This is a genomic window from Bacillus sp. FJAT-45350, assembly GCF_002335805.1.
Taxonomy (GTDB): domain Bacteria; phylum Bacillota; class Bacilli; order Bacillales; family NISU01; genus FJAT-45350.
In genome coordinates, this window is the sequence record NZ_NISU01000001.1 from 1 (window position 1) to 115343 (window position 115343).

The following is a 115343-nucleotide window of genomic DNA, read 5'->3' on the forward strand; positions in this document are numbered from 1 at the left end:
ATTACTTAGCTTACATGTATGCGAAAACTCCTGAAAGATGTACAGATGCAAAGGACTTTATCTTACAAAACATGTATGAGGAAGAGCTTGCGGGCGACCGTCACACTGATTTATTAATCCGTTTCGCTGAAGTTTGTGGAACAACGAAAGAACGTGTGGAAGACCCGAAAAACATGGTTGCAACTACAAGAGGATTACAAAGCTGGTGTTATTCAGTAGCGATGCGTGAAAACTTTGTTGTCGCGACAGCAGCATTAGTAGTAGGTCTTGAATCTCAAGTACCAGCAATCTACCGTAAGCAAACACCAATTCTTCGTGAACAATATGGATTCACTGATGAGGAAATCGAATTCTTCGATTTACACATCGTATCTGATGAAATTCACGGCGAGCGTGGATACAAAATCGTTCTAGAATATGCTGATACTCCAGAGCTTCAACAACGCTGTCTAGAAATCGTACGTGAGGGAGCAGATATGCGCCGCATGTATATGGATGGTTTATATCAGGCGTACTTAAAAGATGATATTGAGGAACCTGTTAAAGCCTAGTTATACACCGTAATTTCACGGCAGTTTCCCATAAAGGAAACTGCCGTCCTCATTATAGCTAAATAATCTAAACAGAAAAGGGTGATTTTCTTGTTACAAACTAGTGTTAAAAGCTATGAAAATTATATAAATGGACAGTGGATTGCTAGTGTTAGTAAAGAAACATTTGAAAGCATTAACCCTGCAGATACAACAGATGTTGTTGGAAAATTTCAGTCTTCTACAGAGGAAGATGTGAAAAAAGCGATTGATGCAGCTCGTGATGCGTTCCCAGGTTGGGCGAAAACATCACCTTCTAAACGTGCTGACATTTTAAATAAAGCAGCAGACATTCTTGAAAGTAAAGTTGACCAATACGGAGAAGAATTAACACGTGAAGAAGGGAAAATTATTTCTGCTGCAAAAGGTGAAGTAAAGCGTACTGCGCAAACACTTCGTTATTATGCGGTAGAAGGATTAAGCTTTACTGGTGAAACGTTCCCAAATGATGACCCGAATATGGATGTATTTACTCAAAGAGAACCTTTAGGTGTTGTATCTGTGATTACACCATGGAACTTTCCTATTTCTATCCCGGCTAGAAAAATAGCACCAGCGTTAATTACTGGTAATACAGTTGTATTTAAACCTTCTTCTGATACACCACTAATTGCTCTTCGCTTAGTTGAAGCGTTACACGAAGCTGGTATACCAAAGGGTGTTATAAACTTTGTAACTGGAGCAGCTTCAAAAATTGGTGATTCTATTATAACGGACCCTGCCATTCGTGCTGTAACTTTTACTGGTTCAACACAAGCAGGAGAAGATATTCATAGAAAAGCATCATTAACAACAAGAACTCAAATGGAGTTAGGTGGGAAAAATCCTCTTATCGTTATGGAAGATGCTGATCTTGGTGAAGCGGCTCAGTTAGCAGTAAACGGAGGCTTCTCATTAACTGGTCAAGCGTGTACAGGAACAAGTCGTGTCATTGTAATGAAATCAGTGGCTGAGGAATTCACTAATAACCTGATTGAAAAAACAAAGGCATTAACGATTGAAAATGGATTAAACCCAGATGCAAAAATTGGACCTTTAGCTAATAACAAACAGCTAAAGAATGTCTTAAACTACGTAAATATTGGTAAGGAAGAAGGAGCTCAACTAGTATACGGTGGAAGCCAATTGACTGGTGCTAGCTTTGAGAAAGGATTCTATATTGAACCAGCAATCTTTACAAATGTAACTCCTTCAATGAGAATTGCTCAAGAAGAAATCTTTGGTCCAGTTATAGCAGTCATCACTGTTGAAAGCTACGAAGAAGCAATTCGTGTAGCAAATGATGTGGAATATGGTTTATCAGCTTCAATTGTTACAAAAGATATTAAACTAGCTAAACAGTTTACACATGATATTGAAGCTGGAACGGTAAAAGTAAACAGAACAACAACAGGAAATTTAATTAATGCACCATTTGGTGGCTTAAAGAAATCTAGTACATCAACTTTCCGCGAATCAGGAAGAGTTGGCTTAGAATTCTTTACTCAAATCAAAACAGTATACGTAGGTTACTAAATCAAAGTTCAAAGAGTACAGTCTCTTATAAAGGAGGTACGGGCATCCTCAGAATGCTCGCACTATCCCTATATAAAAAGGAGGAATAGAAGATGAAACAAGCACTAAAACTTACATTAGAAGAAGCAAAATTAATGATTGAAGCAGCAAAGACAAAAGCTGAGGAAATTGGTGTATTAGAATCTATAGCGATTGTTGATGAAGGTGGGTACGTAATTGCACTAGAACGCATGAATAATTCACGTATTACTGGACCGGAAATTGCAATTGCAAAAGGATTTACTGCGTCTGGTCACAAACGCTCAACGCACCTATTTAATACTGAACCAAACGGTCCTGCTCTTCCAGGAAACGAAGCATTTGGGATTCAACATATGCTTCCTGGGAAATTTGCAATTTTTGTAGGTGGCTTCCCGATTGTTGTAAACGGAGAAGTAGTTGGTGGTGTAGGTGTAAGTGGTGGAAATGGTGAACAGGATACAGCTGTAGGTACAGCTGCACTTCAAGCTCTAGCAGAGCATTTAAAAGAAGATGGACTTGAAGTTGTTACTGAAGCTGATATTAAGAAGTAATCTAGCAAACTAGTTTTGCAATCTAATACCCTCCCTCGATATAGCGTCATAACGTTCTTCTTCAAGGGCGTTATGACGCATTTTTAAAAAGGTAATCCAAAATTAACATTTTGCTTTTTCTTCTACTAAATGAAAGAAGGTGTCGTTCTTGAATTCATATCTGCAAATTACTATTGGGTTTGCTAGATCGGGAGTGTTAGGTTTTGGCGGAGGTCCTTCAGTAATACCGCTAATCGAACATGAAGCAGTAAAGAATTATAAATGGATGTCTAGTGATGAATTTGGTGAAACATTAGCACTCGCTAATACGTTACCTGGTCCTATCGCAACTAAAATGGCCGCTTATGTAGGGTATAAAGTGAAAGGTTCATTAGGTGCTTTCGTAGCCATTTTAGCTCACGTTTTACCGTCCGTATTTGCACTTATTGGTCTATTAGGATTTCTTTATTCTTTTCGTTCTACTGGTATTGTAGATGGAATGGTCCAGGCGATTACACCAGTAGTTGCGGTCATGCTTGCAGTAATGGCCTATGGATTTTTCAAAAAGGGTTCTGCAGGTTTAGGTTTAAAATGGATGTTATTTATTTCTGTGTTCTGTTTATTATTACTAGAAGGGTTAATGATTCATCCAGGTATCATCATTATTGCCTTTTTAATTACAGCCTTTATTTTAGCTACGCGAAAAGTTAAGAAAATGAATCAAACAAATCTCCCTGAAAAGGACGGGAAGGATGTAGAGTTATGATTTATGTTGAAATATTTTGGGCATTTTTTATTGCAAACTTATTGGGGTATGGTGGAGGACCTGCTACTATTCCATTAATTCAAAATGAAGTTGTAAATCAGTATGAGTGGATGACGTTACAAGAATTTGCCGATTTATTAGCAATTGCCAATGCATTACCAGGCCCTATAGCAACAAAGATGGGTGGTTTTATTGGCTATGAACTAGGTGGCGTGCTTGGTTCAGTTGTGGCATTAGTAGCAACTATTGCCCCTTCTGCTATTGCGGTCATCGTTCTATTTAAATTTGCTTCAATGTTCAAAGATGCACTACAAGTAAAATTCATGACGAAATCGGTTCAACCTGTAATTGCAATCTTATTAGGTGTATTAGCTTATCAATTCTTTATTAGTTCTTTTGAGCAAAGTGGTGTATTCCATTTAATTTTACTTACAGTCGTTAGCTTCCTGGCACTTGAAAAATTTAAAATTCATCCTGCACTAGTTATTTTAGGTTCTTTATGTTACGGTGCTGTATTTTTATCAGGAGCGGTGATTTAATAATCCGCTCTTTTTTCATTGAAAGATTTAATAACCAATTGCAGCAAAGCACCATAAGATAGTATACCAATTGAAAGGAGGAAGCTAATGGAACAGTACTGGAAGGAAGAATCAATTATTCCGATTCGAGAATATGCCTATAGACAGCTGAAAAAAATGATTTTAGAAAGAGTATTTGTTGCTGATGACAGACTAGTAGAACGTCAACTTGCCGAAGAATTGCAGATAAGTCGCACTCCAATACGAGAAGCACTGTTACGATTAGAGGCACAAGGTTTTGTAAAAACAGTTCCTCGTAAAGGTGTAGTAGTTAATAGTACATCGACAGAGCAAATTATTGAAGTGTTTACGATTTTATCATCTTTAGAAGCTCTAGCTGCAAAATTAGCAGCAGAAAAAATGGATGAGGTAACGAAAAAGGAGATCGACAGTTATATAAATAGAGTAGAAAAGGCAATTAATGAGGATGAAGATGATATGTCTCAGCTTCATATCGAGATAAGTCATGTCGTATATAAAGCAGCAAAAAGTCCGAAATTATACCAAATGCTTATTGATTTAACAGATTATATTCGAGCCTTTGCTAATATTGGCTACAAGTTAACAGGAAGAAAAGAGTCTTCATTCAGGGAACACATCGAAGTATTGAAGGCGGTACGTAATAAGGAATCAGATATGGCTCAATATTTAACGAAGATTCATATTGAAAACTCGAAAAAGGCTTATTTAGAAGCAATTATTAAAAAAGAAATAGCAGGTTCCAAGGCGTAGTAGCCTGTGGACCTGCTATTTTTTAGATTAATAGATTAAACACCAATAACAATATCAGATGTGTAGCTATTCAACACTTTTGCAATACTCATTGCAACGATATAACCAGTTTTAGGGTTGTTTTCTGATGGTGTATTTTGAATTTGAATACGCGAATCTCCGAACAATCCTTTAATTGAGATTTCATGCTTATTCTTATCAAGCGTAGGGTCGACATACACTTCCACATTTGTCTTTTCAAATCCGACACCAGCTATGCTTAGTGCAGCTGAAACATTTACATTCTCAGGGAATGCTTTTGCTGATTCTCTAGCAGTTCCAGTAAAAATACAGACAGGCTCTGTAAGGTTTGCTAAATCAAGTTTTTGCTCAACAGACGTACCGTACCATGCTTTTGGAGGTTTTCGAGTGATTAATTTTACCTCATCAATATCACCTACTGCACCGGCAGTTACTCTATCAAGGCCACCAATAGCTGCAGAAGGGATAATTAGTTGCTTACCTGTTTCTTTGGCTGTCCTTCTTACAGCTGTCAATAAGTCTTCATCACAAAAAACACCAACGGATACAACAATAAAATGACTCCCAGATTCCAAAGCCGTTTGACTATATTGACGAACAGCATCATGCCCTGCGCCTTCAACAATAAAGTCTAACTGAAGATTAAAAAAACGAGTAGCGTCGTTTGTTATTTCAATCTCTTCACCTTGTAGTGTGTCTTGCAAGATTTTTACTTTTTCAGGGCTACGAACAAGAATTGCTTTTACATTCGTTTGTCCAGCCTTTTTTGCTTTGACAAGCTCTAATAACTGCTCCCCAATTGTTCCATAACCAATCATACCAATATTTATCACGATTACATCCACCACCATACTTAAGAAATTATACTATTTGTATATTGTATACCAAATAATAAGTGAATTATTACATTCTGTCAATGACAAGCCCTTATTGGTTTTTCTTATAAAAACACCATATTTATAGAAGAAAGTTAATTTTCTATATTGTCAGAAATATTAAATCATGGTATATTGTATACAACAAAAGGTGGGGAGCTGATAGATGGCTTGATGTGAAAATTGGATTGATTCAGTTCATATGCCATTCAATAGGATGTCACACCCCAAAAAATATTAATTTACAGGAGGAGTTATTATGCCAGTTATTCTTTATAAAAACGTAGATAAAAAAATCGAGGTTCCTACTGATTCTAATATTTTGCGAACGTCTTTACGTTACGATGGTGCTTTACCAAACAAGTGCGGTGGAGGCTTTTGTGGAACATGTGTAATCAAAATTGAAGAGGGCAGTGAATATCTTGATAAAATTAAACCAGCTGAACACAAAAAATTAGGCGAAGAGTTACTTGAGCAAGGATATCGTCTAGGTTGCCAAACGTTTATTTCTGGAGATGTTACTGTTTCTTGGGACGATGAAATAACAAAGCAAGTTCAACGTAATAAAGTTAAAATTAATAGATAATAACATTGTAGGGGGTAGCAAATGTTTGTAAGACAGATAATTGAAACAAAAGAGTATTTCTCTAATGATATTAGACCTGGTTATTTTGTTATTTACGAAAAGCTAAGACAAAATACTGTAACATTCAAGTCTGTTGGTATCGTGGAAAGTCGTGCTGTCATTGAAGAAAGTATTAAAATCTTAAAGGGAAACGCCCAATACTCTCTTACAAACGTTAAATGCTACATTCTAGGTAACGAGTATTCTTCTGTAGAGGAAGTACTCACGGCAATTAAAAAAAATAATTCTTATATCTTTCAAAGAGAACTTCAAGCAAATCATTAAAGATGTTTTGAAAATGTTCACAGTTTTCCTCTTTATTTTTAACTTCATTTGGTATACAATATACCATGTAAGTAAGTTTTAATATTAAAGGGGAGAACAACTCATGAAGATTCCAAGACCGATGAATCAATGGGACCTTATGTTTAAAGTACGAGAAGAGTATGCTAGTGCAGAAGGAACTGTACCATGTGCTATGCATCGTACAGTCTGCGAAGAGAAGTGTAAAGAATGTCCTTGGCTACTGTCTATCTTAAATGAAGGTACACAAGAAAAAATCGTCTGCCAGCCTCCAGTGATTTGGGAGGAGTAATAGTTATATAAATTTGAGTTGACTCAACCCTAAAGTGTAGGGGAGAGTCAACTTTTTTGTTTAATGAGAAATAACATCAATATAATAATAGTAGCTCTACCTTCACGTACTACGACCTTTAGGGGGAATGAAACCACTATTTAATTTGAATGGTAACAGCTTAAATGAAAAACCAGTTCAGTATAGTTAATGAACTGGTTTTTTCATTATTACTTGAGATTAAAAGAACTAATCTTTCGCAGTTAAAGTATCATCTGAATGATAAGGAGGAATACAGTTAATAAAACCATATACCAGAACGTGAAAACAAAATTCCAATTTGATATTTTAAATGGACTTTCATTTATGATGTTCGACATAATGCCTAGTGTTGCATTATAGGGCCCCATTAAAAATGCTGGTACCGCTCCTCCTAACATGGCAACTGTTAATATAACTGGAGAGATATTTAGTACGTTAGGGTCAAGAGATTGTGCAATTAGTGCTAATGCAACCGCTGGATGTAGACCGATAAAAGCAAATAGTAATGGTACTATCGGCAATATTACTAAGAAAAGTTGTACTCCAGTGAAGCCGATGAGCTGTGCAATCCATAAATTTAACGTTTGGTCAGCTCCTGAGTGATTAATAGCTGCAATAAAAAAACCAGCAGATAAGAAAATAAAGAATTGATCCTTCATTTTAATTAAATGGTTCTGAAAGTGGTCGTTTAAGCCGCCAAGAAAACTTTTTCCTTTTTTTAATAAGAGAGACCAAGTGAACGAAAAGGGAATCACTAAAACACTTACTAAGAATAGGAAGCTTAAAGCTAGAAAATGCTCTGTCATTGTAATAATTGTGTTAAGTAATAGGATTGCTAGTAAAATATGAAACAAACGTTTCGGATTTGCATTTTTAATCGTCACTTCATTTGTTTCTACAGTAGCGGCCATTTCCTTGTGAGCTTGCTCTAGTTCACTTTGTACATGAGTCTGTCTCTTTTGAGATATAAAGTAACCAGTGAGCCAATCTAAAATAAGCCCCAATATACTTAAAGGGATTAAAATAGGAAGCATTCCACCATAACTCACTCCTGTCATCTCAATGACAATCCCGACAATTGGTGTGACAGGAGTCCATAGTAACGGCATGGCAAAACCATGTGTTATTGAACGAGTGAGGAATCGTTCTTTATTCTTTATATAAAAGATATCTACTGAAGGGCGTATTGAATAGTACGTCATTGGCAGTGCAGCTAGATTCATAAAGGAACTAAGAAAATAAGATATACCAGAAGATACCATATATAAATGTCCTGAATTTTTCACTTTATGCCTAATGATGTGTTGAACTTCATTGGCATATTCACCAAGTCGTATTGGCAATGCTAATATAGGAATTAAGGCAAATAGACTAAGTAAGTTTAGCATTCCGCCAAAAGATAAGAGATATTGTAATGGATTTGTTCCATTTGAAGCTAGTAACATAACTCCAATGCTTAAAAAGATTATTCCAAAAATCAGTACAACACGACTGACGTAAAAGATAGTCGATATAACAGCCAAAAATGCTGAAACTGATAGGAGGATATTAACAATAGTATGAGAAAAAATATTAGACAACAAATATAAAAAGATAGCAAACGCAAATAAGTACTTCAGCATCAAATCACCACGATTCACATTTTTTTGATTCAAGAAAAACAAGTAAGATATTACTCAGATGCGTTTTCTAAAGCCCCTATAAGTGAATAGGCTATGTAAGTTCTAAGGTTTTTCTTAGTTTCAATTATACATTAATTGTATACAAAATACCAAATATGAATTAGTAGTTTTATATAGTTCAGTTTGGACATACATATCTTTTAAAGAGTTATTTTCGTTAGTACTAAAAGGAGGATGTATGTCTACACCAAAACCATATTCGGTACCCAGAAAATCATATACATTAGAAGAAGGAAAAAGTGATGTAGCAGCCGGGTTGATTGTAGCAGTAATGCTTATTCCACAAGGATTAGCATATTCTTTGTTATCCGGTTTACCACCAATTATTGGTTTATACACAGCTACTATTCCGCTACTTATTTATGCGTTAGTAGGCTCTTCTAGGCATTTGGCTGTAGGGCCTGTAGCGATGGTGTCACTGATCTTGTTTGCTGGAGTTTCTCAATTAGCTGAGCCAGGTTCTGAACAATTTCTATCATTAGCTATTACTTTAACTCTAATGGTCGGACTTATACAACTGTTAATGTCGGTATTTCGTTTAGGATTTTTAGTGAATTTCATTCCATATGGTGTTATCAGTGGGTTTACATCAGCTGCAGCGATTATGATTGGCTTAAGTCAGGTGAGTCATCTTCTGAATATATCAGTAGATAAGAGTGGCTCTGTTTTTCATCTATTAGTAGATGTAAGTAGGCACTTAGGTGAGGCGAATATAATTACACTGCTACTTGGAATAGGGAGTATTTTATTATTAATTTTATTGAAATCTACGGTGCCACGAGTTCCAGGTGCTTTAATAGCAGTTATTATCAGCACATGTGTTGTCTATGTATTTCAACTGAACGTATTAGGCGTAAGTATTATTGGTTATGTTCCTCATGGTTTACCAAGTGTTTCTCTACCAAACATAGCGTTTCAAGATGTTATGAATCTATTACCATTAGCAGTGACAATCTCTTTAATAAGTTTTGTAGAATCAATAGCAATTGCAAAGTATGTTGCTCAAAAAGAACGATACGAAATAAAATCTAATCAAGAATTATATAGTTTAGGTTTAGCAAATACTATTGGCTCTATGTTTATGACAATGCCAGTAGCTGGAGGTTTTTCTCGTACAGCCGTAAATTATCAAGCTGGCGCAAAAACAAAGTTCGCAGCTGTTATTACTAGTGTTTTTATTTTATTGACATTACTCTATTTAACCCATTTGTTTTATTACATGCCTAAAGCAGTACTTGCAGCGGTTATTATTGTAGCTGTGTACGGTTTAATTGATTTTAATAAAGCAAAAGAACTGTTTATGACGAAACCGGATGAAGGCTGGGCACTTCTTATTACATTTTTTGCAACACTTATAATAGGTATAAAAGAAGGACTACTAATCGGTATTGGATTTTCATTGTTAATATTTCTCTTTAAAATAAAGTGGCTCTATGTCAAAAAGTAGTTTGAGGTCTGAGGGAGTAAACACAAAACTTAAGTTTAAGCACGTAACTCATTAGTTTGAAATTTCAGAAAATAAATTTGTGTAATTTGGGTTGATTTGGTATTCTAAGAGTAACCTAGTACAATAAGAGTAAAATCTTATTGTAAAGGGTGATTCCTTCATGAAACCATTTCTTTTAGCCTCAGGTTCCCCTCGAAGAAAAGAACTACTTGAGCAAGCCCATTTATCATTTTCTGTAAAAACTAGTTCAATTGAAGAGTTTGTTGACCCTAATCTAACTCCTGCAGATGTAGTACAATCTTTGTCTCTTCAAAAAGCAGAAGCGGTAGCAAAGGTTAATAAAGATGCTGTTGTTCTTGGTTCTGATACAGTCGTTGTATTAGATAACGAGATCCTCGGTAAACCAAGAGACGAATCTGATGCAAAGTCAATGCTACAAAAACTATCAGGTAGCACTCACAAAGTATTTACAGGGGTAGCGATTACAGATAGTGAAACGACAAAAACATTTTATTCTGAAACGAACGTTACCTTCTATGAATTGAGCGATGAGGAAATCGACTTTTATATTGCAACTGATAACCCTTTAGACAAAGCGGGTTCTTATGGAATCCAGGATTTCGGAGCTACGTTTGTAAAAGAAATTCATGGGGATTATTTTGCTGTTGTCGGTTTACCAATCGCATCTACGGTAAAAGAATTAAAAGCCTTTGGAATTACCCCGTTTAAGTAGAATAGTAAGAGGCTGATCTCGCTTCACTGTCAGCCTCAACTACTCTACAAACCACCCCTAAATTTTCCTTATAGTAACCTCTTCAAAACCTCTTTTTCACTCTAAATTCAATTACATGAAAAAGGACAAATTTGTAAACGATAGAAAGGAGAGGAAGGACTATTGAAAGAGCATAGTCTAATGATACGCGATGTCCCTCAAAGTGAACGTCCTCGAGAGCGAATGGTTAACGAAGGTCCTAAATTTCTAACAAATCAAGAGTTATTGGCAATTCTTTTACGTAGTGGAACGAAACAGGAGTCAGTATTAACATTGGCACAACGTTTGTTACAGCAGTTTGACGGTCTTTATTTATTAAAGGATGCTACGTTAGAGGAACTTCAACAAATCAAAGGAATTGGATTAGCCAAGGCAATTGAGATACGTGCTGCTTTGGAATTAGGTAGGCGAATTAGCACTCTTCAAATAGAAGACAGGTATACAATTCGTTCTCCGGAAGATGTGTCCCGCTATGTTATGGAAGATATGCGATTTCTAACACAAGAACATTTCGTATGTCTTTATTTGAATACCAAGAATCATGTCCTTCATAAGGAAACGATTTTTGTTGGGAGCTTAAATGCTTCAATTGTACATCCGCGGGAAGTATTCAAGGAAGCATTCCGCCGTTCAGCTGCATCGATCATTTGCCTTCATAATCATCCTTCTGGCGATCCGTCTCCAAGTAGTGAAGATATTGAAGTGACGAAACGGCTACGTGAGAGTGGAAAGATTCTTGGTATTGAACTACTTGACCATGTGATTATAGGTGATCGTAAATTTATTAGCTTAAAGGAGTATGGGGCGATTTAGGGGATTATGAATTCTGAGTTATGAGTTATGAATGGCAATTAATAATTGCTAATGGGTAATGGACAATGGTTAATGAAGTTCAAAATCTTTAATTAATCATTAACCATTAACAATTAATCATTAACTAATTTCGACATATTTCAAAAGAAATTTGTAAAATTATCTGAGGGGGACTTTTAAGGCTATTTTTTTTCCTTGATATTAAGTATAATAAAGGTTATGAGTTCGGTTAATCATGAAGGGAGATACATAGATGTTTGGTGGTTTTTCAAAAGACTTAGGAATTGATTTAGGAACGGCAAATACGCTTGTTTATGTGAAAGGAAAAGGTGTGGTTGTTCGGGAACCTTCCGTTGTTGCACTTCGAACAGATACAGGTTCAATTGAAGCTGTTGGTAATGATGCGAAGAATATGATCGGTAGAACTCCTGGAAACATTGTTGCTGTTCGACCAATGAAAGACGGTGTCATAGCTGATTTTGATACAACGGCAACTATGATGAAGTACTTTATTAGACAAGCACTGAAAAACCGTTCGATTTTTACAAGAAAACCAAACGTAATGGTTTGTGTTCCATCTGGGATTACAGCTGTAGAAAAGCGTGCGGTAGAAGATGCGACAAAGCAGGCTGGAGCACGTGAAGCATATACAATAGAAGAGCCTTTTGCGGCAGCAATTGGTGCTGATTTACCAGTATGGGAGCCAACAGGTAGTATGGTTGTTGATATTGGTGGAGGTACGACTGAGGTAGCAATTATTTCATTAGGTGGAATTGTTACGAGCCAGTCGATTCGTGTTGCTGGTGATGAGATGGATGATGCAATCATTCAATATATTAAGAAAAGCTATAATTTAATGATCGGTGAAAGAACGTCTGAATCTTTAAAGTTAGAAATTGGCTCAGCAGGTTCTCCAGAAGGTGTAGAAGACATGGATATTCGGGGTCGTGACTTATTAACAGGTCTACCTAAAACAATTACTGTGTCGGCTAAAGAAATATCTGGTGCTCTTGAGGATACAGTTGTTACGATTATTGAATCGGTAAAAAATACATTAGAAAAGTCTCCACCAGAGCTTGCGGCAGATATTATGGACCGTGGAATTGTATTAACTGGTGGTGGAGCATTATTACGTAATTTAGACAGAGTACTAAGTGAAGAAACAAATATGCCAGTTATCGTTGCTGAAAATCCATTAGATTGTGTGGCACTTGGAACTGGTCGTGCATTAGAAAATTTACATTTGTTCCGCTCAAAGGCAGGTATCACAGTTCGTTCTAATAGAAAGGTGTAAGTAGGTGTAGACTATGCCCCAATTCTTCTCAAACAAACGATTAATTGTATTAATGGTGAGCATTATTCTTTTGGTGGCATTGATTGGTTATTCCATGAGTGACCGCGATAGGTTAACATGGCCAGAGCAATTTATGAAAGATGCTGTTGGATGGGTACAGACCCTACTTACAAAACCCGCTCATTTAGCAGCGGGTTTCTTTGAGAATGTTAACGACATAAAAATTATTTATGATGAAAACAGATTGCTCAAAGCCCGCTTAGAAGAATATGCTCAAATCTCGGTTGAACGTAATATTTTTAAAGAAGAAAATGATACATTTAAAAGAATGCTAGAGATCGATGAAACGTTAAATGACTATCGGATGAGAACGGCATTGGTCATTCATCGTACACCTGATCGTTGGAGTGAATACATCGGAATTAATAAAGGTTCTGAGAATGGTATTGAACGAAATATGGCTGTTATTACTTCAGAAGGCTTAATTGGGAAAGTTCAAAATGTAGGACAATTTTCTTCTACTGTGCAATTGTTAACAGACCATGACCGAACGAATCGTGTGTCAGCAATGGTCTTAGCGGAAGAACGTGTATATGGTTTTATTGAAGGTTTTAATGAAGAAACAGGCATGCTTCAATTGAGAAAAGTTGAGATTGATGCTGAAATTGAACCAGGTATGCTCGTTACTACTTCCGGATTAGGTGGAGTATTTCCTCAAGGACTTGTAATTGGTGAAATTGTTGGAGTTGAACCAGACGAGTATGGGTTAACGCAAAATGCAGCTATCCAACCGGCAGCGGACTTTTATGGGTTAGATTATGTCATTGTTATTGAACGAACGAGTACAACACTAGAGCAAGAATTACTAGAGGGGGATAGCTAATGAATCGTTTAGTTATCCCGTTCATCGTATTTCTGCTATTTGTACTTGAAGGGACAATTTTTCAAGTGTTCGCTCCTGAAAACTATAATATTAATTGGATACTCGTTCCTAGGTTTGTCATTGTAATGATTGTTATCATTGGTATTTTTCAAGGTCGTATTCATGGAGTATTATTTGGTTTAGGTTTTGGGCTTCTTTATGATGTTGTATATACGGATATGCTTGGTGTGTACTTGTTTTCGATGGGACTTATCGGATATTTATTTTCATTGAGTTATAAACCAGTTCAGCGAAGCTTCAGTTTGCTCGTGATAATTTCTTTAGTAGCAGTAATTGGAATAGAATATTTTGTTTTTGGTATGTACCTATTACTGGGGATGACACAAATTCCTCAAGAAGTATTTTTCTTTCAACGCTTACTTCCAACGTTAATACTTAATCTTTGTTTTGCTGCAATTATCGTATGGCCACTTAGAAAATATTTGTTGTATTTAATTCGATATGAAAAGAGTTTAGAGGATAAATTATAAAAAAAGTTTATTCAAATAAAAAAGCCTTACTAGCTGTATTTTCACCTAGTAAGGCGCTAGTGCGTTAAAGAAATTTGACGATAATTAAAAAGGCTTTTCAATTTTTCAAAAAAAATAAAGGGAACTAGTCCCTAGTTGTTGAATGTATAAAAAGGACCAATGTACTTAACCCGCTTTGAGGTGAACGTGAGAATGACGCAGAAAAAACATCACGTAACGATAAAAGGGACTAAAGATGGCCTAATATTTATGCTTGATGATGAAGCATCCTTTAATGAGTTATTGCGAGAATTACAGGATAAGTTATCATCTAAGCATTATCAACAGGATGAGGGGCCAGAAGTCCAAGTCAATCTTGCTATTGGCAATCGTTATTTGACAAACGAGCAAGAAGAACAATTAATAGAGTTAATTGAAAATGATAGGAATTTAATAGTAGAAGAAATTAATTCAAATGTAGTAACAAAGTTAGAAGCTGAAGAACTTAAAAAGGAAAATCAAATTGTATCTGTTGCTAAAGTAATTCGTTCAGGACAAGTGTTGGAAATTACTGGCGATTTGTTGCTTATAGGAGATGTAAATCCTGGTGGTACAATTAAAGCAACGGGAAATATTTTTGTTATGGGTGCATTAAGAGGAATTGCACATGCTGGTTATTTTGGTAACGTAAATGCTGTAATTGCAGCTTCTGTCATGGCACCAGCACAATTAAGAATAGGTGACTATATTAGTCGCTCACCTGATCGCCATGAGCAAGTCGATAGTGATATGGACTGTGCATACATAGAGGATGGAAAAATTTCGATTGAAAGGCTCCAACAGCTTAGTCAGTTGAGGCCTCAATTAACTAGATTTTAAAATTGATAGAGTTGTAGATCGATTTGATTTGAGAAGGGGGAAATGAGCGTGGGAGAGGCTATTGTCATCACTTCGGGTAAAGGAGGCGTTGGGAAAACAACGACTTCGGCCAACATTGGGACCGCCCTTGCGCTTTCTGGAAATAAAGTTTGTTTGGTTGATACTGATATTGGTTTACGTAATTTAGATGTAGTTATGGGGCTTGAAAACCGCATTATTTACGATCTTGTTGATGTTGTGGAAGAACGGTGTCGTTTGAAGCAAGCATTAATTAAAGATAAGAGATTTGAGTGTCTATATTTGCTACCAGCTGCTCAAACGAAGGATAAGTCTTCAGTAACTCCTGAACAAATGGAGGTCGTTATTGAAGAGTTAAAGCGTGAATATGATTATATTATTATTGACTGTCCAGCAGGTATTGAGCAAGGATTTAAAAATGCAGTTGCAGGTGCTGACCGAGCGATTGTTGTAACAACTCCAGAGGTTTCATCTGTACGTGATGCAGACCGAATTATTGGCTTATTAGAACAAGCTGATATTGAATCACCTAAACTAATTGTCAATCGAATTCGTAGTCATATGATGAAAAACGGAGAAATGCTAGATGTAGATGAAATAGTCTCAATTCTAGCAATTGAGTTACTTGGTATAGTTGTTGACGATGATAGTGTTATCAAATATTCAAATAAAGGCGAACCAGTTGCATTGCACCCAGATAGTAAAGCATCGATTGCCTATCGAAATATTGGGCGTCGTATTTTAGGTGAAACAGTACCACTTCTGTCGTTAGAAGATGACAAAGGTATGTTTACAAAAATGAAAAAGTTTTTTGGCATACGTTAAAACCACTCGGCTTGCCGAGTGGTTTTTTATAGACTGTTGTTTAAATTTGTTAAAATCTCAACTATACTATGATGAATTTACTAAAGTAAATCTATCTAATGTAGAAGGGGTGGTAATAAATTTGTTGTTTTATCCAATACTATTCATAATTGACACGAAGTATTAAAATTTTAAAGGGGTGGGCATCTATAAAGTTGTAAGTATGTGTGTTAAAATCAAAATGTAGTAGCTTAAGTACATTCCTAATTAAAAATATGGTATTGTGTTCATATTAATAGTAAATCACAATATGAATTAAATTTTACTTAATTGAATCGTATAAAAGGAGGAAAAGATATGAATCCGTTGAATATCGGTGTTCCTGGGCTTATTCTTATTTTAGTTATAGCTCTTATTATCTTTGGACCTAAACGTTTACCTGAAATGGGAAAAGCATTTGGTCAAACGTTACGCGAGTTCAAACGTTCAACAAATGATTTAATGGACGAGAACGACCAGAAAAAAGTCAGTCAAGCACAAACACAAGAAAAAGAAGCAACTGAACCAAAAGCATAAATAATGAGACTATGAGTGAAGCTGAGGCTTCACTCTATTTTTTTTACCAAATGTACCTCCCTTCAAATAAGAGTCCTAATGTTGCGCGCTTGCTATGAGAAAACCACTCATGGCAAGCTTATGAAAAGAGGCAACGGTTTCGCGCATTACATAAAGGCCAGAAAAAAAGTGAAAATCACACTTTTTCAGGAGCCTTACTGAAGTTTACTAGCATATTTTCGAGGACAAGTCATAAGATGTAGTAGACAAGTCGTGAAAGAAAGGGAAGGGGACGCAATGTCAAAGAGAGTTGATAAAATACGGAAGAAGCTAGAGTTGAGAAGAAAAGAGATTAAAGGGAAGACAAATCAAAGAGAACGCTCCGCACCTGTTGTATTTGACCGCCACGATGAAGCGAGAGATGAACCAGATTTTTATTTATATCAAGATGGAAAAAAGCAAGAGCAGGAACAGTGGTTAGATAAAGACCGTTTCCTCTTAAAAACGATGGTTGCTGTTGTATTATTTCTACTTGTCGCTATAATGTTTAAAACACCAACACCGCAACTTGAGGGAGCGAGAAATTTTGTGAAACACTCCTTTGAACAAGAGTTTCAATTTGCAGCGGTCGCTGACTGGTATGAAGGACAGTTTGGGAGACCATTAGCTCTTTTACCTAATAGTATGAATGTAGCACTTGATGATGTTGACCAGGAGCATAACCCTGAAATTGTATTTGCTGTTCCTGCTTCTGGAACAATTACAGAGAGCTTTCAGCAAAATGGCACAGGTATTTTAGTAGAGACAGGGATTGACGAAAACGTAGAAGCGGTTAAAGCTGGTTTTGTTTTTTCAGTTAAGGACGAAGACTCACTAGGGAAAACAGTGGGAATTGAGCATCATGATGGCAGTGAATCTTGGTATGGAATGTTAGAAAAGGTAGATGTAAAGCTACATGACCATGTTGAAGCAGGTAAACCAATAGGGAAAGTATCTAGTAGTAATAGTGCAGGAAAGGGTGTCTATTACTTTGCGTTAAAACAAGGGGAAACATATATCGATCCCATTGATGTGATTTCATTTGACTAATTTAAATTTATTACCTCTTTTAAAAAAATTTAAAATTCATCCATTATTCTATTTTGTTTTAGGTATTGGAGTGGTTACAGGATACTTTCAAGAAGTTATTATGTTATTTTTGATTGTATTCATACACGAAATGGGTCACGCCATTGCGGCCCATTTTTTTAAATGGAAAATAAATAAGATTGAGCTTCTTCCTTTTGGTGGAGTGGCAGAAATGAACGAGGCAGGGAACCGTCCTTTACGAGAGGAATTAATTGTCGTTCTAGCAGGACCTATTCAGCACCTTTGGTTAATGGCATTATCATTTGTTCTACTTCCTTTTGATTTTTGGACGGTTGCTGACCATCAGCTATTTTTGTGGCATAACCTAATTATCCTTTCTTTTAATTTGCTCCCCGTATGGCCATTAGATGGAGGGCGCCTTGTTCAACTATGGTTCTCTTATAGGCTACCTTATAAAAAAGCACAAAAGCTCTCATTAGTAAGTACAACTGTGATATTACTAGTCTTATCAATAATTAGTTTATACCTTTTCCCGTTTCACTTAAATTTATGGATTGTTCTTACCTTCCTGTTTGTATCAAACTATTTAGAATGGAAACAGCGACATTTTTCTTATATGCGCTTCTTAATGGAAAGGCTTCATGGGAAGAATAGCCGAAAGAAACGAATGATAACAGTGAATGACACGATGAAGGTTCAAGACGTAGTAAACCTATTCCAACGAGGATATCAGCATAAGCTTGTCATAAAAAATAACGATAAAAACACACGAAAAGTTATAAATGAACAAGAACTATTAAAAGCATTCTTCTACGAAAAAAAACTAAACCATTCTTTAAAAGAACTTTTCTTTTAAAGAATGGTTTCTTTTAGAATTATGAGTTTTGAGTTATTAGTTATGAATTAAAAGAGCTAGTAATAGGTTTTCACTAATCAATTCATAACTCATAACCCATAATTAATAATTACCTCTCAAAGTCTCCACTTTTTCCACCAGTTTTCTTCTTTAAAAAAGTTGGTCCAATAACCATTCCTTTATCAATTGCTTTACACATATCATAAACAGTTAAGGCTGTTGCTGAAGCAGCTGTTAATGCTTCCATCTCCACTCCTGTTTTCCCTTGTGTTTTAACCTCTACTTGAATATGTAAAATATACGTATCTGTTTTTTCTTCCCATTCAAAATTGACATTAATACCATTAAGAGAAAGTGGATGACACATTGGAATCCATTGCGATGTGTTTTTTGCTGCCATTACACCTGCAACTTGAGCGACTGCTAATACGTCTCCTTTTCCAATTTTTCCTTGTTCGATCTTTTCGTGGATTTCACTATTTACTTCTATGCTTGATTGAGCAATTGCTGTACGAACGGTAACATCTTTTTCAGATATATCTACCATTTTTGCACGCCCTTGCTCGTTAAAGTGAGTTAAATCTCCCATTTATTATCACACTCCTTTTTTTCTATAGTTTACCATGAAAAGGGGGAGGTTGAAATTTCATAATTAACAACCATATGGTAAAATAAATAAAAGCGTTAGTGAGATATATTTTTATAGTGGGAGGATATAATATGTCAGTTCATGAACATAAAAAAGAAGCTCCGAAAACAGTAAGGTGCATGGTCCTAACTGTTTCTGATACACGAACAAAAGAAACAGACAAGAGTGGACAACTCATTCACTCACTTCTAGAGGAAAATAATCATCAAATAAATGAGTATCAAATAGTCAAGGATGAGTATAGTGAAGTACAAAGATGGCTCATCCATGCAGGGCAAAGAGAAGATATTGATACGGTTTTAATAAATGGAGGTACTGGTGTTGCTCTTCGCGATACAACATTCGAGGCTGTGAAGGATAGTCTTGATAAGGAACTGCCGGGCTTTGGAGAGGTATTTCGTTACTTAAGCTTTACAGAGGATATAGGTACAGCGGCTATTTTAAGCCGGGCAATCGCTGGTGTCCGTGCAGAGCGGGCAGTATTTTCAATGCCTGGTTCATCAGGAGCAGTAAAGCTAGCAATGGAACGAATTATTATCCCAGAAATTGCGCATCTTGTTCGAGAAATAAGGAAAGATAAAAAATAGGAATTTATTTGTAGGAGAAGCTATTATGAAGCATGTTTTACTTATGATTATAGCTATGACGTTACTAGTGGCATGTAATCAGGATACACAGGAGCAGGTGGAGTTAAACGTTGCTGCAGCCTCTGGTTTACTTAATTTGTTTACTGAGATTGGTGATGAGTTTGAGGAAGAAACCGGTACAAAGGTTATCTTTTCCTTTGGTTCTTCAGGACAATTGGCTGACCAAATAGAAAATGGTGCCCCTTATGATGTGTTTGCATCTGCAAATATCGATTTTATTAATCAACTAGAAGAAAAAGAGATTGTTACTAGTGACATGACGAATATATTTGCTGTTGGTCGCATTGGAATTGCTACAATGGCTGATAATTCTCTTCAGGTGACTTCAATAGAAGATCTGGTGAATCCAGAATTTAAAAAAATAGCCATTGCAAATCCTGAACATGCTCCGTATGGACAGGCTGCAAGGGAAGTGATTGAAAATGCAGGTCTATGGGACCAGTTAGAAAATAAGCTTGTCTATGGACGTAATATTTCTGATACGCTCTCCTATCTGGAGACGGGAAATGCGGAGGTTAGTATTATTGCTTTATCACTCGTACATGACGAGTTAGATTTTCTATTACTAGATGGTGATATGCACCATCCTATAAAACAGGTAATCACGATGAGTAATCGACCTAGCAATGAAGAGCAAGCAAGAGAGTTTATTGAATTTTTAATAGGGCCAGAACGAAGGACTATCATTGAAAACAATGGATTTGCCTTTCCAGAGGTGAATTAGTATGGATGGAGTTAATTTATTCCCACTATTTTTATCATTTAGAGTTGCATTGACTGCAACTCTTTTTGCCTTAATGATTGGATTGCCAATTGCATATTTTATGAACCGTTCTAAAGGTAGGATTGTTGATTTTATCGATACAGTAATTACACTACCGATTGTTCTTCCTCCTACAGTACTCGGATATTATCTCCTTGTTTTATTAGGTAGACAAAGCTCAGTAGGGAGGTTTTTAGAAGAACGTTTTGACATTACGATTGTTTTTACGCCGACTGGAGCTGTTATAGCAGCATTAGTTGTTTCGATCCCTTTTCTAATAAAATCAGCACGTACATCATTTGGGAGCATAGACCCAAATATTATCAATGCTGCTCGAGTTCTTGGACGAACAGAGCTAAATATTTTTCTAACAGTGATGATTCCACTTGCATGGAGAGGAATTGCTGCAGGGGTTACACTATCGTTTGCTCGTGCGTTAGGAGATTTTGGTGCAACATTAATGGTTGCTGGAAGTATACCGAATCAGACAATGACGATGCCAATAGCCATTTATGATGCGTTACTAGCAGGAAATCGTGAGTTAGCAAACGTATTAGTGATTATTATGACAACTGTATCAGTTGCCGTATTGTATATAATTAATAGACTAGAAAAAAGGGTAGTGAAAGGGGGAAGATGATTTGCTTGAAGCAACAATTCATAAAAACATGAATCAGTTTTCCCTCGATGTTTCATTTAAAGCTGATAATGGTGTAACTGGTATTTTAGGTCCGTCAGGGTGCGGAAAAAGCTTAACATTGCAATGTCTTGCTGGCTTACAAACACCGGCTCAAGGAGAAATTAAACTAGGCTCTGGAACATTATTCAGTTCAAATAATAAAAAGAATCTTAAAACAAGAAACCGTCAAATTGGGTATGTCTTTCAGAATTATGCCCTCTTTCCCCATCTAACAGTGTATGAAAATATTGCATTTGGTCTGAAAGGTTTGGCAAAAATTGAAGTTGAACAATTAGTAAAACAATTGTTATCTAAGATTCAATTAGAAAAATACGAAAAGCATTATCCCTTTGAATTGTCAGGGGGGCAACAGCAACGTGTGGCTCTAGCAAGAACATTAATAACGGAACCTAAGTTGCTCTTATTAGATGAGCCCTTTTCAGCACTGGACTATCATGTAAAGCACCTTCTTGAACAAGAGCTATTAAACATCATAAAGGAAAATTTCTCAGGTGTTGTACTTCTCGTCACTCATAATATGGAAGAGGCATATCGATTATGTGACAAGTTACTGCTTATGAATGAAGGTAGTATTGTTCAATCGGGAAGGAAAGACGAGGTGTTTAAGCGCCCTACCAATAAGGTTTCAGCTAAAATTATTGGTTGTAAAAATATCATCCCAATCAGTTCAATCGATGACGATGTTAATTTTATCGGAGTAAATATAAACGATAAAAAAGTAATTTTACCAAAGCGCTCACATACTAGAGAAATAAACTATGTCGGGATCCATTCGGAAGAAATTCAGTTTACTAACTCAATGACTAATAATAATTCGTTTGACTTTGAAGTAGTAGAAAGTGTAACCGGTATCTACAATACTTCATTAACCCTTGATTTATCGGGAATAACGATACAAGCAGTTATACCGAATGATCAAGTGAACAGTTTATATAATCACGAGGTTAAGGTCTATCTTCCTCCTGAACGTCTTTTTTTAATGACAGACTAAATATTTTTCTCGTTAGTATGCTTTTGATATAAGGAAACCCTTTGGGGTAGATTTAAATTACTGTAGTTAGAGGTGGTAGTACATATTATGTTTGAACAACGTAAACCAATTCAAGTAGAAGAAGCAGTGAAAAAAATTGTAAATCTTCTTACCCCTGGTGAAGTAGAAACTATTTCGATTCGTGAATCAGATAGTAGACACCTAGCAGCACCGTTAAAGGCTGATCATGATGTTCCACCTTTTGATCGTTCACCTTACGATGGCTTTGCGATACGATCAGAGGACACGCGCAATGCTTCTTCAGACAACCCTGTTCGTCTTGAGGTAATTGAAGAGATTGGAGCTGGGACACTAGCTTCTATTGTTCCAGAACCTTTTCAAGCAATTCGCATTATGACCGGAGCGGAGATACCAAAGGGTACGAACGCAATTGTTATGTTCGAGTTAGCTAAAGAAATTAATGAAAATGGGAAAACATATATTGAGATAAAGCGTACATTTAATAAAAATGATAATATTTCCTTTCAAGGTCAAGATACGAAAAAAGGAAAACCATTAGTTGAAATCGGTAGAAAAGTCAATCCAGGGATTAAAGCGCTCCTTGCTACATTTGGTTATAGTGAGGTCTCGGTGTTTAAAAAGCCAAAGGTTGGTGTATTTGCAACAGGAACTGAATTACTTGAAGTAGAAGAAGAGCTTGAGCCAGGTAAAATTAGAAATAGTAATTCTTACATGATCGAATCACAAATTAGGCAGGTTGGAGCAGAGCCGATTTATTATGGCAAGCTTGTAGATGAATTTGACCAATGTTATGAGGCAATTTCAAAAGCAATTTCTGAAGTGGATTTCTTAATTACAACTGGTGGTGTATCAGTTGGAGATTATGATTATTTACCTGAGATATATCAGAAGCTTGGGGCTAACGTGTTGTTTAATAAAGTAGCAATGCGTCCTGGAAGTGTTACAACAGTTGCTGAATTGAATGGAAAACTATTATTTGGATTATCAGGTAACCCTTCAGCATGCTTCGTTGGCTTTGAATTGTTTACTAGACCAGCTATTTTACATCGTTTAGGTACGAAGCACATTCACTTGCAAAAGGAACAAGCTATACTTGCTGTAGATTTTCCTAAGGCAAATCCATTCACTCGATTTGTGAGAAGTACTGTTTCCTTTAAAAATGGAAAATTATCTGTAGCCCCTTCTGGAGTCGATAAATCAGCGATTGTTACATCGTTAGCTGATGCTAATGCTTTATTGATGTTGCCAGGTGGGACAAGAGGATTTGAACGTGGTATGACGGTTGAGGTGCTATTAATTAATGGAGAAGGCTCCGAGTGGCCTTGGGCTAAATAATGAAGGTAATTCAATTTGCTGGCTTTAGTAATAGTGGGAAGACTACTCTTGTCGAAAAAATGATTGCCAAAGGGAAAGTAAAACAATATAAAATAGCAACAATTAAGCATCATGGACATGGGAAAGAGCTAACAGCTCTAGATACTGGTAAGGACTCTTACCGTCATAAGGAAGCAGGAGCAGATGCAGTGAGTGTAGCTGCTTCTGAGTCAATTCAGCTTCAAATGACGAAGGAAACACCTTGGACGGCAGAAGAAATTATTACACTCTACAAACCATTTCAATTTGATTTTATTTTTATTGAAGGTTTTAAAGGAGAAGACTACCCTAAAGTAGTAATAATAAAGGAAGAGAAGCATCTTGAACTATTAGATACGTTAAAAAATATCATCGCCATTGTTAGCTGGATTTCTCTAGAGAATGTGGACGTACAAAGTGATGTACCAATTTTTTACGTAGATCAGTATGAGATAGATTCTTTATTTTCATTAATAGAAGAGGGGTGAGAAGATGAGCGATTCTAATTTTTACATAACGAAAGAAGAAATTAGTATTCAGGAAGTAGTAGATAAGGTTGTTCACCCAAATGCAGGAGCAATTAATACGTTCATCGGTACAGTAAGGGAGTTAACAAAAGGAAAGAAGACGTTACATTTGGAGTATGATGCTTACATCCCTATGGCTGAAAAGAAGCTAGCGCAAATTGGAAAGGAAATTGAAGAAAAGTGGGAATCTCCAAGAGTTGCGATCGTTCATAGAATTGGTAGCCTTAAAATTACTGATATTGCCGTAGTAATTGCTGTCTCAACGCCTCATCGAAATGATTCATATGAGGCAAGTAGATATGCGATTGAGCGAATTAAAGAAATTGTACCAATTTGGAAGAAAGAATTTTGGGAAGATGGTGAGAAATGGATTGGGGACCAGTTGGAAACAACACCTTATCCTGAAGGTGCACCAAAAATGAGGTGAAGTAAATGATAAAAGTTCTTTTTTTTGCTGAGCTTGAAGAGAAGGTTGGTCAAAGAGAAGTTGTCTTGAATAATGAACAGCTGAGACTATCTGAGGTAAAAGATATCATTAAAGAGAAATATCTAGACCTTACAATATCGCCAAACGTTATGGTTGCAGTCAATGAGGATTACGCATCAGATGATGACATCGTAAAAACAGGTGATACAGTCGCCTTTATTCCTCCTGTTAGTGGAGGATGAGCTAGACAAAAGCAGAAGAACATGAGGATACGCTCTCATTGTTCCTCTGCTTTTTCTATTTTTAACAGGTCTTCCTTTGTATTAACATTGTTAAACGCCTTTTTTTTAGTAGAAGCCTCTAAATAATTCACTTCAACTCTCTCTAACAATGCCCCTACTTTATAGATGCCTTCTTTTAGAAGTTCTTCTATTATTGTTTTTGTTCGACGATGGTATAAAGCAATTAGTGGCTGTTTCCTGCCCTCTACAATTGGAATAACACAATCATCTTGATTTGTCTTTGCGGAGGCAATGTCTTGAAGTAATTCAGCTGTAAGTAGTGGTGTATCACAAGGAGCTATGAGATACCAGTCAGTCGTTGTATAGTTTATCGCAGTCAAGATACCAGCGAGTGGACCGCATCCTTGATACGGTTCAATATCAGTATAGATAGGAACAGCCTCCCGTTTCATAAATTCATCTACTAAGTCAGGGTGACTAATGATAAGTGTGTCTGTAGATAGGCTTGCTAATGCTTCAAGAGAATATTTATAAAAAGGCTTTTCATTATACAAAGCAAATGCCTTTGCTGCCCCAAATCTCCTTGCCTGTCCTCCAGCGATAAGCACACCTGTGATGGGAATAGTTTGAGTCATAGAAACACCTCCTGGTTAGTAATGAATTGCAAATTGCAAATGACATTTTTTTTCTTTCTTTCTTTTATTATAATGAAAGCTCTTTTCATTCGCCATTCGCAATTTTAAATTCTACATTATTCTTAGTAACTACTTTCGCAATTATCGGTTAAAATAAGAGTAGTTGTGTTTGAAAGAGGGGTCGGGTATGAAGAAGATATATTTTAATATGGCTACAACTGAACGGAGAGCAGCAATTACTCAGGACGGTAAGGTTGTCGAAATTTTTATAGAGCGCTCTAGTGATAATCGAGTAGTTAGTAATGTGTATAAAGGAAGAGTTGTAAACGTATTGCCAGGAATGCAGGCCGCATTTGTTGATATTGGACGAGATAAAAATGGTTTTCTCTATCGGGATGAGTTACTTTCTTTCCATAGGTCAGATGAGGATGAGGAACGCAAGAAGGAGAGAAATATTTCTGAATTCGTTCGTAAAGGGGAAGAGGTACTTGTTCAAGTAACAAAAGAAGGCTTCGGTACGAAAGGTCCTCGTCTAACAGGGGTTGTTTCATTCCCAGGTCGTTATGTTGTTTATATGCCAGAGGGAGGGTACGTTGGGGTTTCTAGACGTATGTCTTCAGAAGAGGAAAGGGAAAAATGGCGAGCTATTGGTGAAAAGATTACGGGTGAGAATGAGGGAATTATTATCCGTACCATCTGTGAAGGGGTAAATCCAGAGAAAATTGAGCAGGAATATCGTTTTTTACGGAATCTTTGGCTTGATATATGGAAGGATGGTAAGGAAGCAAAATCACCTTCATTAATTTATCAGGATACAGGTATTTTGGAGAGAGTCGTTCGAGATTTTAATTTTGATGATGTGGAAGAAGTAGTGATTGATAACCCGAAAGATTATCTTCGCTTGAAAGAGTTGCTAGAGCCATATCCACATTTTTTACAAAAAATAAAACAGTACCAAGAAAGAGAAAATATTTTTTCTGCTTTTGGGATTGAAAAGGAATTAGAAAAAGCGTTAAAAAGACAAGTGTGGTTGAAAAACGGTTCATATTTAATTATCGACCAAACGGAAGCATTAACAGTTATTGATGTAAATACAGGAAAGTTCACAGGAAAAAGTAATCTTAGAGAAACTATTAAGAAAACAAATATAGAGGCAGCGAAAGAAATAGCAAGACAGCTGCGTTTGCGTGACATTGCAGGTATTATCGTTATTGATTTTATTGATATGAAAGAAGAAAAAGATAGGCAAGCTGTGCTTCGGGAGTTCTCTAAGTTATTAGAGCGAGATCGAACAAAAACAAACCTCGTTGGTCTTACTGGCTTAGGACTAGTTGAAATGACAAGAAAGAAAATTCGTCAAAACCTTTCTGATAGTTTATCGAAAACTTGTCCAGTATGTAATAGTAAGGGTAGCGTTTTATCTAATGATGCTCAAGCGTATCGTGTGGAGCGTTTATTATGGGAATATAGAAACATGGACGATGAAGCAATTTTATTAGAAGTTCCCCCTTATGTCGCTTCTGTTTTATACGGAGAAAAGTATACTCATTTATATCAATTAGAGAAGAAGCTAGGATACAGTTTATTCATTGTCGAGAATGAAAAGATGTCAGAACATGAATTTTCGATTCGATATGTGGGAGGACTTGAAGAGGCTAAAGAAAAGTGGACTAAGTTAAAATAAAAAATTACGTTGACATGAAAGATTCTATCATGGTATTATGTTTCTTGTTAGTTGTTTGGATATAGCACCCAAAGAGCTACAACCGCACAAAACAGGTTGCAAATAGTTACGATAGTAACTTACCTCAATTTGGCGAGTCTTAGAAATCAAGGAGGTGCAGAGAATGTACGCAATTATTGAAACTGGTGGTAAACAAATCAAGGTTCAAGAAGGACAAGAAATCTACATCGAAAAACTATTCGCTGATGCTGGTGAAGAAGTTAGCTTCGATAAAGTCCTAATGGTAGGTGGAAACGATGTTAAAGTAGGTGCTCCATACGTGGAAGGCGCTACTGTAACGGCTAAAGTTGAAAAACATGGTCGCGACAAGAAAATCATCGTTTGGAAAATGAAAGCTAAAAAGAACTACCGTCGTAAGCAAGGTCATCGTCAACCTTACACTAAAGTTGTTATCGAAAAAATCAACGCGTAAGGCATAAGATGATTACTGTTGAGGTAGAACGTAATCAAAATAAAACTATTTCGTCTTTTTCTATGAGTGGTCATGCGGATGCTGGTCCTTATGGACAAGACATTGTATGTGCTGGTGCTTCCGCAGTATCCTTCGGGACAGTCAATGCTATAGCAGAGCTATGCGATGTGAAGCTTGATATTGAGATGGAGGATGACGGTGGCTTTCTCCGCTGCTCTGTTCCACAAGGGTTGGACGAGCAAACATATGAGAAAGTACAGCTACTTTTAAGTGGGATGGTTGTATCTCTAAACTCAATTGCTGCAGAGTACGGCAAACATATTAAAATCAGTGAAAACTAAAAAACTAGGAGGTGAATCTCATGTTAAAAATGAACCTTCAATTTTTCGCAAGTAAAAAAGGGGTAGGTAGTACAAAGAACGGTCGTGACTCAATCTCGAAACGTCTTGGTGCTAAACGTGCTGATGGTCAATTCGTGTCTGGCGGATCAATCTTAGTTCGTCAACGTGGAACACGTATTTACCCTGGAACTAACGTTGGAAAAGGTGGAGACGATACTTTATTTGCTAAAGTAGACGGCGTTGTTAAATTCGAACGTCTTGGTCGTGACCGCAAACAAGTAAGCATCGTTCCAGCTGCTCAATAATAATAGTAAGCTCCCTCAGCTCATTTTATGGGTTGAGGGAGCTTTTTGTTTTTTAATAGACATCGCTTAGTTTAAATAGAGAGTATAAATAGTAGAGGAATAGTGCGAAGAATGTTTACTAACTACATACGATGTTTTATTTTGAAAATTTCACGATCGTGTTCACCTGTTTTACGGTCAAAGTAAGTAATATCATTCTTCATAGATGTTACTTCACCATGTAAATTATGAACATCCATAGTAAGTGAATCAAGCTTGGCATCAGTTTCTTCATGGCGATCATGAATTGCACGAACTAACTGATATAGTTCTTTTTGTCTTGCTAGTAAACTTGCTTGACCTTCTTCTAGAGTATTTTGTCTTTGTTCAAGCTTACCTTGTCTATGTTCAAGTCTAGCTTGACCTTCTTCTAAATTATCAAGTCTAACATTTACCTTCTGAAGTTCTTGTAGGATTAAGTCTAGTTTTTGTTCAGACATTATGTTTTCTCCCTTTCATAATTTATTTTGTTTGATTGTACTAGAGGAGAACTCTAGTTATTTTTTATAATAGCATAAGTATAACAGGGAAGGTATAGGATTAATCTTTTGGTGAGAAAAATGAGAGAGTAAAACATGATAAAGGGAATATATAATAATATAACGAATACTACAGTATGATGAATTCCGAATACAAAAATTAAAGAAAAGTTTAACTTAGAAAGTATATGAGCATACAGAATGTTAGAGGTGAAAGCCTGTGGAAACCTTTGAAGTATATAAAGATAAAGTGGTAAAAAAGATTATTGAGCGTTTTAACCCAATATGTATATACCTATTTGGCTCTTTTGTAAAAGGAACTGTTCGAAAGGATAGCGATGTAGACATTGCTTTTCTTTCTGAGGAAAAAACAGACCCTTATCAAGTTTTTTTAGTTGCTCAAGAAATAGCTGAAACCGTCCGTAGAGAGGTAGATTTAGTCAATTTAAGTGAAGCTTCGACAGTTTTTAAAATACAAGTTGTAGCGAATGGTAAATTATTATATTGTACGAATGAACAAAAGAAAGATGAGTTTGAGATGTTAGTTTATAAAATGTACGCGAAGTTAAATGAAGAACGAAAGCCAGTACTGGATGCAATTCGGGAAAGTGGGAGAATATATGAGTGATGAAATTATTTTAAATAAGGTAGCAATTATTGAGCGGTGCGTTCAACGTATCAAGGAAGAGTATGGTGGTAACCGAGAATCATTGAGTAATTATACTAAGCAAGACTCAATTGTTTTAAACATACAACGGGCGTGTGAGGCGAGTATTGATTTAGCGATGCATATTGTAGCTAGTAAGAAACTAGGTGTTCCACAAATTAGTAGGGAAGCCTTTGAATTATTAAAGGAGAATGGTGTAATTGGAGTTGAGTTAGCGAATCGACTAAAAGCAATGGTAGGTTTTCGAAATATTGCTGTCCATGACTATCAAAAGATTAACCTTTCTATTTTAGAAAAGATTGTAGAGTTGCATATTGATGATTTTAACACTTTCTCATCTACAATCCTTATATACTATAGGAGTGAGGAAAAGTGAAATTAACAGTCATAGGTTATTGGCACGGTTATCCTGAGCCAAATGAAGCAACATCGGGTTTTTTAGTAGAGAAAGATGGCTTTCGCTTATTAATTGACTGTGGTAGTGGGGTTGTGTCTCAATTGCAAAGCTATTGTGCTGTTACAGATTTAGATGCGGTAATCTTATCTCATTATCATCATGACCATATGGCAGATATAGGTGTTCTTCAGTATGCTCGTTTAATTCAATATTATATGGGCTATAAAGGGGAAGCTCTCTCGATATATGGTCATATGTTGGACAAAGAAAAGTTTAATCAGCTTTCATATCCACCCCATGTCAATTCGATTCCGTATGACCCTAATAAAAGGATAAACATTGGTCCATTTACGGTTTCCTTCAAACAAACGAAACACCCAGCACCTTGCTTTGCGATGAGAATTAGCGAGGGGGCGAATACGATTGTTTATACTGCAGATACAAGCTACATAGAAGAACTTGTTCCTTTTTCGTCAGAGTGTGATTTATTGATAGCTGAATCGAGTTTTTATGAAAATCAAGACGCTTCAAATACTGGACATATGAATAGTAAGGAAGCAGCAACATTAGCTGAAAAGTCAGGAGCAAAAGAGCTGTTGCTTACTCACCTTCCTCATTTTGGTGAATTAAGTCAATTAAAAAAGGAAGCTGAGACTTATTTTAATGGACCAGTTCATCTAGCAGAAAAAGGTTGGAGCTATACTGCTGTAAGGCATTGAAAAAATCAAATATGTTGATTCGAGAAGTAGTAATGGCTTCGCACGTTGCGCGCCTACTATGAGAAAAATAAGCCTCCTTGATCGGCTGCCGGCGTAAGGTGTTCCGCCTATATATCACTGTAATACAAGCTTTTCAATTGTGGGCTATGATGGAATTAAGTAAGACCCCCTTTTAATATACTTGTTGCACACGCTCTCGTTTTAGTGTGTGCCCTTTTTTTGTAGGGAACTGATCTCTGGTAAATTGGTAAATTCAACGAAACTGCTTCTTTCCACAGCCTTCCATTCATATGAAAAACGAATAAGGACACAGAAAAAGTGTGATTATCACTTTTTCTGTGTCCTATAAGTAGTTTGTAAAGTCGGTACCCTTTTCTCCCTCTTAGGTATTTGCTTTAGTTTACTTTAAACTTTAAAACGTTCACTCATAACAGATAAGGACTTTGATAGCTCTGTTAGCTTTAAGCCTATTTCATGTGTACTTTCTAATTGGTCTATTTGTTCGTTACTCATGCCTAGTATTTCTTCTGCACTCGCTAGTGTTTCCTGAGAAACAGATGTAAAACTTAGAGTTGCTTGTTCAATAATTGGAAGTACTTCCTGTAAATCCGCTAATTCTCCTTGCATACCTTGAATTTTAATACTGACCTTATTGATTTCTTCCATTAAATCATCAAATGATAATTTTGACTCGTTTGCGGTAGCTAAGTTTGCTGTAATTTTAGTGAGCATTTGGTCAAACTCTTCAGTCGCTCGAGTTGTAACATCTTCCATTGCAATAATAGACTCAGTAATTTTTACCGTTGATGTAGAAGATTGTTCTGCTAGCTTCCGAACTTCATTTGCAACAACGGCGAAGCCTTTTCCTGCTTCACCAGCTCTTGCAGCTTCTATTGTAGCATTAAGAGCAAGTAGCTTTGTTTGTTCAGCAATTCCTTGAATTAATCCAACAATATTAGATATAGATAAAGAGTGATTCTTCACTTCAGCGATTGTTTTTGTCATGTGATGAAAGTCTTTTTCAAATGAATGAATTGTAGTAATTAAATTTGTTATGCTTTGTTCTCCTGAATTTGCAGAGGTATTCATATCCTTTGAACTACTAAAGATAATCGACATATTGTTCATCATGTTTTCAATCTTTATTCTCATATCCTGAAAACTACCTCTACTGCTTTCAGAACTACTAGCTGTTTCCTCTGAGCCACTTTTTACTATATTAATTGCCTCAATTAATTGACGACTAGAGGACAGTGAATCATCGGATGAAAGCTTTAATTCTTCACCTGTCACTTCTAGGTCCTTTGTCGTTACCTTAAGTTCATTTAGCATACTACGCATCTGATCAATCATTGAATCGTAGCTTTTATTCAATGAAGTAATTTCAGGTAAAGTTGTTTTTATAGGAGAAGTATGCGTTAAATTTCCTTCGCGAGCTTCCCTCATCGTATTTCTCAATAGTGTAAGTGGCTTTGTAAGTGTACGTACAAATAAAATGATCAGAACCGTTGAAATAATGATACTGATTATAATCACAGTGAGTGTGTAGTTAGCCACTTGATTTATTGGCCCCATATAGGATGCTGTTGGCACGACTAAAATATAAGTGCCACTAATCTCCCTCATTTCTTGGTAAGCAATTGTGTATTCTATTCCATCTATTGTGTCGTGGAATACGCCATTTTCCGTTGTTACTATTTTATCTACTAAGGAATCTGAAAATTCGATACCACTGTCTTTACTTACGTTAAAAGGCACTGCTTGATTATCTTTTATGTAAAAAAATTCTGTTGTAATACCATCATCGTTTAATTGTCTCTGCTGGGTACGGATATGTGTTTCTAGCTGTTGAATAAAATATTCATAATCACTAACATATAAAAACTTTAAATTCGCAGCAGTATAAGACATAATGTCTGCTTCTCGCACAAGTCTATTTTCTATTGCTTGTAGCGTAGTCTCTTTTGCTTTAATGTATGATATCCCTCCAACTGCATTGGTTGCTAGTATTAATAGAAAAATAAATAGTATTAATAATCTAGTCCGTAAACTAAATTTATATAGTAGCTTTTCTACGATACTCCTTTTCTTACCTTGCCTAGCTCCCTTTATTTTTTTAAACAGTTTAATCTTCAAGTAAAATCCTCCCTATATTGTATATTGTGACTACATTCGACAATACCAATAAATTGTAAAGTGAATATTAATTTCATATAAACTTATTATTAATTGGAGTAATAACCTCGAGAGTCTACACTTTGTAAATGCATTTTAAAATTGATTTACAAAAAGTTTACAATACATTAAAACCTACTTAATAGAGTTTCAGTATCATAGCAATTGTGAGAGGGAAACAGTGACGAATTAAGTCTAATATTGTTACCCAGCTTACATAATTCTATTAATAGTCGTAGGGGGAAAAAAATGAAATTTTTTAAGCGAACGGCAATGGCACTAGGATTAACTTCACTAATGATGGTAGCTGCAGCATGTGGCGGAGGACAAACAAATGGGGGAACAACAACAGAAGACAATGATACTAACGATACAACTCAAGAAGAGGCTCCAGTAACAGATGAAGAATTATCAGGATCTGTTGTCATTGATGGGTCTGGGACAGTATTCCCATTCATGTCTCAAATGGCTGAGAATTATATGGTAAACAAGGAACAAAATGTTTCAGTTGAGGTAAGTCGTGCAGGTACATCTGCTGGGTTTGGTAGATTTTTAGTTAAAAATGGCACAGACTTCAATAATGCTTCACGCCATATCAGAGATACTGAAATTGAAGAAGCAGAAGCATTAGGTTTTGAAGTTCAAGAGTTAAAAGTAGCATTAGATGGATTAACATTCGTCATTAATAAAGAAAACGATTGGGCAACTGAACTAACAAAACAAGAATTAGTTGATATTTTCTTAGGAAGTTCTGATGTTAAAAACTGGTCTGATATTCGTCCTGAATTCCCGAATGAGCCAATTGCAGCTATGGGACCTAACGAAAACCATGGTACGTACGAATTCTTCTGGGAAGTTATTCTTGAAAAAGAGGATTTAAAAGATAATGTTAATCTTCAACAGGAGTATTCAACTCTAGTAAATCTTGTTGCTGAAGACAAGAATGGAATTGCGTTCTTTGGTTATGGTTACTATGTGAACAATACTGATAGATTAGCAGCTGTAAACGTTGACTTCGGAAATGGACCTGTAGAGCCTTCATTAGATACGATCGCAGAAGATGGTGAGTATGGACCGTTTACTCGTCCAGTATTTACTTACTTAAACTTAAACATGGCACAAGAAAAACCACAAGTATTAGACTTTGCTGTCTATGCTGTAGAAAATGCACAACAAGTAGCATCAGAAACTGGATTCGCTCCATTATCTGATGCAGATATTCAAGAGTATCTAGAGACGTTAAACGCTTTAAAATAACTTAATGAGATTTAAGATGAGAAGAATAATCTTCTCATCTTGTCTCTTTTAGCATATGTCTTTAATTTTCGCCTTAGGGGATGAAGGGGTTATGAAATTGGCTAACAACGCAGTTACACAAAAAGGGGAAAAAACAAACGTTCGAGCAATGATTGATAAAAATAAAAGCTCAATTAGTATAGGGAATATCATTGAAAAAGTTGTCCCTGGCTTTTTATTAGCTATTGCTACCATTTCAATCTTAACAACAATAGGAATCTTATTTACATTGTTAAGTGAAACTGTTCTATTTTTTAAAGCAGTACCTTTTGTTGATTTCTATACTGGGACTGTTCTTAGGCCATTAAGTCAAGATCCCCAGTTTGGTGTACTTCCATTACTAACTGGGACAATTATATCTTCTGTCATAGCTATGTTTGTAGCTATACCGATTGGTGTAATGACGGCTATCTTTTTAAGTGAATATGCATCAGATAGAGTAAGAAGAACATTAAAACCAATTTTAGAAGTTCTTGCTGGTATTCCTACGATTGTCTATGGATTCTTTGCATTTACGTTTATTACACCGTTACTTCGAGAGTTTATCCCTGGCTTAGGTGCGACTAATATTCTTAGTCCAGGATTAGTAATGGGTATCATGATCATTCCTATGGTTGCATCACTTTCGGAGGATGCGATGAGTTCTGTACCAAGATCAATGCGAGAAGGAGCCTTAGCTTTAGGTTCAACAAAGCTTGAAGTGACGCGGAAGGTTGTACTTCCAGCAGCAGCTTCTGGGATTATTGCTTCATTTGTTCTTGGAATTTCTAGAGCGATTGGAGAAACGATGATTGTAACGATCGCAAGTGGAAGTACAAAGAACTTTACATTTGATATCACTCAGTCAATGCAAACAATGACCGCTTATATTGTAGAGGTTACAGGTGGGGATGCTCCTGCTGGTTCGACTATTTATTACAGTCTATATGCGGTTGCCATGACACTTTTTGCTTTTACCCTACTGATGAATTTACTTGCTCAATATATCTCTCGTAGGGTTAGGGAGGAATACTAAAAATGAAATATGTTGATTTAGCCCAAGTTGAAAAGAAAATGAACTCACGAATCTTATTAAATAAAATAGCAAAAAACATGTTTATTATGGCAGCTTTCTTTGGATTACTTGTATTAGTTGTATTAATAGCAGATGTTTTTTCTAAAAGTTTAGGTTGGATTAATACAGACTTCCTAACTGGAAGGTATTCTAATGATGCAAGCAAAGCTGGTATTATGGGAGCGATTCTAGGCACGTTATGGCTAATGGCTGTAGTAGCACCTGTCACAATGTTTTTAGGAGTCGGAACAGCTATCTATTTAGAAGAATATGCAAAAAAGGGGAAGGTTCGTTCCTTCATACAAACAAATATAGCAAATTTAGCTGGTGTTCCGTCAGTCGTATTTGGAATATTAGGCTTAACGATATTTGTAAGAAACTTTGATTTAGGGTCAGTAGTCTTAGCCGGTGGATTAACAATGGCACTTTTAGTGCTACCAATTGTTGTAGTTGCTAGTCAGGAAGCAATTCGCTCAGTTCCACAGTATCTTAGAGAAGCTTCGTATGGGATGGGTGCTACTAAGTGGCAAACGATAATGAGAGTTGTATTACCAGCTTCTATAGCTGGAATATTGACAGGTTTAATTCTTTCGCTCTCTCGTTCAATAGGAGAAACGGCACCACTGATTGTATTAGGTATCCCTGCATTATTGATTCCATTTCCAGGGGGAATATTCGATAGGTTTACAATACTTCCAATGCAAATCTATTACTGGACAATTGACGCAGCTCTTGTAGCCGAATATGCCAATTTAGCTGCTGCAACAATTCTTGTGTTACTAGTTGTGTTGTTTACTATGAATTCATTTGCAATTATTATCAGAAACAAGTTTCAAAAGAGATATTAAATCCATGGGGGGATTAAGATGACACCTGTTTCAATGTTAGAAAATAGAGATGAAATTATTACTAACGCTCAATTAGTTACTCAAGAAGTGAAAAGTATTAAAGTCGTATATGATACGAGAGATTTAAATCTATGGTATGGGGAAGACCATGCATTAAAAAATATTAACCTTCCTATTTTGGAAAATGAGGTAACGGCTATTATTGGGCCTTCTGGTTGTGGAAAATCTACGTATATTAAGACATTAAATAGAATGGTAGAATTAGTACCGACCGTACGCATTTCTGGTGAAATTTTATACAAGGAACGCAATATATTTGAAAAAACTTATCAAGTGGAAGATTTACGGACACGAGTTGGTATGGTATTTCAGAAACCAAATCCATTTCCTAAATCAATTTTTGAAAATGTGGCCTATGGACCAAAAATTCATGGGATTAAAGATAAAAAGATATTGAAAGAGATAGTTGAGAATAGTTTAAGAGGAGCTGCTATTTGGGATGAGGTAAAGGACCGCTTACACGAAAATGCTTATGGATTATCAGGGGGACAACAACAACGTTTATGTATTGCTCGTTGTTTAGCGATTGAACCAGATGTCATTTTGATGGATGAACCGACTTCGGCTCTTGACCCCATTTCAACGTTAAAGGTAGAAGAGCTTGTACAAGAGTTGAAGAAAAATTATAGCATTGTCATTGTAACTCATAATATGCAACAAGCTGCTAGAATCTCTGACAAAACAGCTTTCTTCTTAAATGGTGAAGTGATTGAATTTGATGAAACAAGCAAAATATTCTCAAACCCAAGTGATAAACGAACTGAGGATTATATATCAGGACGCTTCGGTTAAGAAAAGAAAGCGAGGAGTTTACTTGAGTGTTCGTGAAACGTTTGAGCTGGCCTTAAAAGATTTGAGATTGAGTATTATAGCGATGGGGCATGAGGTAGAGAAAGTACTTCATCAAGTAATAGATGCTTTTGAGCAAAATAATGAGAATATATTAAATGATGTTATTAAGAATGATCCTAGGATTAATCATCTAGAGCTTTTGATTAATGAACGGGTTACGCTTATGATTGCTAAACAACAACCGGTTGCTACAGACTTGCGAAAGCTGATTGTTGCTTTGAAAATTTCTAGTGACTTAGAAAGAGTTGGTGACCTAGCAGTAGACATTGCAAAGGTTTCTAAACGGTTACAAGTGAATTCTTTAGGAGAACAAAGGGAAAGGTTGCTAGAAATAGCTGATGTTGCGAAGAACATGATTTCAAGTGCCTTAGAAGCTTATTTACATTCTGATGTATTGAAAGCACAAAAAATAGCAACGCTCGATGACAAAGTAGATACGATGTTTGGGGAATTTGTTCGCGGAATATTTCAGCAAGGTAAAGAAGTTGATGTAGCTGAGCAAATAACAAACTTAGCTTTTATTGCACGATACATTGAAAGAATTGCTGATTATGCTACTAATTTAGCGGAGTGGGTTGTCTACGAAGTGAATGGACAGCATTTTGATTTGAATTAATATGAAGATAAGGAAGGAAGCATTGATAGTACTGCAAAGGTACTGGATATGTTTCTTTTTTATTTGCTTAGTCATTAAGTATATATGGTAACATATATACTTAATGGGTAAATTTTAGATTAATTGTATTCAGTGGTGATTAGGTTGGAGGGTGTAATGAATTCACTTGAAATTAAGGAACTACGAAGGAAGCAATACCTTGGCATCAATATGTTTGTTATTTCATTTGCGGCGATAGCAGGTTCAATCATTCTGATTTTTGAAGCATCAAGATTAGTAGTGTTAATCGGGTTAATTATGATGTTCTTTGTTGTATTGCTCACAATGTTGTTTGTAGCAGGGGCATATTAAGCAAGAAGCTACAATTGCTTGTTGTTGTTTTTTACTAGAATCATATACAATAGAGCTTGTATATGAGGGGGATTAATTACATGAGAACGAAAGCAGATAGGTTTTTGTCGGCCTTTAACTTAATTGAACAGGGGCTAAAGGAGCAATTAAATGTACATCGTCATTTCTCTTTTATGAGAATGATAGACTCGGCTAAGAAAAAACACCCACTAGTGATGAAGTATGAGTTAGATTTAAAAAAATTCGCTGAATTACGCAATGTCATCGTTCATGAGCAGGTCTCACCTGATTTTATTATTGCAGATCCGCATATAACGATTGTTGAAAAAATTGAACAGATATATGATGAGTTAATTCAGCCTGACAAAGTGTTTCCAAACTATGAAAAGAAGGTAACGACCTTTCAAATTAATAAAAAGCTTGCAGATGTTTTAGAAGTTATACAAAGAAAATCGTATACGCAATTTCCCATTTACGAAAAAGAAAAATTTGTTGGATTGTTAACAGAAAATGGGATATCAAGTTGGTTAGCACATCATATTAAAGAAAATACTTGCTGCCCAACAACTGTTGGATTACAAGAGGTAATGACTTTTGAAGGACACAAAGACAATGTGATATTTGTTGATAAAGATTGCTTCATGTATGAAGTGAAAGAGTTATTTGTAAATCACATTGAGCGTAAAATGACGAGATTAGATGCAGTACTTATCACAAAAAATGGTGAAAAGAATAATCCACCGTTAGGTATTATAACGCCCTTTGATGTAATCCGCTTGTAAAAGCGGTTTTTTCATAGAATGGACATTGTCTATTTCTTTGATTATTACGTTAGATATATTATAATGTGAAAGGAATACATACATTAATAGGAGGAACGTTCAATGTCACCAGAGTTATTGAATATATTTTATCAGTCCCATATTGGATCATGGGCAATCACAATTTTATTGTTTATTCTTAGCTATTTTCTAATTGAGAAAAAAGCAGGGAAAATTCTTCACATGATTTTGCGATTATTCTACATCATTATGATTGTTTCAGGTGTTGGAATGTTAATTGGACCATATGAAGGACTATCTCTTATCCTTAAAGGTGTACTAGCATTATGGTTAATCTACTTTATGGAAATGATTCTTGTACGCACGAAAAAAGGCAAGCTTGATAGCAAACAAAAAACATACTACTGGATTCAATGGGTTGTAACATTACTTCTTGTAGTAGTTATTGGCTTTGGAGTATTACGCTTCTAATTAGAAAAATGTACTTTATTTTTCTAAGAAGCAATGAGCGAAGTCACTGCACGTACTTAAAGTCTAGTGCAAGTGGTTTTCTTGTCGCTAGACGCGCAGTGTACGAAGCCGTTGCTTTCCTTGAGTACTCTAAATGCTTCTTACCCGCAAAACAAAAAGAGCAATGTCCGAAAAAAAAATCGGCATTGCTCTTTCTATATTTCTAAGCCATTGGTTCAGCTCTTAACTCTTCGAAAGTAATAATTTTTCTTGACGTAATATTTGAGGAGCTAGCTATATGAAGTAGGGCTGGTGCAACATCCTTTGGATTGTCACCACTTGCTTGTAGTTCGGTTTTCATGACACCAGGGTTAAAGACATAACTAGTAATTCCATTTGCATGTTCTTCCTCTTCAATTGTGTATGTCAATGTTTCTAGTGCTGCTTTACTAGCGCTATATGCACCGAAGCCTCCAGCTCCTTGTCTAGCTAATCCCGTTGTAAGTGAGATAATTCTTCCTTCCTTTTGCTTTCTCATAGCTGGGATAGTAGCTCGTGACATAAGAAATGCTGTTGTTACATTGTTTTCAAAATGTCGTTCCCATGAGTTTAAACTTGAGTCTGCAATCTCGTAGCTTTCAAAAATAGCTGCATTGTTAATTAAAACATCAATTCGACCGAATGTAGAAAGTGTAGTTTCGACAAATGCATTCACTTCTGCTTCGATAGATACATCCGCTTTAATTGCAACTAATTGTCCTTCGAATGCAGAAAGCTCTTCTTGTAAGGAAATCATGTTTCCTTCTTGTCTGCAGCAAGCGGCTACCTTTGCTCCTGCTTTGACTGCTTGAATCGCAGTTTCTCGTCCTAAACCAGTTCCTGCACCAGTAATGACAATCACCTTATCTGTTAATGCAACCATTTTCAAACCTCCTTATAAAACCTATATGAATAGTTAGTTTACTTGTTTATTTCAGAATTGTCAATATTTTTTCTTTTAATTTATTAAAATACTTGTGAGAAGATGTCCCTCTCTTTCAAATTTGATAAACTATAATAGTATGCTAAAAAGGATTTTGACTTAGCTTTTTTCCGTAATCTACGTGTTCAAGAAAGGTAGTCATGTAAGAAATATACTTAATAAAAGGGGAGTTTAGCATGTCTATTCATCGGATTGAAGGAACGGCCCTTACTACAGTTGCTACAAAAGAACGTCTTACAATGTGGCATCAATATCAAAAACAAGAAAAAAACCCTATCTTTTATATACTTCCGTCTAATCAATGGCTTCGTATTGCAAGACTACGACAACCAGGGATGGCATTTAAAACATTTGATGATATTGCAACAAGAGTATTAGATAAAAAAAACGTAAGCTATATTCCGATTACTGAGCAAGAGCGAACATTATTTTTTCAGCAATTTACTTCTGATATTTTTGATAAAAGTTCAACAGAGGAAGAGAATCATAAGGCGAGAGCGTATGCTGACACATATGGTCAGTTAAAAAGACTAGGATTAACAATTGAAGAATTACCTAAGTCGATGGAAAAGGTGAAGCCTCTTTTTAAAGAATATGAACAACAAACCGTTTATAGTCGTAAAATGCTTGACCCAGAAAATCGTATTCAAAAAGCAGGTGCACTGGATTGGACTAAGGAAGAGCTGGGTTTATCGGCTGTCATTATAGATGGATTTTATGATTTTAGTCCTTTACAATATGTCGTCATCGAAGCTCTTGTGAAAAGAAATGTACCTATCACAATTTATTTACCAAGCTTTGCACCAGTAGAGATAGTAAATGAAACGAAAGAAAATCTTAGTCAGTTAGGTTTTGTTTCTGAAATAAGTACGCCAGAAATGGAGCAAACGGTAGAGAAAGTGTCCGTTGTCAAAAGTACAACAATTGAAGAGGAAATCCATGCAGTGTTTGAAGAGATTTTACAGGAACAATTACCTTTAACCAATTATGGAATTCTTTTAGTAGATGATTCGTATACAAATGAGCTTGAACGAATTTCATTGGATAAGAATGTACCTTTAAATAAAGCAAAAACAATGGCTGTTGAAGATACGGCTATTTGCCAGTTACTACTTAACACTATAAAAGATAGTTCAAGAACGTTTTCAAAATGGGACAAGCTGTCAACGATTGATTTATTAGCTCAAGTGTTGTTTTTAAGTCCTAATGAATATAAGAGTCTTAAGTTTAATTGGATTCAATCAACATCAATTGAAAATGAAGCGGTAAATACAATTTATAAATCGTTAGAAGAGCTCCGAATGAATCTTGGGAAAAAAGAGATGTTCTCGAGTTATATAAATGAGTTGATAGGTTTTTTAGAACAATTACAGTTACTAGAGTATTGGCAGAATCTTGTCGCTACTGAAATAAATACAGAGTGTCTAAAGAAAATAAGAAATGAATGGAAGGGTTATGAAAACTTACTTCAGCTTCTAAAAAAGCAACATTCATTAGTAGAGGAGAAGGGTCTACAAGATCTTCTTATGCAGCGTCATATTTTTATTGATTGGATTGAGGAATCACTAGCTGGTAGGACAATTTATCTTGAAAGAAGACAGCCTGAGTCGATTGGAATATTTACGTTTAGGGATGTTGCGTTATTTGAAGGGAAGAAGCTTTTTGTCATTGGAATGAATGAAGGAAAGTTTCCTATTTCGTATCATCTTGGTGGGTACTTTCAAGAGAGAGATTTATATGAAATCTCGGATACTCTTGGCCTGCCAACTCAATCAACGTTTAGAATGAAGCAAGATGTCTACTTTAAGCAATTATTTTATTTAGTAGATGAACTTGTCTTTACTTATGTTGTTGGTATTGATCAGGAAAATCCGTTACTACCTTCTCCTTATATTGAACGATACATGAATGAAGCGTCTGTTACGACAGCATCAACTGAAACGAGAATGAGCAAGACACAGTCTTTCTCTACTAAAGATAAAGTAGAAAAGACAGCTTATTTTCTCGGGAGAGACTTTCAAGTTCGCCAGTTAGATGACAAACTTGGAATGATAAAGGGCGAATTAGAACGACTAGAAAAGGGGGAAGAGCTCCTCTCATCTAAATGGGAAGAAAAGTTAAGGAAAACAAGGCTAGCCATTACGATGCTCGAAAGCTATGCTAGGTGTCCTTTCCGATTTGCAATGGAACGTGTGATGGAAATTAAAGAACCGACAGAAGAAGCAACTAGAGTGTCCCCGTTAGACACAGGAAGTATGATTCACTCTTTAATCGAGCGTTTTTATAAAAAAATGGGATTAATCCAACGCCCATTCGGTACATTCACAAAGGAGGAAGAGGAACAGGCGGAAGGTGTATTGCTCGAGTTGTTTAACGAAGAATGGGAGAAGATTGAGCAGAGTAATCATGAGCTAACTAGATTACAGCTTCTTATTGAAAAGGAGCAGTGGCATCGTAAGCTAAAGAAATGGTGGGCAGCAGAGAAGAAGCAATTTTGGCATAATAAAAGTCTTGGAGAAATGTTGCTATTACGTTTAGAAGAACCAATTACACTAACACTATCAATAGATGATGAAACGAATATTACACTAACAGGGAAAGTAGACCGAGTCGATAAAGATGAAGCGGGCTTTGTTATCTACGACTATAAATCTGGGGATGATATGCTCAATTTCGATAAGCATGTACGCCCTGGGATGAAGCTTCAGTTACCTCTTTATCTATTAGCGATTCAAGAAAAGTTAACAGAAGAAGATTCTGTAGTGACAGCGCACGGAGCAAGCTATATTTCATTAAAAGCACCAGCAAAAAGAGCTGGAAATGGTGTGTGGAGACAGGAGCATGTTGGGAAAGGTTCTTCGTTTAAAGTCACACATCACTGTAAAAATGTTGAAGAAACATTAGAAGGGCATACACTTCTCGATAAATACGAGTTGAAGCAGCGAGTTAGACACTTATGGGAGAAAAGCTCAACAGATTTCTCAGTAAAACCATTAGATTGTCATTCAAGTTGTCCTTATAAGCTTGTTTGTCGTGTAACAGATGAGCAAAAAGAAGAAGGAGAGGGGGAATGGACGTGATGAATTTTAATAATGAACAAAGACAGGCAATTCATAGTCGAAAGCCTTTAGTAGTAGTATCGGCGGGAGCTGGTTCAGGGAAAACAAGAGTTTTAACTGAGCGATTTTTATATCTTTGCGACCAAAAGCTGAAAGCAAGGTTTGGGAAAGCTGAGGCTCCAGAAATTGGTGCAACTGTGGATGACATTGTCGCAATTACCTTTACAGAAAAAGCAGCTAGAGAAATGAAGGATAGAGTTAGAAAAGCAATAAATGAGAAAATAGTAACACTTTTAAATGAATACACAGATGAACAAGAAAGAGAAGAAGCAATAGCTTTTTGGCAAGAGCAAAAGGAAGCGCTAGATGGAGCACTAATTTCTACGTTCCATAGCTTCTGTAATAAATTACTGCATGAGTACGCGTTCCAAGCAAATATTCCTCCGTCCTTTAGTCTCATAGATGATGTTGAATCAAAGCTTCTTCAAGGAGAAGTGTTTGATGAGCTACTAAACGATTCAGTAAGGCATGAACAATGGAAGGGTCTCTATCAATTTTTTACGAAAAATCAAATTCAAAGCGGTGTTATTTCTGTTTATGAACGCACAAAGGAATTTCATGCGGGTGTAGATATCGATAGTTTCTTTTCAGCAAAGGAAATAATTGAGGAGCAAATTAATCGAGTTGGAAAAAGAACGGAGCAAATGATTGCTGATTTTCTTAGTTATGGGAAAGAGGCTGTTCAAGGTTTTCCTCCTCCAGATACATGTTCAGGAAAGCTTCAGGAGCACCTTACAAATGTTATCGATTTTTTTGAAAGTTATAATCCAGTAGAAACTGAACCGTCAACTGCATTTAAGTTACTTTCTGATATCATGCCAAAACGAATTATGGGAGCATGGCAAGACTCTGCACCAGCCTTTCATCAGTTTTGTAGTGGAAAATGGAGTGAGGTAAAAGGTAGTGGTGATACAACTACTGCTTGTTCAGAAGACGATAAGAAGCAGTTTGAAGAGCTATTAACTGCTTTTGTCTCCATTTTATCTAGTTTCCATAATCGTTATGACCAAATAAAGCGAGAAAGAGCTATTGTTGACTTTTCTGATTTGCAACAAAAGGCAATTGCACTTCTCGAACAGAAAGAAGTACAAGATGCTTGTCGTGAAAAGTATCTACATATGATGATTGATGAGTTTCAAGATACGAATCAACTTCAAATGCTGATGCTCGAGCGGATTAATCCCCATAATCGATTTATTGTAGGGGATGGGAAACAATCGATATACCGCTTTCGTGGGGCAGACGTTCGCCTTATGAATCAAATGGAAAAAGAAGCAAAGCAAGCATCTGAGGCTGAGTTTATAAACATGAATAAAAACTACCGAACCTGTGACAAAATCTTAGCATTTGTAAATGAGCTATTTACTGTTGTGATGGATAAAAGAGAGGCAGAAGCAGTTGATTATAAAATTGGTTATAACGAAATTGATAGTGATAGACAGTATAAAGAGGAAGATAAGGCTCTTGTAGAATTGATTGTGGCCGAAGAGGCTGAGGAAGAAGTAAGTGAGTATGATCTTATCGCAAAAAGAATGCTTGAAATGAAAGCTAAGGGAGCACCGCTAGTTGAAAAGGACAAAGGTAACTGGGTAGAACCACAGTGGAGTGATATGGCAATTCTCATTCCTGCTAGGACGAATCTATTAAATTTAGAGCGCGCATTAACTGAACGTTCGATTCCGTATACAGTTTATGGTGGTGTTGGTTTCTATGACCGACAAGAAATTCGTGATTTTCTTTCCCTACTTTATTGGGTCAATCGTCCGTGGGAACCTTTGTACATTGCTGCATTGCTTAGAAGTCCATTAATTGGTGTAACTGTAGAGCAGTTAATTGAAGTCAAACATCTATTAGTCGAGCATGAAACTATAGCTGATTTTATTTTCGAAGGTCGTTTTCATCAAGAGCAAGTAAGTGCTGAGCTAAAAGAGAAACTAGAGATGATGAGAGTTTGGTTCTTCCGATGGGTACCATTCACAACCCAACAAGCACTTATACAAAGCATGGAGGAACTTTTTGTAGAGAGTAATTTGAAATTATCGTTACTTATGCAAAAGAATAATCTTCAAAAAGTAAAGAACGTAGAAAAACTAATTGCTCTAATCGACAAACTAGATTCCCATTCACTAGAAAAGGCATTAAAAAAGCTAAAATCAATAATTGAGCTATCAGACAAAGAAGGAGAAGCGAAAGTAGAGCTTTCAGGTGGAGATGCGGTTCATATTATGACTGTTCACGCCTCGAAGGGACTTGAGTTTCCGATTGTGTTCTTGCCTAGTCTATCGAGAAGAACTCCATCAGATGGTGGAAGCATTCGTTATGATGTAGAAGAGAAAATTGTCTTTAAATATAGTTCAGACAATGAAAAGGACCCTCTTAAAGAAGATAAAAAGCAATCACCGTCTTATGAGCAAGTAAAAAAGAGAGTCGATGATGAAGCGTATGAAGAGTCTAAGCGAGTTTTTTATGTAGCAGCAACTAGAGCTAGAGATTATTTAGTCTTATTAACAAAAGAAAAAGTTGTTAAGAAGTCATGGTTTGAAATGCTAAATAAAGCTATAGATTCTAGTTCAAAAATGGAACAGCTACTAATTATTAACGAAGGTATTGAATATGATGGTGTATGGAAAGACGATGTGAGGGAGTACGAATCTCCAACAGATAATTTTCATTTTGAACCCTCGATATCCTTTTCTGTTTCAGAAGTGATGAGCTTTATAAAGAATCCGCTCGACTATTTTTATCATTCGATTGTTAAAGTTGATGAAAACCTGTTAGGTAGTAATCAGGTGGAGAGCGTGATAAATGATATGACATATGAACGTTCAACTCTCGATCCATCCTTACTAGGTACTCTTGTGCATCGAGCTTGTGAGCTTTATGACTCTGGTTTTGGACAGGAAGAAGCAATAGAAGAAGCATTATTGCTTTTTGAAGAAGAGAATATTGAAGTAGAAAAATACCGTACTGAAATAGAAGTATTAATGAAGCCATATTTTACTCTTGATCAAAACTCTCTTGGAGAAAGTATAGATAACGAGTGGTCTTTCTCTACAGATATTGAAGGTGTAACAATTATTGGTGAGATTGATAAGGTTGTGAAAGATGAGCACGGCTATCATATTATAGATTTCAAAACAAATAAGGTGTTTGACGAAAATGAATTAATTAGCCGGTATAAGCCGCAGCTTTATTTGTATAAAATGGCGTATGAAAAAGAAAAGAATGTCACAGTTAAGAGCATGTCTTTACTATTCTTACGTAAGCAGAAAGAGCAGTTATCACTAATTGAATTTGAAGAAAGCTATGAACAATATGTAAAGGAAAAGCTTGTAGAGATGGGGAGATTGAAAAGGGAGAATGCTGGGAAAGAAGAATACGAAAGAGTAAGGAATTAACGAGAAGCAGTAGTTGCTTCGCGCGTTGCGTGCCTGCTATGAGAAAATTCACTCATAGCAGGCTTTTTAAAAAGCAGCAGTACCTCTCATTACAAGAAAGCACTGAAAAAGTAAAATATACACTTTTTCAATGGTCTCCTAGAAACAGTAGCTCTTTTTTACTATACTTAAGAAAAAAGATACACACTTATGGTAAAATAAAGTTGATATTACTGTCACGTTATAGTTTATATATTTTGTGAATAGGTAGATACGACTATTAGAAACTGAAGGCTCTTTCATAGAAGGTGTTAGTCTATTCTTAGAAAAGGATTGTGGGTTTGATGGGGGAATATAAACAAAAGCTTCTTAAATGGTATGATAATCAGAAAAATTACTTTCAAAGTTTGATCGAATATCATCCTGACGCCGTTTTTTTACTCGATCAGATGGGAGATTTTCAAAGTGTAAATAAGGCATGTGAGAGTATTACTCACTATGATCAAAGGGTGCTATTGGAGAGTTCTTTTTTTTCATTATTTTGTCCAGAGAGCTTAAAGACGGTAGAAAAGTATTTTTCTCTTGCTCAAAATGGAACTGCTCAACAATATGAAACTGAGTTGATAACGAAGAGTGGTCATAAGATTGAAGCGCATATTTCAAATATTCCAATTGTCGTTAATGAAGAAGTTGTAGGAATTTACGGAGTGGTCAAAGATGTGACAGACCAACATAAAATTGAAACAAAGCTAAGAGAGAGTGAACAACAATATTTTTCACTTTTTCATTTTAATACAAATGCTATTTTTGTTTTAAGTCGAGAAGGACAATTTGAGAGAGTGAACCCTGCTGCGGTAAGGTTGACAGGGTTTTCTGAATCGGAACTAACGACAATGACTTTTCATAGCCTTTTAGAAAAGAAAAGCGTCCAAACAATTTCTCGTTTAGTAGTAAAGGCTATTAAGGGGCAAGCACAAACATTTGAAATCCCAATTAATCATAAAGAGAACAAGAAAGTCATTCTAAATGTGACCGTTGTTCCTAACATCATTGATGGTCAGGTGAGAGGTACGATTGGAATTGCCCAGGATGTTACAAAAAAGAGAATCGTTGAAGAGAAAGTTGCAAAAATGGCAAATGAAGATGTTTTGACTGGTCTACCGAATCGACGACTTTTTATTAAGGCATTAGAAGATTCAATAGAAAAGGCAAACAGAAAGAATGAAAAGTTAGCAATTCTCTTCATTGATATTGATCGATTTAAAATAATAAATGATACATTAGGCCATTCATTTGGTGATGAAGCACTGATAGAAATTACACGTCGATTAAATGATTGTCTCGATGGTCAGGCTTTGTTAGCAAGAATGGGTGGAGATGAATTTACACTTCTAATCCCTTCTGTTAATTTGAACGAAGAAGTGTGTGAAGTAGCAGAACGAATACTAGGGAAAGTTAGTCAACCTTTAGAGGTAGAGGGCTATGAGTTTACAATGACAACAAGCATTGGTATTGCAATTTTCCCTGACAGTGGGTCGAATGCAGAAACATTAATAAAATGTGCAGATGCTGCAATGTATCGAGCCAAGGCACAAGGAACAGACCGTTATCAACTCTATTCTACTGATATGAATCGAGGGTTTTATGAATGGTTCCAAGTTGAAAATGACTTGCGTAGAGCCTTAGAAAGAGAAGAATTTGAACTCTACTACCAACCGCAATTTTTAACATCAGAACAAAAGGTTATAGGTGTTGAAGTCTTAGTGAGATGGCAGCATCCAGAACACGGGCTCGTACCACCTGGTAAGTTCATATCTATTGCAGAAGAAACAGGACTAATTGTCCCAATTGGGGAATGGGTGCTTCGTAATGCATGTAAGCAAATGAAGGAATGGCTAGATAAGGGGTATCCGAATATACAAATCTCCGTTAACTTATCATTAAGACAATTTATGCAAAAAAACATTGTTCAAGTTGTGGAAAAGGCATTAACAGATTCCCAGCTACCACCAGAATATTTGGATCTAGAAATAACGGAAAGTGTGACAATCGATCTTAGTCGTACGATGACTATTTTGGAAAAACTGAAAGAACTAGGTGTGAAAATAAGTTTAGATGATTTTGGTACTGGATATAGTTCTTTACAATATTTAAGTGAGTTCCCAATTGATGAGTTGAAAATAGACCAATCTTTTGTAAATAATATTGGCATCAAAGAAAATAGTAAGGCAATTATTGCGATGATTATTAACCTAGGGCACCTCTTAAATTTAGAAGTCATTGCTGAAGGGGTCGAAACGAAGGAGCAGGTTGAATTTCTTCTCGATAAAGGATGCGATAAAGTACAAGGGTACTTCTATAGTCGCCCCCTTTCAACGATTGACTATGAACGAGTGATGAAGAAGTTTAAGCAATAGGGTATAATTAAGAGTAATTTGATTACACGGAATGAGGCTGTGACTAAAGGTCAAAAATGGACCTTATGCCACAGTCTCTTTTTTAGATGATTTATTATTTGTCCAATAATTGCTTAGGCGGTTATTTTTCTTTCGCGAAACTTATCTTTCACGTACATGAGGTAATAATGTTCGACATCTTCACTAGATAGTAAGCTAATGTACACAACTTCTGGAACATTATAATAGACGTACGTGACCTTTTGTTTTAATTTTATATAAAGTGTTTTAGACGCTTTTTCATATGATATAGATGATAGATTATCACTATTAACCTTCGTATATTGTGGCTGCATAATAATCCTCCTTAGTTAGTTTTTAAACTCTTTACCCTTAGAATCTTAATCGAAACATTCCCAAATTGTTCATTTGAAATTTACTAGTATTTTGTTTACTATAAAAGTTGTTACACGACAAATGTATTTAGAATTGGAGAAAAGAATATGGAAAAAAAGCAAAAGCTTGAACAACTTCTATTTAGCACCTGGGCAATTGCGATAGTTGCTACAGCAGGGAGTCTCTTTTTTTCTGAAGTAATAGGGTTTATTCCGTGTGAACTTTGTTGGATACAAAGAATCTTTATGTATCCAATGGTGATTACATTAGGTATTGCTTTGTGGAAAAAGGATTTGAATTATGGCATATACGCAGTGGCTCTATCTGGAATAGGAGCAGTAATTGCTTTTTATCACTATTTACTTCAAAAAGTTCCAGCACTTTCTACAACTGATTCTTGTGGAATTATTCCATGTACAGGACAATATATTAATTGGCTAGGATTTATTACTATCCCGTTTTTATCATTTGTAGCCTTTGCTAGTATTTTCGTGCTTTCAATTTATAGTATTAGATTAACTAAGAATATTGACTAGATTGGCTCAAGTTCAAACTAGTAATCTATCAAGAAATGAGTGGTATAAATGAAGAAAATTATTATCTTTAGTGCTGTTGTTATCGTTATTTTTGCAGCATTAGCAGTCGTAACAAATATGAAACAAAGTCAGCAAGTGGAAGGGAATCCTTTTGGTAAAGACTCGTTAGACCCTGCAACAATCTCTCAATTAAATGACCCAAATTATCAAAATATTATTCTTCCTGAAACGTTAGTGGGAGCATTGAATGAGGGTGAGACTAAAACGATTTATTATTATAGCCCAACTTGTCCGGCTTGTACTCAGGTTTCCCCAGTCATTGTTCCACTTGCTAATGAAGTAGATGTGAATATGCAGTTGTTTAATCTACTAGAATTTGAAACTGGCTGGTCAACTTTCCAAGTACAGGTAACACCAACTATTGTACATTATACAAATGGTCAAGAGGTTTCGAGAATTGAAGGTATGGCAACGGATGAGGAATATCGTCAATGGTTTGAAGCTACAAAAGAATAGTAACAAATTAAGACTATCACTTTATCCAATTCTCATCTTTTTTATAAAGTATGTGAAGGGTGAGAGATAGTCTTTTTTATATTTAATAGATAATGTAAAATTTCAGCAAAAAACTTCACAACGCAGAGTTTGTTTATGAATTTATGCTTTAATATGTCGAAAAAGAGTGGATTAAGGCAAAAAGTTTACATGAAACGCTATTAAATATGCAGAATATGGTATAATTAAGAAGAATTAAATTCCTACGAATGTGGGGTAAGCTTATGAACAACAATGAGGAAAAAGTTGATAAAAGTGTAGAAGAAGTAGAATTAGAAGTGGTTGATGGAACAATTTCAGTTAAGAATCATGAAATCGTTGTTTCTCCACCTAATGAGCATGGTGAATTCCCAACCATTAGTCCCAGTTCACAGGTAATAATAGCTATAGATGGACAACCAATAACGAAACAAACTCCTGTGAAGGATAGTAAAACGATAACTTATAAGATTACTGAAAAAAGAAAGCCTTGGTTTAAAGCAGAAATCAGTAAAGATAAAGTAGAAGTATTGTTGACAATTACAGAGGAGATTCATAAAGGTTTTCAGTTAAGGAATTCTAATCCGGTCCGAAATTGGGTTCCTACGATTGAAGAAGCAGTTATCAAATATGATGTAGAAGAATTATCATCTACAATTATTGATCACATATATAAAATGGGTATTAAAGCAGAAATAAAGGCTCAATTAATTATAGAAGAATTATCTGAACCGAGTCATGAACCGATAGTTATTGCGAAAGGTAAGGCTCCTACAGACTCAAAGGATGGATATATTGAGTTGTTCTTCTCAAATGATTTGGAAAGTGTTTCATATGACGATAAATCAGCAATTGACTACAGAAATCGATATAATATTCCTAAGGTTTCAAAAGGTGATAAGATGGCTCAAATCCATCCTCCTAAGAAAGGGAAGGAAGGTCTCAATGTTTTTGGTGTCTCTCTCCCTCCTAAACCAGCAAAGTCTGTTGAAGTTCGTCCAAATCGAAAAGTAAAGTTAAACGAGGACGGCTCTGTTATTGCTTTAGTCTCAGGACGCCCTTCAATAACGGGAAATGTCATTAAAGTATTTGATATTGTAGATACCTATTCAATTAACAAAGACATAGACTTGGAAACAGGTAATATATATTTCAATGGAGATGTGGTCATTACAGGAAACGTGAAGGAGCATATGAGGGTTGAGGCAATGGGCAACATCCTGATTAACGGTAATGTTTACTTCTCAACTATTATCTCCTCACAAAATATAGTAGTAAACGGGACTGTTATTAATAGTCAAGTTATTAGTGGTCAACATGGTTTATTTTTTAGCGAAGTGTATAAAGTTTCTGAGAAACTATACCGGACGATAAAACAATTATATGATTCACTTAAACAGATGACAAAACTTCTAGAACAGCAGGGAAAAGAGTATAAATATGGACAATTAGTTGCTACCCTTGTCGAATCAAAATTTAAAACTCTTACTGTTGATATTGAAAGCTATTATAAAGTATTAAGTGAAATGGAAACAAGCAATATTGAGGTCCCTATTCAAATGAAAATGATAAAAAAAATGCTTGCCGTCTTTCGCAATCATTATTTAATGTTGAATGTAGATGGTCCAGTAATGATTAGAAGTGTACGCTTTGCATTAAAAGAATTACTATCAGCTTCAGAGGCATCGATTAAACAAGAAAGTGATATTACGATACAAGATGCCAATATGTGTACAATAAAAACAAATGGATCGATATTTATAGAAAAAGCAGGGGTTATCCACTCTACACTGTTTGCTGGTAAGGATATTATCTTTACAAATCACAAAGGTGTAATCCGTGGAGGAAAAGTAGAGGCGATGAATGAGATTCACGCGGGGGTTGTTGGAAGTGATTTAGGGTCTAGACCAAAGGTATACGCCGGGCAAAAAATCACAATAAAAGACTTAAATAAAGCAGTGATAAAACTGAACCAGAAGAAAATGAAAGTTATGGGTCCTATTAAGGATGTTACTTTTAGTTACAATGAAAAAGAGGATGAGATTAAAAGTAGTCCGCCAGTTAGAGTTGGATAAAAAAGGATAATGTGGATCCTATATCATATGATGATGTTAGTTCAGTAAGAATAGTTAGCACTATAAAAGCGATGGTTAAATATACTTATTATTTTAAAAGAAAGTCTAATTTTATGTGAAGAAATACTTATTTTAATAAAAATATGCTATTATTGTAATTATCTTTAACTATGAAAATCAAGTAATGAAGAGATTAATAGTGCTTCAGATCTTTAGAGAATATTGAGGTGAATAGGGTCTTGATTAATTCTGAATATTTAAACGTGTTTATTGATGAAAGCCAAGAGCATTTGCAAGCGGTAAATGACAACTTATTGAAATTAGAAAATGCACCAGATGACCTATCTATCGTTGGGGAGATATTTCGCTCTGCCCATACCTTAAAGGGTATGGCGGCAACAATGGGCTTTGAAGACCTCGCACATCTAACTCACAATATGGAAAATGTACTTGACCTCATCCGTAATCAAAAACTAGATGCAACATCTGACGTATTAGATGTTGTATTTGCAGCAGTAGATGATTTAGAGGAAATGGTAAACGACATATCAAGTGGTGGGGATGGTAAGCGAGATGTTTCAGACGCTGTAGCTAAGCTAGAGCAAATTGAAAAAGGGGAAGTGCCTACTGGAGCTTCAGGACAATCAGAAGCGGCTGTAACAGCAGAAAGTTCATCTGCTGTTATTGATGTAGATTTGTTTTCTGAGACGTATGACCAATTTGAATTAACTGTACTACTGCAATCCCACGAGCAAGGGTACAATGCATTCCAAATTAGAGTGACACTAGATGAAAGAACTATGCTGAAAGCAGCACGTGTCTTTATGGTGTTTGAAGTTCTTGAACAAGTGGGTGAAGTAATTAAATCTTCTCCACCAGCTGAAGAATTAGAAGAAGAAAAGTTTGAAGATGATTTTGTAGTTACATTCCTTTCTAAAATAGACGGAGAAGAAATTGCTGCTCGTATTAACAAAGTTTCTGAAATCGTTAATGTTCAAGTTCGTGAACTTGATGTGGAAGAATTAAAGCAAGCAGCTTCTGAAGCAAGACAAGTGGATTCAGGTTCATCAGAAGTAAAAGAAGAGAAAACAGCAACTAAAGAAAAAGCAGCGACACCAAATAAAGCAGAAGAAAAAAAGGCATCAACTCCACAGAAAAAATCAAATGCTGATGCGAATAAGACGATTCGTGTTAATATCGAACGCTTAGATGTGTTAATGAATCTTTTTGAAGAACTAGTTATTGACCGTGGGCGTCTTGAGCAAATTGCTAGTGAGCTTAAGAATAATGAACTAAATGAAACGGTTGAACGTATGTCAAGGATATCTGGTGATTTACAAGAGATTATCTTAAACATGCGTATGATGCCGGTAGAACAAGTCTTTAACCGCTTCCCAAGAATGGTGCGAAGCTTATCTAAAGACCTTAATAAGAAAGTGAATTTACAAATTATCGGTGCGGATACTGAATTAGATCGTACGATTATCGATGAAATTGGGGATCCGTTAGTGCATCTAATTCGTAACTCAATTGACCATGGAGTAGAAACTCCTGAGAAGCGTCGTGAGGCAGGGAAGCCTGAAGAAGGTACGGTAGTCTTAAAGGCATACCATAGCGGAAACAATGTCTTTATTGAGATTGAAGATGACGGAGCGGGTATCGACCGTGAAAAAATTCTAAAGAAAGCATTAGATAATGGTGTTGTCACAGAAGAAGAAGTATCTAAGATGACAGACCAACAAATCTATGGATTACTTTTCGCTTCTGGCTTTAGTACAGCAGAAAAAATAACGGACGTATCAGGTCGAGGTGTAGGTCTAGACGTAGTTCGTACAACCTTTGAATCACTTGGTGGTATTGTTACAGTAGATTCTACATTAGGGAAGGGATCTATCTTCTCAATCCAGTTACCATTAACATTATCGATTATCGATGTGATGTTAATTGAGGTGGCTAAAGAGAAGTATGCAATTCCACTTTCCTCAATTGTAGAAACAGCGATTGTAAATAAAGAAGAAGTATACAGTGCCCATAATCAAAAGGTTATTGACTTTAGAGGTAAAGTGGTACCGTTAGTATTCTTGAAAGATATCTTTGAAGTGCCTGTTGAGGAAGAAAGAGATGAAGAATTTTATTCTCTTGTTATTATCCACAAGGGAGAGAAAATTGCCGGCTTAGTAGTAGATTCCTTAATTGGACAGCATGATATCGTATTAAAATCATTAGGGAACTATTTGACAAATGTGTTTGCAATTTCTGGCGCAACCATTCTTGGTAATGGTCAAGTAGCTCTAATTGTTGATACGAATGCACTTATTAAGTAATTAAAGAAGTTGGGAGGTAGATCTCGGTGGCAAATGATACTGCGACGAAAAATGATTTAAAGGTCATCGTCTTTCAATTGAAAGACGAGGAATATGCGATAGAGGTAGAGTATGTTCAATCGATTGAACGTATGCAACCAGTCACGAGAATCCCGAGAACATACCCTTTTATAACTGGGGTTATGAACTTAAGGGGTGTAATAACACCAATTATTAATCTTAGAAAACGGTTTGGGATTGAAGAAAAAGCGTTTGATGATGCGACAAGAATTCTTGTTGTTTCAAAAGAAGATATTGAAATTGGTTTTATCGTTGACGGTGCAAATGATGTTATTGATATACCAGCAGATAAGATTGAGCCTACACCAGAGGTTGTCGGTGGCGTAGAAGCTGAATATCTACGAGGTGTCGTAAAGCTAGATAAACGTTTATTTACTCTACTAAACTTAGAAAAAGTTATTAGAGAGTAGTAGCAACTAAATGGTCTTCTTAAGAGACTGTTAAAAGTATTTCTAGTAAATTACTGACTTATACAAAGGATTAAGGTAAGTATAACTATTATTTGCTAAGTCCTTTGTTAATCTATTATGTTATTATATAAGTTGAATAATTGTTGGAGAGGTGTCGAAATGGCTTCTGTATTAATTGTTGATGATGCAGCATTTATGAGAATGATGATTAAGGATATTCTATCAAAGAATAACTATGAGATTGCAGGAGAAGCTGCAAATGGACTTGAAGCAGTAGAGAAATTTAAAGAAACAAAACCTGACTTAGTGACAATGGATATTACTATGCCTGAGAAAGATGGTATCGAGGCGTTAAAAGAAATTAAACAACTTGATCCAAATGCAAAAGTAATTATGTGTTCTGCAATGGGACAACAATCTATGGTAATTGATGCGATTCAGTCTGGAGCCAAGGATTTCATCGTAAAACCATTCCAAGCTGACCGTGTATTAGAAGCAATTCAAAAAGTACTAGGATAATAATTGATTGCTAGTTAAATGAGATTGCAGTGACAAGTGTCTCTGCTTTCTCCATTTTTTCAAACAATTAATGGAGGATTTTACATGCAAGCAAATCACGTCAATGCAATTACAAGAGCTACTAAATCAATTCTAACGAATCATTTAGGTGTGGAAGCAGAGATGTTGAAGCCTTATGTTCAAAAAAAGAGTATTCCATCTAATGAAATCTCTGTTATCCTCGGTATAAATGGTCAATTGGAAGGGCAGATTATTTGTTCCGTAGACCATCAAATGGCTAAGTCAATGATCGGTGCAATGATGGGTGGAATGACAATAGAAACAATAGATGATATGGGATGGAGTGCCATTCAAGAGCTTGGGAACTGGATTGCAGGTACTACTGCAACTGAATTATCCAAAGAAGACTGCATTATTGATGTAACACCTCCTGTAGTAAATGAAGGTGCTTCGAAATTCCACTCATCTTCAACGTTTATTACATTTCCATTAAATACTGCTATTGGAGAAATGCACATACATGTTTCAGTGAAGGATGCTAAGTAGTGAAATAGTAAGGGCTAAGAAGAGAGTGTTTCTTAGTCTTTTTTTCTTGTTGTTTTTCATATATAAAGGAGAGAGTTATGAGAGCTAGAATGTATAGTATTATATTACTATTGGTGTTTATTTTGGGTTTAACAGCCTGTGAAGGTGAAAGCTCAACCATAAAAGAAGAAAGCGATCCGACAAGCTATGTAGATAGTGATGAGCAAGTGAAAGAAGGCACTCAAATATATGGTGACGAACTATCAGTTCATTTTATCGACGTAGGGCAAGGAGACGCTACGTTGTTTTTAGGTCCGGACTTTACAATCTTAGTAGATGTAGGTCGACATGATCGAAATGATGTTGTTCCATATCTTAAATCAGTTGGAGTGACCGAATTCGATATCGTAGTAGGGACACATCCACATGCTGATCATATAGGTCAACTTGACAAAGTATTAATGGAGTTTCCGACAGATGAGGTTTGGATGTCAGGAGATGAGCATACGACACGTACCTATGAACGAGTAATTGATGCTATAGCATCTACAGGTGTTAGTTACTATGAACCAAGAGCTGGAGAAGTCTTTGAAGTAGGCTCATTAGTTATTGAAGTAATTAATCCTGAAACGCTAACAGGGGATTTTCATGAAGGCTCTTTAGCGTTACGAGCTGTTTATGGTGATATTTCCTTTTTATTAACTGGAGATGTGGAGAAACAAACAGAAGAAGAGATTATCACTCGAGGTCATAAGCTGCAATCAACTATTTTTCAATTAGGACATCATGGCTCTAGTACGTCAAACACAGAGCCATTTCTCAAGGCGGTTAAACCAGAGTTAGCTATTTACTCTGCTGGTTTAAACAATGACTATGGTCACCCTCACCGAGAAGTTATTAGTCTATTAGATAGCTTAAATATACCGATAAAGGGTACTGATATAAATGGAACGATTATTATTAATACAGATGGCTCAAATTATCGTATAGAAAAAGAAAAAGAAGCTGAGACAACCAAAGTAGAGGATACTAATTTAGCTTGTATTGATATTAACGTGAGTTCAAGAGAAGAGTTAGCAACAATTGTTCATATTGGTGACGAACGGGCTGAGCAATTAATTGAGCACCGACCATATGATTCTGTTGAGCAACTTAGAAGGATAAATGGTATTGGTAGTGGACGATTAGGTGATATTGTGGAAGAAGGTTTAGCTTGTGTAAAAGTAAAATAGCTAATTGGAGGTTCTTGTTATGAAAGGGATTGTAGACAGAATTGTAGATGGGGAAAAAGTAGTTATCCTCGTTGGTGAGAAAGAAGAAGAATATATACTTAATCAGAGTCAACTCTCTTTTAATGTAAAGGAAGGTTCAGTATTAGAAGTAAATATAGAAAATGGACAGTTAGATAATGTAAAATTAATAAAGAGTGAAGACGAACAACGAATCACTAATAAGCTTGAGTTATTAAGAAATAGAAGTGGGGAAAGTAAATTTAAGAAGAAATAAACTAGAATGAGTTTGTGAAAGAGTAAAGCCTTTTTCAAACTCTGTCATGCCATAAGGAGGGGAACGAATGCAAAATATTATGGACACCGTAAAGGAAGTCGTCTACGCCGTTATACCAATTTCGTTAGTGGTTATCATTTTGCAATTTACGCTAATTGGTATGCCGATGGAAATGTTCATGCAATTTATCGTTGGAGTCGTCATGGTGTCAATTGGTTTAATCCTGTTTTTATTAGGGGTACATATAGGGTTATTACCAATTGGAGAGATGATTGGATCAGCTTTACCGAAAATGGGGAAGGCATGGTTGGTTATTTTCTTTGGTTTTTTACTAGGATTTGTAGCGACTGTTGCAGAGCCTGATGTACGAGTTCTAGCTATGCAAGTAGATTTGGTTTCTGATGGTGTTGTTTCAAGAAATCTCTTAATCTATACAGTAGCATTAGGTGTAGCGATTTTTGTTGGGTTAGCGATGTTGAGAATCTTATTAAATATACCAATTACTTATATGTTGGTTGTTGGTTATGGACTAGTATTTTTACTTGCGGCCTTTACTCCAGCTCATTTTATCCCGATTTCTTTTGATGCAGGTGGGGTAACAACTGGACCGATGACTGTGCCATTTATTTTAGCATTAGGTGTTGGTGTAGCCTCAGTCCTAAGAGGTAAATCTGCATCATCTGATGGATTTGGATTAGTAGCATTAGCATCAATTGGTCCTATTTTGGCTGTCTTAGTGTTAGGGGTGATTTATGGATGAATATAAAAATATTTGAAGGGTTTGGTCATGTTCTATATGAAGTAGCCTTTGCCCTTATTCCTCTATTAATATTTTTCCTGTTCTTTCAATTTTTTATTTTAAAATTGCCGATGAAAAAGCTTATGGATATACTAAAAGGAATGTTTCTTACGTTTTGGGGTCTTGCTTTCTTTCTTCAGGGAGTACATATTGGATTTTTGCCAGCTGGAGAAATGATGGGGACAATTCTTGGACAAATGGATTTCTTATGGATTCTCATTCCAATTGGATTTGTCTTAGGATTTGTCGCAACATTTGCTGAACCGGCGGTACGTATTTTAAATCATGAAGTTGAGAAAGTATCAGGTGGTTATATACCGGAAAAGGTTATGCTATACACTCTTTCGATTGGCGTTGGTTTGTCAATTGCGTTGTCAATGTTACGAGTGATAGTTGGTATTCCTTTATGGTACTTTATCATCCCTGGATACCTCATTGCACTAATCTTAATTAAGTTTTCTACTCGCACGTTTACGTCGATTGCGTTCGATTCAGGTGGAGTAGCTACAGGACCAATGACGGTAACATTTATTGTTTCGATGTCAGTAGGAATTGCAACTGTAATGGAGGGACGTGACCCTTTACTTGATGGATTTGGAATGATCGCATTAGTCGCTCTTTCCCCTATCTTGTCTGTATTAACATTAGGGTTACTTTATGGTCGAAAGGAGAAAGAAAATGATCGAACATTTGAACCTGAGTCATAAATTGCTGGTCACGATTGTAAAGAAAGGTAATGCTAAAAAAGTTGTCAAAGCCTCGAAGGAAGCTGGTGCCGAGGGCGGAACAGTCATTTATGGTAAAGGAACAGGAATACATGAAACAAAGAAATTTCTTGGGATAAGTGTTGAACCTGAAAAAGAAATGGTTTTAACATTAATCCCTAACGAAAAAGTAGATACAGTCCTTTCTGCGGTTGAAAAGGCTGCTAAGTTAGATAAACCAGGAAGTGGAGTAGGTTTTGTACTTGATGTGAAGCGAATTGCAGGAATTGTTCACTTACTTAATCTACAAAGTCAAGGAGGAAACAATGGAGAATAAAGTTTTGTATGACTTGATTGTATCAATTGTGAATAAAGGCTATTCAGAAAAAGTCGTAGAAGCTTCTAAACAAGCAGGTGCGGAAGGTGGTACGATATTGTACGGAAGAGGAACAGGAATTCATGAGCAAGCAAAGCTATTTAATATTGCGATTGAACCTGAAAAAGAGCTTGTCTTAACGCTTATTGATAGAGATAAGACCGATGAAGTATTAGAATCGATTATGGTTAATGCAGAATTAAATAAGCCCGGAAAAGGGATCGCTTTTGTTTTAGAGGTTGAGCGTACAATTGGAATTAATCATGTACTGAACCGTATGATGAATGAAAAATTTTCTGAGCAAGAGAAGTAAAAGGAACAGGGGCAACCGGGATTGTTGAAAAGGGTAACTGATTTGTTATTAATGAATACAGTAATTAACAGATGAAAAATGATTGACATGTTTTTATAATTACTGTATCGTCATCTATGGAAAAAGTAAATATCGTCCTCGTTAGGTGAGGCTCCTGTGATGGAGATACGCTGCTGCCCAAAAACGTCCAAAGACGCCAATGGGTCAACAGGAACTATCGAATTAAGGTGGTTTTTAATGTAGCTGGTTGTATAACCTATGCCGCACAGTGCTAAAGCTCTACGAATGAAGGAACAAGCAGGATTAATGTATGTTTTATTTGTCATGCTTTCTATTTGTGAACAATCACCTTCATTTGTTGAGGGTGATTTTTTTGTTCAAATTAAATTAAGATGCGGAGGTGGTGTGGAATGGATAGTTATCCCGAACCCAGTAGGCAAATAAAAAATGGTTTTAATCTACAACGTAAATGGAAAGCTACAAGAAAGAACGGGACCCATTACACAGGCAATACGCATTTTAGTGAGGTTCCTATCTAAGGAGGAACTAGTTATGGTGAGACTTACTGAGCATGATCGCGAAGAATATATGAACTATATTCTTGAGCTTTTAAAAGACAATAATGAAAAGAAATTCCATGAAGATTTCATGGATTTACACGCGACGGACAGAATGGAGATTTTTCAGTCACTTGACAAAGAGTCAAGACAACTAGTGTACAAATTCGTTACGGCAGCAGAGTTTGCAGAAATCTTCCAAGAGTTGGAGATAGACACTCAAAAAGAGATTGCACTTGAATTAGAAGAAGATTACGCAGCAGAAATGTTTAATAACATGTACGCTGATGATGTCGCTGACTTCTTAGGTGAAATTAAGGACACAGAAGCAAAAGAAATCCTCAGCTCCATGGATAAAGAAGATGCTGACGATGTAAAGGAGTTATTATCGTATCCACCTGAAACAGCTGGGGCGATTATGACAAAAGAGTATATTGCTATTCGAGCAACAAATACAGCCGCTGATGTTATCACAATGTTACGTCAAGAAGGTCCTGAAGCCGAAACAATTTACTACCTATATGTGGTAGATACAAAAGATAAGTTAGTTGGGGTAGTATCATTACGTGATTTAATTATTGCCCAGTCAACTGAGCTTGTTGAAAACATTATGAGTTCACGTGTTGTGTCAATTGAAGCAAACATGGACCAAGAGGATGTTGCAAAGCTAATCAAGAAATATGACTTCCTAGCAGCGCCAGTTGTTACAAGCACGAATGAATTAATTGGTATCGTAACAGTGGATGATGTAATGGATGTATTAGAAGAAGAAGCAACAGAGGATTTAGGAGAGATTTCAGCTGTTAGAGGGGCGACTGATGTGAATGCAAGTGCATTTACGTCCGCTAAGAAAAGATCTCCATGGATTATCTTATTAATGTTCTTTGGTTTAATCACAGCAGGAGTTATTGGAACATTTGAAGAGACATTAGAAGAAATCGTTTTATTAGCAGTATTTATTCCGTTAATAATGGACTCAGCAGGTAACACTGGTACACAGGCGCTAGCAGTGGCAGTTCGTGGCTTAGCAACAGGTTCTTTAGAGAAAATAGGCTTGTGGGGAACGGTTAAGAGGGAACTTGGTACTGGTATTTACCTTGGTATTATCTGTGCGGTTGTATTGATGATTTTAATTCCTTTCATTTATGGAAGCTATATTTTAGCATTTGTAGTTGGTATTTCACTTTTCTTCACATTAAGTATTTCAACAATTATTGGTGCAACGGTACCATTAATTATCAATAAGTTAAAGCTAGACCCAGCAATTGCATCAGGTCCATTTATTACAACTGTAAATGATATTTTAGGTTTGGTCATTTACTTCTCAATTGCTACATCTTTGTTACACTACTTCTAAAATTTCAATTACGTTCGTTAAGAATGGGCACTTTCTATTGACGAAGGTGCCTTTTTCTTATAGAACAGACCAATTATTCTTGTCTTATGAAAGTCGAGGTGTTGTTAATGAGTTGGGAGTTATTAATTAAGTTAAGTGTTGCTTTAGTAGTTGGATTACTAATAGGGATCGATCGCCAATTAAAGCATAAACCACTAGGCCTAAAAACAAGTATGGTTATTTGTGTAGCTAGCTGTTTAGTGACCATTGTTTCAATTGAGTCCTTTGCTCGATTTTCTACTCCGACCTTTAACAATATGGACCCTATGCGACTTGCCGCTCAAATAGTTTCAGGGGTAGGTTTCCTCGGTGCGGGAGTAATCTTAAGGAGAAATAATGATGTGATTTCAGGCTTAACGACAGCTGCAATGATATGGGCAGCTTCAGGACTTGGAATTGCAATAGGGGCGGGGTTCTTCATTGAAGCTTTTTATGCAGTAGGGTTATTAATTATTGCTGTGAATCTTTTACCTTTTTTTGTTAAACAATTAGGTCCAAGTACGTTAAGTAAGCGAGATGTAGCAGTGAAGGTTGTGATGGAGCCTAACATGAAAATGACAGAATTGCTACAATCGATCGAGCGTAAAGGAGATAGCTTAAAAGCAAAAAAGAATTATGAGATAAATATCAGGAATATTAAAATAAAAGACTTAGATAACGGTAATCAGCAAATTGATTTAACAATTTCAGCTCCAGAAAAGCAGTATACGACTGAGATTTATTACTTAATAAAAAAAATTGACCATGTGATTACTGTTGATGTAGAACACCTATAAAATGAATTGACCTCTGGACAGGAGGGTTGAAAATGGTAATGGATTTAAATTTTCGCAATCGTGAAGAATACTCTTTTTATTTACACCTATATTTAAAGCAAGAAAAGAAAGCGGAGTTTCGGAACGATTTTCTTGCTCTACATCCAACGGATCAGGTGGAGATCTTTAAAGAGTTTAGCGCTAAGAAAAGGAAGCTTGTCTATCAATATTTAGAACTTGAAGAAGTAGCAGTAGTATTTGTTGGTTTAGAGACAGATGAGCAAAAGCAAGTGATTACTGAGCTTGAAGATAATTATATTATCCAATTGTTACAGGAGCTTTCTGCTGACGATGTAACAGACTTTCTCGGTGAAATACCTGACCATATCTCTGAGTATTTTTTAGCGCGTATGGATAAGCAAGAAGCTGACACAATTAAAAGCCTTCTCTCCTACGAAGAGGATTCAGCAGGGGCAATGATGACAACCGAGTACGTGAAAGCAAATGTCTCTGAAACAGTTTCTGAAGTGATGTCCCGTCTTCATGTAGAAGGAGAAGAAGCAGAGACTATTTACTATATTTATGTAGTAGACGAAAGAAATAAATTACTTGGTGTTGTATCATTACGCGACTTAATAACCTCTACACCACAGATGAAAGTCTCTGAGCTAATGAAAGAGCAATTAATTTCAGTTTATCCTGAGATAGATCAAGAGGAAGTAGCTAAGGTTATTAAGGACTATGATTTAATTGCTGTACCTGTTATGGCAATGGATGGCACGTTAGTTGGTATTGTTACTGTTGATGATGTTATGGATATTGTTGAAGAAGAGGTTACAGAGGATATTGAAGATTTTGCAGCGGCAAGAGGGACAATCGATCTAGAAATTAGTGCTCCGTTAGCTGCCAAACGCCGTCTTCCTTGGTTACTAGTATTATTATTTTTAGGGTTTGGAACAGCAGCTCTTATTGGTAGCTTTGAACAGACTCTCGCAGAAATAGCTCTACTTGCTATTTTTATTCCACTTATAGCAGACATGGGAGGAAATACTGGAACTCAGTCATTAGTTGTAGTAATTAGGGGGATCGCAACAGGAAAGCTAGATCGGTCGATGCTGTACCAGTTATTGAAACGAGAGTTATTAACAGGATTAATTATGGGGAGTATATGTGGTATTCTCGTGATGTTAGTGGCACTTGCCTTTGATTTTGGTAATATCATATTAGGTGTCGTTGTTGGGATATCTATTTTCTGTACAATTGTGTTTTCCACTATTATAGGAACAGTCATTCCATGGATAATTCACCGTTTGAAAATAGACCCTGCGGTTGCATCAGGACCATTTATTACAACAATTAATGATATTACAGGACTCCTTATATATTTTTCTATTGCAAAAGCTCTGTTATTATAAAAAGAAGGAAGCCAGCTCTTATACTAAGAGTTGGCTTCCTTTCGTTAATTCTGCATGTTCTGCACGGTAAGGGTTGATATGGATAAATACTTTTTTTACGTTTTGATGGTCTTCCAGTAATTTGTGTTTTATATTTTTAGAAATCAAGTGTCCTTCTTCTACGCTTAACTTTGATTCAACACTTACTTTAAGATCGATGACAATATAGTGCCCATGATTTCTAGCTAACAGTTCATCGACTCTTTTTACACCAGCTACATGTTGAACAGTTTGGATGAATGGTTTCGATTGTTCTTTATCAAGTACTTGCTCGAGCATAATCAGGCATGACTCCTTTGCAAGCTCGTAGCCGATTTTTATTACAAAGATAGAGACGATTAAGCCTGCTAGTGGATCTAAATAGATAAGGATAGGGTAACCTAAGCTCTTTCCAATTATAGCACCTGCAACACCTACAAAAGCGGCTATGGATGAGAGAACGTCTGACCGGTGGTGCCAAGCTTCAGCCATTAAAGCAGAGCTATTAATTTTTTTTGCTAAACGATATTTATATTGAAACATAGCCTCTTTTGCTAGAATTGAAATGACGATAGCAATTAGTGCAATTCCTGCAGGTGCAACTGGAGCCGCTCCAAAAAATATTTTTGTTGACGAAATAGCAATTTCCACACCAACAACAATTAATAGAATCGCTACAATAATTGTTGCAATATTTTCTGCTTTTCCATGACCATATGGATGATCTTTATCAGGAGGCTTTTGTGCTGTTCGTAAGCCTGCTAAGATCGCAATAGAACCAGCTACATCAGATGCTGAATGGGCTGCATCAGCTATTAATGCACGACTTCCAGAGAGCCATCCAACGATTCCTTTCATTATCGCTAGTAATCCATTCACGATAATTCCAATCCAGGTTGCAAGTTCAGCTTGTTTAAATCTATTTTCCATTTATACTGACACCACCATCTCTATTATCCCTGAATAGGGTGAAGGAGCGATTTTTGTATGTAATCTCCAATTGTTATTTTTATCCTAACAAATGAAATTCATGTGGGTCTACAGCAACCTTTTTGCTATGTGTAACAAATTTAATCTTCACGCAACTAATGATGAACAAGGCAAAGATGTTGGGACAGGGAAACTTATATAAAATGGAGGAAAAAGGGATTGTTTGGTAAGATGGGAGGGAAGGAAATTATGAATTATGAGTTATGGATTATGAATTAATTTCATAACTCATAACTCATAACTCATAATTAAGTAACGGGGTGGTTTTATTAGTTGGAAGACGATTGTGGCGATAGGGTTTGGTGGAGCTACTGGGACGATTTTTCGGTATTTTTTAAATTTATATACCATTGATGCTGGATATCCATATGGAACAATAGTAGAAAACATCGGTGGTAGTTTGCTATTAGGTTTATTAACAGGTTGGTTTATACATAAAGTACCTCAGGAGTGGTTAAAGGCTGGTTTAGGGGTAGGGTTTTGTGGAGGTTTTACGACGATGTCCACTCTTGCTGCAGATACCGTGTTTCTCTTTGGGTATCTTTCACTGTTTGAATCAGTTATGTATGTGATTGTTTCTATGTTTGGTGGTATTTTAGCTGGATTAGCTGGATTTGCACTTGGTGATAGAATTGGTAGCAAAACAGTAGTAAAACGAGAAGGGGGAGAGGTATAATGAATATCCTACTTCTAGCGCTTGGTGGAGGTTTAGGGGCTATCACAAGATATTTATGTGGGCTATTTATTATGAAAAGATTCCCGCAACCTTCTATTCCAGTTGCGATGTTACTAGTTAATCTAACGGGTTCTCTTGGGTTAGGACTATTTCTCGGTCTCTTATATGAAGGAGTACCACTAGGAGCTTATGAAGAGCCGTTTTTTCTATTAGTGGCAATAGGATTCTTCGGAGCCTATACTACATTTTCTACTTTTAGTATGGAAGCTAGTGAATTAATAAGGAAGCGGCTATATAAGAAGCTCGTAGCTTATGTTTCTCTATCTATATTTGGTAGTATTCTGTTCTTTTGTGTTGGGTTACTTAGTGGTATACATATAGGATAAAAGAGGATTGATGAGTTATTCATTAATCCTCTAATCTTATTATTCGTTTGATGGAACGATTGTCAAAGGGCAAGAAGCTAGGTGAGAAACACCATAACTTACACTTCCTAATACTTTACTTACAATTGGTCCCATTCCTTTAGAGCCCATGATGATACAACGTGCATCGACGGATTTTGCTTCAGAGCTTATTTCAATTGAAGGAATTCCTACTCTAATTTTCTTTTCATAGGACATTTGTTCAGCATCTAAAATAGAAGCAGCTTCCTTTAATGCAGTAGTACCTTCTTCTTCTTGAACTTGTTGGATATTAGCATTGTTAAATAGTTTGCTTGCCTTATATGTGTCATACTTCGGCTGAACATTAAGAAGAATAATATGATCGCCAAAAGCTTTTGCCATCGTTACAGCATAGTGTACCGCATGGAGGGCGTAGCTTGAGCCGTCCACTGGAACAACAATTGTACGATTATTCATTTCCTTCACCTTCTTTTCAATACTTCTTTTTCCAAATTAAGTGTACCATAAACTTAAGATGACAAGTATGAAAGAGTTGGTTTATTTGTCTCTTTATTTAAAGGTGAAATTTAAAATTAATAAATAATGGATATCTCAATCGAAGCTGGACATGGCTCTGTACATTATTACTATACTAAGATGTTTTATGCGTTTTTTTATCTTCAAATATACAACTAGTAATATATTCGCTTACTTGATTTTTAAGATGAGTATTTAGGTAGTGATGTGTAGAATGATATCCTCTACAAAAGTATTCATATTTACTAAACATTCCATCATTGTTCTTCTTATTAACCTTTAATTGATGCTGGTTCATGTATCGCTTAATAATTCCAAGCTCCTTGCCAATCTTATCGAGTAGTGATACAAGCAGTTCCATATAAGGCTCTTTAAATTTCAGGGGTGATTTTTCTAATTGAGATAAATCAACTTCTAGTGCTTTTTTTGCAATAAGCAATAAAATATACTGATGGACTATATTTTGTTCTTCTTTCGTAATCACGGATTGCCCTCCTCTATATATAGAGAACTTATGTTCGTGTTTATTATACTCAATAGTTCACTTAAATACAACTCTAGTAGGACATGTGAATTATTTCCAGTGAGACGTAAAGAAGCTAATCTAGACGTTCTAGATCAGCCTCTTAACAATAAATATACAGATTATGATAATTTCTTACTTCAACTTTTTCTTAAGAGTTGAGATGCGTTCTTCTGCTTGTTCAACATCGATTGTTATATGAGTGAGCATAGCAAGTGTATGATCTCGCTCTCCTTGTCTACGTAAATAATAGAATACATTTGGCTTCGTCTTCTTTATTATCGACATAACTTCTATCGTTGGTAGAGAAAGTGTAGGATGCTTCGCTCGTAGGAAATTGCGAATGAATTTTAAAAAAACTGGGAGGGAATCTTTAGTATCTGGTTGAGTTTGCATAAGCTTTTCGAACTCTTTAATAGCGTCAAGTAAGTTACTAGGTGTTTTCATACTAAGTACCTCCTTTACAAATTGCTAAAAAGGATATGCTTTCATTATAGTAGAAAAGTGCATAGAAATAACTAAGTCATTACTCCTAAGTTGGTGAAAGTAACTAAGTGTATTGACTCATTAAAAATATAAAATTTAAAAGTTATGGATAATAAATACAAGCATTCTTTTTTTGTGTATTTTACAATATTCCTTTTGATGTGAATTTGCTACAGGTTTACAAAAAAGAGATCCGTTGACGAAGTTCAGTTCAATTCAATGAGAGCTCTTTTTAAGTTATGAGCTAGTAGAAAATGAGTTTTTCATTTGTTCTAGAGTTTTTCGAATGTTTTCAACTTGGCATTTTTGTTCAGAGATAGAATCACTTATGGAGATAAAGTCTTCGGTTGTTTCTTCCGTTTCTTTCGTTGCTATTTCCATTGAGCTAGATATTTCTTGGCTAGCGGATGTAAGAGAAGTTATTTGGTCATTAACTTCATGAATTGTTTCAGTTGTTGAAAGAATAAAATGTATGATTTTTTCAAATTTCTCATTCATCGTAATAATTTCTTCTGAATTAGCCTTAATATCATTGAAGATTTTGTATCCTCTGCTTTGCCAGTCAATGATTCAAACCGCTCAGTGGATGGAATTAAACAAGCTATATCTGCTAAGGGAATAGCACTGTATCAACGTTTGAAATAGGCTTTACTGGGGTAGAGAACGATAAATACAAAAACTAATAACAAAATTTTGTGGCAGGAAATCTGACAGGAATGTACTTATTGGTAGCGGTACTCAGTACAATTAGAGAAGGAGGGGATGTTATGAATGACTTCAAGATTGATCGAAAAGTGATATGGCAATTAGAGGTTATGAAACAAGCACAACAACCTTCAGAGGAGATTATCTCGTCCCTCTATGCCCAAGCTTTGATTGAGTATTTAGAATACAAATTCCAAAAGAAAAGCTTAGAAATGAATATTAATGAGACATTAGACAAGGGCGATAAGCACCGTTTCACTATTTTAGCAGCTCAATATCAAGAGTTTCTAGCAAAATATAACAATGGAAAAGAATTGTATGAAAAAGGATTTTACTTAAGATTAAAATTTGACTAGTGTTTTGTACTTTTTATAATAATACATCACAGAAAATGCTAGGCGGGAATTACCTAGCATTTTTCTTAGAGGGCATGAATAATTCGTTCCGCACCCCGTCGAGCTCCAGAGATATTTCTAGCGACTGGGCCAATTTCTAATTCAGCCAATGCTCCAAGAGTGAATAGTTCTTCTTTCCATTGTAACGAAGGTGTAACGATAGGGTAGCCACATGATGCACATCGTAGTTCATGTTTCTGAATAGTATCTTGTAGCCAAGCCAGTCCAGGAGCTGATTGGATAAATCCAGTTGCTACGTACAATTTGTTTCCTGTTACAATCTGCTCAGTTTGTTCAAGCTCTAGCTCAAAGAAGTGAGTGTCTGTTGATATATTTAATACATGGTCAACACATAGTTGTAAGCGACCTTCATTCTTTGCTTTTACTAATTTGGTCTTTAGCTCACTTGGCATTGAGCCTCTATATCGAGCTTCTTTAATGACCTTTCTTCTTTCTTCATAGCTTTTAATTTTTCGAAAATGGTTCATATTTTTTGGTCCAAGCCATCCAGGGTCTGAATCGAATTGGTGAGCACGAAGGGGGTGACGAGTAATAAGCGTTACTTTTCCTGGACTTTGTTTCGAGAGTTTTAGTGCAGTATGTGCAGCGCTAATTCCTCCTCCGATAACTACTGTTTCTTCTGAAGGTAATGAGGAGACTTGATTTCGTTCGAAAACATGATAAGCCTCTATATTTTGTTGTTTTAATTCCTTTGCCCAGTCTGGCCAGTTAGGCTGTTCACTTAATCCAATAGCTAACACTACGTTCTTACCTTCCAAAATTGCTCCATCTTCAAGACTAAGGGTCCAATGATTATTTTGGCGCTTTAGTCCATTAACCTTTCCTTGTACCCAACAATCTTCTAGGTTTATTTCATCAAAGAGATGATCACAATGTGTATTAAAAAACTGTAAGCCAGGTCTGTCATAAGGTAGTACAAATGAAGCTAGCTTTCTTCCTTCTGTTGTTTTCGCAAATTTTTCAAGCGCGAATGGATCTGGATCAAGGTGGTGAATTGAAGGTGAACGTAAATAAGGCATTTCAATTGCATTTGTACACCTTTTCCACGTAGCTAAGGGAGTGGAGTGAGCATCTACGATAGCAAGATTAGTTACGGGAATCTTCTTTTCTTTAAGTAGATAACTCGCCATAGTACATCCTTGAATTCCGCCACCGACGATAAGCCATTCATACATAATTGTTTTCCTCCTAATGTGATATTCGTAATCATTACGTTTAATATATAGAAAGAAAAGGGATTATGCAACAAGTTAACACAAATACTAAATCTATGATAAAATTTAAAACGTAATAATTACGATTTTGGGATTTGGATAGGAAGAGATGGAAGTAACTAATTGATAGCTGATTCTGAGTGGGCGATTGGGTCCGTGCACTGCTTTTAAAAAGAACGCATTACGTTTTATTATGAAAGGAAGAGAAAATATGATAGACAATAAAATTCCAGTTACTGTTTTAAGTGGATACTTGGGCTCTGGTAAGACAACGATTTTAAATCATGTGTTAAACAACCGCCAAGGGCTTAAAGTAGCTGTTATTGTAAATGATTTAAGTGAAGTAAATATTGATTCGGAACTAATTAAAGAGGGTGGAGGTCTATCACGAATAGATGAAAAGCTTGTAGAAATGTCCAATGGCTGTATTTGCTGTACACTTCGTGAGGACCTCCTTGTTGAGGTTGAAAGATTAGCGAACTCTCGTAAATTTGACTATATTTTAATTGAATCAACGGGAATTGGTGAGCCGTTACCAGTTGCTCAAACATTTAGTTATCAGGATGAAGAAAGTGGGATTGATTTAACAGAGCTTTGTCGATTAGATACATTGGTAACGGTTGTTGATGCATATCGTTTTTGGCATGATTTTTCTTCAGGAGAAAGTTTGCTCGACCGTAAACAAGCAGTAAATGAAGAAGATTATCGTGAAGTCGTTGATTTATTAATTGATCAAATTGAATTTTGTGATGTTCTAATACTTAATAAAAGTGACCTTGTATCAGAAGAGGAATTAGAAAAGCTTGAGGCAGTAATTAGAACTCTTCAACCAAGAGCAAAAATTATTCGTACCTCTCATGGGCAAGTTAATCCAGAAGATATTTTGAATACTAATTTGTTTGATTTAGAGGAAGTTAGTCAGTCGGCTGGCTGGTTAAAGGAGCTTCAACATGAGCATGTCCCTGAGACAGAGGAATATGGTATTTCATCATTTGTCTATAGAGCCCGTAAACCATTTCATCCAGAACGTTTAATGAAGTGGATTGAGCAATGGCCTAAGGATATCGTTCGAGCAAAGGGGCTTATTTGGCTAGCCAGTAGAAACGATATCATAGGGTTATTAAGTCAGGCTGGTCCATCTCTAGTACTTGACCCTGCTGGATATTGGGTGGCTGCTCTATCGAAAGAAGAACAAGAGGAGCTACTGGCAGAAGATCCAGAGATGAAAGCAGGGTGGGACCCTATTTATGGTGACAGAGCAACAGAATTAGTTATGATAGGTATTCATATTAATCAAGAAGAGATTACTCATTCGCTGAACCAGTGTTTATTAACAGAGGAAGAACTTGTTTGCGATTGGAGTCAATTTAATGACACATTACCTCCATTTCAAGAGGTACAAAGGTGATAAATATCGACAAAAACCAAAAAAAAAGTGAAATTTCTTCTACTTTTCATTACAATTAGGTTAAGATATTGATTATGATTTTTGGGGAAGGAAGATCAGTATGGCTAGACCAAGTTGGGATGAAACATTTTTAACGGTTGCATCAGTTTTAGCAGATAGGTCGACATGCAAACGGGCGAAAGTTGGCTGTGTTATAACAAAGGATAATCGTATAGTATCTACTGGCTATAATGGCTCCATTCATGGGCATGAGCATTGTACAGAGGATGATTGTTGCTTGAATGAGCAAGGACGTTGTATTAGAACGATTCATGCTGAACAAAATGCACTTTTACATGCGAAGGAAGATTTGTATGGTACTACGGCATATGTAACGCATGAGCCTTGTGAAACATGTACGAAGCTATTAGCACAAGCGGGAATAAAAAAAGTAATCTATGCTAAGTCTTATCCGAATCAATATAATAAATTATTCAATAAGGATTTAGAGTGGATTCATTATCAAACAAAAGAATAGCTTGAAAAAAGAAGAAGGAATCTGTGAACGATCAGATGCCTTCTTTTTTTAATTCTATTATGTTTAGGAGATTATGTATTACTCCAAACTGTCGCGTATTTCTTTCTGTATTTATCCTCGTTTTCCGTCGCAATTAAATCTAATGCCTTTTGTTTTAATGTTGCATCATGTACGCAATCATATAAGTTTCGCAAGCCTTGTATGATATCAAACCGAATCAAGGTGTAATTTTTCTCTCCCTTACAGTTCGTAAAGCGGTTGACTAAATGGCTAACGACCAAATCTTTTTGTAGATCACCAGCTAAGCCAACTTTCCATATCGCTTGTAAACTGTGCCTTGCAGTGACAAATTTAGGATCCTTCGTCACTTCCCATAATGTAGGAAAATCTTTTAATATCCTGTTATCCTGATCGCTGATTGCTAAATTGGCTAAAAATTGTGCAGCTCTAGATCTCTTATGATTATCCTTAGATGTTAAATCCTCTTTTAATTGGTCCCATATCTCGTAAGCCCAATCTACTTTCTTTTCTGTTACGGTTAATAAATTTTTATAGGCCTCATACTGGAGTTCTTTATCCTTGGATTCCAAGTTTTTAAAATATATACGATACTCATTCTTCATTGAATCATCTCCAACTTTAGATAGTAATCTTTGCTTAACCTCACGTCACCTTTCTAGTATACCTACTTCACTCGTTAGCTGATAGTGGCAGAGGTTTTATGGTTATACTAATGTACATAGTAAAACGAATAAGGAGGGGTAACATTGCCACGTAAAACAGCTGATTCGGAAAAAGAAAATCCAGCTAAAGAAAATATTGAAGAACAAATAGAGATGCTAAATGGATTTCTAGCCTCTGTTTTGAATTATTTATCTGACGATGAGGTTGATGAGATTGATATTGAGTACTTACTCGATCATACAGAAGGGTTAAGAGAATGGTGGGATAAGTATCGTGAAAGGAATAAGAAGCAATTAGAAGACGAAATTAAAAAATCTCTAGGGGTATTATCTTTAAAGGAGCTAGAGGGAATCCGTGAAATGATAAAAGAGAAAGAGGCTTAAAAGAAGGTGCTTAAACAAGAATATATATCTTTTGTTCAGCACCTTTTATTAGGAGTGAATTAATTTGAAATGACAAGTGATACCTCGTTACCTTGTTCATTGAATACAACTTCACTTACTGCTTTATGTAGACAACTCGTTATATTTCAATATATTTTTTATTTTATGTGAGGAAATTGAATGAAATAGAGGCATGTTCTATTCTCCTTAAGAATAATAATCGTTCATAATAAAATAACGTTTTGATTATACCAAAGGATTTGTCGAAATGTGTTAAAACATGAATAAATAAGTAATAAGTAATACATATAAAGAGTGAATTCATATTGGTCAATAAAAGTCAAAATAAACTCTTGTCTTTTTGTTAGAGAGATTGTATAGTAATAGTAAGTAAAGGTCAAAGTTAGTCAAAGTCAAAAAAGGAGTGATTATAATGAAATGTCAACAATGCCAAATGAACGAAGCGAATGTCATGTTATATTATGAAGTAAACGGTAAGAGAAGTGATTTTAGAGTATGTTCAGATTGCTATAGTAATCACTTTGTAAATAGCAATCAAAGCTCGAATGTATTTGGCTCTAACCAAGGAAGTTTTTCAACGGGAATCTGTGAAGTATCAGGTACAGATGACAAACAAAAGGGCGTACTTGAGACCTATGGAAGAGATGTAACAGAAATCGCAAGAACAGGATTAATTGACCCTGTCATTGGTCGTGATGATGAAGTAGAGCAAATAGCTGAGATATTAAATAGAAGAAATAAAAACAATCCAGTATTAATTGGCGAGCCAGGTGTAGGGAAAACAGCTATCGCAGAAGGATTAGCTCTAAAGATTGTCGAAGGAACGGTTCCAGAGAAGCTACGTAATAAAAGGGTGATTTCATTAGACGTGGCATCTCTTTTATCTGGTACATCTTACAGAGGGCAATTTGAAGAGCGTATGAAACAACTGTTAGATGAGCTCGAAGCAAATAAGGATATTATCTTATTCATTGATGAAATTCATCAACTTGTCGGTGCAGGAAAGACAGAAGGATCGATGGATGCAGGAAATGTTTTGAAACCGGCACTGGCAAGAGGAGAGGTTCAAGTAGTTGGAGCAACAACGTTAAATGAATATAGAGAGATTGAGAAAGACGCGGCACTTGAACGCCGCTTTCAACCAATTCAGGTAAGAGAACCTTCCGTAAAAGACACAATAGCAATTTTAAAAGGTATTGCGCCTAAATATGAAGCCTATCACACTGTAAAGTACTCTGATGAAGTATTAGAAGCGTGTGCAGAACTATCACATCGTTATATTCAAGACCGTCATCTACCAGACAAAGCGATCGATTTACTAGATATGGCTGGAGCAAAGAGAAACCTAAAATCGTCAGTGAATGATAAAACGACGATTGAAAAAAGACTTGAAGAAATTTTAAGGGAAAAACAAGTAGCAGCAGAAAAAGAAGACTATGAAACAGCAGCTAGATTACGTCAAGAAGAGTTACAGTTAGAAGAGAAAGTTTCTTCAGCGAAGAATATAATTAATGAGATAACAGTGGAAGATATCGAGAAAATCATTGAAAAGAAAACAGGTATTTCAGTTACCAAGCTACAACAAGCAGAGCAGGAAAAATTAAAGAATTTATCTGACCTTTTATCTGCAAAAGTCATTGGTCAAGACGAGGCAGTCCAAGCTGTTTCTAAAGCAATTCGTCGTAACAGAGCAGGCTTTCGGCAACAAGAGCGACCGATTGCATCCTTCCTTTTTGTTGGTCAAACAGGTGTAGGGAAAACAGAATTAACGAAAGTGCTGGCAGAGGAATTATTTGGTGACCGTCATGCTCTAATACGTTTAGATATGAGTGAATATATGGAAAAGCATACAGTATCAAAGCTCATTGGTTCACCTCCTGGATATGACGGGCATGAAGAAGCTGGTCAATTAACTGAGCAAGTTAGAAGAAAGCCTTATAGCATCATTCTATTAGATGAAATGGAAAAAGCTCATCCAGATGTTCAAAATATGTTTTTGCAAGTGCTTGAAGATGGAAGACTAACAGATAGCAAAGGAAGAGCGGTCAGCTTCAAAGATTCGATAATCGTTATGACAAGTAACGCCACAACGCTAGATACTTATTTTAAACCAGAGTTTCTTAACCGTATTGATTCAGTTGTAAAATTCAATAAACTTGAAAGAGAACATTTACTCAGTATTTTAGAGAATATGTTGCAGGAATTACTTGTACAGGCTCAGAAGCAAGGAGTATCAATTGACATGAAAGATGAAGTAAAGGAAAAGCTAGTTGAGTATGGGTATGATGAAAAATTTGGAGCACGCCCACTTCGAAGAGCCATCCAAGATCATCTCGAGGATAAGCTAGTTGACGTCATTTTAGATAATGAAAGTGTTCAAAATATAACGGTAGAAGTTATTGATGGTGAAATACAAGTTACACCGAATAAAAAAATCTAGAATTATAGCTAGCTTTGGGGTTGTTTCAAAAGGGTTAACTTTCCCTTTTCGAACAACCCCTTTTTCTATTTTTTATTCATAACTAATAACTCATCATTTATAATTAGTCATAAGGAGTTGGTTAAACTTGTGTGCAGTTGATAAAATTCCGCTACATCATACACTCTATTCAAATTGAAAAGGAATAATTTTCTTAATTTGCTCAAATTAGTATTCGAAGTAATGTTATAATGGTTTTAGGATTAAATATTTTATTTGACAAAGTTGGGTGAGTAGATGAGTTCAAGTATTCGTTCAGAATTAAATGGGGAAATTTGTATATTAACATATGATAATAAGGTTATTGTTGGAGAAGTGACTAAAATTCAATCAAAACAGTTTGCGATTAAAATTATTTCTCCTAAGGATTTACCAAAATTAGAAATAGAGAAGCAAGTTGAACTACAGATTGATCTATTAAACGAAAATGAAGTGTACTTCTATGAAGCAAAGACTCAATCAATCCATACTTTTAATGATGAGAAGTATTTATTTCTGAGTCCAACAAAAGAGATAATTGAAGAAAATAGAAGGAAAAGTAAACGAGTAAAATTAGGGGCTTACCTTAAAAACTCCGTAGCTATGGACATCAGGGTCTTTCCACCAATTGGTCAACAGTGGCAAAAGACAAAAGTAATAGACATTAGTGAAGGTGGAGTTCAAATAGCATTAAAATCGTATTTCAGTAAGGGACAGTTACTCGAAGTCGTAGTTGATAGTCCATTTCTCAAAACAAGAGAGTTAATCTTGAGTCGTGTCGTGCATACTCAAACTGAAAAAGACCTTTATCACTATTCCATTCAGTTTCTTAATATTAGTGACAAGCAGCGGGATTCATTAAATAATTATGTTGAACAAGCAAACGATAGAATTCAAAAGAAATAATATAAATGAAGGGATGGCTCAACAAACAGAGTCATCCCTTTTAGTTTTTTATTTCCCTAAATTTTTGAGTGTGTTAATACCAATAACATCATCACTATTCCAAGGAATGATGAAGCTTGAGCTAGAAAGTTTTGTAACTTTCTCTATCCAGGTTTGCTCTGATTGTGCTCGTCCTTTTAATATTGGGTCATTAGTATTTGTTGCTTGCATGCTTTGATTGATAACCCAGTTACTCGGGTTTATATCCGCCCTTCTTAAGTCATCCTGTAAACGACTAGCTTCAAAAACAGGTGTAGCTTCTGCTAATGTTACGAGAATAACATCTGTTTCTTCAGGGTTACGTAGTCTTGGTAATAGTTTTCTAACAGATTCAGGCATATCTCCGTTAGAACGTGTAATTTCCTGATGATATGATTCAGCGGCATCCAGTAACAGTAATGTGTGTCCTGTAGGTGCCGTGTCAACTACAACAAACTCATTATCTGCCTTTTCTACAACATTTGCAAAAGCACGAAAAACAGCAATTTCTTCCGTGCAAGGAGAATTTAAATCCTCTTTAATATATTCCAAGCTTTCCTCGTCTAATGTTTCAGAAACAGTCCGTAAAACCTCTTCTCTATAGTTTTCAACTTCTGTCTTCGGGTCAATACGACTAATTGTAAAATTGTCATTCACAAATTGGTCGCGAAGAACTAAGGACAGATGTGCTGCTGGGTCTGTAGTTGTTAAATGTACACGATGACCTTGTTCAGCAAGACCTACAGCGATAGCAGCAGCAATTGTTGTTTTCCCAACCCCACCTTTACCCATTGTCATAATAACGCCTTTTTCTTTCATAGCTAGAGTAGAAATAAGGTCGTGTAATGGAGGTAACGTTTTCGCTAAATTTGCAGCCTCATCCGCTATTGTCGTATCTGTTGTACTAGAAAAAAATCTTCGTAAGCTATCAATTCCTGTTAAATTAAATGGAACAAGAGGTAGTTCATATATTGTAATGCCTGATATCCCTTTAGGCATCTGTTCTAATGCATGAATTTGCTTTTGACTATAAGCTTTGCTTATACTATCATCCTCTGTCGGTGTGTGCACACCATTTACAATTAAAATTTGATTCGTAATTCCAATATCAGCTAGCTCAGTAGATGCTCGATCTGCTTCCGCTAAAGAAGCATATTCAGCTCGAGTCACAAGAACGAGTGTCGTAGCTTCACGGTTAGATAGCGTTTGAACAGTGTTCCCATACAATTCTTTTTTCTCATTTAAACCAGATAATGGACCGAGACAGCTTGCACCATGTGTACTGTCATCTAAAAAAGAACTCCAGGCAGTTGGCAATTGGAGTAAACGTAGCGTATGTCCTGTAGGAGCAGTATCAAAAATAATATGATCAAATGAGTTTGTCATAGTAGGATTCGCTAGTAGATTTGTGAATTCATCAAAGGCAGCGATTTCTACTGTGCAAGCTCCTGATAGCTGTTCTTCCATATTTCTAATTGCTGACTCAGGCAACTTTCCTTTATATGGTCCAACTACACGTTCACGGTATGCAGCGGCAGCTTCCTCGGGATCTAGATTCGTTGCATATAGTCCTTCAACCTCAACAATAGGTACTGGCTCATTTGTCAGATTGATTCCAAATACATCTTGTAAATTAGAGGCAGGGTCTGTACTAACAATTAGCACCTTTTTTCCTAATTCTGCTAGAGATACGGCTGTTGCACAGGCTGTTGATGTTTTTCCAACACCGCCTTTTCCAGTGAAGAAAAGATATTTCGTTTGTTTAAGCTTTGTAGGATGGAAAGTATCGTACATTTTGAAGTCTCCTTTATAAAAATCTTAAATCAGATTTATTAGTTAATCTCGATATCAATTTTTGGTGCTTTTTGGGTTGCTTTTAGGTCTTCTTCGGAGATTCCTGCCCATTCAGCTAATTCTGTTGTTGTTGGATAGCTTTCTTTTTTCATTAGTTTTCCGTTAACCAGTGTTGCAGGGAGAACTTCAGAACCTTCGTCGTCTAGTAATTCACTTATTACTTCAGTGCTTACATAAGGCTCTGCATTTTGAGCTAAATTATAACGAACTGCTTCAATTCCTTTTTTATTTAATGTCGCGATATCACGAGCGATTCTCGTTAACTCTGGGTCTACACTTGGTCCACATACTCCTGTAGGACAACATAGGGCTGGATCAAAAATTTCAATTTTTACTGACATATAAATCACTCCTGAATAGTTTTATTGTTAATCATTTGTAAAGTAATTCAATTAAAGCCATTTCGTATTGACATATAAGTATATGCTTATATAATAATGTGTGTAGATTAGAAATGCAAACGATAGGTTATGTAGTATTCGTGAATTTAAAACGAAGGAGGTAAAAGAGATGAGTGAAGAGCAAGTACTAGAAATAGAGAAAATTGCATCTGTTTTAAAACTACTCGGTGATAAAACAAGATTAACAATGGTCGCTCTATTAAAAGATAGTGAATGCTGTGTGTGTGAGTTTGTTGAAATCTTTGAGATGAGCCAACCTTCTGTCAGTCAGCATTTACGCAAGTTAAGGGATTTAGGTTTAGTAAAGGAACAACGAAAAGGGCAATGGGTTTTTTATTCATTAGATAAAGAAAATGTTCTTTACTCTTTAATTAAGGATTTACTAATACATGTACCATCTCAAAAAGGAAAACTTGTGAAGTTAGAAGAATCAGGATTGCGAATTAGCTGTAATTAGTAGTTAAAAAAGGGGAGTATGTATATGAGTAACGATAGTAGTAAAGGAATCGGCTTTTTTGAACGTTACTTAACGGTTTGGGTCATTATATGTATAGTTGTAGGGGTGGCAATTGGACAGTTTCTGCCTGTTATACCAGACACATTAACTAAGTTTGAGTATGCACAAGTTTCGATACCGGTAGCCATCTTAATTTGGTTAATGATTTATCCAATGATGGCTCAAGTTGACTTTAGTTCAATAGTAAACGCAGGTAGAAAACCAAAAGGATTAGTAATTACTCTAGTAGTAAACTGGTTAATAAAGCCATTTACAATGTTCTTTTTTGCTTGGTTGTTTTTAAAGGTTTTTTTTGGAGGAATTATTCCACCAGATTTAGCAACTGAATATATTGCTGGAGCTGTATTGCTCGGAGCAGCTCCTTGTACGGCGATGGTATTTGTCTGGAGCTATTTAACAAGAGGGGATGCAGGATATACTCTTGTGCAGGTAGCAGTAAATAACCTAATTTTATTAGTGGCTTATGCGCCAATTGTTATGCTTTTATTAAGAGTAGGAAATGTTACTGTTCCTTTTGATACGGTATTATTATCAATTGTCCTATATGTACTGATTCCATTAGTTGCAGGGTATTTATCAAGGGTAATTATCATTAAGAAAAAAGGAAAAGAATGGTTTGAAAATGTATACTTAAAAACTGTTGGAAAGTTTACGATTGTTGGACTTTTATTAACATTAATTATTTTATTCTCTTTCCAAGGGGATGTAATCATAAGCAACCCTCTTCATATACTATTAATCGCTATACCGTTAACAATACAAACGATTTTTATCTTTGCGATTGCCTACTTTTGGGCGAAATATTGGAGAGTCGAGCATAGTGTAGCCGCGCCTGCAGCAATGATAGGAACAAGTAATTTCTTTGAACTTGCTGTGGCAGTAGCAATTGGATTATTTGGTCTTCATTCTGGGGCAGCACTAGCAACAGTGGTCGGAATATTAGTAGAGGTTCCACTTATGCTCTTCCTAGTTAGAATAGCGAATAACACAAGACATTGGTTCCCCGCAAAAGCAGTCGTTAGCAAATAATTGAATGATTTAACCTTAGATAGTCTAAACAAATGTAAATAAGGAGACAAAGAAGATATGACAAAACAAAAACCAATCATTTATTTTTTATGTACAGGTAACTCGTGCCGCAGTCAAATGGCAGAAGGATTTGGTCGTCATTACTTAGGGGATAAATATGAAGTGTATTCGGCTGGAATTGAAGCTCATGGTGTGAACCCAAGTGCAGTAAAGGCAATGAAAGAAACTGATATAGATATTACGAATCAAACATCTGACACGATTGATCCAGATATTTTGAAAAAAGCTGATTTAGTCGTTACTTTATGTGGTCACGCTAATGATGTGTGTCCAGCGACACCACCAAATAAAGAGCGTGTACATTGGGGTTTTGATGACCCTGCAAAGGCTGAGGGGTCAGAAGAAGAAAAATGGGCGTTCTTTCAACGTGTACGTGATGAGATTGGAGCAAGAATTCAAGAGTTTGGAGAGACTGGCAAATAAACAACCAAAACAACCTAGCTACTTACTAGCTAGGTTGTTTTGGTTGTTCTACGTCAGGTGTAGATATGCGTTTTGTATGATAGGCTCACGTATGACATAGGTTTGAAAAACAATTTCTAGTGCAACATTATCGTCACCGATGCCACGTTTTACTTCTTCATAAGTTCCAAGTAAAAATTTATCTACCTCCAATAGCTTTCTCATACGAGTAGCATCATAAGTCATCGTTGACCACCCTTTAGTTTTTTGATACTTACTATCATAGTATGACGAACAAGTACAAACGTGTTATAGGCAAATAACGAGTTTTATTTCTTTTATTTTTCGACTCTTAAATGAATAGCTAATTCTTGTATTACTTATTGAACATGAGGAAAACTAAAGAAAAATGTGTGGAGGAATGATTAGTAAATGGATATCAAACCAAACTGTACATCGGAATATGGTGTTTTAGAGAAGGTTGTCTTATGTAAACCTGTCTTTATGTCAATAGTAGAACCAATTAATGAGGTTCAAACACATTACTTAGAAGATAATATTGATACTACAATCGCTTTGAAACAACATGATGAGCTCTGCCAGAGGTTAGAAGAAAATGGGGTTGAAGTATTATTACTACCTCATGTTAGATATTATCCTGAACAAGTATTTACGAGAGATATTGGATTTACTATCGGTGACACATTATTTAAAGGGAATTTAGAAAGTACAATTCGAACTGGAGAAGAAGAAGTTTTTAAACAATGGCTTAAGGATAATTCTACTCCTTTTACAACGCTTTCCTCAGGTGTTATTGAAGGTGGGGATGTTATTCTTGATCGAGACCAAGTGTATATAGGAGATAGTAGCAGGACAGACCTTAAGACTATTCAAGAAATAAGAGAACTATTGCCGTCTTATGAAGTTCATATTATCCCGTTTGATGATAAATATTTGCATTTAGACTGTGTGTTTCAAGTGATTTCTGAGACAGAGGCTTTAATTTTCTCACCTGCGATCGATGAGGATTCTGTAAAAAAATTGAAAGAACGCTACGATTGTATTGAGGTTAGTGAGGAAGAGCAGTTTACCCTTGGCACAAATGTGTTGTCAATTGGCAATAAGAAAATCATAAGTATGCCACAAAATCATGAAGTAAACAAAGCTCTTACAGAGAGAGGATATAAAATAATTGAGGTTAATATAGATGAAATTATTAAATCAGGTGGAGCATTTCGTTGTATAACTCTACCTCTTGTCAGAAAATAAAGAAAACTATAGTGTTCAATTGTTGCCAACCTTTGGTAAAATAAAAACAAATCTTAGGATACAGCTGGAGGTTGGTACTATGGGGAACGTCTATTTAGTAGATGGAGCTAGAACTGCAATTGGTTCTTTTGGAAAATCGTTGAAAGATATTACTGCGATTGAATTAGGAATTATTTCAGCAAAGGAAGCAATAACTAGGTCTCAGGTAAAAGCTGAGGAAATTGACCAAATTGTTTATGGCAATGTTATTCATTCGAATAAAAGTGCTTCCTACTTAGCAAGACATATTGGGTTAAATGGTGGTATTCCGATTGAAACTCCAGCTATGATAGTTAATCGATTGTGTGGATCTGGTATGCAAGCACTTGTTTCAGCTTCTCAATCAATATTATTGGGAGAGTCTAATTTAGCTCTAGCTGGTGGAGCGGAAAATATGTCAATGTCACCTCATGTGCAATTTAGCAGTCGTTTCTCAAATGTAAAATATGGTCCGATTAAGTATGAAGATATGCTTCTTAATACGTTAACCGATCAATACATAGGGTGTGGAGTCGGTATTACTGCTGAAAACCTAGCAAAGAACTATTCAATCACTCGTAAAGAACAAGATGAGTATGCACTAGTAAGTCAAAAGAGGGCAGAGAAAGCCATCGTTTCTGGAATATTTTCTGAAGAAATAGTTCCTGTTGAAGTGAGTAATGAAAAAAAACATTGGATTTTTGAAGAAGACGAGCATGTAAAGAAAGGGTTAGAATACGAAAGTTTAGCGAAACAAACTCCAGCTTTCATAGAAAATGGCTCAGTCACTTCAGGAAATTCAAGCGGTATCAATGATGGTGCAGCTTCTGTCATATTAGCAAGTGAAGCTAAGGTTTCTCAGCTAAATGCACGACCAATGGCGAAAATTGTTTCCTGGGGAATATCTGGGGTTGATCCGTCTGTTATGGGAATTGGACCAGTCCCAGCTATTAAACAAGCTTTAAAACGTGCTGAATTAACAATTGGTGATATCGATCGATTTGAAATAAACGAAGCTTTTGCTTCACAGTATTTAGCAGTAGAAAAGGAACTAAAGCTAGATCGGGATAAAACAAACGTCCATGGAGGGGCAATTGCTCTTGGGCATCCAGTTGGTATGAGTGGTACTCGTATTGTTCTTTCACTAGCGTATGAATTACGAAGAAATAACTTAAAATATGGAGTCGCTAGTTTATGCATTGGTGGAGGGCAAGGAATTGCAATGATTATTGAAAACGAGGACTACAGTCAATAATAAGGTGATAATAAAATAGGCTAACGCAAGAGAAATTTCTAATGCGTTAGCCTATTTTATATAATTATACTATAAATATGACAGTAAAAAATGTGAGCATAATCGAAGAATGGCAATGGTTTCTCATATTAATTCATAGAAACAATTTTGCGCTTAGTCAAATTTAATTAAATGTTCTTCGATTGTTTCAATAATTGTCTCCAGTACATTCACTCGAGCTGTCCATTTATCATCACCATGTATAATATGCCACTTGGCATCAGGAGTATCCGTTTTATTGACCATATCGTTTACCGCTATTTCATAGTCATCCCATTTTTCTCTATTTCGCCAGTCTTCATCTGTGAGTTTCCAGTGTTTAAAGGGGTTTTGTTCTCTTTCTTTAAAGCGTTCTAATTGTTCCTCTTTTGTTATGTGCAACCAAAATTTAATAATAATGTGTCCATCATCAGCTAACATCTTTTCTGTAGCATTTATTTCATCGTAAGCTCGCATCCAATCATCGTCAGTAGCGAAATTCTCAATTCGTTCGACAAGTACTCTTCCATACCATGAGCGGTCAAAGATACATAACTGTCCTTTCTTCGGGAAGGATTTCCAGAAGCGCCTCATATAATGATTTTGTTTTTCGTGATCGTCAGGAGCGGAAATTGAATGTACTGCAAAACCTCTTGGCTCTAATCTTTCAGTTAAGCGACGAATGACGCCACCTTTACCAGCTGCGTCCCATCCCTCAAATACAATGACCATTGGAATTTTAGAATTGTGAAGAGTTCGTTGAAGTTGCAATAGTTTTAATTGATTTTTTTTTAGTTCTTTTTTGTACTCTTTTTTACTATTAAATCTTACTTTCGGTTTTACTAAATCTAGCATTACCGTGCCCCCTCTCAAGTTACATTTATTTTACATAGATTCAAACGGTTGTCAATATATAGAAATAAAAATGATTAGTGAAAGTATATTAGTGAAAGTAGAAAAGATGATACCATTTTATTCATAATAAATAGATACTGGATTATTATGATCGATTTTTAATCTCGGCATTAGCTATTTTTAAATAAATATTGTTTTCTATTAAATCTACTTGACAAAAGATATCAATTTTCTTAAAATTCAGTTATACAGACTGACTAGTCGGTCTTAGTCAGAACCTTTAGTAGGGGTGAGAAGAGATGTTAAAGAAAGTGTTAATAGCAAACCGTGGAGAAATTGCAGTTCGTATAATAAGGGCTTGTAGGGAATTAGGGATAGAAACAGTGGCTGTTTATTCAGAAGCGGACAAAGAAGCATTACATGTTCGTCTTGCAGATGAGGCTTATTGTATTGGACCTCACCTGTCAACGAAAAGCTACTTAAATATGGTAAACTTACTAAGTGTTGCAACGATTACAGGTTCAGATGCAGTTCATCCAGGGTATGGTTTCTTAGCTGAAAATGCTGAATTTGCTGAGATGTGTTCTGAAAACGATATCATTTTCGTTGGTCCGTCTCCTGAAGCCATTAATAAAATGGGAGCAAAGGCTGTTGCCAGAGAAACAATGGAAAATGCGGGTGTTCCGATTGTACCAGGGACAGATGGAATTATCGAAGACGTAGAAGTGGCTATTAGAACAGCGAAAGAAATCGGTTACCCTGTTATCGTCAAAGCGACTGCAGGTGGTGGCGGTAAGGGAATGAGAGTAGCTGAAAGTGAAGAAGGATTGAAAAAGGCAATAACAATGGCTCAACAAGAGGCACAAACAGCATTTGGTAACGCAGGTGTTTACTTAGAAAAGTATGTAGAAGAGCCACGACACGTTGAAATTCAAATAATTGGAGATAGTCATGGCAATATTGTTCACCTTGGAGAACGAGACTGCTCAATACAACGCCGTCATCAAAAATTGATTGAAGAAGCCCCATCACCAGCATTAGATGAATCATTACGTGAAAAAATGGGTGAAGCTGCATTAAAGGCAGCAAAAGCAGTAAATTACTGTGGTGCAGGTACAGTGGAATTTTTACTAGATAAGCATAAGAATTTTTATTTCATGGAGATGAATACGAGAATTCAGGTAGAGCATCCTGTTTCTGAATTAGTAACAGGGGTGGACCTTATCAAAGAACAGCTACTAGTAGCATCGGGTAATAAGCTTTCATTCACACAAGATGAAATTGAAATCAATGGCTGGTCAATCGAGTGTCGAATCAATGCCGAAAATCCAGATAAGAATTTTATGCCTTCCCCAGGAAAGATTGACATGTATTTACCACCAGGTGGTCTAGGTGTACGAGTTGATAGTGCTGTTTATCCTGGTTATACAATCTCTCCTTTCTATGATTCAATGATAGCGAAATTAATTGTTCATGGAAAAAATCGAGATGAGGCAATTGCTAGAATGAAGCGAGCATTAAGTGAATTTGTGATAGAAGGTGTCGATACGACAATTCCATTCCATTTACGACTCTTAGAGCACAAAGATTTTGTAGCAGGTGATTTTAATACGAAATTTTTAGAGAATAATAAGATTTAGGTAGTAAAACTAGTTAGTAACCTAGGTTCTCGAAAGAAGTAGGTGATGTATGCATGGCTGAAAAAACAACTAAGGAGAGAATTACGGAAACAGCTCTCTTATTGTTTGAAGAAAACGGATTTCATGCAGTAACAGTTGATAAGATTGTAAAGGAAAGTGGAACGTCAAAAGGTGGATTCTATCATAACTTCAAATCAAAGGATGAACTTCTTTATACTGTTCATGATTCTTTTATTACATATGTACTTGATAAGGCACAAGATGCTTATGAAAGGTTCGACACACCAGCAGAACGATTATACGAAACTGTAAAATCGTTTGTGATGATGTTTGATATGTATCGTCCTCATGTAACTGTTTTTTATCAGGAAGGTCTTTATCTTGGTCCAGATTCATTTCAGGCTATTAAACAGAAGCGTGACCGTTATAAGGAAATGATGTTTAAGGTTGTGAAGGAAGGGATAGACCAAGGAGAATTTAGACCTGAGATTCCAGTTCCGATTATGTCAATGGCGATATTTGGGATGATTAACTGGACTTATAAATGGTATAAATCAGAAGGTCAATATTCAATTGAAGAAATTGCAGAAATATATGCTGACCTTGTAATGCATTCTACATTAACGAAAGAAGCACAAGAGAAAGTAGAGTATCAACGATTTTTTATAAAAAATAAATTATAGAACAATAATTTGAAGGAGTGTTTGAACATGTTTAAAGTTACAGAAATCAAGGAATTAATCCGTGCAGTTGATAAATCAACAATTGGTGAGCTTGTCATTAAAGGGGATAACAAAGAGCAAATTACAATTCGTAAACAAGTTGGGACTATTCAACCACAAGTAGAGCTAGTAGAACAAGTAGCACCAGTATCAGCTCCTCCTACCCCAGCTGTAGCACCAGTGAAGGAAGAAGCACCAGCAGGACCTGACACGAAAACAGGAGCACCTGCACCAGTTGTAGACGATGCAAATCTTCATAAAGTTACATCACCGATGGTAGGTACATTCTATGCTGCTCCAACTCCCGATTCAGATGCATATGTAAAAGTTGGGGATAAAGTAAGTGAAGAATCTGTTGTATGTATTGTAGAAGCGATGAAATTGATGAACGAATTAGAAGCAGAAGTAAAAGGTGAAATAGTAGAAATTCTAGCAGAAAATGGACAGCTAGTTGAATATGGTCAACCATTATTCCTCGTAAAACTTTCATAAGAGCTTTTTCAAAAGGTAGAGCAATGAGTGATGTCGCTACGATACTGAGACATAAGCCCATTGCTTCTCCCTTTTAAACGAATTAATAGGAAAATAGGTAAGGGGGAATAGAAAGATGGATATGTTCGATAAAATTGACATTATGGAAGAACGACGAGAGAAAGTAAAGCTCGGTGGAGGAGAAAAGCGTATTGACGCTCAGCATGACAGAGGAAAATTAACAGCACGTGAGCGTATTGATTTACTAATTGATGAAGGTACATTTGTTGAGATTAATCCTTTTATTGAAAATAGAGGAATGGAATTTGGCTCTGGCTCATCTGAAGCACCAGGTGAAGGTGTAGTAACTGGATACGGTAAGGTCGATGGACGTTTAATTTTCTTATTCGCTCAAGATTTTACTGTTTTTGGTGGAGCTTTAGGGGAAATGCATGCAGAGAAAATTGTGAAAATTATGGATTTAGCAGCTGAAAATGGCGCACCCGTCATTGGCTTGAATGATTCAGGCGGAGCCCGTATTCAAGAAGGGGTACTATCACTTGATGGATACGGAAAAATCTTCTATCGAAACTCAATTTTCTCAGGTGTAATCCCACAAATCTCAGTTATCTTAGGTCCTTGTGCTGGTGGAGCAGTTTACTCTCCAGCGATTACAGATTTCGTATTTATGGTGGAAAAAACAAGTCAAATGTTTATTACAGGTCCAAAAGTTATTGAAAGTGTAACTGGAGCAAAAATAAACAGTGAAGACTTAGGAGGAGCTAGAATTCATTCAAGTGTAAGTGGTAATGCACATTTCACTGCTTCATCTGAGGAAGAAGTATTAGCAGAAGTGCGACGTCTAATTAGTTACCTTCCACCAAATAATGAAGAAAAGCCTCCTTATAAAGAGCCAAAAGAAAAGAAGCCATTTAATGAACGAGTGGATGAACTTGTTGATGTTGTCCCTGTTGATGGAACAAAAGTATACGATGTTAGAAAAGTAATAAACCTTATCGTTGATGATGCGGACTTCATGGAAGTTCAGCCTAAGTTTGCAAAAAATATCGTAGTCGGCTTTGGTCGTATTAACGGGGATACAGTTGGAATTATTGCCAATAATCCTAAGATGATGGCTGGAGGACTTGATATTGATTCATCAGATAAATGTGCACGTTTCATTCGTTTCTGTGACTGCTTTAATATTCCATTGATTACATTTGAGGACGTAAGTGGATTTATCCCAGGAGTACAGCAGGAGCATGGTGGTATAATCCGTCACGGTGCAAAAATCCTCTATGCGTATTCAGAAGCAACTGTACCAAAAATTACAGTAATCACAAGAAAAGCTTACGGTGGAGCATACGTAGCATTAAACAGTAAAGCAATCGGAGCGGACCTAGTCTTTGCATGGCCAAATGCCGAAATAGCAGTAATGGGCCCATCAGGAGCAGCTAACATTATTTTTGCAAAAGAAATTAAAGATAGCCCAGATCCAGAAGCAACTAGACAAGCAAAGATTGATGAGTACAGAGAAAGATTTGCCAACCCATATGTCGCTTCAGCAAACGGAATCGTCGACGATGTCATAGACCCAAGAGACACAAGAAAAAGCCTAGCAAGTGCATTAGAAATGCTAAAAAACAAAAAGAAATCACTACCAAAGAAAAAGCATGGGAATATTCCACTGTAAATGAAAAAGGGTGGTTTTCCCTTTTTCATTTACAGTAAGCGATGAGCGAAACCGCTGCCATGTTTTAAGTCCACTATGAGTATTTTTCTCATAGAGGACGCGCAGCGAGAGAAGCCATCGCTCAACCTCGAGTAAGCATACAAGAGTAATTCAAAAAAGGGTGGTTTTCCCTTTTTCATTTACAGTTTTACATTAATCTATCAAAATATTTAATTAACTACCGAAACATCAATTCATTTTACCTCTATAAAAAAAGTATAGTTCTATTTTAATACCACATAGGAGTGGAGAAGCCTATTAGAACGAGGCCAATCTATTAATCTAGAAACTATAGATAGAAGGGAGAGAGGTAAGTAGTTGTCAAAACAAGGACGGAAACTGACAACAGCTTGTCGAATACTACAATGGATAAAAAAATACTAGATCAATTTTCAGAGTTCCCCATTCCAACATATGAAGAATGGAGAGAAGTAACTGAGCAGTCATTAAAGGGTGTTTCCTTTGAGAAAAGACTCGTAACGAATACATATGAAGGCATCGCTCTTCAACCGATGTATCGTCACGAGGATGCAAAAGAACTCGCTTTGAACAATACGATTCCTGGTCAAGCTCCTTTTGTAAGAGGAACTGAGGCAATAAAGAAAGGTGCACCTTGGTTGATAAATCAGGAATTAGCAGTAGCAACACCAGAACAATTCAACAACATAGCATTACATGATTTATCAAGAGGACAAACGGCATTAAATATTGTCTTGGATGAGCCAACGAAAAAAGGGCTATCACCAGTAGAAATAGAAGCAGAGGTAGGAAAAAAGGGCCTTTCTATTTCAAATGTGGAAGACCTTGAAATTGCATTAAAGGATATTGAGTTCGAAGCGATTCCTTTGCATGTGCATGGAGGGGCTCATTCTTTGTCGTTTTTAGCATTAGTAATTGGAGCATTAAAGAAAATGAACCGTATGCCTGAAGCTTTATCAGGATGTATCGGAATGGACCCCATTGGAGAACTAGTGAGAACGGGTTCAGTATCATATGAACTTGAAGAGTGTTATCAAGGAATGGTAGATGCAACTAGATGGGCAAATGAGAAAGCTCCTAATCTACAGACGGTAGTTGTTTCAGGAGATGTGTATCACAACGGAGGAAGCAGTGCCGTTGAGGAACTAGCATTTTCACTAGCGACAGGTGCAGAGTATTTATCAGCTATGACCTCTAGAGGAGTGGATATTAATAATGCTGCGAAAGCGATTCGTTTTTCATTTTCTGTAGGTGCTGATTATTTTACTGAAATAGCTAAGCTTCGAGCTGCTAGAACACTATGGACAACGATTGTAAAAGCATTTGGTGGGGATAAAGAGACTCAGAAAATGTATATTCATGCAAGAACGTCTTCTTGGACAAAAACAGTATATGACCCATATGTAAACATGTTACGTAGTACATCAGAAGCCTTTTCTGCTGCTGTAGGTGGAGCAGATAGTATTCATGTAAGCCCATTTGATGAGCCGATTCAGAAATCTACTCCGTTCTCTCGTAGAATTGCTAGAAATGCATCAATCATTTTACAAGAAGAAGCGCATATCGCAAGAACGGTAGATCCAGCAGGTGGCTCATGGTATGTGGAAGTATTAACAGATAAACTAGCACAAAAAGCTTGGACACTTTTTCAGCAGGTAGAAGAAAAAGGTGGCATATTAGAAGCGATTAAAGAGAAGTTACCTCAAACACTTATTCATGACATAGCAATAAAGCGTGAAAATAACATTGCTCATCGCAAGGATGTATTTGTTGGGACAAATATGTATGCCAATATGACAGAAAAGTCTCTTGATGTTATATCAGAAAATGACCAACCACAAATTGATGCACACATCAAAAAGGTGAAACAACGTCAAGAAGCACCGGTTGAATCTTTCACAACTAACCGTATCGCATCAGCTATTGAGACAGCAAGTAAAGGTGCTTCAATTAGTGAAATTTCAAAAGCATTTGGCAGAAGTGATGAAGCATTTCTTGAAGCTCAACCAATAGTAGCGACTCGTGGTTCAATTAAATTTGAAGAATTACGTGGGGCAACAAAACAATTTGAAAAAGAAAATGGTAAACCAATTCAAGTATTTTTAGCAAATCTAGGTCCAATTCCAGAACATAAAGGAAGAGCAGATTTTACAGCGGGATTCTTTGAAGTAGGTGGCTTTGAGGTACTGCGTAATAATGGTTTTTCTTCAGTTGAAGAAGCAACTGAGGCTGCAATTCAATCGGGTGCTGAGGTTACCGTAATTTGCGGTAAAGATGAGAGCTATCAAACAGATGCAGCCCCATTAGCAAGAGCAATTAAAGAAAACGCAAATAAAATGACTGTATTTGTAGCAGGACAACCGAAGGAAGAGGATGCAGTACGTTATAAAGAAGCGGGAGTGGCTGGATTTATCCACTTACGTTCAAATTGCTATGAGGTCCTTCGTAAGCTTCAAGTGGAGAAAGGGGTGGCTGAGTAATGACGAGACCAGATTTTACTCAAATGTCCTATATAGATAAAGTGACACCGAAATTAGAACAATGGCAAAAGGAAGCTAGTGAGCGTACTGGGAAAAGTATAGATGACTTGGAATTTAAAACGGTTGAAAAAATTAATGTGAAGCCTCTATATACAAGTGAGGATACAGAAGGAATGAAGCACTTAGATTATGTTGCAGGGATTGCTCCGTTTTATCGTGGTCCTTATCCAGCAATGTATAAGGCTCGTCCGTGGACAGTTCGACAGTACGCTGGCTTCTCAACAGCAGAAGAAAGTAATGCTTTTTATCGTCGTAACCTAGCCGCAGGACAAAAAGGGTTATCGATTGCCTTTGATCTTGCAACACATCGTGGCTATGATTCAGATCATTCTCGTGTAGTTGGTGACGTAGGGAAAGCAGGGGTAGCAGTCGATTCTATTTTAGATATGAAGATTCTATTTGATGGGATTCCACTGGACCAAATGTCTGTATCAATGACAATGAACGGGGCTGTGCTTCCTGTATTGGCATTTTACATTGTGGCGGCAGAAGAGCAAGGTGTGAAGCAGGAACAACTTTCAGGTACGATTCAGAATGATATTTTAAAAGAATATATGGTTCGTAACACATATATTTATCCTCCTGAGCCATCAATGAAAGCTATTGCAGATATTTTTGAATACACATCACAGCATATGCCAAAGTTCAACTCTATTAGTATCTCAGGCTACCATATGCAAGAGGCAGGAGCAACGGCTGATATTGAATTAGGTTATACGTTAGCAGATGGATTAGAATATGTTAAGACAGGACTAAAAGCGGGTATTGATGTAGATAAGTTTGCTCCTCGTCTTTCATTCTTCTGGGCTATCGGAATGAACTATTATATGGAAGTAGCAAAAATGAGAGCTGGTCGCCTTATTTGGGCTAAGCTAATGAAGCAATTCAATCCAAAGAATGAGAAATCTCTCGCACTACGTACCCATTCCCAAACGTCTGGATGGAGCTTAACCGAGCAAGACCCATTTAATAACGTAACGCGTACATGTATCGAAGCAATGGCTGCAGCTCTAGGGCATACACAGTCACTTCATACAAATGCACTTGACGAAGCAATTGCTTTACCAACAGACTTCTCAGCGCGTATTGCTCGTAATACACAGCTGTTCCTTCAGGACGAAACAGGTATTTGTAATGTACTTGATCCTTGGGGGGGATCGTATTATGTTGAATCCCTTACGGCTGAATTAGTTGAAAAGGCGTGGGCTCATATTCAAGAAATTGAAGAGTTGGGTGGAATGTCAAAAGCGATTGAAACAGGTCTTCCGAAAATGAGAATTGAGGAAGCAGCTGCTCGTAGACAGGCACATATTGATTCAGGTAAGGAATCAATTATTGGTGTAAATAAATACCGTCTTGAAAAAGAAGACCCGCTAGAAATTCTTGATATCGACAATACGGCTGTTCGTGAAGCGCAAATTCGTCGTTTAGAGAAGCTACGTGCTGAGCGTGATCAATCAAAAGTCGATGCAGCTCTTAATGCAATTACAAAAGCAGCTGAAACAGGTGAAGGAAATCTTCTTGAATTGGCAGTAGAAGCTGCTCGAGTAAGAGCAAGTCTCGGAGAAATTTCTGATGCATATGAAAAAGTAGTAGGGAGACATAAAGCCGTGATACGTTCAATTAGCGGAGTGTATAGTTCAGAATTTGGAGAGGAAGACCAAGTAAAAGTCGTTCGTCAAATGACAGATGAATTTGCTGAAAATGAAGGTCGCCGTCCTCGTATTATGGTGGCGAAAATGGGTCAGGATGGTCATGATCGTGGAGCAAAAGTTATTTCAACAGCCTTTGCAGATTTAGGTTTTGATGTTGATATCGGTCCGTTATTCCAAACGCCTGAGGAAGCTGCACTTCAAGCGGTTGAGAATGACGTACATGTCCTTGGCATGAGTTCTCTTGCAGCAGGTCATAAAACATTATTACCTCAAGTTGTTGAAGAGTTGACGCGCTTAGGTCGCGAAGACATTGCAGTTGTTATTGGTGGTGTCATACCTGCACAAGATTATGATTATTTAAAAGAAAAAGGTGCTGCTGCTATTTTTGGTCCTGGTACAGTCATTCCAGTTGCTGCTCAAAAGGTTCTCGAGGAAGTGAATCGTCGTTTAGGTTACGACGAGGAAGATAATGACTAACGATAAAAAGCGCCCAGAGTGGACTAACCCTTCTGAAGATACAGCTTTTACAAGTGAATATCTTCAAGGTGTCGAAGGGGGACACGACGGAATGTCAACAGGTGGAAGCAATAAAAATGTTAGTAAGCCTTCACCGAAAAGGCGGAAACTCACAGTCGAAGATTATGTACAGGGTGTGTTAGATGGTAATAGAGCGATTATTGCACAGGCGATTACATTAGTAGAAAGTAACTCTAGTAAGCATATGGAAATTGCACAAGAAGTATTGAAGAAGCTTATGCCTTATACAGGTAAATCGATTAGAATTGGGTTTACTGGTGTACCTGGTGCGGGTAAAAGCACTTTAATTGAGTCGTTTGGGACTATGCTTTGTGAACAAGAACATCGTGTTGCTGTACTAGCAGTGGATCCGTCTAGTAGTCTAACTAGAGGAAGTATTCTTGGTGATAAGACGAGAATGGAACAACTTTCTCGAAATCCCAATGCATTCGTTCGACCATCTCCATCAAGTGGTACATTAGGTGGCGTTACTAGAAAAAGTAGAGAAACGTTACTTATCTGTGAAGCAGCGGGCTATGATGTAATTATTGTTGAAACAGTTGGTGTCGGCCAAAGTGAAATCACTGTTCGTTCAATGGTTGATTTCTTTCTCGTTATCATGCTAACAGGTGCAGGAGATGAGCTCCAAGGGATGAAAAAAGGGGTCATGGAAATTGCCGATGCTATTTTTGTTAACAAAGCAGATGGAAGCAATAAACAGGCAGCTTTAAATGCAAGATCAGAATATAATCGATTGTTGCATTTTCTTCAGCCAGCAACTGAAGGCTGGGAGACACAAGCCTATACTGTTTCAGCCCTAACTGGTGAAGGGGTACCAGACATTTGGGAAGTCATTAATAAGTACAAAGATACAACAATGGCTTCTGGTCTATTTGAAGAAAGAAGACGAAATCAAACGTTAGATTGGGTTCATAGTCTAATTGAAGAGCAGTTAAAGGCAAGTTTCTATAACAATCCTACTGTAAAAGAAAAGCTACCAGACGTACAACAATTACTTTTACAAGGCAAGACATCGCCAACTCTTGCCGTCCAACAGCTATTAGATTTATATCAAAAATAGAAAAAGAGAAGAGACAAAGGAAGGCTGTTGAAAAAGTGTGATTCACTTTTCCAGCAGCCTTTTTAGCAGTTTCAGACTAAGGCTATTTTTTATCTTGGTTTTTTTCTCTTTTTTAGTTTTACCTATACATGATTGGGAATTATACATATATATATATAGTAGGATAAGTATGGATACCTGTGATGATTGTTTATGTACAACTTCCTAGTGGTATTCGAGTTACTTGGGAGTAATGTGAAAAACAACTTGCATAACTACTTATGGGAACTATGGAGGAGGGATGGGGTAAGATGAAAAGGCAAAAACAAAAACGTTATTTTAAAGGATTAGAAATCAAACAGAGTATGCTTGATTCTAAAAACTATTTACATTCTAATAAAGAGGATTTACTAGAATTTATTGAACATCTTATTGGTGAAAGGAATAGTCTAGTTGATATACTAGAGTATGTAAATAGTGGTGTTATGGTCACAAACCCTTCCCAACCTGATAATCCTATCATTTATGTAAACGATGAGTTTTTAAATATAGTAGGTTATAAGCTAGAGGAGGTACTAGGTCAAAATCCTAGATTTCTACAGGGAGAAGAAACGGATAAAGAGAAAACTTCTCGAATTAAAAAAGCGATCGATAATAATGAACCGATAAAAGAAGAAGTTATTAATTACCGAAAAGATGGGACAAAATTTTGGAATGAAGTAAACATTAGTCAGGTATATGATCAATTTGACAACTTGTCATATCATGTCGGACTTATACAGGATATAACGAAAAGGAAAGAAACTGAAGCAGAATTAGAGCTTGCTACTCTTGTATTTGATAATATGGAAGAAATCATTATCGTTATTGATGATGAGGGACAACTTCAATATGTCAATGATGCCTTTGAAAGAATAACGGGATATTCCCAACAAGAAATTGAAGGTAAACATATTAAGTTGTTTGGTACAAGAAGGCACCCCAAGACCTTTTATACAAATATTTGGAATCAAGTAGTCCAAGGGGGCAGATGGCAAGGTGAACTTTCGATACAAGTGAAAAGTGGCAAGGAGATTCTTCTTTCCTCGCAATTTAGAGCAATTTATGATGAGTCAAAGCAAGTGACAAAGTATATGAGTGTTTCTACTGATATAACAGGTAAAAAGGAATCGGAAGAGCGAATTAAATTTCTAGCATATCATGACTCGTTAACTAGCTTACCAAATCGAGAAAAGTTCAAAATGGAGTTAACTAATTCACTAGAAAATGATCGAACATGTGCTATTATATTTTTTGACTTAGACCATTTTAAACAAGTGAATGATACCCTAGGACATCATGCTGGTGACTTATTACTAAAAGAAGTTGCTAAACGTATTGAGAATGAAATTAGTGATATAGGTATGGTTGCTCGTATGGGCGGGGATGAATTTACTATTCTCATGCCGAATCAAAGTGAAGAGGTTGTTAGAGAAAAAGCAAGTAGAATAATAAAGAAAATCCAGTCTCCCTTTAGCATTATGAAAAGAAATGTGGAACTTACAACAAGCATGGGCATAAGTGTGTTTCCTGATGATGGGAATGATGTCATTTCTTTAATGAAAAAGGCTGATCAGGCGATGTATCACGCAAAACATGCAGGTAGAAATCAATATTGTTTCTGGAGGGAAGTCGATGAGTAATTGTTACAATTGTAGCTTTATCCCTGAATTAAAAGAACAGGGAACTATTATTTTCTATGAAAAGGGTGAGGGTCTTTTTCCTCTTTTAGAAAATAAAATTAAGAACCTTACATCAATAAGGAAAAGTCATGAATTACTCATTTGTAGCTATCAATCATTAGAACAGCTAACTAAAATAGTTGATACATTACATGATGAATTTGTGGAAGATAATTTAGCTAGTTTATACGGGACATGGGCAAGAGAATCAGACCAACTTGAGGAAGTTACTTATTTTCCAAGGATGTCACCATTCTCGCAGTTATATTCAAGGATTAAAAATAATAGCTATTTTACAATTATTAATAAGGGCTTATTTACTCAGCATATACAACCGATTATATCGTTACAATCAAGCTCGTTGTTTGGATATGAATTCTTACTTCGACCAAACAGTGAGGATGCTTTCTTTTCACCTGGACCATTATTTCATTTTTCACAGGAATCAGGTCTTCAATCCCTTTTAGATAGTCAGGCTAGAATGAAGTCTATTGAAGTAGGTTCGAAACTATTAGAAAAAGGAACAAAGAGATTTATTAATTTCCTTCCATCCTCTATATATGACCCCAATCATTGTTTAAAGAGTACATTTACAGCAGTAGAGAAGTACAATGTCGAACCAGAGGACTTAATTTTTGAAGTCGTTGAAACTGAAAAAATTAAAGACATAACTCATTTGAAAAAAATTTTCCAAGCATATCAAAAACACGGGATAAACGTGGCATTAGATGATTTAGGAGCAGGGTATGCGACTTTAGATGTTTTAAGAAAACTTAAGCCAAACTATGCAAAAATTGACCGAGCTCTGATTGACTATTGTGATACTGATGAATTGAAACAGAAGAAAATAGCTGATATTATACAAATTGCTAATGAATATAACATTGTCCTGTTAGCTGAGGGTATTGAAAGAAAAGAAGAATTGCTCTACTGCAAGGAGCAAGGGATAGATCTCGCTCAGGGCTACTATATTGGAAAGCCTCAGCCGAAACCAGTTACTGACCTGGGACATCTTATATAAATGTAAAATTAAAAATAAAAAATTAAATGTCTCTTTAGCTGAGATAGTGGTACACTATATCTTATCTGACAGTAATATGTGGGAATGATAGAAGCTAAAAGGAGACTTAAGAATGTCTACAGAAAAGAAGAAAGTTTCATTACAAGAGGCAATTAAACAAAAGCTAGCAGAAAAGAAACAAGCTCAAGCTGCAGGAAAAGCAAATGGTTGGGTTAGCTCAAACCAAACGATGAAAAGCCAACAAACAAAAAAGAGTAATAATCAACGCAAGCGTAGAGGCGTATAATAGAAATAAGGTTGAGATACAAGTCTTCAATAGAGGCTGGGACACAAGGTCAAACGGACCTTGTGTCCCAGCCTCATTTTAATGTATTCTTAAGGCAAGAAAGCTCCTCATCAGTTAGATAACGCCATTGCCCTACCTCTAGATGTTCACTTGTTATATTCATAATTCGAACCCTCTGAAGTCTTACCACTTTATACCCGAGCACTTTACACATTCTTCTAATTTGTCGATTAAGTCCCTGTGTCAAAATAATCGAAAAGACATGTTCATCTATTTTTGTAACAATACATGGATTCGTAATTGTAGAAAGAATTTTAACGCCATTAGACATTCCCTTAATAAAATCACTATTGATCGATTTATCTACTGTTACAATGTATTCCTTCTGGTGATTATTTTCTGAACGCATCATTTTATTAACTATATCACCATCATTCGTGAGAAGAATTAATCCTTCAGAGGCTTTATCTAATCTCCCAACGGGAAAGACTCTTGTAGGAAAATTAATATAATCAATAATATTATCTTTTACTAGCTTTTGAGCTGTGCATGTAATTCCAACCGGTTTGTAAAATGCTAGGTAAATGCTTTCTTCCTTCATAGGAATTGGTTTATGATCAATTAGGACAGTATCTCCTGGTTCTACTGAATCACCAGGCACACAAGTCTTACCGTTAATTGTTATTCGCTTTGCATCAATTAGCCGGTCCGTTTCTCGTCTTGAACAATAGCCAGTTAAACTGATATATTTATTAATTCTCAAAGTGACGTTCCTTTCGATTGTTAATTTTTACATGCATTACTTAAAGGCCGCTAAAAAAGTGAAAATCACACTTTTTTAACGGCCTCTGATAATAGGACATCCTTTTTTGTGGTTAGAACTCTATAAATTTTGTACTTGTTAATTTTTTACGTTTTTACATGTAAACCCTTGTTTCTCTAACATTGAAGCAATGTCTTTAAAATAAGGTTTCTTATAGAAGGTTGACACTCGCTCTGACCATGTATGAGCTGCACTACCATTTGAACGTTCTGACGAATCAGCTTTGATGGTTTCATCGTATTGATTCACGATGTCTTTTAAATCGTGATTGTATGTTTCCTGATGATAAACAGCTTCCATTGGAAAACGAGGCTTTTGATTTGGTACATCTGCAGCATACCCAACACATAGTCCTGAAATAGGTATTACGTATTTAGGCAAATTTAGTAACTCAATGACCTCATGAGGATTACGTCTGATCCCGCCAATTGGTACTGTACCTAGACCTAATGATTCAGCTGCAGCAATTGCATTACCCATCGCTACCTCCAAACAAAATAGTTTAGTTAGCTGGTCGTGAAAAAATAGAAACTTTCCCATCTTTAGGGGAGAAGTATGCCACTAATAATATCTCTTTTCTCGTAATGGTTTCAGTATTTAGATAGCTTTCTATATCGATTGGAAGGACTTCAACCATTGTATGCTTATGAAGTTCTTTTTCAGTTAATTGTAAATTTGCAAACTCCGTTGAGATAGCTAGTGGGTTTTCAGCTAACTCTTTTAAGAAACGTGATTGTTCATCTTTAGATAGTGAAAAAGTCCACCAAGTTTTACGTGGCTTATGCTTTTGATTTTTAAAGAAATCATAAATCATTAAGCTTTTTGCGACATCATGGTCTAGAGAAGACTGAGTTTGAAGAAACTGTGATAAACGTCTAAATAAGTCTTCTAATTGATGGCCAATTCTAGACCAACCTTGTTCTTCCCAGTAGTCTCCAAATAACTGAAAGAAATCAAATGGAGATTCGAATTCTTTTTCAACTAAATAGTGAATCGTTTCATCCATTCGGTGATCATTCCAATACTTTTCAAGAACATCTTCTACTCGCTTAATTCGAACAATATCAGAAAATGATAATACATTGTTTCCTAGAATTTCGTACGGAGAGTTTTCCATGTAAATATAGTTGTGGTCTTCAGCACGAAGACGAACACCAGTCCCACGTAGCATTTTTAAGAAGCCTAGCTGTAATTCTTCAGGTTGTAGAGCAAACACATCATTAAATGTTTTTCTAAATGAATCATAATCTTCCTCTGGTAAACCAGCAATTAGATCTAAATGTTGGTCAATTTTTCCACCCTCTTTGACCATTGTTACAGTACGTGAGAGCTTTTCAAAATTTTGCTTTCTTTTCACTAACTCATTCGTAGCATCATTAGTTGATTGAACTCCTACTTCAAATCGGAAAATTCCAGGTGGAGCATGAGTATTTAAGAATTCGAGTACTTCAGGTCTCATAATGTCTGCAGTTATTTCGAATTGAAAAACACAGCCACTATGGTTATCAATTAAAAATTGGAACATATCAAGGGCAAAGTCACGATTGATATTGAAAGTACGGTCAACAAATTTAATTAATTTTGCTCCGTTTTCTATTAAATAAAGAATATCAGATTTGACTTGGTTGATATCAAAATAGCGAACCCCTACTTCGATAGAAGAAAGACAAAATTGACAGCTGAACGGACAGCCACGACTAGTTTCAAAGTACGTAACTCTCTTTCCAAGACCATCTATATCCTCTTGGAAACGATAAGGAGTTGGGTAATCTTTTAATTCCGGCTTTGTGCTATGTGGGTTAATAACGACCTCATTGTCGATTTTAAGCCCAATACCAGGGACGTTTGAATAGTTCTGTTCACCTTGAATTTCTTCTAATAGAGCTTTAAATGTGACTTCACCTTCACCTATTACGATAAAATCAACAGCTGGAACACGCTCTAACCAAAAAGCTGTATCGTATGACACTTCTGGACCACCTAAGACAATTTTCATTGAAGGTTTAACTTTTTTTAGCATATCAATTACTTTAATTGTCTCTTCAATGTTCCAAATATAACAGCTAAAGCCTACTACATCAGGGTTTCTACTATATATATCAGAAACGATGTTCATTACAGGGTCCTTAATTGTAAATTCAACCATTTCTACAGGAAAATCAGGCTCTGCATATGCTTTTAGACAACGTAAAGCCAGACATGTATGAATATATTTTGCATTTAATGTTGTAATTACTGTTTTCACTTCATAATCCCTCTATTCTATTTCACTCATTGCATAGAGGTGTAAAAAAAGGCAAAATACGACCTAATTCTACAACCTCTATAGATGATAACATATTTTCCTTGCATACCCTAATGACTGATTGATATGGTTAGATGGATTGAATAAAGAAAGGAATTTGATACGATGACATTCTTGCTTTCACCGTTTATTTACTTTTTGTTGTTTAGTGTATTTCTTGTTGGGTTAGGTTTTATTTTTTCTTTTGTAATAATAAAAATTCTACGTAAGTTAGGAAAGGAAAATAATAAGGTTTGGGAACGAGTTGCTTCTGTCCTAATGGTTTTGTTTATCGCAGTAGGGTATTTTGGATTGAACGGAGCATTTGTACATAATGTAAATACCGATGATCTTGTTATTACTCCAAGTAAGCTGCTTGATGTTTCGAATAATCAACGCCTGTTGACGACTGAACCGTTTGCGATAGTATACGGAATTTATCGAGAATACGGTTACCTTAGAGACATTCAAAGTGATGAAGGTACAATACGTGTAAGAATGAAAATTGACGATTATCGACCACTTTTCGATTGGCATCTAGAGAAGAAAGAGGAAGGTATAATAGAAGCTGAAAGAGAGAGCATTCTAAATTTAGATATGTATTATGAAGAAATCATTGATGAGCGTATATCCGAATTAAAAGCAACCTCCATCGATATAGAAGAAATAGAGAATAAACTAAACCAAGATTTTTCTTCATTAACTTTTGAATTGGTAAAAATGAATTGAAAACGTTAAAACACTCTTTAATATTTACTTAGTAAAGAGTGTTTTTTTAAAAGCTGAAAATAACTAAGAATGCTTGACCCTACCGTTAGAATAGATAATAGAGTAAATGGGATGACAGATACTATTAGGATTAGACAATAAGTGTAGCGTTACAACTGTAGGAACTGAAATTGGATATCTTTCAGCCAACACAATCATTTCTGACTTCCGAAACATATTATTAACTTTAGGAAACCTAGGGAATTATTGCAAGGGGATAGCATTATTTTCATTCCGCAGAAATAGAATTATAGAGCGTGAAAATTATCCTACCATTTTACTGAAGCTATTAGAGAAAAGTATATTCATCTCACCTTACTAGTTTACTAAAACGCTTTAATTAGCTAAACATGGTAAAATTTTTGTTTACAAATTGTACAAAACTGTTATATCATAATACTCATAAAAGTTAGAAAATTTAAACAAATGATAGGGGGAAAGTAATAATGAAAAAGTGGAAAAAGATTCTTGGACTTGCAATCGTAAGTGTAATGGCTTTAACTGCCTGTGGTACAGAGGATGCAGGAACACCTGCAGAGGAAGAAGCTCCGGATTCTACTGAAGAATCGCCGGCTACACAAGAGGAGCAACAAGTATTTGCTATTGGGGCTACACAAATTGTGGAACATCCATCACTAGATGCGGCCTTTGAAGGGTTTAAAGCTGCTATAGCTGATGCTGGACTTGAGGCTACATATGATTTTCAAAGTGCTCAAGGCGACCAAAATAATAACAACACAATTGCTCAAAAATTTGTAGCAGATAATGTGGATTTAATTTTCGCTAACTCTACCCCAAGTGCATTAGGTGCACTAAATGTAACTGATGATATTCCTATTATCTTTACATCTGTTACTGATCCTGTAGGTTCTGGACTTGTTTCTGCTATGAACGAAGCTCCAGGTGCAAATATTACAGGCGTAAGTGATTTACATCCAGAGTCAATTCAAAAAACAATTGATTTCATTGATAAAAACTTCGAAGGTTCTAAGGTTGGTTTGATTTACAATTCAGGGGAACAAAACTCTGTTACACAAACTGAAAGTGTTGAGGCTGCTGTTGAGGGAACATCTCTTGAAGTTGTAAAACGTACTGTTTCAACTTCAGCTGAAGTTCAACAAGCTGCTGAATCGTTAGTTGGTAATGCTGATGTGTTCTTCGTAGTAACTGATAACACTGTTGTATCTGCTTTAGAAGTAGTAATCGGTGTAGCAAACGATTACGGTATTCCATTAGTAGTAGGTGAGCCAGATTCTCTTAAACGTGGTGGTTTTGCAACGTATGGTATTGATTACTACACTATTGGTTACCGTGCTGGGGAAATGGCTGCAGCGGTATTAAAAGGTGAAAAGTCTCCAGGTGAGATCGGGGCAGAGTTCCCACCAGATATGCAATTATTTATCAACAAGGAAGCTGCTGAGCTTCAAGGTGTTGAATGGAATGACGAGTGGGAACAATTAGCTGAATTTCTAGAAACTGAAACAGAATAAGTAATATGATTTTCAGGAAAGTGGTCGGTATAATACTGACCACTTCCATTTACATAGTAGAGGTTAGTAATATTTTTATAATCTTTAACAAATAATGCCGACATAGTCGGACCTCATGGAAAGGAAGGGGATTGATGAATGTTTATTTCTATATTTGGTTCAATTGAATCTGGTATTATCTATGCAATTATGGCACTAGGAGTGTACCTCTCCTTTCGAATTCTTGACTTTCCCGACTTAACGGTTGACGGGAGCTTTGTGACAGGGGCAGCAGTTGCTGCAATGCTTATTATTAGCGGTTACCCTCCGATTATTGCTACGTTATTAGCAGTTGTTGCAGGTTTCCTTGCTGGTTGTGTCACAGGGATACTCCATACTAAGGGTAAGATAAACCCTTTACTATCAGGTATTTTAATGATGATTGCATTGTACTCTATTAATCTAAGAATAATGGGTCGACCTAACTTGCCATTATTAAGCGAAACGACGATTTTCAAGCAGTTAACTCAAATTTGGCAAACGCTTCCATTTGATGGATGGCTCAATTCTTTCCTAATGTTATTCGGCTTGACTCATGTTCCACGTACATGGGTAATCTTAATTTTTGCTACAATTGTCACATTACTTATTAAATTCTTAACTGACTATTTCTTAAAAACAGAAGTCGGACTTGCGCTACGTGCAACAGGGGATAACCAGAAAATGATTCGTAGCTTCTCTGCTAATACAGATTGGTTAATTATCTTAGGTCTAGGTATATCAAATGCTTTTGTGGCACTATCAGGGGCCCTCATTGCCCAATACGGTGGATTTGCTGATGTAGGTATGGGTATTGGTATGATTATTATTGGTTTAGCTTCAGTTATTATTGGTGAAGCTCTATTTGGAACAAAGACAATTGTTAGGACAACGCTTGCTGTAATTGGCGGTGCAATAATTTACCGTATTGTTGTAACTCTTGCTCTGCGTGTAGAGTTTTTAGAAACGGGAGATATGAAGTTAATTACCGCTCTTATTGTTATTGCAGCATTAGTAACACCAAAAGTCATTGATGCAAGAAGAGACAAGAAGAGAAAACAGAGGAAGCGAGCTCTTTTATCGGGAATGTCTAGTGGAAATAACGGTGATGGAGGGAAGTCTAATGCTACAACTTGACAATATTAGTATTACATTTAATGAAGGAACTCTAGATGAAAAGAAAGCATTACAACAAGCTAACCTAAAATTAGCTCATGGTGACTTCATTACTGTTATAGGTAGTAATGGTGCTGGTAAGTCAACTCTGATGAATACTATTTCTGGTACGATTATGCCTGATGTAGGAGATGTTCTAATTGATGAAAAAAATGTAACGCATTTACCTGAATATAAGCGTTCAACTTATATTGGTAGGGTATTTCAGGACCCCATGGCTGGTACAGCACCGACTATGACAATAGCAGAAAACCTAGCAATGGCTTATTCTAGAAATAAGAAAAGAACATTTAAGGTTGGGGTAAATAAACAACGAAAAGAAATGTTCCGTGAATATCTAGAAACGTTAAATCTAGGTCTAGAAGACCGTTTGACTGCTAAGGTTGGATTACTATCTGGGGGAGAGCGCCAAGCTCTATCTCTATTAATGGCAACATTTACTGAACCGAAAATCCTACTATTAGATGAGCATACTGCAGCACTAGATCCATCTCGTGCTGAGTTGATCACAAAAATTACAGGGGAAGTAGTAAAGAAATTTAACTTAACTACGCTAATGGTTACACACAATATGCAACAGGCTTTAGACCTTGGAAATCGATTAATTATGATGGATAAAGGACAAATTATTTTTGATGTAAAAGGTGAAGAGAAGCAAAAGCTAACAATCGAAAAGCTTCTACAAGAATTCCAACGAATCCGTGGAAAGAAAATAGAAAGTGATAAGGCTGTATTAGGATAAGATGTTTAATGTAAAATAGGTAGGGGCAATGAGTGTAGGGAGTGGAATCCTATGCTTATTGCCTGTTTCTTGATATTAAAGAAGGATGTGAAGAGTCATGCGTTTTGTTTCGTTTAAATTAGGTGAAGTAGAAAGTTACGGTGTACTAACAGATGATAAGGAAAAAATCGTTGATATTAGGCAAGCACAGTTTCAGATGAAAAGAGAAGTAAATCTACCAGACACTTTATTAGGTTGTATAGAGATGGGGAATACATTTATCAATGAAGTCTCAAAAGTAATGAACTGGACGAAGGAACAGCTAGAAAATAACTTTATTTATGATTGTAGTGATGAAAAAATTAACGTATTAGCTCCTATTCAAAAGCCTCGCAAAAATATCTTTTGTGTAGGGAAAAACTATGCAGCACATGCAATTGAAATGGGGAGTGAAAAGGATATCCCTGATGCACCGATTATCTTTTCAAAAGCTCCAACAACTGTGATTGGTACGGAGCAAGCGATTCAACGTCATGCAGATGTGACGGATGAGCTTGATTATGAAGGTGAAATTGCAGTTATCATTGGTAAGAAGGGGAAAGCAATTAAGAAGGAAGAGGCCTATGATTACTTGTTTGGTTATACGCTTATAAATGATGTGACTGCTCGAGACTTACAACGGCGACACAAGCAATTTTTATTAGGAAAAAGTATGGATAGTTCTTGCCCCATGGGACCTTGGATTACACATAGAAGCCTTGTAGAGGATGGAGCTAATTTACATATAGAAACAAAGGTAAATGGTGAATTGAGACAACAAGGCAATACTGCTCAATTTATTTTTGACATCCCAACGATTATTTCAACTATTTCTCAAGGGACAACACTTGAACCAGGGGATATCATTGCTACGGGTACACCTGCAGGAGTTGGAAGTGGATTTACACCACCTAAATTCCTAAATGAAGGAGACAGTGTAGAGATAAAAGTTGATGAATTAGGGGTATTACGAAATGTAATTAAGTAGATAAAAAGGAAAGGGGCTGTCTCAACCAAAAGAGATCCCCTTTCTTTTTTTATAGTGTTTATTATTATTCCACCGGGAGCATAAGTGGGAACTCCCATACAATATCTTGTAAACGGTGTCTAGTAAATTTGAGTGAGAATGTAGGTGGTATGTTGTTAGTAAAGGTATAGGTAGCTTGCATTTGGTTTACTTCTTGATTTACGTCAGTCGATGAAAAGGCTGGAAAGATTTCTTCCCCATCATAAATCATTGATACTTCTAACCCACGAATATCGTGTACATCTCCAATTTTAACTGATAGCTTGTTTTCTTCGGTTTTTAATTCTCCTATCGTCATATCATTCTTTGTTAGTAAATTAATGTCTTCTGATATATTTTCAAAGATTATGTCTCGAGAATAATATAAAGGTTTAATAAAGAATGATAAGTTTATCTTTTCTTCATTTGAATCAAGCTTAGGTGTGAAAAATTGCTTGAAAGCTAGAGTTCCCTCTGGCAATGGTTCACCGTTTTCATCATTTGTTACTATTTCCTTTGATAGGCTAGTGTATTCAGTTCCATTATTATCTTTAAGTATATTAAGTAATGAAAAGTCAAAGTTATCTTTTGTAAGTTTAGGACCATCTAGATGTGAAATTTCAAATAATAGATAAAATCCTTCTGAATCATTAATGACAGTATGCTCTGTACCTTGATATGAGACATGTAAACGTTGATTATTATTTTCTGTGATAACAGAAGGTAACTCATTGGTATTTGTATTGTAACATCCTGCTAGTGTCATCATGGACAATATACCTAGTAATAATAGTCTAATCATAAAGCACCTCGAAGATCTCTATATAAGTTTGATATATATACTATTTTAGCACTAAATCGTAGAGAATTGAGAAATAAATTAGTAGAGATAGAAAGTAGCTTATCACATGTGTAAATAAACGATAAAAAAGCACTAGGAAAGGTCCTAGTGCTAGATTTGAATTATTTTGAAGTAACGACTGTTTTGTCCGTTTTCTTTTGAGGTACATCTGGTAACTCATTAACTGAAACAACTTGATCTGTTTTCTTTTGAGGTGGTGTCCAGTATTGTTCATTTCCAGGAAGGTCATCAAACCATGCAGCATCCTTAGGACAGTCAAGGACCATAAACTTTCCATACTCATTATCTCTTGATTGATGATACTTCAAGTAAGCTTTTCCATCTTCAATTGCTAAAATTTCAATTTTCCCAGAAGTATGACTCATTGATAGGCGAACACGCTTACCAAGACCTGAAGTTTTTCCTTTTGCTTGTTCAACAATGTTATATGCTTCCTCAAGTGAAAGTACAAAGTCATTGTTTCCAGCAACTGGTCTATTAATGAAGAAGTAGTAAGGCGTAACTCCTGCCCATGAAAGCTTGTCAAGTAATTCTCCTAGTACATTCGGATCATCATTGATTCCTTTAAGTACTGGTGTTTGATTGACAACAATTGCTCCTGCATCATGTAAAGCTTGGAAGCCTTTCTTTGCTTCAGGAGTTATTTCTACTGGGTGATTTATATGTGCCATTACATAAATTCGTTTTTCTGGAGTAGAGTTTTCACGAATTAGTTGAAGAAGTTCTTCATCTTCATAGATTCGCATTGGATTAAATACAGGCATTTTTGAACCAAGTCGAATAATTTTTACATGGTCAATTGCACGTAGTCTTTCAATAATATATTTTAATTTTTTCGTTGCTAGAATAAGAGAATCTCCACCTGTTAATAATACGTTGTTAATTTCAGGTGTACGCTCAATGTACTCTAGGCCTGGTTCTACGTCAGACATCGCTTCTTTAACATCGTTACGGAATAGACGTTTGCGGAAACAGTATCTACAGTATGCTCCACATACTTCTGAAACAATTAGAAGAGCTGTTGTCTTATATTTGTGCTGACAACCAGGAGCAACATAGTTCGTGTCTTCATCGGAAGCATCCCAGCGCCCATACTCGCTCAATTCACCTTCGTTTGGAATTACTAATTTACGTATAGGATCGTTCGGATCGTTCCAATCAATGAGGTTTAAATAGTATTCATTTACTCGGAATACAAACTTATCAGTAATCTTTTTTAATCTTTCACGTTCAGCCTCTGGAATGTCTTTAATCTTATCAATGTTCATGATGTATTTTGGCTGCGCCATACTATCACCTTCCCCGACTAATTTTAGTGGATAAATATAGTGAAAACACTATTTTATCTATTCTTATAATAAATCTTAACAAGATTAGTATACCAATAAAGGTTAAAAACCGTCAAAAAAGAAAGAATTACTTTATATGAAACATAAAAATGAAGGTATTTATTCATTTTTTACTGATTTTTATTAAAAATGAAAGTTGACTTATCCCTATTTTCGGTATGTGAAGGAAAAATTTCATTAGAATGAGATGGAGCTTTATTAAACTTAAAAAGTAATCAAAAATGGGCATTGAAATGAAGCCTATATTACATAAAAACATTACATGATGAAAGCTATTATTCATATAATATAAAAAATGAATTAATTACTTCACAAACAAATGTGTTTCGTGTATTATGAAATAAATAATTCATGATATATCATAAAAGAAATAAAAATTTCTTAAAGTGAGGGAACAAAAATGGCAATCAGGAAGGTCGAGCACCCAATTCTTAAGTTCATGGAACGTACGAAAATGTCTCGTCAGTTTATGGAAAAAGCAAAAGAAGTAATGCCTGGAGGAGTAACAGCTAATATTAAGTATTTTGCTCCCTATCCTATAGTAATGAAGAAGGGGAACGGCGCATATGTAACTGACGTTGATGGAAATGAGTATATTGATTATCTTCTTTCTTATGGTGCTCTTATGTTAGGACATGGACATAAAGAAATAACAGAAGCGGTGAAAGACCAATTAGACCAAGATGGAACATGCTTATTTGGTACACCTCATCAACTAGAATACGAGATGGGTAAGAAGCTACAAGAGCACTATCCAAGCTTAGAGCTTTTAAGATATACAAATTCAGGGACTGAAGCGACACTTTTATCACTTAGATTAGCTGCTGCTTATACTGGTAAGCATAAAATTGCAAAGTTTGAAGGGCATTATCATGGTGGATATGACCAAGTTCTATTAAGTGTAAATCCTCCTGTACAAGAAGCTGGTCCTAGTGAAAAGCCCAATGCTGTTATTGAATCAAGGGGAGTAGACCCAAATCAACTAGATAATACAATTATTCTTCCTTTCAATGATTTTGAAGCGTGTGAAAATATTCTTAAGGAGAACCAAAATGATATAGGAGCATTAGTTCTTGAGCCGGTACAAGGTGGTTTCATTCCGGCAGAGCAAGAGTTTATGGATGGAATTGGTAAACTAACAAAAGAGTTAGGAATAGTGTTAATTTTTGATGAAGTAAAAACAGGATATCGATTAGGATTAGGTGGAGCACAAGAAATTTATAATATAACGCCGGACTTAACAACGCTTGGAAAAGTAATTGGAGGAGGCTATCCAATAGGAGTTGTTGGAGGTAAAAGGGAAATCATGATGGTGAGTGCACCGTCTGTAGCTTCTGACGTATTTGATTCTAGTCAAAGTAAGAAATCATCAGCGAAGGATGTTCTCTTCCATAGCGGTACCTATAATGGTCATCCAACGATTTTAGCTGCAGGGCTTGCGACAATTAAGGTATTAGAAAGAGAATCAGAGAAGGTATTTGACGTGACAAACATCTTGAAAAGTCGCCTTGAAAAACTCTTTAAGAGTAAGGGAATTCCGATGAAAGCGGTTGGCATAGGGTCAATTTTTAGTGTAGTATTAACTAATAAAGATAAAATCAGAAACTATCGAGACCTTCAAGAAACTGATTTAGTAACTAGGAAAGAGATGGACATATACCTATTAAATGAAGGTATATACACAAAGCCTCTAAATCGGTATTCTGTATCAACTGCCCATTCGTTGAAGGAAGTAGAACTTACTGTCGCAGCTTATGAGAGAGTGTTGACAAAAATGTTTGGAGGATCTCGTTTCTAAAGGATGAGATGCCCATGCTTCAAAGTGAAGTGTATAATCGGATCATTGAAAATCAAGACAGAATGAGTAAATCTCAAAAGAAAATAGCAAGCTATTTAATTAATAATACGGAAACAGCTCCCTTTTTAACCGCTTCAAAGTTAGCCAAAAATGTTGGTGTTGGGGAAGCAACAGTGATTCGTTTTGCTGTCTTTCTTGATTACAAAGGTTATCCTGATTTACAAAGACATTTACAAGAGGCCTTGAAACGTAAATGGACGTCTGCAGAGGTATTCGCAAGAACAACTGATGCAACTGATGTACCAGAAAGTGCATTAAAGGAAATACTTTCTGATGATATTCAAAATCTAAAAACAACGTTGCAACAAATCGAACCAGAAGTTTTTCAACAGGCTGTGCAAGATATTGTTAAGGCGAAGCGAATTTATATCATTGCATATCGTAGCGCCACTAGTCTAGGTTTGTTTTTAGAGTTTTATTTAGATTTAGTTCTTCAAAATACTGAAATGGTTCGTAAGGCTGATGGTGTTTCAGAACATTTGCTAGATTTAACAGAAGAAGATTTAGTAATCGGATTTGGTTTTGCTCGTTACACAAAACGGACAGTCGAAGTGATGAAGTATGCAAAGCAACGGGGGGCTAAGACATTGGTAATTACAGATCATCTCATGTCACCCCTCGTACCATACGGTAATAGAACATTATTAGCGGCAACGGAAATTAACTCATTTATTGATTCTTTTTCTGCACCATTAAGTATTGTAAGTGCACTTATTACAGCGGTTACTCGTTCAGAGCAGAATAAAGTTGAAACAAGGCTGAATCAGCTTGAGGACCTTTGGGATAACTTTGGTGTTTTTCATGAATGAATTAAATTTCATGTGATTGGAAAAACTGGTTTGCAAGTGAAGAATACGTGGTATTGAAGTGTAACTAGTTAAAGGAGGAAGATGTAATGTCTATCCAACTAAAGCTAATGATACACAAAATAATAAAGAAATTAAAGGTTAGAACAGAAAGGCGATCAGGCTTTTCACAGCAAGAGGAATGGTTAGATAATAACAACGAATATGCTGTCATGTTAGACTATGAAATTCGCTCCAAGATTGTGTAAATATAAAGACCAAAGCCCCATTCAGTTGAATGGGGCTTTCTTATGGCTTAGGAAATTAATAAATACTTAAGCTGTGGATAAGTGAAAGCTAATTCAAAGAAGGGCAATGGCTCCGCCCACTACGCGTATAGCGCCAAGAAACCCACTTGTCACTATACTTAGCCATAAAAATACACCCCAGAAGTCAGATTCTAACTCTAACTTTTGGGGTGCAGTTCAAACAGGTAGTGGCTCCACACATTGCTTTAAACAAAAGACCGCTTTGCGTTTTTTGTCCTGTTAGGCAAGTGCATTTTCTTGTTTGTTATTTTTACTGCGTAGATATTGTACAATCCCGATAATAATGAGTAAGCCAAGCCCTGGTAACGAAATTAAAAGATTTCCAGGATATACAAGCATAATACCAGCTACTAGAAGTAAGATACGCTCAATGACTGATGGATTTGTAATAAAGTAATTCATCATACAAGCACTTATTGCCAACATCCCTAAAAGAGCGGTGACTAGAACAGGAGTTAATGTCATAAATGTTGCGTCTTCTAAGACTAATACAGGATTATATACCAATACATACGGTATGATAAAACCTGCAATCGCCAGTTTTAAGGCAGTGACCCCGGATTTCATTGGATTGGCCTTGGCTATCCCGGCTCCGGCGTATGCTGCGAGACATACAGGAGGAGTAATATCGGCTACAATCCCAAAGTAGAATACAAACATATGTGCAGCAATTACAGGTACATCAAATGCAATTAATGCTGGTGCTGCCATTGATGCTGTAACTACATAGTTAGCAGTTGTTGGTAAACCCATTCCAAGTAAAATACAAGCAATCATAGTAAAGAAAAGGATTAAAAAGAAGCTCCCACCAGCTAATTGTAAAATTCCACCGGCAATTTTACCACCTAAGCCAGTTAAAACTACGATACCAACAATAATCCCTGCAGTCGCACAGGCTGCAATAACTGGTAAGGCAACTCGTGCACCTTGCTCAAGGGCATCAACCATATCACGAATACCCATTCTTGTGTCTTTACGTAATAAACTTACTAGGAAAGCAGCTGCTATCCCCCATAATGCTGCATAGGTAGCAGTAAATCCACTTAATAGCATCCCGACAATAACGATAAGTGGGAGCATTAAGTCCATACGTTTTATTAGACCTTTAAAGCTAGGCAATTGGTCTTTCGGTAGTCCTTTAATTCCCATTTTTTTTGCTTCAAAGTGAGTACCCATGAATACCCCTGAAAAGTAGAGAAGCGCAGGAATTAAGGCGATAATGATGATTTCACTATACGGAATTCCTGTATACTCAGCCATGATAAAGGCTGCAGCGCCCATAATTGGTGGCATAATCTGTCCACCAGTTGATGCTGATGCTTCAGCAGCTGCTGAAAACTCCGGTTTAAAACCGGCACGCTTCATCATAGGAATAGTGAATGAACCAGAGCCTACAGTATTAGCTACAGAACTTCCGGTTACCATCCCTTGTAGAGCACTTGCAGAAACAGCTGCTTTCGCTGTTCCACCAGTCATACGACCAGTTGCGCCAAAGGCTAAATCATTGAAAAACTTTCCGATGCCTGTTTTCGTTAACATGACCCCAAAGAATAAGAATAGATAGATAAATGTAGAAGATATTTGAATTGGAATACCAAATATTGCTTCCGTTGAGAAAAACATTCTTGTCATCAATCTTGAAAAATCAAATCCTGCATGACCAAACACAGGAATTCCTCGCCCCCATAAACCATATGCGAGTGCAAGGGATGCAATAATAACGATAGGCAATCCAACAGCCCTTCTAGTTGCTTCTAAAAGTAGAAGAACCCCTGCTGCAGCAACGATAATATCTAGATCGGTAAACCCTCTAATAATTGCTTCACGAACAAGTCTGTCATAGTTAAAAACAATGTAGAAGTTTGCTCCCATTGCAGCTAGAGCCAAGACTACATCATACCAAGGGACGCCTGACTTTTTTAGGAATGACCGTTTTGCTGGATAGAGTATATAAATTAGTGCAAGAGCACTACCAAGGTGAATTGCACCTTGTATTAATGAAGTATAGGGTCCGTTTAAGGCAGTATATAATTGGAAAACGGTTAATGAGATACCTAAAATCGAGACGACCCAGGCCCATTTTTTTAAGTTCGTTCGATAAGCAGACTCCTTATCATACTTAGCCAATAAATCTGCTTCATTTTTAGTTTCGTTAGACATACGGTCACCACCTTTACTAATAATCATCCACGAAAAAGAAGGAGTCATTCTTTTATATTAAGAATAATAAGACCACTACGTTATGATTCCACTTTTTCGTCGATTTACTAAAAGTTTTTTAGCTAGAAAAAAGACCGGACACCTTGATGCCCGGTCCTAATAAAAAATTAGAACAATTTTTTATTAGTCAATTAAACCGATTTCTTTAAAGTATCTTTCAGCTCCAGGATGGAACGGTAGACCTTCAGAACCATTTAACACGTTGTCCATAGTCATATGAGCACCTTGAGCATGTGTCACTTGTGCTGCATTTTCATATAGACCTTTAGTGATTTCATAACCTAGGTCTTCACTAATTTGACTTGTTGAACCAACAAGGATTGCATAAGCAGTGATTGTACTTACTGGTGCATCTAAAAATTCGTACGCATCAGCAGGGATTTCTAAGTGAGCATAGCCACTGTTTTCTTCAACGTAAGCTAATGCTTCACCATCTACTGGGAGAATTACAACATCACGTTGTAACGCTAATTCAGTTACGCTACCAGCTGGTAAACCTAATAATCCAAAGCTAGCATCTAAGTTTCCATCTTGTAAACGACCAGCAGCATCACCGAAGCCTTCTTCAAATGCTTGATAGTCACCATCTTCAATACCATAAGCAGCAAGGATTAGTTTAGCAGCAGCTTGAGTTCCACTTCCTGGTGGTCCAATAGCTACTCGTTTACCTTCAAGTTCAGAAATTGAAGTAATTCCTGTACCTTCAGTAGTAAGAACTTGCATTACTTCAGGATAAATATGACCGATGAAACCAAAGTTCTCAACTGGTAAACCGTCAAATTCTCCTTCACCATTGTAGGCATCTAAAGCTGGTAAGTGAACAGACATACCTAATTGCATTTCACCACGTGAAATTTGTGCTAGGTTGTCAACAGAAGCTCCAGAAGATACGGCACTTACGTTAAACCCTTCGAATTCAACGTGCTCATTCATGATGTTTGCCATTTCTTGTCCTAATGGGTAGTACGTACCACCTGTACTTCCAGTACCTAATTGTAGGTCTGTACGGAAGTCTTCAGCAATTTCTGGAGTATCTGTGTCTTCTCCAGCTCCTGTGTCTGGTGTTTCATCAGCACCGCCTCCACATGCTGCTAATACTGAACCTGCAGCAAAGATGGAAACAAACCATAAAGAAAGTTTCTTTTTCATTGCATATCCCCCTTGATATGTATATTTTGTGAAGTAAACTTCACCGCTTAATTTTAAAGCAAAACTAATAAGATTGTCAAAGATCTCCTTAATATCATAGAAAAACCAATTTTTTCGAAAAAGTCTAACTAGTAATTTAATAAAAAAGAGTCTGTCCCATCTTGAATCAAATACCCATTCACTAAGGTGTTGAAACAAGTTGGAGAGACTCTGAAATTTAATCTAGCTTTTCATAATTGCTAGGTTCGGTTGCTAGTATTGGTTCCGACGTATCAATATGACCGAATAGCTGGTCTTTAATCTCACCGTCAATTAAAATTTGTGTTTCACTAAAACCAAATTGCTTCATCATTAAAGCAATTTGTTGCAATAGCATCTCTTCAGCACCTGAACCAACTGGTGCGTCAAGAAACTCTTTAGAGAATGATACGTAAGCAACCCCTTCAACCTCTTCAACAGATTGAACTTTGACATTATCCGTTATGAGAGAAGAGAGTTCTTCATGCTGTGGCCCTTCCACCCATGTTTCTAATGTCTTCTTGAATAAGTCTTCGTCAGTTCCTTCTATAGTTGTTTCGATACGATAAATATTTTCTACTTGATTATCAGAGAAGTAAAGTTCTACAGGATGCGTATCTACTTCTTCTTGTGTTACTTCTTCTTGTGTTACATTTTCTTGTGCTTCACTGTTATCTGCTGCTTCACGGTTATCAGAAGCTTCTCCAGAAATATCAGTTTCTACTTCTTCTAGTAATTCTTCATTCTGATCAACATCTATACCATTAGATGCATCAGAAGAGTCAACTGTTTCCCCACCTTGTCCACAAGCTGAAAGGATGATGACTGTGAACATTGATAAAAGTAACGCTTTCCAAATCTTGTTCATCTTGTATCCCCCTATTTTTAGTGCCATGTCTAAATTTTACAACATCATAAGTAAAATTCAATCATTTTTTAGACCTAAAAATACAATTTACTGATGGTAAATTGCTAATGGTTAATTATTAGTAGAA

Annotated in this window: 121 protein-coding genes, 1 riboswitch and 1 other annotated feature; of the genes, 94 read left to right on the forward strand and 27 right to left on the reverse strand. The window is 36.2% G+C overall.

Going from position 1 to position 115343, the window contains the following annotated elements:
* From CD003_RS00005 to CD003_RS00030, 6 genes are all read left to right on the forward strand, one after another.
* Positions 1-551, forward strand: a 551-nt coding sequence (locus tag CD003_RS00005) for a TenA family transcriptional regulator (protein ID WP_096198847.1), incomplete at its 5' end; no start/stop codon positions are given.
* A gap of 81 nt (positions 552-632) precedes the next feature.
* Entirely contained in the window at positions 633-2105 is a 1473-nt protein-coding gene (locus CD003_RS00010; protein WP_373558521.1) for an aldehyde dehydrogenase family protein, read from the forward strand.
* 92 nt (positions 2106-2197) lie between these two features.
* Positions 2198-2677: a GlcG/HbpS family heme-binding protein gene (locus tag CD003_RS00015; RefSeq protein ID WP_096198849.1), complete on the forward strand. Its 480-nt coding sequence runs from the start codon at positions 2198-2200 to the stop codon at positions 2675-2677.
* Positions 2678-2816: 139 nt separating this feature from the next.
* Positions 2817-3422: a chromate transporter gene (locus CD003_RS00020; RefSeq protein ID WP_373558522.1), complete on the forward strand. Its 606-nt coding sequence runs from the start codon at positions 2817-2819 to the stop codon at positions 3420-3422.
* Positions 3419-3961 carry a chromate transporter gene (locus tag CD003_RS00025; RefSeq protein ID WP_096198851.1) on the forward strand — a complete coding sequence of 181 codons (543 nt, stop codon included), beginning with the start codon at positions 3419-3421 and terminating at the stop codon, positions 3959-3961. The genes CD003_RS00020 and CD003_RS00025 overlap by 4 nt, the downstream gene beginning before the upstream one ends.
* 87 nt (positions 3962-4048) lie before the next feature.
* Positions 4049-4732 carry a GntR family transcriptional regulator gene (locus tag CD003_RS00030; RefSeq protein WP_096198852.1) on the forward strand — a complete coding sequence of 228 codons (684 nt, stop codon included), beginning with the start codon at positions 4049-4051 and terminating at the stop codon, positions 4730-4732.
* A 35-nt stretch (positions 4733-4767) separates the two neighbouring features.
* On the opposite strand, the gene nadX is transcribed toward CD003_RS00030, so the two are convergent.
* A complete protein-coding gene (gene nadX / locus CD003_RS00035) occupies positions 4768-5586 on the reverse strand; it encodes an aspartate dehydrogenase (protein WP_096198853.1) in 819 nt (272 codons plus the stop codon).
* Positions 5587-5887: 301 nt separating this feature from the next.
* On the opposite strand from nadX, the gene CD003_RS00040 reads away from it, so the two are divergent.
* From CD003_RS00040 to CD003_RS00050, 3 genes are all read left to right on the forward strand, one after another.
* The gene (locus tag CD003_RS00040) at positions 5888-6214 is read left to right on the forward strand and encodes a 2Fe-2S iron-sulfur cluster-binding protein (protein ID WP_096198854.1); all 327 of its coding nucleotides are present in this window, start codon (positions 5888-5890) and stop codon (positions 6212-6214) included.
* 21 nt (positions 6215-6235) lie between these two features.
* Positions 6236-6538, forward strand: coding sequence for a hypothetical protein (locus CD003_RS00045; protein WP_096198855.1), 303 nt, complete (start codon positions 6236-6238; stop codon positions 6536-6538).
* Between the two features lie 103 nt (positions 6539-6641).
* Positions 6642-6848 (forward strand): hypothetical protein, encoded by a 207-nt coding sequence (locus CD003_RS00050; protein ID WP_096198856.1) that lies wholly within the window; start codon positions 6642-6644, stop codon positions 6846-6848.
* A 242-nt stretch (positions 6849-7090) separates the two neighbouring features.
* Here the strand turns inward: CD003_RS00050 and CD003_RS00055 are convergent, their stop codons facing one another.
* Positions 7091-8491, reverse strand: coding sequence for a hypothetical protein (locus CD003_RS00055; RefSeq protein ID WP_096198857.1), 1401 nt, complete (start codon positions 8489-8491; stop codon positions 7091-7093).
* A gap of 238 nt (positions 8492-8729) precedes the next feature.
* Here CD003_RS00055 and CD003_RS00060 point away from each other — a divergent pair, with 238 nt between their 5' ends.
* From CD003_RS00060 to CD003_RS00110, 11 genes are all read left to right on the forward strand, one after another.
* Entirely contained in the window at positions 8730-9998 is a 1269-nt protein-coding gene (locus CD003_RS00060) for a SulP family inorganic anion transporter (RefSeq protein ID WP_096198858.1), read from the forward strand.
* A gap of 160 nt (positions 9999-10158) precedes the next feature.
* Entirely contained in the window at positions 10159-10731 is a 573-nt protein-coding gene (locus tag CD003_RS00065) for a Maf family protein (protein ID WP_096198859.1), read from the forward strand.
* Between the two features lie 180 nt (positions 10732-10911).
* Complete coding sequence (radC, locus tag CD003_RS00070) at positions 10912-11583, forward strand: RadC family protein (RefSeq protein WP_179295575.1); 672 nt, start codon at positions 10912-10914, stop codon at positions 11581-11583.
* Between the two features lie 253 nt (positions 11584-11836).
* On the forward strand, positions 11837-12877 hold the full coding sequence (locus tag CD003_RS00075) for a rod shape-determining protein (RefSeq protein WP_096198861.1): 1041 nt from the start codon (positions 11837-11839) through the stop codon (positions 12875-12877).
* A gap of 13 nt (positions 12878-12890) precedes the next feature.
* Positions 12891-13760: a rod shape-determining protein MreC gene (gene mreC, locus CD003_RS00080; protein ID WP_096198862.1), complete on the forward strand. Its 870-nt coding sequence runs from the start codon at positions 12891-12893 to the stop codon at positions 13758-13760.
* Entirely contained in the window at positions 13760-14290 is a 531-nt protein-coding gene (gene mreD / locus CD003_RS00085) for a rod shape-determining protein MreD (RefSeq protein WP_096198863.1), read from the forward strand. Before mreC ends, mreD begins: the two co-directional genes overlap by 1 nt.
* A gap of 192 nt (positions 14291-14482) precedes the next feature.
* A complete protein-coding gene (gene minC, locus CD003_RS00090) occupies positions 14483-15148 on the forward strand; it encodes a septum site-determining protein MinC (protein ID WP_096198864.1) in 666 nt (221 codons plus the stop codon).
* Positions 15149-15196: 48 nt separating this feature from the next.
* Positions 15197-15991 (forward strand): septum site-determining protein MinD, encoded by a 795-nt coding sequence (gene minD / locus CD003_RS00095; protein ID WP_096198865.1) that lies wholly within the window; start codon positions 15197-15199, stop codon positions 15989-15991.
* A gap of 336 nt (positions 15992-16327) precedes the next feature.
* On the forward strand, positions 16328-16546 hold the full coding sequence (gene tatA / locus CD003_RS00100) for a twin-arginine translocase TatA/TatE family subunit (protein ID WP_096198866.1): 219 nt from the start codon (positions 16328-16330) through the stop codon (positions 16544-16546).
* A 276-nt stretch (positions 16547-16822) separates the two neighbouring features.
* Positions 16823-17614, forward strand: a complete 792-nt coding sequence (locus CD003_RS00105) for a M23 family metallopeptidase (protein ID WP_096198867.1) — start codon at positions 16823-16825, stop codon at positions 17612-17614.
* Positions 17607-18470 (forward strand): M50 family metallopeptidase, encoded by an 864-nt coding sequence (locus tag CD003_RS00110; protein ID WP_257008121.1) that lies wholly within the window; start codon positions 17607-17609, stop codon positions 18468-18470. Before CD003_RS00105 ends, CD003_RS00110 begins: the two co-directional genes overlap by 8 nt.
* 109 nt (positions 18471-18579) lie before the next feature.
* On the opposite strand, the gene moaC is transcribed toward CD003_RS00110, so the two are convergent.
* Positions 18580-19059: a cyclic pyranopterin monophosphate synthase MoaC gene (gene moaC, locus CD003_RS00115; protein WP_096198868.1), complete on the reverse strand. Its 480-nt coding sequence runs from the start codon at positions 19057-19059 to the stop codon at positions 18580-18582.
* A 131-nt stretch (positions 19060-19190) separates the two neighbouring features.
* Here moaC and CD003_RS00120 point away from each other — a divergent pair, with 131 nt between their 5' ends.
* The 8 genes from CD003_RS00120 (at position 19191) to moaD (ending at position 24790) form a co-directional block, all read left to right on the forward strand.
* Positions 19191-19706: a MogA/MoaB family molybdenum cofactor biosynthesis protein gene (locus CD003_RS00120; RefSeq protein ID WP_096198869.1), complete on the forward strand. Its 516-nt coding sequence runs from the start codon at positions 19191-19193 to the stop codon at positions 19704-19706.
* A 25-nt stretch (positions 19707-19731) separates the two neighbouring features.
* Positions 19732-20490 (forward strand): molybdate ABC transporter substrate-binding protein, encoded by a 759-nt coding sequence (gene modA / locus CD003_RS00125; RefSeq protein WP_096198870.1) that lies wholly within the window; start codon positions 19732-19734, stop codon positions 20488-20490.
* A gap of 1 nt (position 20491) precedes the next feature.
* Positions 20492-21169 carry a molybdate ABC transporter permease subunit gene (gene modB / locus CD003_RS00130; RefSeq protein WP_096198871.1) on the forward strand — a complete coding sequence of 226 codons (678 nt, stop codon included), beginning with the start codon at positions 20492-20494 and terminating at the stop codon, positions 21167-21169.
* A 1-nt stretch (position 21170) separates the two neighbouring features.
* A complete protein-coding gene (locus CD003_RS00135; RefSeq protein WP_096198872.1) occupies positions 21171-22220 on the forward strand; it encodes a sulfate/molybdate ABC transporter ATP-binding protein in 1050 nt (349 codons plus the stop codon).
* Positions 22221-22307: 87 nt separating this feature from the next.
* Positions 22308-23576 (forward strand): molybdopterin molybdotransferase MoeA, encoded by a 1269-nt coding sequence (locus tag CD003_RS00140; RefSeq protein ID WP_096198873.1) that lies wholly within the window; start codon positions 22308-22310, stop codon positions 23574-23576.
* Entirely contained in the window at positions 23576-24082 is a 507-nt protein-coding gene (gene mobB / locus CD003_RS00145) for a molybdopterin-guanine dinucleotide biosynthesis protein B (protein WP_096198874.1), read from the forward strand. The genes CD003_RS00140 and mobB overlap by 1 nt, the downstream gene beginning before the upstream one ends.
* Before the next feature lie 4 nt (positions 24083-24086).
* A complete protein-coding gene (locus CD003_RS00150; RefSeq protein ID WP_096198875.1) occupies positions 24087-24548 on the forward strand; it encodes a molybdenum cofactor biosynthesis protein MoaE in 462 nt (153 codons plus the stop codon).
* A 5-nt stretch (positions 24549-24553) separates the two neighbouring features.
* Positions 24554-24790: a molybdopterin converting factor subunit 1 gene (gene moaD / locus CD003_RS00155; protein WP_096198876.1), complete on the forward strand. Its 237-nt coding sequence runs from the start codon at positions 24554-24556 to the stop codon at positions 24788-24790.
* A 35-nt stretch (positions 24791-24825) separates the two neighbouring features.
* Here moaD and CD003_RS00160 read toward each other — a convergent pair whose 3' ends face one another.
* The gene (locus CD003_RS00160; RefSeq protein WP_096198877.1) at positions 24826-25425 is read right to left on the reverse strand and encodes a molybdenum cofactor guanylyltransferase; all 600 of its coding nucleotides are present in this window, start codon (positions 25423-25425) and stop codon (positions 24826-24828) included.
* Between the two features lie 187 nt (positions 25426-25612).
* Here CD003_RS00160 and CD003_RS00165 point away from each other — a divergent pair, with 187 nt between their 5' ends.
* The 4 genes from CD003_RS00165 (at position 25613) to rpmA (ending at position 28227) form a co-directional block, all read left to right on the forward strand.
* Positions 25613-27109 carry an Rne/Rng family ribonuclease gene (locus CD003_RS00165; protein WP_096198878.1) on the forward strand — a complete coding sequence of 499 codons (1497 nt, stop codon included), beginning with the start codon at positions 25613-25615 and terminating at the stop codon, positions 27107-27109.
* A gap of 70 nt (positions 27110-27179) precedes the next feature.
* Positions 27180-27259 (forward strand) — a sequence feature (ribosomal protein L21 leader region).
* 13 nt (positions 27260-27272) lie between these two features.
* Positions 27273-27581, forward strand: a complete 309-nt coding sequence (rplU, locus tag CD003_RS00170; protein WP_096198879.1) for a 50S ribosomal protein L21 — start codon at positions 27273-27275, stop codon at positions 27579-27581.
* A gap of 8 nt (positions 27582-27589) precedes the next feature.
* Positions 27590-27922, forward strand: a complete 333-nt coding sequence (locus tag CD003_RS00175; protein WP_096198880.1) for a ribosomal-processing cysteine protease Prp — start codon at positions 27590-27592, stop codon at positions 27920-27922.
* Positions 27923-27942: 20 nt separating this feature from the next.
* Positions 27943-28227, forward strand: a complete 285-nt coding sequence (rpmA, locus tag CD003_RS00180) for a 50S ribosomal protein L27 (RefSeq protein ID WP_096198881.1) — start codon at positions 27943-27945, stop codon at positions 28225-28227.
* A 122-nt stretch (positions 28228-28349) separates the two neighbouring features.
* On the opposite strand, the gene CD003_RS00185 is transcribed toward rpmA, so the two are convergent.
* Positions 28350-28706, reverse strand: coding sequence for a hypothetical protein (locus tag CD003_RS00185; protein ID WP_096198882.1), 357 nt, complete (start codon positions 28704-28706; stop codon positions 28350-28352).
* A 259-nt stretch (positions 28707-28965) separates the two neighbouring features.
* On the opposite strand from CD003_RS00185, the gene mntA reads away from it, so the two are divergent.
* From mntA to CD003_RS00200, 3 genes are read left to right on the forward strand one after another with little or no spacing between them, the layout of a single operon-like run.
* Positions 28966-29373 carry a type VII toxin-antitoxin system MntA family adenylyltransferase antitoxin gene (gene mntA / locus CD003_RS00190; protein WP_096198883.1) on the forward strand — a complete coding sequence of 136 codons (408 nt, stop codon included), beginning with the start codon at positions 28966-28968 and terminating at the stop codon, positions 29371-29373.
* Positions 29366-29788: a type VII toxin-antitoxin system HepT family RNase toxin gene (gene hepT / locus CD003_RS00195; RefSeq protein ID WP_096198884.1), complete on the forward strand. Its 423-nt coding sequence runs from the start codon at positions 29366-29368 to the stop codon at positions 29786-29788. The genes mntA and hepT overlap by 8 nt, the downstream gene beginning before the upstream one ends.
* Positions 29785-30528 carry an MBL fold metallo-hydrolase gene (locus tag CD003_RS00200; protein WP_096198885.1) on the forward strand — a complete coding sequence of 248 codons (744 nt, stop codon included), beginning with the start codon at positions 29785-29787 and terminating at the stop codon, positions 30526-30528. The genes hepT and CD003_RS00200 overlap by 4 nt, the downstream gene beginning before the upstream one ends.
* A gap of 405 nt (positions 30529-30933) precedes the next feature.
* Here CD003_RS00200 and CD003_RS00205 read toward each other — a convergent pair whose 3' ends face one another.
* Positions 30934-32664, reverse strand: coding sequence for a methyl-accepting chemotaxis protein (locus CD003_RS00205; RefSeq protein WP_306453933.1), 1731 nt, complete (start codon positions 32662-32664; stop codon positions 30934-30936).
* Positions 32665-32952: 288 nt separating this feature from the next.
* Between CD003_RS00205 and CD003_RS00210 the strand changes: the two genes are divergently transcribed.
* The 8 genes from CD003_RS00210 to CD003_RS00245 all read left to right on the forward strand — a co-directional run bounded on the left by CD003_RS00210 (position 32953) and on the right by CD003_RS00245 (position 39033).
* Complete coding sequence (locus CD003_RS00210; RefSeq protein WP_096198886.1) at positions 32953-33960, forward strand: PstS family phosphate ABC transporter substrate-binding protein; 1008 nt, start codon at positions 32953-32955, stop codon at positions 33958-33960.
* Between the two features lie 148 nt (positions 33961-34108).
* On the forward strand, positions 34109-35014 hold the full coding sequence (pstC, locus tag CD003_RS00215) for a phosphate ABC transporter permease subunit PstC (protein ID WP_373558545.1): 906 nt from the start codon (positions 34109-34111) through the stop codon (positions 35012-35014).
* Positions 35015-35016: 2 nt separating this feature from the next.
* Entirely contained in the window at positions 35017-35901 is an 885-nt protein-coding gene (pstA, locus tag CD003_RS00220; protein WP_096198888.1) for a phosphate ABC transporter permease PstA, read from the forward strand.
* A gap of 33 nt (positions 35902-35934) precedes the next feature.
* Positions 35935-36753 carry a phosphate ABC transporter ATP-binding protein PstB gene (gene pstB / locus CD003_RS00225; RefSeq protein WP_096202190.1) on the forward strand — a complete coding sequence of 273 codons (819 nt, stop codon included), beginning with the start codon at positions 35935-35937 and terminating at the stop codon, positions 36751-36753.
* 22 nt (positions 36754-36775) lie between these two features.
* Positions 36776-37429 (forward strand): phosphate signaling complex protein PhoU, encoded by a 654-nt coding sequence (gene phoU / locus CD003_RS00230; RefSeq protein ID WP_096198889.1) that lies wholly within the window; start codon positions 36776-36778, stop codon positions 37427-37429.
* Positions 37430-37585: 156 nt separating this feature from the next.
* Positions 37586-37780 carry a hypothetical protein gene (locus tag CD003_RS00235; RefSeq protein ID WP_096198890.1) on the forward strand — a complete coding sequence of 65 codons (195 nt, stop codon included), beginning with the start codon at positions 37586-37588 and terminating at the stop codon, positions 37778-37780.
* An 80-nt stretch (positions 37781-37860) separates the two neighbouring features.
* Positions 37861-38562: a CBS domain-containing protein gene (locus CD003_RS00240; RefSeq protein WP_096198891.1), complete on the forward strand. Its 702-nt coding sequence runs from the start codon at positions 37861-37863 to the stop codon at positions 38560-38562.
* Between the two features lie 102 nt (positions 38563-38664).
* The gene (locus tag CD003_RS00245) at positions 38665-39033 is read left to right on the forward strand and encodes a YisL family protein (protein WP_096198892.1); all 369 of its coding nucleotides are present in this window, start codon (positions 38665-38667) and stop codon (positions 39031-39033) included.
* A gap of 202 nt (positions 39034-39235) precedes the next feature.
* Here CD003_RS00245 and CD003_RS00250 read toward each other — a convergent pair whose 3' ends face one another.
* Positions 39236-39934 (reverse strand): SDR family NAD(P)-dependent oxidoreductase, encoded by a 699-nt coding sequence (locus CD003_RS00250; RefSeq protein WP_096198893.1) that lies wholly within the window; start codon positions 39932-39934, stop codon positions 39236-39238.
* A gap of 236 nt (positions 39935-40170) precedes the next feature.
* Here CD003_RS00250 and CD003_RS00255 point away from each other — a divergent pair, with 236 nt between their 5' ends.
* From CD003_RS00255 to CD003_RS00265, 3 genes are all read left to right on the forward strand, one after another.
* A complete protein-coding gene (locus CD003_RS00255) occupies positions 40171-43074 on the forward strand; it encodes a PD-(D/E)XK nuclease family protein (RefSeq protein WP_096198894.1) in 2904 nt (967 codons plus the stop codon).
* Entirely contained in the window at positions 43074-46511 is a 3438-nt protein-coding gene (locus CD003_RS00260; RefSeq protein ID WP_257008338.1) for a UvrD-helicase domain-containing protein, read from the forward strand. The genes CD003_RS00255 and CD003_RS00260 overlap by 1 nt, the downstream gene beginning before the upstream one ends.
* 323 nt (positions 46512-46834) lie before the next feature.
* Positions 46835-48907 (forward strand): sensor domain-containing protein, encoded by a 2073-nt coding sequence (locus tag CD003_RS00265; protein WP_096198896.1) that lies wholly within the window; start codon positions 46835-46837, stop codon positions 48905-48907.
* Between the two features lie 113 nt (positions 48908-49020).
* Here CD003_RS00265 and CD003_RS00270 read toward each other — a convergent pair whose 3' ends face one another.
* Positions 49021-49242, reverse strand: a complete 222-nt coding sequence (locus tag CD003_RS00270; RefSeq protein WP_096198897.1) for a KTSC domain-containing protein — start codon at positions 49240-49242, stop codon at positions 49021-49023.
* A gap of 147 nt (positions 49243-49389) precedes the next feature.
* Here CD003_RS00270 and CD003_RS00275 point away from each other — a divergent pair, with 147 nt between their 5' ends.
* The 17 genes from CD003_RS00275 to mgtE (CD003_RS00350) all read left to right on the forward strand — a co-directional run bounded on the left by CD003_RS00275 (position 49390) and on the right by mgtE (CD003_RS00350) (position 64086).
* Complete coding sequence (locus tag CD003_RS00275) at positions 49390-49818, forward strand: disulfide oxidoreductase (protein WP_096198898.1); 429 nt, start codon at positions 49390-49392, stop codon at positions 49816-49818.
* 48 nt (positions 49819-49866) lie between these two features.
* The gene (locus CD003_RS00280; RefSeq protein WP_096198899.1) at positions 49867-50334 is read left to right on the forward strand and encodes a thioredoxin family protein; all 468 of its coding nucleotides are present in this window, start codon (positions 49867-49869) and stop codon (positions 50332-50334) included.
* A gap of 263 nt (positions 50335-50597) precedes the next feature.
* Positions 50598-52427, forward strand: a complete 1830-nt coding sequence (locus tag CD003_RS00285; protein ID WP_179295366.1) for a DUF342 domain-containing protein — start codon at positions 50598-50600, stop codon at positions 52425-52427.
* Between the two features lie 239 nt (positions 52428-52666).
* Positions 52667-54751, forward strand: coding sequence for a chemotaxis protein CheA (locus CD003_RS00290; RefSeq protein ID WP_096198901.1), 2085 nt, complete (start codon positions 52667-52669; stop codon positions 54749-54751).
* Between the two features lie 26 nt (positions 54752-54777).
* Positions 54778-55221, forward strand: a complete 444-nt coding sequence (locus tag CD003_RS00295; RefSeq protein ID WP_096198902.1) for a chemotaxis protein CheW — start codon at positions 54778-54780, stop codon at positions 55219-55221.
* A 159-nt stretch (positions 55222-55380) separates the two neighbouring features.
* The gene (locus CD003_RS00300; protein WP_096198903.1) at positions 55381-55740 is read left to right on the forward strand and encodes a response regulator; all 360 of its coding nucleotides are present in this window, start codon (positions 55381-55383) and stop codon (positions 55738-55740) included.
* An 84-nt stretch (positions 55741-55824) separates the two neighbouring features.
* On the forward strand, positions 55825-56286 hold the full coding sequence (locus tag CD003_RS00305) for a chemotaxis protein CheX (protein WP_096198904.1): 462 nt from the start codon (positions 55825-55827) through the stop codon (positions 56284-56286).
* A 77-nt stretch (positions 56287-56363) separates the two neighbouring features.
* Positions 56364-57497, forward strand: coding sequence for an MBL fold metallo-hydrolase (locus CD003_RS00310; RefSeq protein ID WP_257008122.1), 1134 nt, complete (start codon positions 56364-56366; stop codon positions 57495-57497).
* Between the two features lie 19 nt (positions 57498-57516).
* Positions 57517-57771 (forward strand): DUF3006 family protein, encoded by a 255-nt coding sequence (locus CD003_RS00315; RefSeq protein WP_096198905.1) that lies wholly within the window; start codon positions 57517-57519, stop codon positions 57769-57771.
* Positions 57772-57838: 67 nt separating this feature from the next.
* Positions 57839-58531: a DUF1538 domain-containing protein gene (locus tag CD003_RS00320; RefSeq protein WP_096198906.1), complete on the forward strand. Its 693-nt coding sequence runs from the start codon at positions 57839-57841 to the stop codon at positions 58529-58531.
* Positions 58528-59277: a DUF1538 domain-containing protein gene (locus tag CD003_RS00325; protein ID WP_096198907.1), complete on the forward strand. Its 750-nt coding sequence runs from the start codon at positions 58528-58530 to the stop codon at positions 59275-59277. The genes CD003_RS00320 and CD003_RS00325 overlap by 4 nt, the downstream gene beginning before the upstream one ends.
* A complete protein-coding gene (locus tag CD003_RS22110) occupies positions 59249-59611 on the forward strand; it encodes a P-II family nitrogen regulator (RefSeq protein WP_179295367.1) in 363 nt (120 codons plus the stop codon). Before CD003_RS00325 ends, CD003_RS22110 begins: the two co-directional genes overlap by 29 nt.
* On the forward strand, positions 59601-59963 hold the full coding sequence (locus CD003_RS22115; protein ID WP_179295368.1) for a P-II family nitrogen regulator: 363 nt from the start codon (positions 59601-59603) through the stop codon (positions 59961-59963). Before CD003_RS22110 ends, CD003_RS22115 begins: the two co-directional genes overlap by 11 nt.
* 130 nt (positions 59964-60093) lie before the next feature.
* Positions 60094-60260: riboswitch (M-box (ykoK) riboswitch) on the forward strand.
* The gene (locus CD003_RS21585; RefSeq protein WP_096198908.1) at positions 60222-60407 is read left to right on the forward strand and encodes a hypothetical protein; all 186 of its coding nucleotides are present in this window, start codon (positions 60222-60224) and stop codon (positions 60405-60407) included. Its footprint overlaps the riboswitch before it by 39 nt.
* 108 nt (positions 60408-60515) lie before the next feature.
* Positions 60516-61877 carry a magnesium transporter gene (gene mgtE / locus CD003_RS00340; RefSeq protein ID WP_096198909.1) on the forward strand — a complete coding sequence of 454 codons (1362 nt, stop codon included), beginning with the start codon at positions 60516-60518 and terminating at the stop codon, positions 61875-61877.
* 107 nt (positions 61878-61984) lie between these two features.
* Positions 61985-62692, forward strand: a complete 708-nt coding sequence (locus tag CD003_RS00345; protein WP_257008123.1) for an MgtC/SapB family protein — start codon at positions 61985-61987, stop codon at positions 62690-62692.
* 32 nt (positions 62693-62724) lie between these two features.
* Positions 62725-64086, forward strand: a complete 1362-nt coding sequence (gene mgtE / locus CD003_RS00350; protein WP_096198911.1) for a magnesium transporter — start codon at positions 62725-62727, stop codon at positions 64084-64086.
* Positions 64087-64104: 18 nt separating this feature from the next.
* Here mgtE (CD003_RS00350) and CD003_RS00355 read toward each other — a convergent pair whose 3' ends face one another.
* Positions 64105-65034 carry a cation diffusion facilitator family transporter gene (locus CD003_RS00355; RefSeq protein WP_096198912.1) on the reverse strand — a complete coding sequence of 310 codons (930 nt, stop codon included), beginning with the start codon at positions 65032-65034 and terminating at the stop codon, positions 64105-64107.
* A 346-nt stretch (positions 65035-65380) separates the two neighbouring features.
* Between CD003_RS00355 and CD003_RS00360 the strand changes: the two genes are divergently transcribed.
* Both CD003_RS00360 and crcB read left to right on the forward strand, forming a co-directional pair.
* Positions 65381-65770, forward strand: coding sequence for a fluoride efflux transporter FluC (locus CD003_RS00360; RefSeq protein WP_257008124.1), 390 nt, complete (start codon positions 65381-65383; stop codon positions 65768-65770).
* The gene (gene crcB, locus CD003_RS00365) at positions 65770-66156 is read left to right on the forward strand and encodes a fluoride efflux transporter CrcB (protein ID WP_096198914.1); all 387 of its coding nucleotides are present in this window, start codon (positions 65770-65772) and stop codon (positions 66154-66156) included. The genes CD003_RS00360 and crcB overlap by 1 nt, the downstream gene beginning before the upstream one ends.
* 39 nt (positions 66157-66195) lie before the next feature.
* Here crcB and CD003_RS00370 read toward each other — a convergent pair whose 3' ends face one another.
* The 4 genes from CD003_RS00370 to CD003_RS00385 form a co-directional block, all read right to left on the reverse strand.
* Positions 66196-66633 carry a universal stress protein gene (locus CD003_RS00370; RefSeq protein WP_096198915.1) on the reverse strand — a complete coding sequence of 146 codons (438 nt, stop codon included), beginning with the start codon at positions 66631-66633 and terminating at the stop codon, positions 66196-66198.
* Positions 66634-66808: 175 nt separating this feature from the next.
* On the reverse strand, positions 66809-67177 hold the full coding sequence (locus CD003_RS00375; RefSeq protein ID WP_096198916.1) for a hypothetical protein: 369 nt from the start codon (positions 67175-67177) through the stop codon (positions 66809-66811).
* Between the two features lie 174 nt (positions 67178-67351).
* A complete protein-coding gene (locus CD003_RS00380) occupies positions 67352-67663 on the reverse strand; it encodes a hypothetical protein (RefSeq protein ID WP_096198917.1) in 312 nt (103 codons plus the stop codon).
* Positions 67664-67939: 276 nt separating this feature from the next.
* Positions 67940-68200, reverse strand: coding sequence for a hypothetical protein (locus CD003_RS00385; RefSeq protein ID WP_096198918.1), 261 nt, complete (start codon positions 68198-68200; stop codon positions 67940-67942).
* A 269-nt stretch (positions 68201-68469) separates the two neighbouring features.
* On the opposite strand from CD003_RS00385, the gene CD003_RS00390 reads away from it, so the two are divergent.
* Entirely contained in the window at positions 68470-68763 is a 294-nt protein-coding gene (locus CD003_RS00390; protein WP_179295369.1) for an IDEAL domain-containing protein, read from the forward strand.
* Between the two features lie 65 nt (positions 68764-68828).
* Here the strand turns inward: CD003_RS00390 and CD003_RS00395 are convergent, their stop codons facing one another.
* A complete protein-coding gene (locus CD003_RS00395; protein ID WP_096198920.1) occupies positions 68829-69998 on the reverse strand; it encodes an NAD(P)-binding domain-containing protein in 1170 nt (389 codons plus the stop codon).
* Between the two features lie 250 nt (positions 69999-70248).
* Between CD003_RS00395 and CD003_RS00400 the strand changes: the two genes are divergently transcribed.
* On the forward strand, positions 70249-71445 hold the full coding sequence (locus CD003_RS00400; RefSeq protein WP_096198921.1) for a GTP-binding protein: 1197 nt from the start codon (positions 70249-70251) through the stop codon (positions 71443-71445).
* Between the two features lie 100 nt (positions 71446-71545).
* On the forward strand, positions 71546-71962 hold the full coding sequence (locus CD003_RS00405) for a deoxycytidylate deaminase (protein WP_096198922.1): 417 nt from the start codon (positions 71546-71548) through the stop codon (positions 71960-71962).
* Between the two features lie 71 nt (positions 71963-72033).
* Here CD003_RS00405 and CD003_RS00410 read toward each other — a convergent pair whose 3' ends face one another.
* Positions 72034-72585, reverse strand: a complete 552-nt coding sequence (locus CD003_RS00410; RefSeq protein WP_096198923.1) for a hypothetical protein — start codon at positions 72583-72585, stop codon at positions 72034-72036.
* A gap of 144 nt (positions 72586-72729) precedes the next feature.
* On the opposite strand from CD003_RS00410, the gene CD003_RS00415 reads away from it, so the two are divergent.
* The 3 genes from CD003_RS00415 (at position 72730) to CD003_RS00425 (ending at position 76414) form a co-directional block, all read left to right on the forward strand.
* Positions 72730-73029, forward strand: a complete 300-nt coding sequence (locus CD003_RS00415; RefSeq protein ID WP_096198924.1) for a hypothetical protein — start codon at positions 72730-72732, stop codon at positions 73027-73029.
* Positions 73030-73462: 433 nt separating this feature from the next.
* Positions 73463-75490 carry an ATP-dependent Clp protease ATP-binding subunit gene (locus tag CD003_RS00420; protein ID WP_096198925.1) on the forward strand — a complete coding sequence of 676 codons (2028 nt, stop codon included), beginning with the start codon at positions 73463-73465 and terminating at the stop codon, positions 75488-75490.
* Between the two features lie 276 nt (positions 75491-75766).
* A complete protein-coding gene (locus CD003_RS00425; protein WP_096198926.1) occupies positions 75767-76414 on the forward strand; it encodes a PilZ domain-containing protein in 648 nt (215 codons plus the stop codon).
* Positions 76415-76462: 48 nt separating this feature from the next.
* Here CD003_RS00425 and arsA read toward each other — a convergent pair whose 3' ends face one another.
* Together arsA and arsD are read right to left on the reverse strand one after the other, a co-directional pair.
* Positions 76463-78226: an arsenical pump-driving ATPase gene (gene arsA, locus CD003_RS00430; RefSeq protein WP_096198927.1), complete on the reverse strand. Its 1764-nt coding sequence runs from the start codon at positions 78224-78226 to the stop codon at positions 76463-76465.
* A gap of 38 nt (positions 78227-78264) precedes the next feature.
* On the reverse strand, positions 78265-78627 hold the full coding sequence (gene arsD / locus CD003_RS00435; protein ID WP_096198928.1) for an arsenite efflux transporter metallochaperone ArsD: 363 nt from the start codon (positions 78625-78627) through the stop codon (positions 78265-78267).
* 169 nt (positions 78628-78796) lie between these two features.
* Here arsD and CD003_RS00440 point away from each other — a divergent pair, with 169 nt between their 5' ends.
* Genes CD003_RS00440 through arsC form a run of 3 tightly spaced genes read left to right on the forward strand, consistent with a single transcriptional unit; the run spans position 78797 to position 80716 of the window.
* Entirely contained in the window at positions 78797-79144 is a 348-nt protein-coding gene (locus CD003_RS00440; protein ID WP_096198929.1) for an ArsR/SmtB family transcription factor, read from the forward strand.
* Positions 79145-79168: 24 nt separating this feature from the next.
* Positions 79169-80233 carry an ACR3 family arsenite efflux transporter gene (arsB, locus tag CD003_RS00445; protein WP_096198930.1) on the forward strand — a complete coding sequence of 355 codons (1065 nt, stop codon included), beginning with the start codon at positions 79169-79171 and terminating at the stop codon, positions 80231-80233.
* Positions 80234-80290: 57 nt separating this feature from the next.
* Entirely contained in the window at positions 80291-80716 is a 426-nt protein-coding gene (arsC, locus tag CD003_RS00450) for an arsenate reductase (thioredoxin) (protein WP_096198931.1), read from the forward strand.
* Positions 80717-80764: 48 nt separating this feature from the next.
* On the opposite strand, the gene CD003_RS21590 is transcribed toward arsC, so the two are convergent.
* On the reverse strand, positions 80765-80941 hold the full coding sequence (locus CD003_RS21590; protein WP_179295370.1) for a hypothetical protein: 177 nt from the start codon (positions 80939-80941) through the stop codon (positions 80765-80767).
* Between the two features lie 186 nt (positions 80942-81127).
* On the opposite strand from CD003_RS21590, the gene CD003_RS00455 reads away from it, so the two are divergent.
* Complete coding sequence (locus CD003_RS00455) at positions 81128-81964, forward strand: dimethylarginine dimethylaminohydrolase family protein (RefSeq protein ID WP_096198932.1); 837 nt, start codon at positions 81128-81130, stop codon at positions 81962-81964.
* Between the two features lie 79 nt (positions 81965-82043).
* On the forward strand, positions 82044-83237 hold the full coding sequence (locus tag CD003_RS00460; RefSeq protein WP_096198933.1) for an acetyl-CoA C-acetyltransferase: 1194 nt from the start codon (positions 82044-82046) through the stop codon (positions 83235-83237).
* A 153-nt stretch (positions 83238-83390) separates the two neighbouring features.
* On the opposite strand, the gene CD003_RS00465 is transcribed toward CD003_RS00460, so the two are convergent.
* Positions 83391-84110 (reverse strand): polyphosphate kinase 2 family protein, encoded by a 720-nt coding sequence (locus tag CD003_RS00465; protein ID WP_096198934.1) that lies wholly within the window; start codon positions 84108-84110, stop codon positions 83391-83393.
* Positions 84111-84409: 299 nt separating this feature from the next.
* Between CD003_RS00465 and accC the strand changes: the two genes are divergently transcribed.
* The 10 genes from accC to CD003_RS21595 all read left to right on the forward strand — a co-directional run bounded on the left by accC (position 84410) and on the right by CD003_RS21595 (position 97453).
* Complete coding sequence (gene accC / locus CD003_RS00470) at positions 84410-85750, forward strand: acetyl-CoA carboxylase biotin carboxylase subunit (RefSeq protein ID WP_096198935.1); 1341 nt, start codon at positions 84410-84412, stop codon at positions 85748-85750.
* Between the two features lie 53 nt (positions 85751-85803).
* Positions 85804-86433, forward strand: coding sequence for a TetR/AcrR family transcriptional regulator (locus CD003_RS00475; RefSeq protein WP_096198936.1), 630 nt, complete (start codon positions 85804-85806; stop codon positions 86431-86433).
* A gap of 27 nt (positions 86434-86460) precedes the next feature.
* Positions 86461-86964 carry an acetyl-CoA carboxylase biotin carboxyl carrier protein gene (accB, locus tag CD003_RS00480; protein WP_096198937.1) on the forward strand — a complete coding sequence of 168 codons (504 nt, stop codon included), beginning with the start codon at positions 86461-86463 and terminating at the stop codon, positions 86962-86964.
* Between the two features lie 115 nt (positions 86965-87079).
* On the forward strand, positions 87080-88636 hold the full coding sequence (locus tag CD003_RS00485; protein ID WP_096198938.1) for an acyl-CoA carboxylase subunit beta: 1557 nt from the start codon (positions 87080-87082) through the stop codon (positions 88634-88636).
* A 404-nt stretch (positions 88637-89040) separates the two neighbouring features.
* Positions 89041-91134, forward strand: a complete 2094-nt coding sequence (locus CD003_RS00490; RefSeq protein ID WP_096198939.1) for a methylmalonyl-CoA mutase family protein — start codon at positions 89041-89043, stop codon at positions 91132-91134.
* Positions 91134-93326 (forward strand): methylmalonyl-CoA mutase, encoded by a 2193-nt coding sequence (gene scpA / locus CD003_RS00495; protein WP_096198940.1) that lies wholly within the window; start codon positions 91134-91136, stop codon positions 93324-93326. Before CD003_RS00490 ends, scpA begins: the two co-directional genes overlap by 1 nt.
* A 91-nt stretch (positions 93327-93417) precedes the next feature.
* The gene (gene meaB, locus CD003_RS00500; protein WP_096202193.1) at positions 93418-94446 is read left to right on the forward strand and encodes a methylmalonyl Co-A mutase-associated GTPase MeaB; all 1029 of its coding nucleotides are present in this window, start codon (positions 93418-93420) and stop codon (positions 94444-94446) included.
* Between the two features lie 290 nt (positions 94447-94736).
* Positions 94737-96107, forward strand: a complete 1371-nt coding sequence (locus tag CD003_RS00505; RefSeq protein ID WP_179295372.1) for a GGDEF domain-containing protein — start codon at positions 94737-94739, stop codon at positions 96105-96107.
* Positions 96100-97167, forward strand: coding sequence for an EAL domain-containing protein (locus CD003_RS00510; protein WP_179295373.1), 1068 nt, complete (start codon positions 96100-96102; stop codon positions 97165-97167). Before CD003_RS00505 ends, CD003_RS00510 begins: the two co-directional genes overlap by 8 nt.
* 112 nt (positions 97168-97279) lie before the next feature.
* On the forward strand, positions 97280-97453 hold the full coding sequence (locus CD003_RS21595; protein WP_179295374.1) for a hypothetical protein: 174 nt from the start codon (positions 97280-97282) through the stop codon (positions 97451-97453).
* A 73-nt stretch (positions 97454-97526) separates the two neighbouring features.
* On the opposite strand, the gene CD003_RS00515 is transcribed toward CD003_RS21595, so the two are convergent.
* From CD003_RS00515 to CD003_RS00525, 3 genes are all read right to left on the reverse strand, one after another.
* Positions 97527-98216: a pseudouridine synthase gene (locus CD003_RS00515; protein ID WP_096198943.1), complete on the reverse strand. Its 690-nt coding sequence runs from the start codon at positions 98214-98216 to the stop codon at positions 97527-97529.
* Positions 98217-98354: 138 nt separating this feature from the next.
* Positions 98355-98756: a nitroreductase family protein gene (locus tag CD003_RS00520; RefSeq protein ID WP_257008125.1), complete on the reverse strand. Its 402-nt coding sequence runs from the start codon at positions 98754-98756 to the stop codon at positions 98355-98357.
* A 22-nt stretch (positions 98757-98778) separates the two neighbouring features.
* Positions 98779-100521, reverse strand: coding sequence for a B12-binding domain-containing radical SAM protein (locus tag CD003_RS00525; RefSeq protein ID WP_096198945.1), 1743 nt, complete (start codon positions 100519-100521; stop codon positions 98779-98781).
* Positions 100522-100686: 165 nt separating this feature from the next.
* On the opposite strand from CD003_RS00525, the gene CD003_RS00530 reads away from it, so the two are divergent.
* The 5 genes from CD003_RS00530 (at position 100687) to CD003_RS00550 (ending at position 105760) form a co-directional block, all read left to right on the forward strand.
* Entirely contained in the window at positions 100687-101289 is a 603-nt protein-coding gene (locus tag CD003_RS00530; RefSeq protein WP_096198946.1) for a hypothetical protein, read from the forward strand.
* A 485-nt stretch (positions 101290-101774) separates the two neighbouring features.
* Positions 101775-102818, forward strand: coding sequence for an ABC transporter substrate-binding protein (locus CD003_RS00535; RefSeq protein ID WP_096198947.1), 1044 nt, complete (start codon positions 101775-101777; stop codon positions 102816-102818).
* Between the two features lie 138 nt (positions 102819-102956).
* On the forward strand, positions 102957-103973 hold the full coding sequence (locus CD003_RS00540) for an ABC transporter permease (RefSeq protein ID WP_096198948.1): 1017 nt from the start codon (positions 102957-102959) through the stop codon (positions 103971-103973).
* Positions 103960-104754, forward strand: coding sequence for an ABC transporter ATP-binding protein (locus CD003_RS00545; RefSeq protein ID WP_096198949.1), 795 nt, complete (start codon positions 103960-103962; stop codon positions 104752-104754). The genes CD003_RS00540 and CD003_RS00545 overlap by 14 nt, the downstream gene beginning before the upstream one ends.
* 97 nt (positions 104755-104851) lie before the next feature.
* Positions 104852-105760 carry a fumarylacetoacetate hydrolase family protein gene (locus CD003_RS00550; protein WP_096198950.1) on the forward strand — a complete coding sequence of 303 codons (909 nt, stop codon included), beginning with the start codon at positions 104852-104854 and terminating at the stop codon, positions 105758-105760.
* Positions 105761-105824: 64 nt separating this feature from the next.
* Here the strand turns inward: CD003_RS00550 and CD003_RS00555 are convergent, their stop codons facing one another.
* Positions 105825-106580 carry a hypothetical protein gene (locus CD003_RS00555; protein WP_142302818.1) on the reverse strand — a complete coding sequence of 252 codons (756 nt, stop codon included), beginning with the start codon at positions 106578-106580 and terminating at the stop codon, positions 105825-105827.
* Between the two features lie 161 nt (positions 106581-106741).
* Positions 106742-107929, reverse strand: coding sequence for a KamA family radical SAM protein (locus CD003_RS00560; protein ID WP_096198952.1), 1188 nt, complete (start codon positions 107927-107929; stop codon positions 106742-106744).
* A 460-nt stretch (positions 107930-108389) separates the two neighbouring features.
* On the opposite strand from CD003_RS00560, the gene CD003_RS00565 reads away from it, so the two are divergent.
* From CD003_RS00565 to CD003_RS21600, 3 genes are all read left to right on the forward strand, one after another.
* A complete protein-coding gene (locus tag CD003_RS00565; RefSeq protein ID WP_096198953.1) occupies positions 108390-109787 on the forward strand; it encodes an aspartate aminotransferase family protein in 1398 nt (465 codons plus the stop codon).
* Positions 109788-109801: 14 nt separating this feature from the next.
* Positions 109802-110656, forward strand: a complete 855-nt coding sequence (locus CD003_RS00570) for a MurR/RpiR family transcriptional regulator (protein WP_096198954.1) — start codon at positions 109802-109804, stop codon at positions 110654-110656.
* A gap of 86 nt (positions 110657-110742) precedes the next feature.
* Positions 110743-110901 (forward strand): hypothetical protein, encoded by a 159-nt coding sequence (locus CD003_RS21600; RefSeq protein ID WP_179295375.1) that lies wholly within the window; start codon positions 110743-110745, stop codon positions 110899-110901.
* A gap of 279 nt (positions 110902-111180) precedes the next feature.
* On the opposite strand, the gene CD003_RS00575 is transcribed toward CD003_RS21600, so the two are convergent.
* The 3 genes from CD003_RS00575 to CD003_RS00585 all read right to left on the reverse strand — a co-directional run bounded on the left by CD003_RS00575 (position 111181) and on the right by CD003_RS00585 (position 115216).
* Positions 111181-113121: a TRAP transporter permease gene (locus CD003_RS00575; protein ID WP_096198955.1), complete on the reverse strand. Its 1941-nt coding sequence runs from the start codon at positions 113119-113121 to the stop codon at positions 111181-111183.
* Positions 113122-113304: 183 nt separating this feature from the next.
* A complete protein-coding gene (locus CD003_RS00580) occupies positions 113305-114330 on the reverse strand; it encodes a TAXI family TRAP transporter solute-binding subunit (RefSeq protein ID WP_096198956.1) in 1026 nt (341 codons plus the stop codon).
* Between the two features lie 217 nt (positions 114331-114547).
* On the reverse strand, positions 114548-115216 hold the full coding sequence (locus CD003_RS00585) for a GerMN domain-containing protein (protein ID WP_096198957.1): 669 nt from the start codon (positions 115214-115216) through the stop codon (positions 114548-114550).
* Between the last annotated feature and the right edge of the window lie 127 nt (positions 115217-115343).

Excerpts from the sequence above, each read along its gene's own strand:
- scpA (WP_096198940.1), top strand. The coding sequence starts at position 91,134 with ATGACGAGACCAGATTTTACTCAAATGTCCTATATAGATAAAGTGACA.
- CD003_RS00065 (WP_096198859.1), top strand. The coding sequence starts at position 10,159 with ATGAAACCATTTCTTTTAGCCTCAGGTTCCCCTCGAAGAAAAGAACTA.
- CD003_RS00550 (WP_096198950.1), top strand. The coding sequence starts at position 104,852 with ATGCGTTTTGTTTCGTTTAAATTAGGTGAAGTAGAAAGTTACGGTGTA.
- CD003_RS00575 (WP_096198955.1), bottom strand. The coding sequence starts at position 113,121 with ATGTCTAACGAAACTAAAAATGAAGCAGATTTATTGGCTAAGTATGAT.
- meaB (WP_096202193.1), top strand. The coding sequence starts at position 93,418 with ATGTCAACAGGTGGAAGCAATAAAAATGTTAGTAAGCCTTCACCGAAA.
- CD003_RS00490 (WP_096198939.1), top strand. The coding sequence starts at position 89,041 with ATGGATAAAAAAATACTAGATCAATTTTCAGAGTTCCCCATTCCAACA.
- CD003_RS00105 (WP_096198867.1), top strand. The coding sequence starts at position 16,823 with ATGTCAAAGAGAGTTGATAAAATACGGAAGAAGCTAGAGTTGAGAAGA.
- CD003_RS00510 (WP_179295373.1), top strand. The coding sequence starts at position 96,100 with ATGAGTAATTGTTACAATTGTAGCTTTATCCCTGAATTAAAAGAACAG.
- CD003_RS21600 (WP_179295375.1), top strand. The coding sequence starts at position 110,743 with ATGTCTATCCAACTAAAGCTAATGATACACAAAATAATAAAGAAATTA.
- CD003_RS00555 (WP_142302818.1), bottom strand. The coding sequence starts at position 106,580 with ATGATTAGACTATTATTACTAGGTATATTGTCCATGATGACACTAGCA.
- pstB (WP_096202190.1), top strand. The coding sequence starts at position 35,935 with ATGTTAGAAAATAGAGATGAAATTATTACTAACGCTCAATTAGTTACT.
- CD003_RS00050 (WP_096198856.1), top strand. The coding sequence starts at position 6,642 with ATGAAGATTCCAAGACCGATGAATCAATGGGACCTTATGTTTAAAGTA.
- CD003_RS00410 (WP_096198923.1), bottom strand. The coding sequence starts at position 72,585 with ATGAAGAATGAGTATCGTATATATTTTAAAAACTTGGAATCCAAGGAT.
- CD003_RS00045 (WP_096198855.1), top strand. The coding sequence starts at position 6,236 with ATGTTTGTAAGACAGATAATTGAAACAAAAGAGTATTTCTCTAATGAT.
- CD003_RS00560 (WP_096198952.1), bottom strand. The coding sequence starts at position 107,929 with ATGGCGCAGCCAAAATACATCATGAACATTGATAAGATTAAAGACATT.
- CD003_RS00120 (WP_096198869.1), top strand. The coding sequence starts at position 19,191 with ATGTCAGTTCATGAACATAAAAAAGAAGCTCCGAAAACAGTAAGGTGC.
- CD003_RS00485 (WP_096198938.1), top strand. The coding sequence starts at position 87,080 with ATGGATATGTTCGATAAAATTGACATTATGGAAGAACGACGAGAGAAA.
- CD003_RS00185 (WP_096198882.1), bottom strand. The coding sequence starts at position 28,706 with ATGTCTGAACAAAAACTAGACTTAATCCTACAAGAACTTCAGAAGGTA.
- CD003_RS00030 (WP_096198852.1), top strand. The coding sequence starts at position 4,049 with ATGGAACAGTACTGGAAGGAAGAATCAATTATTCCGATTCGAGAATAT.
- moaD (WP_096198876.1), top strand. The coding sequence starts at position 24,554 with ATGATAAAAGTTCTTTTTTTTGCTGAGCTTGAAGAGAAGGTTGGTCAA.
- accB (WP_096198937.1), top strand. The coding sequence starts at position 86,461 with ATGTTTAAAGTTACAGAAATCAAGGAATTAATCCGTGCAGTTGATAAA.
- CD003_RS00305 (WP_096198904.1), top strand. The coding sequence starts at position 55,825 with ATGCAAGCAAATCACGTCAATGCAATTACAAGAGCTACTAAATCAATT.
- CD003_RS00545 (WP_096198949.1), top strand. The coding sequence starts at position 103,960 with ATGCTACAACTTGACAATATTAGTATTACATTTAATGAAGGAACTCTA.
- CD003_RS00520 (WP_257008125.1), bottom strand. The coding sequence starts at position 98,756 with ATGGGTAATGCAATTGCTGCAGCTGAATCATTAGGTCTAGGTACAGTA.
- tatA (WP_096198866.1), top strand. The coding sequence starts at position 16,328 with ATGAATCCGTTGAATATCGGTGTTCCTGGGCTTATTCTTATTTTAGTT.
- CD003_RS00140 (WP_096198873.1), top strand. The coding sequence starts at position 22,308 with ATGTTTGAACAACGTAAACCAATTCAAGTAGAAGAAGCAGTGAAAAAA.
- accC (WP_096198935.1), top strand. The coding sequence starts at position 84,410 with ATGTTAAAGAAAGTGTTAATAGCAAACCGTGGAGAAATTGCAGTTCGT.
- CD003_RS00540 (WP_096198948.1), top strand. The coding sequence starts at position 102,957 with ATGTTTATTTCTATATTTGGTTCAATTGAATCTGGTATTATCTATGCA.
- CD003_RS00245 (WP_096198892.1), top strand. The coding sequence starts at position 38,665 with ATGTCACCAGAGTTATTGAATATATTTTATCAGTCCCATATTGGATCA.
- minC (WP_096198864.1), top strand. The coding sequence starts at position 14,483 with ATGACGCAGAAAAAACATCACGTAACGATAAAAGGGACTAAAGATGGC.
- CD003_RS00150 (WP_096198875.1), top strand. The coding sequence starts at position 24,087 with ATGAGCGATTCTAATTTTTACATAACGAAAGAAGAAATTAGTATTCAG.
- CD003_RS00395 (WP_096198920.1), bottom strand. The coding sequence starts at position 69,998 with ATGTATGAATGGCTTATCGTCGGTGGCGGAATTCAAGGATGTACTATG.
- CD003_RS00210 (WP_096198886.1), top strand. The coding sequence starts at position 32,953 with ATGAAATTTTTTAAGCGAACGGCAATGGCACTAGGATTAACTTCACTA.
- CD003_RS00440 (WP_096198929.1), top strand. The coding sequence starts at position 78,797 with ATGAGTGAAGAGCAAGTACTAGAAATAGAGAAAATTGCATCTGTTTTA.
- hepT (WP_096198884.1), top strand. The coding sequence starts at position 29,366 with ATGAGTGATGAAATTATTTTAAATAAGGTAGCAATTATTGAGCGGTGC.
- CD003_RS00355 (WP_096198912.1), bottom strand. The coding sequence starts at position 65,034 with ATGGAAAATAGATTTAAACAAGCTGAACTTGCAACCTGGATTGGAATT.
- rplU (WP_096198879.1), top strand. The coding sequence starts at position 27,273 with ATGTACGCAATTATTGAAACTGGTGGTAAACAAATCAAGGTTCAAGAA.
- CD003_RS00025 (WP_096198851.1), top strand. The coding sequence starts at position 3,419 with ATGATTTATGTTGAAATATTTTGGGCATTTTTTATTGCAAACTTATTG.
- modA (WP_096198870.1), top strand. The coding sequence starts at position 19,732 with ATGAAGCATGTTTTACTTATGATTATAGCTATGACGTTACTAGTGGCA.
- CD003_RS00390 (WP_179295369.1), top strand. The coding sequence starts at position 68,470 with ATGAATGACTTCAAGATTGATCGAAAAGTGATATGGCAATTAGAGGTT.
- CD003_RS00285 (WP_179295366.1), top strand. The coding sequence starts at position 50,598 with ATGAACAACAATGAGGAAAAAGTTGATAAAAGTGTAGAAGAAGTAGAA.
- arsC (WP_096198931.1), top strand. The coding sequence starts at position 80,291 with ATGACAAAACAAAAACCAATCATTTATTTTTTATGTACAGGTAACTCG.
- CD003_RS00345 (WP_257008123.1), top strand. The coding sequence starts at position 61,985 with ATGAGTTGGGAGTTATTAATTAAGTTAAGTGTTGCTTTAGTAGTTGGA.
- CD003_RS00370 (WP_096198915.1), bottom strand. The coding sequence starts at position 66,633 with ATGAATAATCGTACAATTGTTGTTCCAGTGGACGGCTCAAGCTACGCC.
- CD003_RS00455 (WP_096198932.1), top strand. The coding sequence starts at position 81,128 with ATGGATATCAAACCAAACTGTACATCGGAATATGGTGTTTTAGAGAAG.
- CD003_RS00385 (WP_096198918.1), bottom strand. The coding sequence starts at position 68,200 with ATGAATGAGAAATTTGAAAAAATCATACATTTTATTCTTTCAACAACT.
- CD003_RS00270 (WP_096198897.1), bottom strand. The coding sequence starts at position 49,242 with ATGCAGCCACAATATACGAAGGTTAATAGTGATAATCTATCATCTATA.
- CD003_RS00300 (WP_096198903.1), top strand. The coding sequence starts at position 55,381 with ATGGCTTCTGTATTAATTGTTGATGATGCAGCATTTATGAGAATGATG.
- rpmA (WP_096198881.1), top strand. The coding sequence starts at position 27,943 with ATGTTAAAAATGAACCTTCAATTTTTCGCAAGTAAAAAAGGGGTAGGT.
- CD003_RS00325 (WP_096198907.1), top strand. The coding sequence starts at position 58,528 with ATGAATATAAAAATATTTGAAGGGTTTGGTCATGTTCTATATGAAGTA.
- CD003_RS00535 (WP_096198947.1), top strand. The coding sequence starts at position 101,775 with ATGAAAAAGTGGAAAAAGATTCTTGGACTTGCAATCGTAAGTGTAATG.
- CD003_RS00530 (WP_096198946.1), top strand. The coding sequence starts at position 100,687 with ATGACATTCTTGCTTTCACCGTTTATTTACTTTTTGTTGTTTAGTGTA.
- CD003_RS00460 (WP_096198933.1), top strand. The coding sequence starts at position 82,044 with ATGGGGAACGTCTATTTAGTAGATGGAGCTAGAACTGCAATTGGTTCT.
- CD003_RS21590 (WP_179295370.1), bottom strand. The coding sequence starts at position 80,941 with ATGACTTATGATGCTACTCGTATGAGAAAGCTATTGGAGGTAGATAAA.
- CD003_RS00075 (WP_096198861.1), top strand. The coding sequence starts at position 11,837 with ATGTTTGGTGGTTTTTCAAAAGACTTAGGAATTGATTTAGGAACGGCA.
- CD003_RS00505 (WP_179295372.1), top strand. The coding sequence starts at position 94,737 with ATGAAAAGGCAAAAACAAAAACGTTATTTTAAAGGATTAGAAATCAAA.
- CD003_RS00040 (WP_096198854.1), top strand. The coding sequence starts at position 5,888 with ATGCCAGTTATTCTTTATAAAAACGTAGATAAAAAAATCGAGGTTCCT.
- CD003_RS22110 (WP_179295367.1), top strand. The coding sequence starts at position 59,249 with ATGATCGAACATTTGAACCTGAGTCATAAATTGCTGGTCACGATTGTA.
- pstC (WP_373558545.1), top strand. The coding sequence starts at position 34,109 with ATGATTGATAAAAATAAAAGCTCAATTAGTATAGGGAATATCATTGAA.
- mgtE (WP_096198909.1), top strand. The coding sequence starts at position 60,516 with ATGGTGAGACTTACTGAGCATGATCGCGAAGAATATATGAACTATATT.
- CD003_RS00380 (WP_096198917.1), bottom strand. The coding sequence starts at position 67,663 with ATGAAAACACCTAGTAACTTACTTGACGCTATTAAAGAGTTCGAAAAG.
- CD003_RS00570 (WP_096198954.1), top strand. The coding sequence starts at position 109,802 with ATGCTTCAAAGTGAAGTGTATAATCGGATCATTGAAAATCAAGACAGA.
- CD003_RS00465 (WP_096198934.1), bottom strand. The coding sequence starts at position 84,110 with ATGCTAGATTTAGTAAAACCGAAAGTAAGATTTAATAGTAAAAAAGAG.
- CD003_RS00260 (WP_257008338.1), top strand. The coding sequence starts at position 43,074 with ATGAATTTTAATAATGAACAAAGACAGGCAATTCATAGTCGAAAGCCT.
- CD003_RS00165 (WP_096198878.1), top strand. The coding sequence starts at position 25,613 with ATGAAGAAGATATATTTTAATATGGCTACAACTGAACGGAGAGCAGCA.
- mgtE (WP_096198911.1), top strand. The coding sequence starts at position 62,725 with ATGGTAATGGATTTAAATTTTCGCAATCGTGAAGAATACTCTTTTTAT.
- CD003_RS00175 (WP_096198880.1), top strand. The coding sequence starts at position 27,590 with ATGATTACTGTTGAGGTAGAACGTAATCAAAATAAAACTATTTCGTCT.
- CD003_RS00275 (WP_096198898.1), top strand. The coding sequence starts at position 49,390 with ATGGAAAAAAAGCAAAAGCTTGAACAACTTCTATTTAGCACCTGGGCA.
- pstA (WP_096198888.1), top strand. The coding sequence starts at position 35,017 with ATGAAATATGTTGATTTAGCCCAAGTTGAAAAGAAAATGAACTCACGA.
- CD003_RS21595 (WP_179295374.1), top strand. The coding sequence starts at position 97,280 with ATGTCTACAGAAAAGAAGAAAGTTTCATTACAAGAGGCAATTAAACAA.
- CD003_RS00310 (WP_257008122.1), top strand. The coding sequence starts at position 56,364 with ATGAGAGCTAGAATGTATAGTATTATATTACTATTGGTGTTTATTTTG.
- mreD (WP_096198863.1), top strand. The coding sequence starts at position 13,760 with ATGAATCGTTTAGTTATCCCGTTCATCGTATTTCTGCTATTTGTACTT.
- CD003_RS00400 (WP_096198921.1), top strand. The coding sequence starts at position 70,249 with ATGATAGACAATAAAATTCCAGTTACTGTTTTAAGTGGATACTTGGGC.
- CD003_RS00250 (WP_096198893.1), bottom strand. The coding sequence starts at position 39,934 with ATGGTTGCATTAACAGATAAGGTGATTGTCATTACTGGTGCAGGAACT.
- radC (WP_179295575.1), top strand. The coding sequence starts at position 10,912 with ATGATACGCGATGTCCCTCAAAGTGAACGTCCTCGAGAGCGAATGGTT.
- CD003_RS22115 (WP_179295368.1), top strand. The coding sequence starts at position 59,601 with ATGGAGAATAAAGTTTTGTATGACTTGATTGTATCAATTGTGAATAAA.
- CD003_RS00060 (WP_096198858.1), top strand. The coding sequence starts at position 8,730 with ATGTCTACACCAAAACCATATTCGGTACCCAGAAAATCATATACATTA.
- CD003_RS00255 (WP_096198894.1), top strand. The coding sequence starts at position 40,171 with ATGTCTATTCATCGGATTGAAGGAACGGCCCTTACTACAGTTGCTACA.
- CD003_RS21585 (WP_096198908.1), top strand. The coding sequence starts at position 60,222 with ATGCCGCACAGTGCTAAAGCTCTACGAATGAAGGAACAAGCAGGATTA.
- CD003_RS00565 (WP_096198953.1), top strand. The coding sequence starts at position 108,390 with ATGGCAATCAGGAAGGTCGAGCACCCAATTCTTAAGTTCATGGAACGT.
- CD003_RS00425 (WP_096198926.1), top strand. The coding sequence starts at position 75,767 with ATGAGTTCAAGTATTCGTTCAGAATTAAATGGGGAAATTTGTATATTA.
- CD003_RS00265 (WP_096198896.1), top strand. The coding sequence starts at position 46,835 with ATGGGGGAATATAAACAAAAGCTTCTTAAATGGTATGATAATCAGAAA.
- CD003_RS00475 (WP_096198936.1), top strand. The coding sequence starts at position 85,804 with ATGGCTGAAAAAACAACTAAGGAGAGAATTACGGAAACAGCTCTCTTA.
- CD003_RS00405 (WP_096198922.1), top strand. The coding sequence starts at position 71,546 with ATGGCTAGACCAAGTTGGGATGAAACATTTTTAACGGTTGCATCAGTT.
- CD003_RS00240 (WP_096198891.1), top strand. The coding sequence starts at position 37,861 with ATGAGAACGAAAGCAGATAGGTTTTTGTCGGCCTTTAACTTAATTGAA.
- modB (WP_096198871.1), top strand. The coding sequence starts at position 20,492 with ATGGATGGAGTTAATTTATTCCCACTATTTTTATCATTTAGAGTTGCA.
- CD003_RS00015 (WP_096198849.1), top strand. The coding sequence starts at position 2,198 with ATGAAACAAGCACTAAAACTTACATTAGAAGAAGCAAAATTAATGATT.
- CD003_RS00580 (WP_096198956.1), bottom strand. The coding sequence starts at position 114,330 with ATGAAAAAGAAACTTTCTTTATGGTTTGTTTCCATCTTTGCTGCAGGT.
- CD003_RS00315 (WP_096198905.1), top strand. The coding sequence starts at position 57,517 with ATGAAAGGGATTGTAGACAGAATTGTAGATGGGGAAAAAGTAGTTATC.
- CD003_RS00055 (WP_096198857.1), bottom strand. The coding sequence starts at position 8,491 with ATGCTGAAGTACTTATTTGCGTTTGCTATCTTTTTATATTTGTTGTCT.
- crcB (WP_096198914.1), top strand. The coding sequence starts at position 65,770 with ATGAATATCCTACTTCTAGCGCTTGGTGGAGGTTTAGGGGCTATCACA.
- mobB (WP_096198874.1), top strand. The coding sequence starts at position 23,576 with ATGAAGGTAATTCAATTTGCTGGCTTTAGTAATAGTGGGAAGACTACT.
- moaC (WP_096198868.1), bottom strand. The coding sequence starts at position 19,059 with ATGGGAGATTTAACTCACTTTAACGAGCAAGGGCGTGCAAAAATGGTA.
- CD003_RS00320 (WP_096198906.1), top strand. The coding sequence starts at position 57,839 with ATGCAAAATATTATGGACACCGTAAAGGAAGTCGTCTACGCCGTTATA.
- CD003_RS00585 (WP_096198957.1), bottom strand. The coding sequence starts at position 115,216 with ATGAACAAGATTTGGAAAGCGTTACTTTTATCAATGTTCACAGTCATC.
- CD003_RS00280 (WP_096198899.1), top strand. The coding sequence starts at position 49,867 with ATGAAGAAAATTATTATCTTTAGTGCTGTTGTTATCGTTATTTTTGCA.
- CD003_RS00420 (WP_096198925.1), top strand. The coding sequence starts at position 73,463 with ATGAAATGTCAACAATGCCAAATGAACGAAGCGAATGTCATGTTATAT.
- CD003_RS00235 (WP_096198890.1), top strand. The coding sequence starts at position 37,586 with ATGAATTCACTTGAAATTAAGGAACTACGAAGGAAGCAATACCTTGGC.
- arsA (WP_096198927.1), bottom strand. The coding sequence starts at position 78,226 with ATGTACGATACTTTCCATCCTACAAAGCTTAAACAAACGAAATATCTT.
- mreC (WP_096198862.1), top strand. The coding sequence starts at position 12,891 with ATGCCCCAATTCTTCTCAAACAAACGATTAATTGTATTAATGGTGAGC.
- arsB (WP_096198930.1), top strand. The coding sequence starts at position 79,169 with ATGAGTAACGATAGTAGTAAAGGAATCGGCTTTTTTGAACGTTACTTA.
- arsD (WP_096198928.1), bottom strand. The coding sequence starts at position 78,627 with ATGTCAGTAAAAATTGAAATTTTTGATCCAGCCCTATGTTGTCCTACA.
- CD003_RS00160 (WP_096198877.1), bottom strand. The coding sequence starts at position 25,425 with ATGACTCAAACTATTCCCATCACAGGTGTGCTTATCGCTGGAGGACAG.